This is a genomic window from Streptomyces lunalinharesii, from assembly GCF_039532155.1.
GTDB classification, from domain to species: domain Bacteria; phylum Actinomycetota; class Actinomycetes; order Streptomycetales; family Streptomycetaceae; genus Streptomyces; species Streptomyces lunalinharesii.
Genome location: NZ_BAAARK010000014.1, coordinates 56473 through 171439, shown reverse-complemented (window position 1 = coordinate 171439; position 114967 = coordinate 56473). Strand labels below are relative to the sequence as shown.

Annotated in this window: 98 protein-coding genes and 1 pseudogene (2 of these 99 running past the window's edge); 45 read left to right on the top strand and 54 right to left on the bottom strand. The window is 74.6% G+C overall.

What is annotated here, in order from left to right:
• The 4 genes from ABD385_RS22150 to ABD385_RS22135 all read right to left on the bottom strand — a co-directional run.
• On the bottom strand, window positions 1-462 hold the start of the coding sequence (locus tag ABD385_RS22150) for a thiolase family protein (protein WP_344578829.1). Its footprint begins 759 nt before the window's first position; the window shows 462 of its 1221 coding nt (coding positions 1-462); it begins with the start codon at window positions 460-462; its stop codon lies beyond the left edge, outside the window.
• A 269-nt stretch (window positions 463-731) separates the two neighbouring features.
• Window positions 732-2006, bottom strand: coding sequence for an HRDC domain-containing protein (locus tag ABD385_RS22145; RefSeq protein WP_344578826.1), 1275 nt, complete (start codon window positions 2004-2006; stop codon window positions 732-734).
• Window positions 2007-2086: 80 nt separating this feature from the next.
• Window positions 2087-2749 carry a response regulator transcription factor gene (locus ABD385_RS22140; RefSeq protein WP_016573641.1) on the bottom strand — a complete coding sequence of 221 codons (663 nt, stop codon included), beginning with the start codon at window positions 2747-2749 and terminating at the stop codon, window positions 2087-2089.
• A 274-nt stretch (window positions 2750-3023) separates the two neighbouring features.
• Window positions 3024-3680 carry a DUF3000 domain-containing protein gene (locus ABD385_RS22135; RefSeq protein ID WP_344578821.1) on the bottom strand — a complete coding sequence of 219 codons (657 nt, stop codon included), beginning with the start codon at window positions 3678-3680 and terminating at the stop codon, window positions 3024-3026.
• Between the two features lie 102 nt (window positions 3681-3782).
• On the opposite strand from ABD385_RS22135, the gene hemE reads away from it, so the two are divergent.
• Window positions 3783-4850, top strand: a complete 1068-nt coding sequence (hemE, locus tag ABD385_RS22130) for a uroporphyrinogen decarboxylase (protein ID WP_344578820.1) — start codon at window positions 3783-3785, stop codon at window positions 4848-4850.
• Between the two features lie 63 nt (window positions 4851-4913).
• On the opposite strand, the gene ABD385_RS22125 is transcribed toward hemE, so the two are convergent.
• The 4 genes from ABD385_RS22125 to ABD385_RS22110 form a co-directional block, all read right to left on the bottom strand.
• Window positions 4914-6314, bottom strand: coding sequence for an FAD-dependent oxidoreductase (locus ABD385_RS22125; protein ID WP_344578819.1), 1401 nt, complete (start codon window positions 6312-6314; stop codon window positions 4914-4916).
• A 131-nt stretch (window positions 6315-6445) separates the two neighbouring features.
• A complete protein-coding gene (locus tag ABD385_RS22120; RefSeq protein ID WP_344578816.1) occupies window positions 6446-7903 on the bottom strand; it encodes an aldehyde dehydrogenase family protein in 1458 nt (485 codons plus the stop codon).
• A 113-nt stretch (window positions 7904-8016) separates the two neighbouring features.
• Window positions 8017-9225, bottom strand: coding sequence for a thiolase family protein (locus ABD385_RS22115; protein WP_344578815.1), 1209 nt, complete (start codon window positions 9223-9225; stop codon window positions 8017-8019).
• Between the two features lie 118 nt (window positions 9226-9343).
• Window positions 9344-10411 carry a DUF4349 domain-containing protein gene (locus ABD385_RS22110; protein ID WP_344578812.1) on the bottom strand — a complete coding sequence of 356 codons (1068 nt, stop codon included), beginning with the start codon at window positions 10409-10411 and terminating at the stop codon, window positions 9344-9346.
• Between the two features lie 169 nt (window positions 10412-10580).
• On the opposite strand from ABD385_RS22110, the gene hemG reads away from it, so the two are divergent.
• Both hemG and hemQ read left to right on the top strand, forming a co-directional pair.
• A complete protein-coding gene (gene hemG, locus ABD385_RS22105) occupies window positions 10581-12125 on the top strand; it encodes a protoporphyrinogen oxidase (RefSeq protein WP_425585452.1) in 1545 nt (514 codons plus the stop codon).
• A gap of 2 nt (window positions 12126-12127) precedes the next feature.
• A complete protein-coding gene (hemQ, locus tag ABD385_RS22100; protein WP_344578808.1) occupies window positions 12128-12865 on the top strand; it encodes a hydrogen peroxide-dependent heme synthase in 738 nt (245 codons plus the stop codon).
• 82 nt (window positions 12866-12947) lie between these two features.
• Here the strand turns inward: hemQ and ABD385_RS22095 are convergent, their stop codons facing one another.
• The 5 genes and pseudogenes from ABD385_RS22095 to ABD385_RS22075 all read right to left on the bottom strand — a co-directional run bounded on the left by ABD385_RS22095 (window position 12948) and on the right by ABD385_RS22075 (window position 18700).
• Entirely contained in the window at window positions 12948-14657 is a 1710-nt protein-coding gene (locus ABD385_RS22095) for an alpha/beta hydrolase (protein WP_344578804.1), read from the bottom strand.
• A gap of 144 nt (window positions 14658-14801) precedes the next feature.
• Window positions 14802-15617: a TIGR04222 domain-containing membrane protein gene (locus ABD385_RS22090; protein ID WP_344578801.1), complete on the bottom strand. Its 816-nt coding sequence runs from the start codon at window positions 15615-15617 to the stop codon at window positions 14802-14804.
• A gap of 127 nt (window positions 15618-15744) precedes the next feature.
• Window positions 15745-17047 (bottom strand): annotated as a pseudogene (locus tag ABD385_RS22085) (MbnB/TglH/ChrH family RiPP precursor modification enzyme).
• A gap of 149 nt (window positions 17048-17196) precedes the next feature.
• Window positions 17197-17868 carry a LysE family translocator gene (locus ABD385_RS22080; RefSeq protein ID WP_344578798.1) on the bottom strand — a complete coding sequence of 224 codons (672 nt, stop codon included), beginning with the start codon at window positions 17866-17868 and terminating at the stop codon, window positions 17197-17199.
• 67 nt (window positions 17869-17935) lie between these two features.
• Window positions 17936-18700, bottom strand: coding sequence for a peptidyl-tRNA hydrolase (locus ABD385_RS22075; protein WP_344578796.1), 765 nt, complete (start codon window positions 18698-18700; stop codon window positions 17936-17938).
• A 155-nt stretch (window positions 18701-18855) separates the two neighbouring features.
• Here ABD385_RS22075 and ABD385_RS22070 point away from each other — a divergent pair, with 155 nt between their 5' ends.
• Genes ABD385_RS22070 through ABD385_RS22060 form a run of 3 tightly spaced genes read left to right on the top strand, consistent with a single transcriptional unit; the run spans window position 18856 to window position 20695 of the window.
• Complete coding sequence (locus ABD385_RS22070) at window positions 18856-19767, top strand: ATP-binding cassette domain-containing protein (RefSeq protein ID WP_344578793.1); 912 nt, start codon at window positions 18856-18858, stop codon at window positions 19765-19767.
• Window positions 19764-20444: an ABC transporter gene (locus tag ABD385_RS22065; protein ID WP_344578790.1), complete on the top strand. Its 681-nt coding sequence runs from the start codon at window positions 19764-19766 to the stop codon at window positions 20442-20444. The genes ABD385_RS22070 and ABD385_RS22065 overlap by 4 nt, the downstream gene beginning before the upstream one ends.
• A gap of 53 nt (window positions 20445-20497) precedes the next feature.
• Complete coding sequence (locus tag ABD385_RS22060) at window positions 20498-20695, top strand: hypothetical protein (RefSeq protein WP_344578787.1); 198 nt, start codon at window positions 20498-20500, stop codon at window positions 20693-20695.
• Between the two features lie 14 nt (window positions 20696-20709).
• On the opposite strand, the gene zapE is transcribed toward ABD385_RS22060, so the two are convergent.
• Window positions 20710-21831: a cell division protein ZapE gene (gene zapE / locus ABD385_RS22055; protein ID WP_425585451.1), complete on the bottom strand. Its 1122-nt coding sequence runs from the start codon at window positions 21829-21831 to the stop codon at window positions 20710-20712.
• A 67-nt stretch (window positions 21832-21898) separates the two neighbouring features.
• Between zapE and ABD385_RS22050 the strand changes: the two genes are divergently transcribed.
• The 3 genes from ABD385_RS22050 to ABD385_RS22040 all read left to right on the top strand — a co-directional run bounded on the left by ABD385_RS22050 (window position 21899) and on the right by ABD385_RS22040 (window position 23811).
• Window positions 21899-22747: a dihydrofolate reductase family protein gene (locus ABD385_RS22050; protein WP_344578786.1), complete on the top strand. Its 849-nt coding sequence runs from the start codon at window positions 21899-21901 to the stop codon at window positions 22745-22747.
• Between the two features lie 171 nt (window positions 22748-22918).
• On the top strand, window positions 22919-23398 hold the full coding sequence (locus ABD385_RS22045) for an indole-3-glycerol phosphate synthase (protein WP_344578783.1): 480 nt from the start codon (window positions 22919-22921) through the stop codon (window positions 23396-23398).
• A gap of 209 nt (window positions 23399-23607) precedes the next feature.
• The gene (locus tag ABD385_RS22040) at window positions 23608-23811 is read left to right on the top strand and encodes a hypothetical protein (protein WP_344578780.1); all 204 of its coding nucleotides are present in this window, start codon (window positions 23608-23610) and stop codon (window positions 23809-23811) included.
• A 44-nt stretch (window positions 23812-23855) separates the two neighbouring features.
• On the opposite strand, the gene ABD385_RS22035 is transcribed toward ABD385_RS22040, so the two are convergent.
• Both ABD385_RS22035 and ABD385_RS22030 read right to left on the bottom strand, forming a co-directional pair.
• On the bottom strand, window positions 23856-24542 hold the full coding sequence (locus ABD385_RS22035; protein ID WP_344578777.1) for an ABC transporter ATP-binding protein: 687 nt from the start codon (window positions 24540-24542) through the stop codon (window positions 23856-23858).
• On the bottom strand, window positions 24539-25627 hold the full coding sequence (locus ABD385_RS22030; RefSeq protein ID WP_344578869.1) for an ABC transporter permease: 1089 nt from the start codon (window positions 25625-25627) through the stop codon (window positions 24539-24541). The genes ABD385_RS22035 and ABD385_RS22030 overlap by 4 nt, the downstream gene beginning before the upstream one ends.
• Window positions 25628-25830: 203 nt before the next feature.
• On the opposite strand from ABD385_RS22030, the gene ABD385_RS22025 reads away from it, so the two are divergent.
• The 4 genes from ABD385_RS22025 to msrB all read left to right on the top strand — a co-directional run bounded on the left by ABD385_RS22025 (window position 25831) and on the right by msrB (window position 29696).
• Window positions 25831-27075 (top strand): sensor histidine kinase, encoded by a 1245-nt coding sequence (locus tag ABD385_RS22025; protein ID WP_344578775.1) that lies wholly within the window; start codon window positions 25831-25833, stop codon window positions 27073-27075.
• On the top strand, window positions 27072-27713 hold the full coding sequence (locus tag ABD385_RS22020; RefSeq protein ID WP_344578773.1) for a response regulator: 642 nt from the start codon (window positions 27072-27074) through the stop codon (window positions 27711-27713). Before ABD385_RS22025 ends, ABD385_RS22020 begins: the two co-directional genes overlap by 4 nt.
• A 154-nt stretch (window positions 27714-27867) precedes the next feature.
• Window positions 27868-29271, top strand: a complete 1404-nt coding sequence (gene murC / locus ABD385_RS22015) for a UDP-N-acetylmuramate--L-alanine ligase (RefSeq protein WP_344578771.1) — start codon at window positions 27868-27870, stop codon at window positions 29269-29271.
• A gap of 17 nt (window positions 29272-29288) precedes the next feature.
• On the top strand, window positions 29289-29696 hold the full coding sequence (msrB, locus tag ABD385_RS22010; RefSeq protein WP_344578770.1) for a peptide-methionine (R)-S-oxide reductase MsrB: 408 nt from the start codon (window positions 29289-29291) through the stop codon (window positions 29694-29696).
• A 412-nt stretch (window positions 29697-30108) separates the two neighbouring features.
• Here the strand turns inward: msrB and ABD385_RS22005 are convergent, their stop codons facing one another.
• From ABD385_RS22005 to ABD385_RS21995, 3 genes are all read right to left on the bottom strand, one after another.
• Window positions 30109-30768, bottom strand: coding sequence for a 4'-phosphopantetheinyl transferase family protein (locus tag ABD385_RS22005; protein ID WP_344578767.1), 660 nt, complete (start codon window positions 30766-30768; stop codon window positions 30109-30111).
• Window positions 30765-31682 (bottom strand): metallophosphoesterase family protein, encoded by a 918-nt coding sequence (locus tag ABD385_RS22000; protein ID WP_344578764.1) that lies wholly within the window; start codon window positions 31680-31682, stop codon window positions 30765-30767. The genes ABD385_RS22005 and ABD385_RS22000 overlap by 4 nt, the downstream gene beginning before the upstream one ends.
• A gap of 115 nt (window positions 31683-31797) precedes the next feature.
• Window positions 31798-33390 (bottom strand): PucR family transcriptional regulator, encoded by a 1593-nt coding sequence (locus ABD385_RS21995; RefSeq protein ID WP_344578761.1) that lies wholly within the window; start codon window positions 33388-33390, stop codon window positions 31798-31800.
• A gap of 160 nt (window positions 33391-33550) precedes the next feature.
• On the opposite strand from ABD385_RS21995, the gene ABD385_RS21990 reads away from it, so the two are divergent.
• Window positions 33551-35041 (top strand): purine-cytosine permease family protein, encoded by a 1491-nt coding sequence (locus ABD385_RS21990; protein WP_344578758.1) that lies wholly within the window; start codon window positions 33551-33553, stop codon window positions 35039-35041.
• A gap of 180 nt (window positions 35042-35221) precedes the next feature.
• Window positions 35222-35755 (top strand): type 1 glutamine amidotransferase domain-containing protein, encoded by a 534-nt coding sequence (locus ABD385_RS21985; protein WP_344578756.1) that lies wholly within the window; start codon window positions 35222-35224, stop codon window positions 35753-35755.
• A gap of 36 nt (window positions 35756-35791) precedes the next feature.
• Here the strand turns inward: ABD385_RS21985 and ABD385_RS21980 are convergent, their stop codons facing one another.
• Together ABD385_RS21980 and treZ are read right to left on the bottom strand one after the other, a co-directional pair.
• Window positions 35792-36424, bottom strand: a complete 633-nt coding sequence (locus ABD385_RS21980; RefSeq protein WP_344578754.1) for a M15 family metallopeptidase — start codon at window positions 36422-36424, stop codon at window positions 35792-35794.
• Window positions 36421-38292 (bottom strand): malto-oligosyltrehalose trehalohydrolase, encoded by a 1872-nt coding sequence (gene treZ, locus ABD385_RS21975; RefSeq protein WP_344578751.1) that lies wholly within the window; start codon window positions 38290-38292, stop codon window positions 36421-36423. The genes ABD385_RS21980 and treZ overlap by 4 nt, the downstream gene beginning before the upstream one ends.
• Window positions 38293-38450: 158 nt before the next feature.
• Between treZ and ABD385_RS21970 the strand changes: the two genes are divergently transcribed.
• Entirely contained in the window at window positions 38451-39005 is a 555-nt protein-coding gene (locus tag ABD385_RS21970; RefSeq protein WP_344578749.1) for an FHA domain-containing protein, read from the top strand.
• Window positions 39006-39173: 168 nt separating this feature from the next.
• On the opposite strand, the gene treY is transcribed toward ABD385_RS21970, so the two are convergent.
• Window positions 39174-41669, bottom strand: a complete 2496-nt coding sequence (treY, locus tag ABD385_RS21965) for a malto-oligosyltrehalose synthase (RefSeq protein WP_344578747.1) — start codon at window positions 41667-41669, stop codon at window positions 39174-39176.
• A gap of 164 nt (window positions 41670-41833) precedes the next feature.
• On the opposite strand from treY, the gene ABD385_RS21960 reads away from it, so the two are divergent.
• Window positions 41834-43105: an MFS transporter gene (locus ABD385_RS21960; protein ID WP_344578745.1), complete on the top strand. Its 1272-nt coding sequence runs from the start codon at window positions 41834-41836 to the stop codon at window positions 43103-43105.
• 44 nt (window positions 43106-43149) lie between these two features.
• Here ABD385_RS21960 and glgX read toward each other — a convergent pair whose 3' ends face one another.
• A complete protein-coding gene (gene glgX, locus ABD385_RS21955) occupies window positions 43150-45333 on the bottom strand; it encodes a glycogen debranching protein GlgX (RefSeq protein WP_344578741.1) in 2184 nt (727 codons plus the stop codon).
• A 562-nt stretch (window positions 45334-45895) separates the two neighbouring features.
• On the opposite strand from glgX, the gene ABD385_RS21950 reads away from it, so the two are divergent.
• Both ABD385_RS21950 and ABD385_RS21945 read left to right on the top strand, forming a co-directional pair.
• Complete coding sequence (locus ABD385_RS21950; protein ID WP_344578739.1) at window positions 45896-47137, top strand: SAV2148 family HEPN domain-containing protein; 1242 nt, start codon at window positions 45896-45898, stop codon at window positions 47135-47137.
• Window positions 47138-47342: 205 nt separating this feature from the next.
• Window positions 47343-48056: an exonuclease domain-containing protein gene (locus tag ABD385_RS21945; protein ID WP_344578736.1), complete on the top strand. Its 714-nt coding sequence runs from the start codon at window positions 47343-47345 to the stop codon at window positions 48054-48056.
• A 40-nt stretch (window positions 48057-48096) separates the two neighbouring features.
• On the opposite strand, the gene ABD385_RS21940 is transcribed toward ABD385_RS21945, so the two are convergent.
• A complete protein-coding gene (locus tag ABD385_RS21940; RefSeq protein WP_344578734.1) occupies window positions 48097-48984 on the bottom strand; it encodes an aminoglycoside phosphotransferase family protein in 888 nt (295 codons plus the stop codon).
• Between the two features lie 177 nt (window positions 48985-49161).
• On the opposite strand from ABD385_RS21940, the gene ABD385_RS21935 reads away from it, so the two are divergent.
• From ABD385_RS21935 to ABD385_RS21925, 3 genes are all read left to right on the top strand, one after another.
• On the top strand, window positions 49162-50373 hold the full coding sequence (locus ABD385_RS21935; RefSeq protein WP_344578732.1) for a macrolide family glycosyltransferase: 1212 nt from the start codon (window positions 49162-49164) through the stop codon (window positions 50371-50373).
• 319 nt (window positions 50374-50692) lie between these two features.
• Window positions 50693-51904, top strand: a complete 1212-nt coding sequence (locus ABD385_RS21930) for a S8 family peptidase (protein ID WP_344578731.1) — start codon at window positions 50693-50695, stop codon at window positions 51902-51904.
• A gap of 277 nt (window positions 51905-52181) precedes the next feature.
• A complete protein-coding gene (locus ABD385_RS21925; protein WP_344578730.1) occupies window positions 52182-53273 on the top strand; it encodes a glycosyltransferase family 2 protein in 1092 nt (363 codons plus the stop codon).
• A gap of 32 nt (window positions 53274-53305) precedes the next feature.
• Here ABD385_RS21925 and ABD385_RS21920 read toward each other — a convergent pair whose 3' ends face one another.
• From ABD385_RS21920 to ABD385_RS21860, 14 genes are all read right to left on the bottom strand, one after another.
• A complete protein-coding gene (locus ABD385_RS21920; RefSeq protein ID WP_344578728.1) occupies window positions 53306-54076 on the bottom strand; it encodes a sirohydrochlorin chelatase in 771 nt (256 codons plus the stop codon).
• Window positions 54077-54080: 4 nt separating this feature from the next.
• Window positions 54081-55133 carry an ABC transporter permease gene (locus ABD385_RS21915; RefSeq protein ID WP_344578725.1) on the bottom strand — a complete coding sequence of 351 codons (1053 nt, stop codon included), beginning with the start codon at window positions 55131-55133 and terminating at the stop codon, window positions 54081-54083.
• Complete coding sequence (locus ABD385_RS21910) at window positions 55120-55920, bottom strand: ABC transporter ATP-binding protein (RefSeq protein WP_344578722.1); 801 nt, start codon at window positions 55918-55920, stop codon at window positions 55120-55122. The genes ABD385_RS21915 and ABD385_RS21910 overlap by 14 nt, the downstream gene beginning before the upstream one ends.
• 34 nt (window positions 55921-55954) lie before the next feature.
• Window positions 55955-57064, bottom strand: coding sequence for an aliphatic sulfonate ABC transporter substrate-binding protein (locus tag ABD385_RS21905; protein WP_344578720.1), 1110 nt, complete (start codon window positions 57062-57064; stop codon window positions 55955-55957).
• A 214-nt stretch (window positions 57065-57278) separates the two neighbouring features.
• Window positions 57279-58640 (bottom strand): sulfate adenylyltransferase subunit 1, encoded by a 1362-nt coding sequence (locus tag ABD385_RS21900; RefSeq protein ID WP_344578718.1) that lies wholly within the window; start codon window positions 58638-58640, stop codon window positions 57279-57281.
• A 2-nt stretch (window positions 58641-58642) separates the two neighbouring features.
• On the bottom strand, window positions 58643-59578 hold the full coding sequence (gene cysD / locus ABD385_RS21895; RefSeq protein ID WP_344578717.1) for a sulfate adenylyltransferase subunit CysD: 936 nt from the start codon (window positions 59576-59578) through the stop codon (window positions 58643-58645).
• 118 nt (window positions 59579-59696) lie between these two features.
• Window positions 59697-60230, bottom strand: coding sequence for an adenylyl-sulfate kinase (gene cysC, locus ABD385_RS21890; RefSeq protein WP_344578714.1), 534 nt, complete (start codon window positions 60228-60230; stop codon window positions 59697-59699).
• Between the two features lie 23 nt (window positions 60231-60253).
• On the bottom strand, window positions 60254-60943 hold the full coding sequence (locus tag ABD385_RS21885) for a phosphoadenylyl-sulfate reductase (protein WP_344578712.1): 690 nt from the start codon (window positions 60941-60943) through the stop codon (window positions 60254-60256).
• Window positions 60940-61158 carry a hypothetical protein gene (locus ABD385_RS21880; protein WP_344578711.1) on the bottom strand — a complete coding sequence of 73 codons (219 nt, stop codon included), beginning with the start codon at window positions 61156-61158 and terminating at the stop codon, window positions 60940-60942. Before ABD385_RS21880 ends, ABD385_RS21885 begins: the two co-directional genes overlap by 4 nt.
• Window positions 61159-61192: 34 nt before the next feature.
• Window positions 61193-62887 carry a nitrite/sulfite reductase gene (locus tag ABD385_RS21875; protein ID WP_344578709.1) on the bottom strand — a complete coding sequence of 565 codons (1695 nt, stop codon included), beginning with the start codon at window positions 62885-62887 and terminating at the stop codon, window positions 61193-61195.
• Between the two features lie 218 nt (window positions 62888-63105).
• A complete protein-coding gene (locus tag ABD385_RS41350; protein WP_350257049.1) occupies window positions 63106-63189 on the bottom strand; it encodes a putative leader peptide in 84 nt (27 codons plus the stop codon).
• 171 nt (window positions 63190-63360) lie between these two features.
• Window positions 63361-63954 (bottom strand): GNAT family N-acetyltransferase, encoded by a 594-nt coding sequence (locus ABD385_RS21870; RefSeq protein WP_344578708.1) that lies wholly within the window; start codon window positions 63952-63954, stop codon window positions 63361-63363.
• A gap of 88 nt (window positions 63955-64042) precedes the next feature.
• Window positions 64043-64927, bottom strand: coding sequence for an LLM class flavin-dependent oxidoreductase (locus ABD385_RS21865; RefSeq protein ID WP_344578706.1), 885 nt, complete (start codon window positions 64925-64927; stop codon window positions 64043-64045).
• Between the two features lie 203 nt (window positions 64928-65130).
• Window positions 65131-66492: a helix-turn-helix domain-containing protein gene (locus ABD385_RS21860; protein ID WP_344578704.1), complete on the bottom strand. Its 1362-nt coding sequence runs from the start codon at window positions 66490-66492 to the stop codon at window positions 65131-65133.
• 286 nt (window positions 66493-66778) lie between these two features.
• Between ABD385_RS21860 and ABD385_RS21855 the strand changes: the two genes are divergently transcribed.
• The gene (locus ABD385_RS21855) at window positions 66779-67192 is read left to right on the top strand and encodes a hypothetical protein (RefSeq protein WP_344578702.1); all 414 of its coding nucleotides are present in this window, start codon (window positions 66779-66781) and stop codon (window positions 67190-67192) included.
• A 169-nt stretch (window positions 67193-67361) separates the two neighbouring features.
• Here ABD385_RS21855 and ABD385_RS21850 read toward each other — a convergent pair whose 3' ends face one another.
• Window positions 67362-69008, bottom strand: a complete 1647-nt coding sequence (locus ABD385_RS21850; protein ID WP_344578701.1) for an acyl-CoA dehydrogenase family protein — start codon at window positions 69006-69008, stop codon at window positions 67362-67364.
• Window positions 69009-69026: 18 nt separating this feature from the next.
• On the opposite strand from ABD385_RS21850, the gene ABD385_RS21845 reads away from it, so the two are divergent.
• Window positions 69027-70073, top strand: coding sequence for a YihY/virulence factor BrkB family protein (locus tag ABD385_RS21845; protein WP_344578699.1), 1047 nt, complete (start codon window positions 69027-69029; stop codon window positions 70071-70073).
• Window positions 70074-70137: 64 nt separating this feature from the next.
• Here ABD385_RS21845 and ABD385_RS21840 read toward each other — a convergent pair whose 3' ends face one another.
• Complete coding sequence (locus ABD385_RS21840) at window positions 70138-71796, bottom strand: IclR family transcriptional regulator domain-containing protein (RefSeq protein ID WP_344578698.1); 1659 nt, start codon at window positions 71794-71796, stop codon at window positions 70138-70140.
• A gap of 370 nt (window positions 71797-72166) precedes the next feature.
• Here ABD385_RS21840 and ABD385_RS21835 point away from each other — a divergent pair, with 370 nt between their 5' ends.
• The 4 genes from ABD385_RS21835 (at window position 72167) to ABD385_RS21820 (ending at window position 75623) form a co-directional block, all read left to right on the top strand.
• On the top strand, window positions 72167-72874 hold the full coding sequence (locus ABD385_RS21835) for a dioxygenase family protein (RefSeq protein ID WP_344578697.1): 708 nt from the start codon (window positions 72167-72169) through the stop codon (window positions 72872-72874).
• Complete coding sequence (gene pcaG, locus ABD385_RS21830) at window positions 72874-73494, top strand: protocatechuate 3,4-dioxygenase subunit alpha (protein ID WP_344578695.1); 621 nt, start codon at window positions 72874-72876, stop codon at window positions 73492-73494. The genes ABD385_RS21835 and pcaG overlap by 1 nt, the downstream gene beginning before the upstream one ends.
• 96 nt (window positions 73495-73590) lie before the next feature.
• Entirely contained in the window at window positions 73591-74418 is an 828-nt protein-coding gene (pcaD, locus tag ABD385_RS21825; protein WP_344578693.1) for a 3-oxoadipate enol-lactonase, read from the top strand.
• Window positions 74415-75623, top strand: coding sequence for a 4-hydroxybenzoate 3-monooxygenase (locus tag ABD385_RS21820; RefSeq protein ID WP_344578692.1), 1209 nt, complete (start codon window positions 74415-74417; stop codon window positions 75621-75623). The genes pcaD and ABD385_RS21820 overlap by 4 nt, the downstream gene beginning before the upstream one ends.
• On the opposite strand, the gene ABD385_RS21815 is transcribed toward ABD385_RS21820, so the two are convergent.
• From ABD385_RS21815 to ABD385_RS21805, 3 genes are all read right to left on the bottom strand, one after another.
• Window positions 75599-76657 carry a PP2C family protein-serine/threonine phosphatase gene (locus tag ABD385_RS21815; RefSeq protein ID WP_344578867.1) on the bottom strand — a complete coding sequence of 353 codons (1059 nt, stop codon included), beginning with the start codon at window positions 76655-76657 and terminating at the stop codon, window positions 75599-75601. The genes ABD385_RS21820 and ABD385_RS21815 overlap by 25 nt on opposite strands.
• Before the next feature lie 277 nt (window positions 76658-76934).
• Complete coding sequence (locus ABD385_RS21810; protein ID WP_044380154.1) at window positions 76935-77186, bottom strand: hypothetical protein; 252 nt, start codon at window positions 77184-77186, stop codon at window positions 76935-76937.
• Window positions 77187-77301: 115 nt separating this feature from the next.
• Window positions 77302-78507 (bottom strand): serine hydrolase domain-containing protein, encoded by a 1206-nt coding sequence (locus tag ABD385_RS21805; protein WP_344578689.1) that lies wholly within the window; start codon window positions 78505-78507, stop codon window positions 77302-77304.
• Window positions 78508-78701: 194 nt separating this feature from the next.
• Here ABD385_RS21805 and ABD385_RS21800 point away from each other — a divergent pair, with 194 nt between their 5' ends.
• Window positions 78702-79436 (top strand): isochorismatase family protein, encoded by a 735-nt coding sequence (locus tag ABD385_RS21800; protein WP_344578865.1) that lies wholly within the window; start codon window positions 78702-78704, stop codon window positions 79434-79436.
• Here ABD385_RS21800 and ABD385_RS21795 read toward each other — a convergent pair.
• Window positions 79399-80166: a lipase family protein gene (locus ABD385_RS21795; RefSeq protein WP_344578687.1), complete on the bottom strand. Its 768-nt coding sequence runs from the start codon at window positions 80164-80166 to the stop codon at window positions 79399-79401. The two genes, ABD385_RS21800 and ABD385_RS21795, sit on opposite strands and share 38 nt — an antisense overlap.
• A 269-nt stretch (window positions 80167-80435) precedes the next feature.
• Here ABD385_RS21795 and ABD385_RS21790 point away from each other — a divergent pair, with 269 nt between their 5' ends.
• From ABD385_RS21790 to ABD385_RS21755, 8 genes are all read left to right on the top strand, one after another.
• Complete coding sequence (locus tag ABD385_RS21790) at window positions 80436-80849, top strand: hypothetical protein (protein WP_344578685.1); 414 nt, start codon at window positions 80436-80438, stop codon at window positions 80847-80849.
• Entirely contained in the window at window positions 80849-81442 is a 594-nt protein-coding gene (locus tag ABD385_RS21785; RefSeq protein WP_344578683.1) for a 2Fe-2S iron-sulfur cluster-binding protein, read from the top strand. Before ABD385_RS21790 ends, ABD385_RS21785 begins: the two co-directional genes overlap by 1 nt.
• Window positions 81439-82434 carry an FAD binding domain-containing protein gene (locus tag ABD385_RS21780; protein ID WP_344578681.1) on the top strand — a complete coding sequence of 332 codons (996 nt, stop codon included), beginning with the start codon at window positions 81439-81441 and terminating at the stop codon, window positions 82432-82434. Before ABD385_RS21785 ends, ABD385_RS21780 begins: the two co-directional genes overlap by 4 nt.
• Window positions 82435-82463: 29 nt before the next feature.
• On the top strand, window positions 82464-84602 hold the full coding sequence (locus tag ABD385_RS21775; protein ID WP_344578680.1) for a xanthine dehydrogenase family protein molybdopterin-binding subunit: 2139 nt from the start codon (window positions 82464-82466) through the stop codon (window positions 84600-84602).
• 158 nt (window positions 84603-84760) lie between these two features.
• Window positions 84761-85309, top strand: a complete 549-nt coding sequence (locus ABD385_RS21770) for an ATP-binding protein (RefSeq protein WP_344578679.1) — start codon at window positions 84761-84763, stop codon at window positions 85307-85309.
• Between the two features lie 301 nt (window positions 85310-85610).
• Entirely contained in the window at window positions 85611-87668 is a 2058-nt protein-coding gene (locus tag ABD385_RS21765; protein ID WP_344578677.1) for a phosphocholine-specific phospholipase C, read from the top strand.
• Window positions 87669-87794: 126 nt separating this feature from the next.
• The gene (locus ABD385_RS21760; protein WP_344578675.1) at window positions 87795-88853 is read left to right on the top strand and encodes an aldo/keto reductase; all 1059 of its coding nucleotides are present in this window, start codon (window positions 87795-87797) and stop codon (window positions 88851-88853) included.
• Window positions 88854-88976: 123 nt separating this feature from the next.
• Entirely contained in the window at window positions 88977-89543 is a 567-nt protein-coding gene (locus ABD385_RS21755; RefSeq protein ID WP_344578674.1) for a COG4315 family predicted lipoprotein, read from the top strand.
• Between the two features lie 15 nt (window positions 89544-89558).
• Here the strand turns inward: ABD385_RS21755 and ABD385_RS21750 are convergent, their stop codons facing one another.
• Together ABD385_RS21750 and ABD385_RS21745 are read right to left on the bottom strand one after the other, a co-directional pair.
• On the bottom strand, window positions 89559-90734 hold the full coding sequence (locus tag ABD385_RS21750) for a L,D-transpeptidase family protein (protein ID WP_344578672.1): 1176 nt from the start codon (window positions 90732-90734) through the stop codon (window positions 89559-89561).
• A gap of 188 nt (window positions 90735-90922) precedes the next feature.
• A complete protein-coding gene (locus tag ABD385_RS21745; protein ID WP_344578670.1) occupies window positions 90923-92191 on the bottom strand; it encodes a DUF6777 domain-containing protein in 1269 nt (422 codons plus the stop codon).
• 184 nt (window positions 92192-92375) lie between these two features.
• Here ABD385_RS21745 and ABD385_RS21740 point away from each other — a divergent pair, with 184 nt between their 5' ends.
• A complete protein-coding gene (locus ABD385_RS21740) occupies window positions 92376-93698 on the top strand; it encodes a streptophobe family protein (RefSeq protein WP_344578669.1) in 1323 nt (440 codons plus the stop codon).
• Between the two features lie 14 nt (window positions 93699-93712).
• Here the strand turns inward: ABD385_RS21740 and ABD385_RS21735 are convergent, their stop codons facing one another.
• The 3 genes from ABD385_RS21735 to ABD385_RS21725 all read right to left on the bottom strand — a co-directional run bounded on the left by ABD385_RS21735 (window position 93713) and on the right by ABD385_RS21725 (window position 97767).
• Window positions 93713-94711 (bottom strand): serine/threonine-protein kinase, encoded by a 999-nt coding sequence (locus ABD385_RS21735; RefSeq protein WP_344578668.1) that lies wholly within the window; start codon window positions 94709-94711, stop codon window positions 93713-93715.
• Window positions 94708-95361: a hypothetical protein gene (locus ABD385_RS21730; RefSeq protein ID WP_344578667.1), complete on the bottom strand. Its 654-nt coding sequence runs from the start codon at window positions 95359-95361 to the stop codon at window positions 94708-94710. Before ABD385_RS21730 ends, ABD385_RS21735 begins: the two co-directional genes overlap by 4 nt.
• A gap of 63 nt (window positions 95362-95424) precedes the next feature.
• Entirely contained in the window at window positions 95425-97767 is a 2343-nt protein-coding gene (locus ABD385_RS21725; RefSeq protein ID WP_344578666.1) for an FHA domain-containing protein, read from the bottom strand.
• A 239-nt stretch (window positions 97768-98006) separates the two neighbouring features.
• Here ABD385_RS21725 and ABD385_RS21720 point away from each other — a divergent pair, with 239 nt between their 5' ends.
• The gene (locus ABD385_RS21720) at window positions 98007-99467 is read left to right on the top strand and encodes a nucleobase:cation symporter-2 family protein (RefSeq protein ID WP_344578665.1); all 1461 of its coding nucleotides are present in this window, start codon (window positions 98007-98009) and stop codon (window positions 99465-99467) included.
• A gap of 54 nt (window positions 99468-99521) precedes the next feature.
• Here ABD385_RS21720 and ABD385_RS21715 read toward each other — a convergent pair whose 3' ends face one another.
• Window positions 99522-100157 (bottom strand): transcriptional regulator, encoded by a 636-nt coding sequence (locus ABD385_RS21715; protein ID WP_344578863.1) that lies wholly within the window; start codon window positions 100155-100157, stop codon window positions 99522-99524.
• A gap of 864 nt (window positions 100158-101021) precedes the next feature.
• Between ABD385_RS21715 and ABD385_RS21710 the strand changes: the two genes are divergently transcribed.
• Both ABD385_RS21710 and ABD385_RS21705 read left to right on the top strand, forming a co-directional pair.
• Window positions 101022-103394 (top strand): glycosyltransferase, encoded by a 2373-nt coding sequence (locus tag ABD385_RS21710; RefSeq protein ID WP_344578664.1) that lies wholly within the window; start codon window positions 101022-101024, stop codon window positions 103392-103394.
• Entirely contained in the window at window positions 103391-104611 is a 1221-nt protein-coding gene (locus tag ABD385_RS21705; RefSeq protein WP_344578662.1) for an acyltransferase family protein, read from the top strand. The genes ABD385_RS21710 and ABD385_RS21705 overlap by 4 nt, the downstream gene beginning before the upstream one ends.
• A 93-nt stretch (window positions 104612-104704) precedes the next feature.
• Here the strand turns inward: ABD385_RS21705 and ABD385_RS21700 are convergent, their stop codons facing one another.
• A complete protein-coding gene (locus tag ABD385_RS21700) occupies window positions 104705-105502 on the bottom strand; it encodes a TetR/AcrR family transcriptional regulator (protein WP_344578661.1) in 798 nt (265 codons plus the stop codon).
• Between the two features lie 202 nt (window positions 105503-105704).
• Here ABD385_RS21700 and ABD385_RS21695 point away from each other — a divergent pair, with 202 nt between their 5' ends.
• Window positions 105705-105926, top strand: a complete 222-nt coding sequence (locus tag ABD385_RS21695; protein WP_344578659.1) for a hypothetical protein — start codon at window positions 105705-105707, stop codon at window positions 105924-105926.
• Between the two features lie 37 nt (window positions 105927-105963).
• Here the strand turns inward: ABD385_RS21695 and ABD385_RS21690 are convergent, their stop codons facing one another.
• Complete coding sequence (locus tag ABD385_RS21690; protein ID WP_344578657.1) at window positions 105964-107934, bottom strand: APC family permease; 1971 nt, start codon at window positions 107932-107934, stop codon at window positions 105964-105966.
• Between the two features lie 520 nt (window positions 107935-108454).
• Between ABD385_RS21690 and ABD385_RS21685 the strand changes: the two genes are divergently transcribed.
• Window positions 108455-108940 (top strand): hypothetical protein, encoded by a 486-nt coding sequence (locus tag ABD385_RS21685; protein ID WP_344578655.1) that lies wholly within the window; start codon window positions 108455-108457, stop codon window positions 108938-108940.
• 68 nt (window positions 108941-109008) lie between these two features.
• On the opposite strand, the gene ABD385_RS21680 is transcribed toward ABD385_RS21685, so the two are convergent.
• Both ABD385_RS21680 and ABD385_RS21675 read right to left on the bottom strand, forming a co-directional pair.
• Entirely contained in the window at window positions 109009-109488 is a 480-nt protein-coding gene (locus tag ABD385_RS21680; RefSeq protein ID WP_344578653.1) for a hypothetical protein, read from the bottom strand.
• A 269-nt stretch (window positions 109489-109757) separates the two neighbouring features.
• Window positions 109758-112601, bottom strand: a complete 2844-nt coding sequence (locus tag ABD385_RS21675) for a SpoIIE family protein phosphatase (RefSeq protein WP_344578651.1) — start codon at window positions 112599-112601, stop codon at window positions 109758-109760.
• 444 nt (window positions 112602-113045) lie between these two features.
• Between ABD385_RS21675 and ABD385_RS21670 the strand changes: the two genes are divergently transcribed.
• Window positions 113046-114428, top strand: a complete 1383-nt coding sequence (locus ABD385_RS21670; protein ID WP_344578648.1) for a family 2B encapsulin nanocompartment shell protein — start codon at window positions 113046-113048, stop codon at window positions 114426-114428.
• Window positions 114415-114967 carry the 5' end (the start) of a SufS family cysteine desulfurase gene (locus tag ABD385_RS21665; protein ID WP_344578645.1) on the top strand. Its footprint extends 812 nt past the window's final position, so the window shows 553 of its 1365 coding nt (coding positions 1-553); it begins with the start codon at window positions 114415-114417; the stop codon falls past the right edge of the window. Before ABD385_RS21670 ends, ABD385_RS21665 begins: the two co-directional genes overlap by 14 nt.

The window sequence follows — 114967 nt, the reverse complement described above, 5'->3', positions numbered from 1 at the left end:
CATGAAGAGCGCCGACTGGTCGACCAGCTTCTCCGACACGAAGCGCGGGTTGGGGTCGACGCCCTCGCCCATCGGGTGCCGACCCATGTGCTCGACGCCGCCGGCCACGGCGAGGTCGTACGCACCCAGGGCCACCCCGCCGGCGACGCTGGTCACCGCGGTCATCGCACCGGCGCACATGCGGTCGACGGAGAAGCCGGGCACCGACTGCGGCAGCCCCGCCAGGATGGCGGCGGTGCGGCCCAGGGTCAGGCCCTGGTCGCCGATCTGGGTGGTGGCGGCGAGGGCGACCTCGTCGATCCGGGCCGGGTCCAGGTCCGGGTTGCGGCGCAGCAGCTCCCGGATGCACTTGACGACCAGGTCGTCGGCGCGGGTCTCGTGGTAGATGCCCTTCGGGCCCGCCTTGCCGAACGGGGTGCGGACGCCGTCGACGAAGACGACGTCCCTAGCGGTACGAGGCACGTTGGCTCTCCTCCAGGTGCGGGATGGCACTGCTGCACGCGCGCCCCGGAGGACGCGTCACACGCCCATGCTACTTACGGGTAACCAAGCTGCACACCCCCCTCGCCCGGAGCGGCGAACGTCACACCGCCCGGTGGCCGGAACCCGTCGGGCAGCGGGCGCGCCCGACGCCCCGGAGCGCGGCGCCGTGCCGGGCGCCGACGCCGACGGCCCCGGCCGCGCGGTGGAGGCGCGGCCGGGGCCGTCGGGGGTGGCGGACCGGGGTCCGGTCAGGAGTCGTTGGTCTGCAGGGCCTCGGCCAGGAGCGGGGAGACCAGCTCGATCTGCCAGGGACGGGCGCCGTGTCCGGCGAGGACCTCGGCGACCGTCTCCGGGGTCGGACCGGTCGGCGGCTCCCAGCACACCCGGCGCACCGTGTCCGGGGTGATGAGGTTCTCCTGCGGGAGGTTCAGCTGCTCGGCGAGCGTGGTCACCGCCGCGCGGGCGGCCGACAGCCGGGCCGCCGCGGCCGGGTCCTTGTCGGCCCACGAACGGGGCGGCGGCGGGCCGTTCAGCGGCTGGCCGGGCTGCGGCAGCTCGCTGTCGGGCAGCGCCCGGGCGCGGTCGACGGCGGTCTGCCACTGCTCCAGCTGTCGCCGGCCCATCCGGTGCCCGAAGCCGGCCAGCGCGGCCAGCGCATGGGCGTTGGGCGGGAGTTGGAGCGCCGCCTCGATGATCGCGGCGTCGCCGAGCACCTTGCCGGGCGAGACGTCGCGCCGCTGGGCGACCTGGTCGCGCAGCGTCCACAGCTCCCGCACGACCGCCATCTGCCGGCGCCGGCGCACCTTGTGCATTCCGGAGGTCCGCCGCCAGGGGTCCTTGCGGGGCGGTGCCGGCGGTGCGGCGGCGATGGCCGCGAACTCCTGCCGGGCCCACTCCAGCTTGCCCTGCCGGTCCAGCTCCTCCTCCAGCGCGTCGCGTAGGTCCACCAGCAGCTCGACGTCGAGCGCGGCGTAGCGCAGCCACGGGTCGGGCAGCGGGCGGGTGGACCAGTCGACGGCCGAGTGCCCCTTCTCCAGGGCGTAGCCGAGGACGTTCTCGACCATGGCGCCGAGGCCGACCCGGGCGAAGCCGGCCAGCCGCCCGGCCAACTCGGTGTCGAACAGCTTGGTGGGGAGCATCCCTATGTCGCGCAGGCACGGGAGGTCCTGTGTCGCGGCGTGCAGCACCCACTCGGTGTCGCAGATCACGTCCCCCAGTGCGGCGAGGCTGGGGCAGCCGACCGGGTCGATCAACACGCTGCCGGCGCCTTCGCGGCGCAGCTGGACGAGGTAGGCGCGCTGGCCGTAGCGGTAGCCCGAGGCGCGCTCGGCGTCCACCGCGACCGGGCCGCGGCCCGCCGCGAACGCGGCGACGACCTCGGCGAGCGCCTCACCGGTGGCGGTCACCGGGGGGATGCCCTCGCGGGGTTCCAGTAGGGGTACCGGCGCCGGTCGGGAATCCGGAGGCGATTCTCCGGGTGCTCGCAGTGTCGTGTCTGCTGCGGTCTTTTGGGCGTCGGTCACCAGTCAAGGGTATCTGTGGATGCGCGTCGCCCGTCGGGGGAATGTTCCCTCGACGGGCGGGACGGGTCGGAAAGTGGAGGTCAGTGGATGATTCCGGTGCGCAGGGCGACCGCCACCATCCCGGCCCGGTCGCCGGTGCCGAGCTTGCGCGCGATCCGGGCGAGGTGGCTCTTCACGGTCAGCGCCGACAGTCCCATCGAGACGCCGATGGCCTTGTTGGACTGGCCCTCCGCCACCAGCCGCAAGACCTCCACCTCGCGTCCGGACAGTTCGCGGTAGCCGCCGGGGTGGCCCGGGGCGCCCGGCGGGCGGCGCTGCATGCGGGCCGCGTTGGCGCCGATCGGCGCGGCGCCCGGCCGGCCCGGCAGGCCCAGGTTGGTGCGGGTGCCGGTGACGACGTAGCCCTTGACGCCACCGGCGAGGGCGTTGCGGACGGCGCCGATGTCGTCGGCGGCGGAGAGGGCGAGGCCGTTGGGCCAGCCGGCGGCCCGGGTCTCGGACAGCAGGGTGAGGCCGGAACCGTCCGGCAGGTGGACGTCGGCCACGCAGATGTCGCGTGGGTTGCCGACGCGGGGACGGGCCTCCGCGATGGACGACGCCTCGATCACGTCCCGCACACCGAGGGCCCATAGATGACGGGTGACGGTGGAGCGGACGCGGGGGTCGGCCACGACGACCATGGCGGTCGGCTTGTTCGGGCGGTAGGCGACCAGGCTCGAAGGCTGCTCAAGGAGAACTGACACCGGGCCTCCTGGGGAAGGGCGGGGACGGAAGCCGGCTGGGGAAAGCCGGAATGATCCGTGTTTGAAGGGTCACTGACCTCTTCGGCAGCAATCCGGCAGGACTTTAGAGTTTGATCACGATTTAGTTAGGGGCAATTCGGGCAAATCGGACGCGTGAGCGATCAAGGTGAGCACGGAGTGCACATCGAGGTGATCACAGGCGTACGGAAACGGCGAGGTGCCGCGTACCCGGACGTTCCGGACCCGCGGCACCTCGCCGTCTGGTGTCTGCCCCTCAGCGGGCCTGTGGACCGCGGCGCTGCGGCAGCGCCACCACCCCGCCGCGCGGCGCCGGGTCGAGCGGGGCCGGCGGCAGCCCCGCCACCTGGCACAGCAGGTCGCACCACGCCGAGAGGTGCGCCGCCAGGTCCGGCACTCCGCCGGGCCCTTCGGCCGGCGTCCACGACGCCCGGATCTCGATCTGGGTCGCCGGCTCGCGCGCCGCGAGCCCGCCGAAGTAGTGGGACCCGGCCCGGGTGACCGTCCCGCTGGGCGCGCCGTAGTGCACCCCGCGCGCCTCCAGGGCACCCGTCAGCCACGACCACGACACCTCGGGCAGCAGCGGGTCGGCGCCCATCTCCGGCTCCAGTTCCGCGCGGGCCAGCGTCACCACCCGGAACGTGCCCTGCCAGGTCTCGTCGCCGGCCGGCTGGTGCAGCACCACCAACCGGCCGTCCGCCAGGTCCCGGTCCTCGCCGTCCGGCCCCGCCCCGCGCTCGACCACCGCCGCCTCCAGCGCGTAGGCGTACGGGGCGAGGCGTTTCGGGGCGGGTGTCGGGTCGGTCTCGATCTCCGGCCGCAGCCGTGCCGCGCGGAGCGCCTCGACCGCCTGACGGAAGGGGATCGGGGTCTCGTCCGCGCTGTCCGCGAGGTGTTCGTGAGCCGCAGCCATGCCCGGAAGAGTAGGCGGAAGACGGCGCTCGCATGTGGAGGACACCCAATGAGCGCGTCGCCCATTCGGAGGTGCCGCGGGCCGCGTGCGAAGATTTGCCGCGTGAGCGCCAACGATGCCCTTACGGGCCAGCAGCAGTCCGCGACGTACGACTCGGCCTTCCTCAAGGCGTGCCGGCGCGAGCCGGTGCCGCACACGCCGGTGTGGTTCATGCGCCAGGCGGGGCGTTCGCTCCCGGAGTACCGCAAGGTCCGCGAGGGCATCGCGATGCTCGACTCCTGCATGCGGCCCGAGCTGGTCACCGAGATCACGCTCCAGCCGGTGCGCCGGCACGGCGTGGACGCGGCGATCTACTTCAGCGACATCGTCGTCCCGCTGAAGGCCATCGGCGTCGACCTCGACATCAAGCCCGGCATCGGCCCGGTCGTCGAGAACCCCATCCGCAGCCGCGCCGACCTGGAGCGGCTGCGCCTGCTGGAGCCCACCGACGTCTCCTACGTCACCGAGGCCATCGGCCTGCTCACCCGCGAGCTGGGCGCCACCCCGCTCATCGGCTTCGCCGGCGCCCCCTTCACGCTCGCCAGCTACCTCGTCGAGGGCGGCCCGTCCCGCAACCACGAGCACACCAAGGCCCTGATGTACGGCGACCCGCAGCTGTGGGCCGACCTGCTCGACCGGCTCGCGGACATCACCGCCGCCTTCCTCAAGGTCCAGATCGAGGCCGGCGCCAGCGCCGTCCAGCTCTTCGACTCCTGGGTCGGCGCGCTCTCCCCGGCCGACTACCGACGCGCGGTCATGCCGGCCTCCGCCAAGGTCTTCGACGCGGTCGCCTCCTACGGCGTCCCGCGGATCCACTTCGGCGTCGGCACCGGCGAACTCCTCGGCCTGATGGGCGAGGTCGGCGCGGACGTGGTCGGCGTCGACTGGCGGATCCCGCTGGACGAGGCGGCCCGCCGGGTCGGCCCCGGCAAGGCGCTCCAGGGCAACATCGACCCGGCCGTGCTCTTCGCCCCCCGCGAGGCCGTCGAGACCAAGGCCCGCGAGGTGCTCGACGCCGCGGCCGGCCTGCCCGGCCACGTCTTCAACCTCGGCCACGGCGTGCTGCCCGACACCGACCCCGAGTCGCTCACCCGCCTCGTCGAGTACGTCCACGAGCAGACCGCGCGCTGACCGGACGCGAGGAGGAGGGGTCCGGCCCCCACGGGTCGGACCCCTCCTCCCGTTTCCCGCTCCTCAGCGCCGTGTCGGGCCCGCGGTCGCCCGCACCGCCGCGTCCGCCTTGCGGGCCGCCACCAGGACCGGGTCCCAGACCGGTGAGAACGGCGGGGCGTACCCCAGGTCCAGGGCGGTCATCTGCTCCACCGTCATCCCCGCGGTGAGCGCCACCGCGGCGACGTCCACCCGCTTGCCCGCGCCCTCCCGGCCGACGATCTGCACCCCCAGCAGCCGGCCCGTGCGGTGTTCGGCGAGCATCTTCACGTGCATCGGGCGGGCGCCGGGGTAGTAGCCGGCGCGGCTGGTCGACTCGATGGTGACGGTCACGAACCGCAGCCCCGCCGCCCGGGCCTGGCGCTCCAGCAGCCCGGTGCGGGCGATCTCCAGGTCGCAGACCTTGCTGACGGCCGTGCCGACGACGCCCGGGAACGTCGCGTAGCCGCCCGCCACGTTGGCGCCGATCACCTGACCGTGCTTGTTGGCGTGGGTGCCCAGGGCGACGTGCCGGTGCTCCCCGGTGATCAGGTCGCGCACCTCGACGCAGTCCCCGCCCGCCCAGACGTCCTCCCGGCCGGCCACCCGCAGCGCCAGGTCGGTGCGCAGGCCCCCGGACGCGCCGAGCGGCAGTCCGGCCGCCTCGGCCAGGGCGGTCTCCGGGCGGACGCCCAGCCCCAGCACGACCACGTCCGCCGGGTACGCGGCGTCCTCGGTGACCACCGCGCGGGCCCGGCCCTCCGCCCCGCCGGTCAGCACCTCGGTGACCCGCGCCCCGGTCACCACCTCGACGCCCATCGCGCACATCGCGGTGCGCACCAGCGCCCCCATGTCGGGGTCGAGGGTGGACATCGGTTGGGCGCTCTGCTCCAGGACCGTCACCTCGAAGCCGCGGTGGATCAGCGCCTCGGCCATCTCCACGCCGATGTAGCCGGCGCCGATGACCACCGCCCGCCGGCCCGGTGCGCCCTTCAGCCCGTGCAGCAGCACCTGGCCGTCGTCCAGGGTCTGCACCCCGAACACGCCCGGCGCGTCGATCCCCGGCAGCGGCGGGCGCAGCGGGCGCGCCCCGGTCGCCACCACCAGCTTGTCGAAGCCGGTCCACGCCTGGCGGCCGCCGTCCGCCAGGTCCCGGGTGCGCACCCGGGAGCGGTCCAGGTCGATCTCGGTGACCTCGGTGCGCAGCCGCAGGTCGATGTCCCGGGCCCGGTGCTCCTCGGGCGTCCGGGCGATCAGCGCGTCCGGACCGGCCACCTCGCCGCCCACCCAGTACGGGATGCCGCAGGCGGAGTACGAGGTGAAGTGGCCGCGTTCGAAGGCCGTGATGGCCAGTTCGTCCGGCCCCTTGTGCCGACGGGCCTGGGACGCGGCGGCCATGCCCGCCGCGTCCCCGCCGATGACCACCAGCCGTTCCGGCGCCGTCATCGCCGTGTCCTTTCGTCGAGTGCGCGGGGTCCCAGGGGTGCGCGTCCCCCGGTCGCCGCTCAGGTCTGCCCGGTTCTGACCGTTTCGATGCGTCGGCTGGGGCAGGTGGGAACGGTGGGGGGCGGGTGGGATCAGAAGGGGTAGGCGGCCGGGGTGGCGCGCACCGTCGTCCAGCGGGTCTCGGTGAACGCGTCGAGGTTGGCCTCGCCGCCGAAGCGGGAACCCGTCCCGGAGTCGGCCAGTCCGCCGAACGCGGCCACCGGCTCGTCGTTGACGGTCTGGTCGTTGACGTGCAGCAGGCCGGTGGGGATCCGCTCGGCCAGCTCCAGCGCCCGGGCCGCGTCGCGGGTGACGATGCCCAGCGCCAGCCCGTAGGAGGACTCGTTGGCCAGCGCCACCGCCTCGTCCGGGGTGCGGAAGGCGCGGACCGGGGCCACCGGGCCGAACACCTCTTGCCCGTACGCGGGGCAGGCGCCCACCGAGCCCGGTCCGGTGGCGTCCGGGTCCGCGTCGGCGAGGACGGTCGGCCGGTAGAACAGCTCCCGGTGGGTGCCGCCCGCGGCGATCCGCACGCCCGCCGCGGCGCTCTCCCGCACCAACGCGTCGATCTTGTCGAGCTGGCCGCGGTCGATGACCGGACCGAGGTGGACCTGCTCGCGGAACGGGTCCCCGACGGCCAGGGCGTCCGCCTTCGCCGCCAGCCGCGCCACGTACTCGTCGTAGAGCGAGGCGTGGACCAGGTGCCGGCCCGCCGTCATGCACACCTGGCCCTGGTGGAAGAAGGACGCCCAGGCGGCGGTGGACATCGCGGCGTCCAGATCGGCGTCTTCGAGGACCAGGAAGGCGCTGTTGCCGCCCAGTTCGAGATGGGCCCGCTTGAGGTGCTGCGCGGCCAGCGCGCCGACGCTGCGGCCGGCCGCGGTCGAGCCGGTGAAGGAGACCACCCGCACCCGGGGGTCCTCGACCAGCGCCCGGCCGGCGTCCGCGGCCCCGGGCAGGACGTGCAGCAGCCCCGCCGGCAGACCGGCCTCGGCGAAGACCGCGGCGAGGACGTGCCCGCCGCACACCGCGGTCCGCGGGTCCGGCTTGAGGACCACGGCGTTGCCGAGTGCCAGGGCCGGTGCGACGGACCGGATCGCCAACACCAGCGGGACGTTGAACGGCGCGATCACGCCGACCACACCGGCCGGCACCCGGGTGGTGTACGACAGCCGCGGCGCTCCCGAGGGCAGCACCTGGCCGAGCGGGCGGTGGGCGAGCGCGGCGGCCTCGTAGCACTCCTCGGCGGCGGTGCGGATCTCGAACTCGGCCTTGCCGCGGATGCTGCCGGCCTCCCGCACGAGCCACTCGCCGATCTCCGCGGCGTGCTGGTGGAGGAGGTCGCCGGCCCGGCGCAGCACCGCGGCGCGTTCCGGGTACGGGCGGCGCGCCCAGTCCCGTTGCGCCGCGGCGGCCTCGGCGGCGGCCGCCGCGACGTCGGTCGGCGCGGCCAGCGTCAGCGTCGCCAGCCCCTCGCCCGTCGCCGGCTCCACCGCCTCGACCGAACCGCCGTGCAGGGAGCGCCAGTCCTGGGGATCGAGCAGGGCCATCGCGCCAACCTCCGGAAGAGCGAAGACAGTTGATTGGTCGAGGAGTGTGCCCCATGGTGCCGGCGCGTGCGGCCCGGACGGTGATTCCGCCACGGAGGACCGTCAGGAGTGCCCTAGCGCTCCAGCACCATCGCCAATCCCTGCCCCACGCCGATGCAGAGCGCCGCCAGTCCGGTGCCCGAGCCGCGTGCGGCGAGCTGGTGGGCCACCGCGCCGGCCAGCCGGGCGCCGGACGCCCCCAGCGGGTGGCCGATGGCGATGGCGCCGCCGCGCGGATTGACGAGGGTGGGGTCGAGTTCCGGCCACTGGTCGACGCAGCCCAGCGCCTGGGCCGCGAACGCCTCGTTCAGCTCGCAGACCGCCAGGTCACCGAAGTCCCGCCCGGCCCGTGCCAGCGCCCGCCGGACCGCCTCGACCGGGCCGAGCCCGAACAGCTGCGGCTCGATGCCGGTCACCGCGCTCGCCCGGATGCGGGCCAGCGGCTCCCGCCCGGTGGCCCGCAGGCCCTCCTCGCCGACCAGCAGCAGCGCGGCCGCGCCGTCGCTCAGCGGCGAGGAGTTCCCGGCGGTGACGGTGCCCCCTTCGGAGCGGAAGACCGGCGTCAGCTTGGAGAGCGCCTCCAGGGAGGAGTTCTCCCGCACCGTCTCGTCACGGGCGAGGTCGACGCCCGGCAGCGGGACGACCTCCGCGTCGTAGCCGCCGGCCGCCCACGCCCGGGCCGCCTTCTGGTGGCTGGCCAGCGCGAACACGTCCTGCTGCTCGCGGGTGATGCCGTGCCGGTCGGCGATCAGCTCGGCGCCCTCGCCCAGCGACACCGTCCACTGCGGAGCCATCCGCGGATTGACCATCCGCCAGCCCAGCGTCGAGGAGAACATCTCCTGGTGCCCCGGGGGGAAGGCCCGGTCCGGCTTGCGCAGCACGTACGGCGCCCGGCTCATCGACTCGACGCCGCCGGCCACCGCGATCTCCGCGTCGCCGTGCGCGATGGCCCGGGCCGCCTGGATGACCGCCTCCAACCCGGATCCGCACAGGCGGTTGACGGTCACCCCGGGGACGCTGACCGGCAGCCCCGCCAACAGCACCGCCATCCGTGCCACGTTGCGGTTGTCCTCGCCCGCGCCGTTGGCGTCGCCGAAGTAGACGTCGTCGATCCGCGCCGGATCCAGCTCCGGGGTCCGGTCCACCAGGGCGCGCAGCACGTGGGCGGCCAGGTCGTCGGGGCGCACCGAGGCCAGCGCGCCGCCGTATTTGCCGACCGGTGTCCGCACCGCGTCGACGAGGTAGACGTCCCGCACGGCGTCCCGTACCTGTGGCTCGGTCATCAGGCTGTGTCCTCGCTGTCTTCGCTGTCTTCGCTGTCCTCGAAGTACCGGCGCGGCGACCGGGCGGTACGAAGATCGCCATCTGCCGTCCCGAGTCTTTGCCCGGTACCGCCCGGTGTCAACGGGGCGGCCGGCCAGCTTCACCGGACACGCCGGGCGCCTTGGGCGCATCGGGTGCGGTCGGGGCCGCGGGCGCCTCCTCCGCGGGCGCCCCCTCCGCGGCCGTCTCCGTGGTGGCCGGCCCGGCGTCGGCCACCACGGAGACGGCCGGCCCGGCGGGGCCGGTGTCCGCCGCGCCGTCCGCACCGGGTGCCGCGGTGCGCCGGCCGCCGGACCGCCGCGCCGGCAGCCGCCCGCGGACCGCCCGCCACAGCCCGTACAGGGCCGCCGCGGCGGCCGCGAACGGCACGGCCGCGGCGAGCGCCACCAGCACCCAGCGCGCCGCCGCCGTGAAGGCCCGCCAGGCGTCCGACAGCGCGTCCTTGAAGGTGCCGTCGCCCGGCGTCGGGTCGGCCACGGCGCCGGGCGATCGCAGCAGCAGCGTGACGGTGGCCGAGCCGGTGCGGTCCTTGAGGGACGTCTGCCGGGCCTCCAGGGACTCCAAGTCGGCCTCCCGGACGCTCAGTTGGGACTCCAGCGCGGTGATGTCGCCGATCGAGGAGGCCCGGTCCATCAGGGCCCGGAGCCGCGCGACGCTCGCCCGCTGGGACATCACCCGGCTGTCGACGTCCACCACCTGGTCGGTGACGTCCTGGGCGGAGACCTCGCGGGAGAGCACCTCGCCCAGCCCGGACAGCCGGGCCAGCAGCGCGTCGTAGTGCTCCGGCGGAACCCGCAGCACGACCTTCGAACGGTCCCGGCCGTCCGGGTCCCGGTCGGTGGTCTCGTCGGCCGGGTAGCCGCCCGCGTCCGCGACGGCGCCGCGCGCCCGAACGAGCGCCCCGGGCACGTCCGCGGTCCGCACGGTCAGCGTCGCCGTCCGGACGACCTGCGTCCGCGCCGTCCTCAGCGCGGTGCCGGGGGCGGTGGCCGCGCCCGGCGCCCGGGCCGACGAACCCCCCTGGACGCCGGACGGCTGCCGGGGCGCCGTCGCGCCCGCCCCGGACCGCTGCGCCGTGCCCACGGTGGAGCGGGTCCCGTCGGCCGCTCCGCATCCGGCGGTCGCCAGTGCCACCGTCAGCAGCACTGCCGCCCCGGCCCCCCGCCGCCCTCGCGCTCCCCACTCCACCGGCCGTTCCCCTTCCGCTTCGCGCGTGTTCGGCCGCCGGGCCGCGCGGCGTCCGGGCGGCCCGGTCCGTGGCCGGAACGTGACGCCGGTTCGACGTGACGCCCCGGGCGGGGGTTGCCGTGCGGAGGTGTCGAAGGGGTCACGGTCCGGGACCCGGACGGGACCGGGAACCCGGCGCCGGGCGGCCCGCACCGGCTCTGAGAGAGTGGGCGGCATGAGCACAGCGCACAGCGGTACGGGCCGGGCGCCCGGTCATGTCGTGGTCATCGGCGGCGGCATCGCGGGGCTGGCCGCCGCCCACCGACTGCTGGCGGGCGGGGCCCGGGTGACCCTGCTGGAGGCGTCGGAACGCCTGGGCGGCAAGCTGCTGGCCGGCGAGATCGCGGGCGTACCGGTCGATCTCGGCGCCGAATCGATGCTGGCCAGGCGGCCGGAGGCGGTGGAACTGGCGCGGGCCGTGGGCCTGGGCGACCGGCTCCAGCCGCCCGGCACCGCCACCGCCTCGCTGTGGACCCGCGGCGCACTGCGCCCGATGCCCAAGGGGCACGTGATGGGCGTCCCCGGCGACCTCGGCCCGCTCGCCGCCTCCGGCGTGCTCTCCCCCGAGGGCCTGGCACGGATCGAAGCGGACCGGACGCTGCCGACCACCGAGATCGGCACCGACGTCGGCGTCGGTGAGTACGTCGCGGCCCGGCTCGGCCGGGAGGTCGTCGACCGGCTCGTCGAGCCGCTGCTCGGCGGGGTCTACGCGGGCGACGCGTACCGCATCTCGATGCGCGCCGCGGTCCCGCAGCTGTTCGAAGCGGCGCGCCGCGGCGGTTCGCTGATCGAGGGCGTCCGCGGTCTCCAGGACCGTGCGCAGGCCGCCGTCCCCGAGGGGATGGCCGCGAGCGGCCCGGTCTTCATGGGCATCGCCGGCGGCATCGGGACGCTGCCGGGCGCGGTCGCCGCGGCGGTGCGCCGCGCCGGCGGCGAGATCCTGCTGCGCACGCCGGTGCGCGCACTGCACTGGACCGCCGTCGACGGCTGGCGCGTCGAGGCCGGGGAGCGCACGCTCACCGCCGACGCGGTGGTCCTGGCCGCTCCCGCGGCGGCCGCCGAACGGCTGCTGCGCGTCGGTTGCCCGGCCGCCGCCGACGAGCTGTCCGCCGTCGAGTACGCCTCGATGGCGCTGGTCACCATGGCCTTCCGGCGCGCCGACATGGCCACCGTGCCCGCCGGCAGCGGCTTCCTGGTGCCGCCGGTCGACGGCCACCGGATCAAGGCGTCGACGTTCGCCAGCCACAAGTGGAACTGGATCGCCGACGCCGACCCGGACCTCTTCGTGCTGCGCACCTCCCTCGGCCGCCACGGCGACGAGGCCGACCTGGGGCGCGACGACGACGCGCTGGTCGGCCTCTCCCTGGCGGACCTCGGCGAGGCGGTCGGGCTGGCCGCCCGGCCGGTGGCGTCCGCGGTCACCCGCTGGGACGGCGGGCTGCCGCAGTACGCCGTCGGCCACGTGGACCGCACGGCCCGCATCCGGGCCGCGGTCGCCGGCCTGCCGGGCCCGTTGCGGGTCTGCGGCGCGCTCTACGACGGCGTCGGCATTCCCGCGTGCATCGGCTCCGCCGGCCGGGCCGCCGACGAGATCCTTCGGACCCTGGCGGCGGGCGCCGCCGGCGGCGAGTGAGAATGGACGACATGACAGACGCTTCCACCCCCGACTCCGCCAAGATTCCCCACGCCGGCAAGAAGGCCAAGGACCTCAACGAGGTCATCCGCTACACCCTCTGGTCGGTCTTCAAGCTGCGCGACGTCCTGCCCGAGGACCGGTCCGGCTACGCCGACGAGGTCGAGGAGCTGTTCGCGCAACTCGCCGCCGAGGACGTGGTGGTCCGCGGCACCTACGACCTCTCCGGCCTGCGCGCCGACGCCGACGTGATGATCTGGTGGCACTCGGAGAACTCCGACGACCTCCAGGAGGCGTACAACCGCTTCCGCCGCACCCGCCTGGGCCGCGCGCTGGAGCCCGTCTGGTCGAACATGGCGCTGCACCGCCCCGCCGAGTTCAACAAGTCGCACATCCCGGCCTTCCTGGCCGACGAGCACGCCCGCGACTACGTGAGCGTCTACCCGTTCGTGCGCTCCTACGACTGGTACCTCCTCCCCGACGAGGACCGCCGTCGGATGCTCGCCGACCACGGCAAGATGGCCCGCGGCTTCCCCGACGTCCGGGCCAACACCGTCGCGTCGTTCTCGCTCGGCGACTACGAGTGGATCCTCGCCTTCGAGGCCGACGAACTGCACCGCATCGTGGACCTGATGCGGCACCTGCGCGCCTCCGAGGCGCGGCGCCACGTCCGCGAGGAGATCCCCTTCTACACCGGTCGCCGCAAGGCGGTCGCCGAACTGGTCGCCGGCCTGGCCTGACCGGCCGGCGCCCCGGCGCACGCACGGACGGGCCGCCCCGCAGGGACGGCCCGTCGGTCGTGGACGGTCGGGGACGGGGCGGCTAGCGCCCCTTCGCCGTCGGGATCAGCGACGGCCGGGCCCGCCGCAGCGGCTGCCCCGGCACCGGCTCGGGCCGCGGAGCGCAGTACACCCGGTGCCCGGGGACCTTCCCGCGCAGCAGGTACGCCTCGACGTGGGCGTTCACGCAGGCGTTGTCGCCGAGCGCGACGCCGTGGGTGCCCGCGCCCCGCTCGGTGACCAGGGACGAGCCGGGCAGCCGGCGCTGGAGTTCCAGCGCGCCCGGGTACGGCGTGGCCGCGTCCCGTTCGGCGGCCAGCAGCAGCACCGGCGGCAGCGCGCCGGGCTCGGTGCGGATGTTGAGCGGGCCGCGCTGACCGCGCAGGGCGTCGTCCAACTCGGTGGCGGCGGCGTTGCCGTAGGCGTCGGCCAGCTCGCCGCCGTTCGAGGTGCCCTTGGCCGCCCGGTCGGTGGCCGTGCGCAGTGCTTCCTCGGCGCCGTCCGCCGCCGACTCCCGGCGGTCCGGCCAGAAGGCGCACGGCAGGTTCATCCAGACGTTGTCCCAGGTCTCGAACGGCGCGGTGCGGGCGAGGGAGGTGTTGTCCCGGTCCCAGGTGCGCCAGTCGCGCGGCCAGGCCGCGTCGTTGCACTCGACGGCGGTGTAGACGGCGTTGGCGTTCTCGTCGTCCTTGCCGTCGCCGGTGGGCGTCGCCTGGGAGGCCAACGGCTTGGCGTCGCCGTGCAGGTACTTCGACAGCGCGTCCGCGCGCATCGACCAGAACGCGTCGTTGTAGCCGGTCTTGAGGAACGCCGCCTGCAACTGCGCCGGCCCGATCTTCCCGTTCAACGGGGTGCGCCGCAGCCGCGCCAGGGCGGTGTCGTAGGAGTGCTGCACGGCCTCCTTGTGGGTGCCCAGGTGGTAGGTGTCGTGGTGCTTGGCGACCCAGCGCAGCCAGTCGTTCCAGCGGCGTTCGAAGGCGAGGCTCTGGTCGAGGTTGTTGCGGTACCAGATCTGCCGGGGCTCCGGGTTGACCACGCTGTCGAAGATCATCCGACGGACGTGGCCGGGGAACAGCGTCGCGTAGACCGCTCCGAAGTACGTCCCGTAGGACGCGCCCATGAACGTCAGCTTCTTCTCGCCGAGCGCCGCCCGCAGCATGTCCAGGTCTCGGGCGTTGTTGATCGAGTTGTAGAACGGCAGGTCGGCGCCGGCCCGTTGGGCGCAGCCGCGGGCGTACGCCCTGGCCTCCGCGACCTTCTGCCGCTTGAAGGCGTCGCTGGGGTAGCGCGGACTGTCCGTGGGGGCTTTGGCGAACTCCTGCGGGTCCTGGCAGGACAGCGGGGCGCTGCGCCCCACCCCGCGCGGTGCGTAGCCGACGAAGTCGTAGGCGCGGGCGGTGCGCTGCCAGTGCGGCAGCGCACCGTAGAGCGGGAACTGCATGCTGGACGCGCCGGGTCCGCCGGGGTTGAAGACCAGGGCGCCCTGCCGCGCCCCCGGCTCGGTGGCGCGGGCCCGGCTGACGGTCAGTTTGATCTTCTTGCCGTTGGGGCGCGCGTAGTCGAGCGGGACGGTGAGGGTGCCGCACTCGACGGTGGGCGGGAGGTGCTCCGCGGCCGCGCACCGGCCGAAGGTGAGGGGGTGGACGGGGGCGGGCGGCGCGGCCGGGTCGCGGGCGGCGCCGCCGGCCGGTGGGGAGGCGAGGCCGGTCAGGACCAGCGACCCGAGGGCGCCGTACAACGCAAGTGCTCTCACGAGCCGTCCCTTCGTATGGTGCGCGGTGCGCGGTGCGGGGCCCCGGAGTGGGGCTCGCCCGCACGGGGCCGCACGGTGGGCATACAAAAGGGATAGTTCGGCCAATTGGTGGCAAAGTAAAGCACCCTACGGCGGTGTCGGACGCTATGCCCCGGAAGAGTGGAGCGCCGCGCGCAAACCGGGATCGGCGAGCGCGGCGGGCCCGAACAGCGCCAGCCCGGTCAGTCCGGTCGGCTCGGCCGGCGGCGGTCCCGGACGTCTCGCCGGCCCGCCGGGGTGCTCGTGCCGCAGCAGCGCCGAGCCGGCTTCGGTGGCCCACGCGGTGTACGGGTGGGCCTCGGCGCGGGCGACGGCCCAGGTGCCGAGGGTCAGGACCAACGGAAGCGCGAACCAGGCCAGCACCAGCCGGTCGACCTCGCCGGCCGGCGCCGCCCAATACGTCGCGCCGGCGGCCAGCAGCACCAGGAGGGCGGCGAGCTGCACGTGCCGGACCGCGGTGCCGATCCCGGTGCGGACCGCGGTGGGGGCCGCCAGCCCGGCGCGGACCAGTCGGTCGGCCAGCCCGCGGACCGCCTCGGCGCTCGTCAGCGCGCGCCGCACGGCCGGTATGCGGCGCTGCCCCTCGGGGCCTATGGCGCTCAGTGCGGCCCGCTCGACGGGGTCCTGGCCGACCGGGTCCACGACGGTGGCCCAGCCGGTGTGGGCGAGGTGCAGCCGCCGCTGTTGGGCCATCAGGACCAGTACCACGTCGGCGAGTCGGTGCGGGCCGCCGGCGAGGTAGGCCGTCTCGTACAGGGTCAGGCCGGCGTCGGCACCGGCGTCATCGGCCCGCGCGGCGGTGTCCGGGGGCGCGTCCGCGCCGTGGTGCAGGGCCAGCCCGGCGGCGAGCGCCGTGCGGCAGACCCGGACGCAGGAGACGACCGCGGCGACCCAGGCGAGCAGGAGGAAGAGGAGCCACATGGCGGAGGTTCTACGGGACGGCGGCCCCTGCCGCCAGGGAGTTTCTCGCAGCGCGGACGGATGGCCGAGATGTGTCGGTGCAGGCCGAACCGCCCGCGCGGGCCAGGAACTTCGGGCCGGCGCCGCCTCACCCGCGCCGCAGGGTCCGGATCCGGCGGGCGGCGGCCCGGGCGAGCCGGGGGACGGGGCGCGCGGACGGCGGCCGCGGCCCGGCCCGGTCGCGCCACCAGTTGGCCAGCCGCTGCCGTGCCACCGGGTCCTCGGGCGCGCCCCGGGCGAGCAGGAACGCGGCGAAGTCCAGGGCGTCCTGGCGGTAGCCGCCGTGCATCGGGCGGTCGTGGGCGTAGCGGAGGAAGGCCGTCCGGTAGCCGTCGCCGAGGAACTCCGGCAGCTCGGGCGCGACCTTGGCCACCACCGACGCCCGCTTGCCGGCCAACGCCCGGCTCTGCACCCGCAGCCGCGCCCGGTCGAACCCCTCCGGCGCGGGCGTCCCGGCCACCAGCGCCGACAGCAGCGCGGCCTGCGCCAGGGCCAGCCGCTCGCGGGCCGCACCGGTGTCCGCCGCCGACCGCTCGGCACCCGCTGCCGCCTCAGGCCGCCGGGACACGACGGGCCCCCTCCACCACGGCGCGGATCGCGTCGAGTTCGGCGGCCAGCGCCCCGCCCTCGGGGAAGTCGTCGTCCCGCTCCAGCAGCACCCCGGGCGGATCGATGCGCGCGCACAGCTCCGCGAGGACGTCCAGGACCGGCTGGGTCACCGGGTGGGCGTGACTGTCGTGCCACACCCCGTCGCGCTCGACGCCGCCCGCGACGTGGACGTAGGCGATGGCCTCGACCGGCAGCTCGTCGAGCGCCGCGGCCGGGTCCTCGCCGCGGTTGACGTGGTTGGTGTGGAGGTTGGCGACGTCGATGAGCAGGCGCACCCCGGTGCGCTCGACCAGCTCCGCCAGGAACCGGCCCTCGGTCAGCTCCTCGCCGGGCCAGGCGAACAGTGCGGCGATGTTCTCCAGGGCCAGCGGCACCGGGAGCGCGTCCTGGGCGATCCGGACGTTCTCGCACAGCACGTCGAGCGCGTCCCGGGTGCGCGGCACGGGCAGCAGGTGCCCGGCCTCCAGCACCGGCGACGCGGTCAGCGGGCCGCCGGCCCGGACGAAGGCGAGGTGCTCGGTGACCAGCGGGGCGTCCAAGGCGGTGGCCCGCTCGGCGAGGGCGGCCAGCCGACCGGCGTCCGGCCGGTCCGCGCCGCCGAGCCCGAGCGACACCCCGTGCGGGACGACCGTGGTGCCGCGCTCGCGCAACTCCCGCAGGGCGTCGGGGAGACGGCCGGGACAGACGTTCTCGGCGACCACCTCCACCCAGTCCACCCCGGGCAGCGCGGCGATCTCCGCGGCGATCTCCGGCCGCCAGCCGATTCCGGTCCCCAAGCGCACGGCTCCCCCTTTTCGCTCCCCTGGTCGGGGTACTCCTCACCGCGCGCGGGCCGCTTAACCGCACGGCCGAGCGGTTCAGAGGTTGATTTGAGCTTGGGCTACTGGGGGCCGGACGGGACCCGTCCCGTGCGGGCCTCCCCGGTGGCCGCTCAGCCGGCGACCTCGAACCCGACCGCGGCGCCGAGCGCCACCAACACCCCGCCGGTAGCCTGGTCCAGCCGCCGCCGCACCCGCGGGCGCTGTAGCACCGCCCGCGCCCGGTGCACCGCCAGGGTCACCCCGCCCAGCCACAGCACGCCCAGCACCGCGTGCACGGTCACCAGCAGCATCGTGGTGGCGACCACCGGTGCGCCGTGCGGGATGAACTGCGGCAGCAGGGACAGGTAGACCACGCCCACCTTGGGGTTGAGGACGTTCGTCAGCAGGCCGCCGCGAAAGGCCCGCCACGGGCCGCCCGGCACCGCGGGCGCCCCGCCGTCCCCCGGCGCGTCCGGCGTCGCGTCCGGCGCCGCCGTGGCCCCCTCCGTGCCGCGCCGGGCCCGGGCGCTGCGCAACGCCTGCACCCCGAGCCACACCAGATACAGCGCACCGGCAATCCGCAGCGCGTCGTACGCCGCCTTCGACGCGGCGAGCATCGCGGTCAGCCCCACCGCCCCGGCCAGCCCCCACACGAAGCAGCCGGCGGCGATGCCCAGGGCGGCGCACAGCGCGGCCCGGCGCCCCGAGCCGAGCGCGGTGCGCAGGACCACCGCGAAGTCGGGGCCGGGGGAGACGGTCAGCAGCGCGGCGACCACGGTGAAGCCGATGAGCGAGGTCAGCATGGGCACACGGTATGTCCCGACCGGCCCCCGACCGCCGGCGGGGGAGCGGAACGCCGCCCCGCCCCGCTCAGCGGCCCGCCGGCAGCGCCGTACCGCGCAGCGCCGGGTGGTCGGCGACCACCGTGCACGAGCCCGGCGCGATCTCCGTGAACCCGGCGTCCCGCACCACGGGCAGCCCGCCGCCGGCGAGCCCCGCCCACGCGGCGGGCTGCGCGGTCCGCACGGTCAGCGGGAACCCCGCCGCGCGCCATGCCTCCCGGTCCGCCGCGGACAGCGCCCACCACGCCAGTTGCGCACCGTGCCCGGCCTGCGCCATCGCCTTGCCCGCCGACATCTCCAGCGCCGGGTTGAGCCACAGCACCGGTGTGCCGGCGGCCGGCTCCCCGGGGGCCTGCGGATCGGCCAGCTCGGTCCCGGAGACCTGGAGCCGCGCCAGGTCCTTCGGCCAGCCGTCCAGCGGCACCGGCGGGAAGACCCGCACCTCGGCCTCCCGGCCGGTGACCGTGATGCCGGGCAGGGCCGCGGCCCGGCGCCACTCCGCACCGCGCGCCCGCCGCACCACCTTGCGTATCCGGGAGTCCTGCCAGCCGTGCACCGCCTGGGCCCACTCGCCCGTCCCGAGGGCCCGTTCGTCCGAGAGCAGCACCAGCACCGCCCGCGCGGCCGCCTCCAGGGCGTCCGTCCGCCCGGGCGGGGCGTCCCGCTCCAGGCGCACCACGAGCGGCAGCACGTACTCCGGTGCGGTCTCCTCGGTGCGGTCCGGCCGCGGGGCGTCGGTCGGGCGGGGGTCGTGGTGCGCGCCGGCCTGGCCGGCGGTCTCGGTCGTGGTCACGTGCTTCAGTCTGCCAGCCGCCACCGACACTCCCCGGCGACCGCCCGCGGTCGCGGAAATCCGCTCCCGGCGCCCCGCCGCACCCCGTCCCCGGCTACCGTCGGCCACGGCCGGGGAGCCGGCGAGCGACCGGGGGAGCGGGGGAGGTGCGGTCGATGCCGCGGCAGACGGGGCAGTGGATGCGGCTGGACGGGGTGGGACGGCGCTACGGGCTGCGCGGGCCCTGGGTGCTGCGCGAGGTGCGGCTCGACGTGCCGGCGGGCGCCCTGCTGCGCGTCGAGGGCGCCAACGGCAGCGGGAAGTCCACCTTGTTGCGGCTGCTCGCCGGCATCGACCGGCCCACGGTCGGTCGGATCACCGGGCGCCCGCGCACCGCCTACGTCCCCGAGCGGTTCCCGGCGGCCCTGCCGTTCACCGCCGCCGGCTACCTCACCCACCTCGGCCGGGTCCACGGGCTGCGCACCGCGGAGGCGAGCGGCCGGGCCGCCGAGTGGCTGGCCCGTTTCGGCGCCGCCGGACACGCCCGGACCCCGATGGCCGAACTGTCCAAGGGGACGAGCCAGAAGGTCGCCGTCGTCCAAGCCCTGCTCGCCGACCCCGAACTCCTCGTCCTGGACGAGGCGTGGACGGGCCTGGACCCGGCGGCCCGGGACGTCCTGGACCGCGCGGTCGCCGAACGGGTCGCCGCCGGCGGCACCGTCGTCTTCGTCGACCACGACCCGCGCCGGCTGGCCGGGGCCGCGGACGGCCGCTTCCGCGTCGCGGACGGGCACCTGCGGCCCGAGGCCCCCGACGCGACCGCCGACGCGCCCCTCCAGGCGGGCCCGCGGACCGTCATCGAGGCGGAGGGCCCGCCGGGCGCCGCGCCGCCGGCCGACCTCCCGGGCGCCCCGGACCTGGCGCCCGGCCCGGACGGCACCCTCCGGCTGACCGTCCCGGCCGCCCACTCCGACGCGCTGCTGCGCACCCTGCTCACCGCGCGCCCGCCCTGGCACGTCCGCGCGGTCACCGCCGCCCAGGGGCCCGGCCCCGACGCCGCCGTCCCCGGAGGGAACCCCCGCCCATGACCGCCCCGTTGACCGCCCTGGTCCGCTACCAGGCGGCGCTGCTCGCCAGGTCCTACCGCTGGTTGCCGCCGCTCCTGGTCCACGCGGCGTTCCTGGCCGTCGGCATCCAGACCGGCGGCCCGATCCTGGACGCCTACGGCTACGCCGCCGGCGGACTGCTGCCCGTCACCGTCTGGCTGACCCGGATCTGCGTCACCAACGAGCCGCCGGCAGCCCGTAGTTGCACCGTGGCCGCCACCGGGCCCGGCCGGGCGCACCTGGCCGCCCTGTTGGCCGCGGCCGGCGCCGCACTGCTCCTCGCGCTCGTGGGCACCGCCTTCGTGGCGCTGCTCTCCGACCCGCACTCCACCGGTCACCGCCTCGCCGTCCCGATGGTGCCCGCGACGGTCGCCGGGTCGTGCACGGCGTTGGTCTGCGTGTTGCTGGGCACCGCGATCGGCGCGTTGTGTTCCCGGCCCGTGCTGCTGCGCCCCGGCTGGGGCGTCCCCACCGGGTTGATCGCGGCGCTGCTCGTGCTCGTCCTGGGCGCCTCGCCCGCCAACGCCGCACTGACCGGCATGATCACCGGCTCCGAGCGCGGCGTCGTCACCGTGCCGTGGCTGCCGCTGGCCGCCGCGCTGCTGCTCGCGTCCGGTGCCGCGGCGGCGGCCTGCGCCCTGGCCGGACGCCGCGGCTGACCGGCCCGCTCCGGCCGCTCCGGGGCTCGGGGCTGCGGCGTAGGCTCGGGCGCATGCCGCACCCCGAGCCGCACCCCGCGCCCGAGCCGTCCGACCGGAGTCCGGCGGCGACCGACCCCGCCGCGGGGGCGCCGCCCGCCGACTGCGTCGAGTGCGGCGAGCCGACCGCGTACCCGGCGGCCACCCCCGGCATCGTCCGCTGCCCGGTCTGCGAGTGGCAGGAGGCCCAGCGCACGGCCTGCTCGGGCTGACCGCCCGGCGGCGCCTACGCGATCAGCGGCTTGGCGTCCCGGGCCAGCGCGGTCAGTCGGGAGATGGCGCGGAAGTACTTCTTCCGGTAGCCGCCGCGCAGCATCTCGTCGCTGAACAGCGCGTCGAAGGGCTTGCCGGAGGCCAGCACCGGCACCTCGCGGTCGTAGAGCCGGTCGGCGAGCACCACCAGGCGCAGCGCGGTCGACTGGTCCGGCACCGCCTGGACGTCGGTGAGGCAGACCGCCGTGATGCCGTCGCACATCGCGCCGTACCGGCTGGGGTGCACCTTCGACAGGTGGTCCAGCAGGGTCGGGAAGTCGTCGAGCGAGGCGCCGGGAGTGCGGTCCGCCGCGCGGCGGACCGCCTCGTCGTCGAACGGGGCGGGCGCCTCGGGCAGGCCGCGGTGGCGGTAGTCCTCGCCGTCGATGCGCAGGGCGCGGAAGTGGGCGCTCAGGCCCTGGATCTCGCGCAGGAAGTCGGCGGCCGCGAACCGGCCCTCGCCGAGCTTGCCGGGCAGCGTGTTGGAGGTGGCGGCCAGCGCGACGCCGGCCTCCACCAACTTGCCGAGCAGGCTGGAGACCAGCACCGTGTCGCCGGGGTCGTCCAGCTCGAACTCGTCGATGCACAGCAGGCGGTGTGCGCTGAGCGTGCGCACGGTCTGCTGGAAGCCGAGCGCGCCGACCAGGTTGGTCAGCTCGACGAAGGTGCCGAACGCCTTCAGCTCGGGGGCCGCGGGGGTCGCGTGCCACAGGGAGGCGAGCAGGTGGGTCTTGCCGACGCCGTAGCCACCGTCCAGGTAGACCCCGCGGGGGCTCTTGGGGGCGGCGGGCTTCTTCGGCGCGCGGGAGAACCACCGGCGCCTGCCGCCGGCCTCCGCGTCCGCCCAGCCGATGCCCGAGGCGAAGGTCCGCAGGACCTGCACGGCCCCGGCCTGGCTGGGCTGCCCCGGGTCCGGGAGGTAGGTGTCGAAGCGGGCGCCCTGGAAGCGCGGCGGCGGCACCATCTCGGCGACCAGGCGCTCGGCCGGGACGTGCGGCGCGCGGGAGGCGAGCGCGGTGGGGCCGACGGCGCCGTCCCCCGAGGCCGGGGGCGCGACTATCGGGGAGGGAGCGGAGGAGGACTGGGAAGGTGACACAGCCGTCCAGCCTAGTCGCTGTGACGCACCACCCGACCCGCTGAGCGAGGCATGTCACACTGCGCCCATGCGACGCCTGTTCCCCCTCTCCGCCCCGACCGCACCGGCCCAGGACGCCCCCGTGGACGCCCCGGAGGGCGCCGACCGGACCGCCGGTCCCGACGACGGGGTCACCGACCGCGAGTGGACGCTCGACGAGCTGGCCGCGGCCTACGCGTACCCGGCGGCCGACGACCCGGTGCGGTCCGCGCGCCCCGGATGGCTGCGCGCCAACATGGTGTCCTCCCTGGACGGCGCGGCGCACCACGAGGGCCGGTCGCAGCCCCTCTCCGGGGACGCCGACATGCGGATCTTCGGGGTGCTGCGGGCGCTCGCGGACGCGGTCGTGGTGGGCGCGGAGACGGTCCGACGGGAGGGCTACCGGCCGGCCCGCGCCCGGGCCGCGTTCGCCGAGCGGCGGGCCGCCGCGGGGCAGGGGCCGGCCCCCGCCATCGCCGTGGTGACCGCCGGCCTGGACCTGGACTTCTCCCTGCCGCTGTTCACCGAGCCGCTGGTGCCCACCCTGGTGCTGACCGGTGCGGGTGCCCCCGAGGACCGGGTGCGGGCGGCCCGCGCCGCGGGCGTCGAGGTGCTCTTCGCGGGTGAGGGGCGGGGCGTCGAGCCGGCGCGGGTGGCGGCGGCCCTGGCCGGACGGGGGCACACCCGGCTGCTCAGCGAGGGCGGGCCGCGGCTGTTGGGGCAGTTCGCGGCGGCCGGGGCGCTGGACGAGATGTGCCTCTCGCTGGCCCCGGTGGTGGCGGTCGGCGATGCCCAGCGGATCATGGACGGGCCGGCCGTCGCGGTCCCCGAGCGGTTCGGGCTGGTGTCCGTCCTGGAGGAGTCCGGGTTCCTGTTCACCCGTTACCGCCGCTTCTGACGGCGCCGTCGGTCCGCAAAAGAGCGGAATTATCTGTTCCGCTTAGCTTCCGTTGGGCACACTAAAAGCCGACAGGTCCCGTGTGGCGACGGGGCAGGATGGTTTCTGTGGGCACCGTGGCAGACGGTGCGGAAGAGAAGAAGGGCGTCCGCCGTGTTCACGAGCGTATTGATGATCGAGAAGCCTCTGACGCCCGCCGACGTGGAGTTCGTCACGACCCTGCACGGTGACGATCCGGTGTCCTTCGTGGTCCTCATGCAGCCGCGCGGCAAGCAGGACGTGCTGCTGCGGGCCATCGACGACGTCGCGCTCGGCGAGTTCGAGGACGCCGTGCGGGAGGGTGAGGAGCCCGGCGGGGCGAGCGCCGTTCTCCCCGCCGAGCAGGGGCTGAGCCACACCTTGGCGGCGCTGCGCGCGGCCGGCTCCGAGGCGGTCGGGCAGGTGGTCGACGACCATCCGCTGGACCTGCTGAAGTCGGTCGTCGACGAGACCGGTGCGGACGAGGTGATCGTGCTGACCGCCCCGCACTTCGTCGAGGAGTTCTTCCACCGCGACTGGGCTTCGCGGGCCCGCCACAAGGTCGGCGTCCCGGTCCTGAAGCTGTTCTCGCACGCCGCCGACGACCAGCCCCAGGAGTCCGGCGGCGCCTGAGGCGGGACCGCCACGGCCGGTTCCGGCCCGTTCGTCAATCTCGCGCCGGCGCGCCACTCGAACGGGGTATCTGTAGCCCACCACGGTTCCGGTTCGATGCGTTCCTGGTCAGGAGGGGTGGCCCGTGGCGGGCCACCCCGCCGGCCGAGCGACGGCGGCGCCGCACCCGACGCCGCCGAGGACATCGAGGACCGAGGAGAGGGGCCGTCATGGCGGAGCAGCGGGAACCGGACGCGGAGCGCGAGCGCGGCCGGCACGAGGACCGGGGCCGGGACGCGGAGCCCGGCCGGGACCGGACGCGGCGGGGCGCCCCGGAGGCCGAGGAGCCCAAGTCCGTAACGGACGACCCCGCCAAGGGGCGGCAGCCCGGGAAGCCCGACCTGTTCCCCACCTTCTCGCACCGCGAGGACTAGGGCGCTCGGGGCGGGACGGCGCCGCCGTCCCGCCCCACCGCGACTCACACCCCGGCGCCCGCCCCTGAGGTCAGCCGCCCGTCCTGGACCTCCGCCACCGCGTCCACCGCGGCCAGGTGGGACCGGTCGTGGGTGACCAGCACCGTCGCGGTGCCGCGCCGGTGGGTGAGGTCGGTCAGCAGGTCGAGGACCGCGGCGCCCCGCTCGTGGTCCAACGCACTGGTCGGCTCGTCGACCAGCAGCACCGCGGGCTCGTTCATCAGCGCCCGGGCGATGTTGACCCGTTGCCGCTGACCGCCCGACAACTGGTGCGGCCGCCGGTCCGCCTGCTCCGTCAGGCCCACCGCCGCCAGCAGCTCCGCGGCCCGGGACCGGGCCGTACGGGGCGAGCGGCCGTCCAGGTGGGCCATCACCTGGAGCTGTTCCAGCGCGGTCAGCGACGGCAGCAGGTTCGGCTGCTGGAACACCGTGCCGATGGTGGAGCGGCGCAGCGTCGCCAGCTCGCCGCGGCTGAGCCCGGCGGTGTCGGTGCCGTCGAGCACCACCCGGCCGCGGTCCGGCCGGATCAGCGTCGCGGCGACCGCCAGCAGGCTGGACTTCCCCGACCCGGAGGGCCCGACCACGGCCGTCACGCGGCCCGCCGGCACGGTCAGCGAGACGGCGTCCAGTGCGGTCAGGCGGGCGTCGCCGTCGGGGTAGGTGAGGGTGACGTCGGTCAGTTCGAGGCTCATCGGGCACTTCCCAGGGCGGTCAGCGGGTCGACGGAGGTGATGCGGCGGATCGACAGCGCGGCGCCGACGGCACCCAGCGCGATCATGATCAGGGCCGGGACCAGCACGGTGGACGGGTCGAGTACGAACGGCACGGTGCCGCCCACCGCGGCGCCCACCCCGGCCGCCACCGCGGTCCCCAGGCCGGTGCCGAGCACCAGGAGGACGACGGCCTGGCCGAGGGCGTCCCGCAGCAGGTAGCGGGTGGAGGCGCCGAGCGCCTTGAGCACCGCGACGTCGCCGCTGCGCTGGATCGTCCAGACCGTGAAGAACGCCCCGATGACCAGCGCCGAGATCGCGAACAGGAAGCCGCGCATCAGCTGGAGCGACCCGTTCTCGGCGCTGTACGAGCCGATCGCCGTCAGGGCGTCCGCCGCGGCCACCGTCCGGGTGCCGAGCCGCCGGTCGGCGGCGGCCAGACCGTCCGTCCCGGTGGTGGACAGGGCCAGCACCGTCGCGTCCTGCGCGCCCGCGCCGCCGGGACTCCCCGACAGCCGGTGCCAGTCGTCCAGCGAGGCCCACACCACCGGGGTGTGGCTGTACATCGCCGCCCCCGAGACCGCCGTCACGGCGAGCTTCCGGCCGCCCAGCGCGACCCGGTCACCGGCGCGCGCGCCCAGCTCCGCGGCCGCCTTCTGCGACAGCACCACCGTGCCGTCGCCGGCCGGCCCCGCGGACGGCGCGAGGCGCGACCCCGGCCGCACCCCGAACACCGACACCGCGGCCGACCTCCCGCCGGCCCCCTCGGCCTTCGTGGTGGCGATGCCCAGCGGTTCCGCGCTGCGCACGCCGGGCACACCCGCCCACTCCCGCACCGTCCGCTCCGGCAGCCGGGAGTCGGTGAACGACGGCTTGCCGTCCCCGGCCGGCGCCGCGAAGACCAGGTGGTCGGCGGGGAGCGCGGTGATCGCCGAGGTGTTCTCCCGGCCCAACCCCGCCGTCAGGCCGGACAGCAGCCCCACCAGCACCGTGATCAGGGTGACGACGGTCCCCATCAGGGCGAACCTGCCCTTGGCGAATCTCAGGTCTCTCCAGGCGACGAACACCGGCTCGGCCATCCTCGGATCGGTACCGGGCCCACCGCCCGGCGACTGGCTCCCACCGTCGCCCGCCGCGGGGGTGCCGGGCATCGCGCCCAGGAGTGGTTCGCCGCCACCGAAAGGTGCTCCCCGACCTCCACCTTTGGATGCCCGCCCTCCACCTTTCGATTGATGCCGGGCCCGGTCGGCGCCCGTAGCCTGAAGGAGCCGTGACCGAAGAAGCCAGGACCGACCACTCCCTCACCCCCGTCCTGCGCGTGCTGCGCCTGTGCCTCCACCTGATGGTGGCCGCGTTGCTCGCGCTCGCCGGCGTACGCGCGGTGGCCGACGAACGGCCCACCGCACCGGCCGTGCTCGCCACCGCCGTGGTCCTGCTGGCGCTCTACGTCCTCGGCCCCGTGCTGCCCCGGGTCCGCAGTTCCTCGCGCGCCGCCGCCCTGTGGCTCGCCGTCGTCGTCGTGGTCTGGATGGTGCTCCTGGGGCTCACTCCGGACGGCGTCTGGCTGGCCTTCCCGCTCTTCTTCGTCGAACTGCACCTGCTGCCGCTGCGCTGGGCGCTGCCCACCGTCGCCGCCAGTACGGCCCTCGCCATCGCCGGCTTCGCCTGGCACACCCACACCCTCAGCGTCGGCACGGTCATCGGCCCCGTGCTGGGCGCCGCGGTCGCGGTCGCCGTCGTCCTCGGCTACCAGGCCCTCTACCGGGAGAGCGAACAGCGCCAACGCCTCATCGAGGAGCTCACCGCCGCCCGCAGCGAACTGGCCGCGGCCGAACGCTCCGCCGGCGTCCTCGCCGAACGGGAGCGCCTGGCCCGCGAGATCCACGACACCCTCGCCCAGGGCCTCTCCAGCATCCAGCTGCTGCTCCGGGCCGCCGAGCGTGCCGTCCCGGAGCGCCCGGAGACCGCCCTCGGCCACATCCGGCAGGCCCGCACGGCCGCCGTCGACAACCTCGCCGAGGCGCGCCGCTTCGTCCGCGCCCTGAGCCCGCCCGACCTGGAGGCCGGGTCGCTGCCGGCCGCCCTGGAGCGGCTGTGCGCCGCCACCGCCCGCACCTCCGGACTGGCCGTGCACTGCCAGGTCTCCGGCGCGCCCGCCCCGCTGCCCACGCCGCACGAGGTCGCCCTGCTGCGCATCGCCCAGTCCGCGCTCGCCAACACCGTCCAGCACGCCGCCGCCGACCGCGTCGAGCTGACCCTCAGCTACATGGACACCGAGGTCGCCCTGGACGTCGTCGACGACGGCGCCGGCTTCCTGCCCACCGAGGTGCCGCCGCCCGGGTCCGGCGCCGGCGGCTCCGGCTTCGGGCTGGCCGCGATGCGCGCCCGGGCCCGCGCCCTCCAGGGCACCCTCGCCGTCGAGTCCGCCCCCGGGGAGGGCACCGCGCTCGCCGTGACGCTGCCCTGCCCCGACCCGTCCGCCGTCCCCGAGACCCCCCGGGAAGCCGCCCCGTGACCGCTCCCGCCGCCCCCGTCCGGCTGCTGCTCGCCGACGACCACCCCGTCGTCCGGGCGGGACTGCGCGCCGTCCTGGAGACCGAGCCGGACTTCGAGATCGCCGCCGACGTGCCCACCGCCGAGGAGGCCGTGCGGCTGGTCGGCCGGCTCGACGTGGACGTGGTCCTCATGGACCTCCAGTTCGGCGGCCGGATGCTGGGGTCCCGGGCCACCGCGGAGATCACCGCCCGCCCCGGCGCGCCGCGCGTGTTGATCCTCACCACCTACGACAGCGACGCCGACATCCTCGCCGCCATCGAGGCCGGCGCCACCGGCTACCTCCTCAAGGACTCCCCGCCCGACGAACTGGCCGCCGCGGTGCGGTCCGCCGCCGCCGGCAAGTCCGCACTCGCCCCCACCGTCGCGCTGCGCCTGATGGACCGGATGCGGACGCCCGCCGCGGCCCTCTCCCGCCGCGAGACCGAGGTCCTCCAGCTCGTCGCCGACGGCCTGTCCAACGCGGCGATCAGCAAGCGGCTCTTCCTCAGCCAGGCCACCGTCAAGTCCCACCTCGTCCACATCTACGCCAAGCTGGCCGTGGACTCCCGCACCGCCGCGGTCGCCGCCGCCACCGCCCAGGGCCTGATCCGCCGCTGAGCGCCGCGCCGGGGCGCCCGGGCCCGGCGGCGCACCCCGGCGCGGGGTCGCGGACCGGCGCTGTCGGCGCCGGGTGCGAGAATCGTCGGCAAGCACCCCGCACGACCGGACGCACGACCGCACGCCACGCTCGACGATCAGGGAGACGCAACCCATGGCACCCGCCATCCCAGCCTCGATGGAACGGCCGCACTTCATCGGCATCGGCGGCGCCGGCATGTCGGGCATCGCCAAGATCCTCGCGCAGCGCGGCGCCGAGGTGGCGGGCAGCGACGCCAAGGACTCCGCGACCGCCCAGGCCCTGCGCGCCCTCGGCGTCACGGTCCACCTCGGCCACGCCGCCGAGCACCTCGCCGCCGACGCCACCAGCGTCGTGGTCTCCTCCGCGATCCGCTCCGACAACCCCGAGCTGGCCGCCGCCCAGCAGCGCGGCATCCCGGTCGTCCACCGCTCCGACGCCCTCGCCGCCCTCATGGACGGCCTGCGCCCGATCGCCGTCGCCGGCACCCACGGCAAGACCACCACCACGTCGATGCTCGCCGTCTCCCTCGGCGCCCTCGGCCTCAAGCCGTCCTACGCCATCGGCGGCGACCTGGACGCCCCGGGCTCCAACGCCGAGCACGGCAGCGGCCGGATCTTCGTCGCCGAGGCCGACGAGAGCGACCGCAGCTTCCACAAGTACGCCCCCGAGGTCGCCATCGTCCTCAACGTCGAGCTGGACCACCACGCCAACTACGCCTCGATGGACGAGATCTACGCCTCGTTCGAGACGTTCGTCGACCGCGTCCGGCCCGGCGGCACCCTGGTCGTCTCCGCCGACCACCCCGGTGCCCGCGAGCTGACCGCTCGGCTCGCCGGCCGCGACGACATCGAGATCGTCACCTACGGCGAGGCCAAGGACGCCGACGTCCGCATCCTCCAGATCACCCCGCACGGCCTGGCCAGCGACGTCACGGTCACCCTGACCAGCGGCAAGATCCTCACCTTCACCGTCTCGGTCCCCGGCCGGCACTACGCGGGCAACGCCGTCGCCGCCCTGGCCGCCGGAGTCGCCCTCGACCTCCCGCCGCACCAGCTCGCCGACGCCCTCGGCAAGTACACCGGCGTCAAGCGCCGCCTCCAGCTCAAGGGCGAGGCCGCCGGCGTCCAGGTCATCGACTCCTACGCCCACCACCCCACCGAGATGACCGCCGACCTGGAGGCCATCCGCGGCGCCACCGAGGAGGTCGGCGGCCGCATCCTCGTCGTCTTCCAGCCGCACCTGTACTCCCGCACCCAGGAACTCGGCACGGAGATGGGCCAGGCCCTGGCCCTCGCCGACGCCTCCGTCGTCCTGGACATCTACCCGGCCCGCGAGGACCCGATCCCGGGCGTCACCAGCGCCCTGATCACCGACGCCGCCCTGGCCGCCGGCGCCCAGGTCACCCCCGAGGCCGACAAGAGCGCGATCTTGGAGCTGATCGCCGGAATGGCCAGGCCCGGTGACCTTGTTCTCACCATGGGCGCGGGCGACGTGACCGACCTCGGCCCCGCCATCCTGTCCCGCTTGGGCGCATGAGCTGAGGAGGCCCCCCGATGACCTATGAGATCGACAAGCCCGACGAGCAGTGGCGCAGTGAGCTGACCCCGGCCGAGTACCACGTGCTGCGCCAGGGCGGCACCGAGCCCGCCTTCGTCGGCGAGTACACCGACACCGAGACGGCCGGCGTCTACTCCTGCCGGGCCTGCGGCGCCGAACTGTTCCGCTCCACCACCAAGTTCGCGAGCCACTGCGGCTGGCCGTCCTTCTACGACCCCAAGGACACCGACGCCGTCGAACTCCTGGAGGACCGCACCCACGGCATGGTCCGCACCGAGGTCCGGTGCGCGCGGTGCGGCTCGCATCTCGGGCACGTCTTCGAGGGTGAGGGCTACCCGACCCCGACGGACCAGCGGTACTGCATCAACTCGATCTCGTTGCGGATGGCGCCCGACGAGGCGTGAGCACCGACCGGCGGCGGGCGGTGCGCGGGCGTGACCCGCGGCCGCCCGCGCACCGGTCGACGGCGGCGCCCGCGGCGCGTGGACGGAGAAGGCCCGCCCGGGCACGAACGACGGGGACCAGAACTGGCTGGCCCAGGAGATCGGCGCGGCGTTCCGGACGGGCGAGGAACAGCAGGCGTCCGACGTGTTCGCGGGCCTGGCCGAGGAGTTGCGGGCCTGTGCCTTCGCGCGCACCTCGGTGCGGTTCACCACCCGGGACGCCCGGCACGCGGTCGCGACGATCGTCCGAGACAAGGACGCGCCCCGCCCCACCACGCTCCACGAACACCTCGCGGTCGGGCGGCACGGCGCCCGTTCGGCGACGCGGGGACACCGCCCGGGGTGCCCCCACGAGGCGCGCGGGACGCTCCCGTCACACCGGTACGGTCACCGCCGTCATCACCAGCTGGGACCCGATCAGCCAGCGGCCGGTGAACTCGGTGAGCTCCCGGCCCTCCACCACCGGACCGGGCACCAGGAACCGGGCGGTGAAGGTGGCGTCGGTCGGGTCGAGGGTGAGGTGGGCGTCCTCGAAGCCCAACCAGCGGCCGGTGAGCGGGAACCACGCCTTGTAGACGCTCTCCTTGGCGCTGAAGACGAGCCGGTCCCAGCAGATCTCCGGCTGGTGCGCGGCGAGTTGGGAGAGCTGGGCCCGTTCTTCGGGGAGCGTGACGAGCTCCAGGACGCCCGGGTCCTCGATCCGCGCGTGCGGCTCCGCGTCGACGCCGACGGAGCGCACGTCGCTCGCCCGGGCCACGGCGGCGCCGCGGTACCCCGTGCAGTGGGTCATCGCGCCGACGATGCCGGTCGGCCAGATCGGGGCGCGGCGCTCGCCGGGCAGGACCGGCGCGGGGGCGATCCCGAAGGCGGCCAGGGCCCGGCGGGCGCAGTTGCGCACCGTGCCGAACTCCCGTTGCCGCTGCGGGACCGCCTGGGCCACCAGCGCGAACTCCTCGGGGAACATCTCCGACAGCGGGTCGTCCTCGAAGGACTCGGCGGTCGCGATCGGCGCGGGCAGCAGCTTCTCTATCACGCGGGAACTCCGGTGGTCGCGACGGGCAGGATCTGGACCGGGCGGCCGGGGGAACCGGAGCGGCGCCGCCATTCGCGAGGGTAGCCGAGCGACACCTCCTGGTGGGGCACTCCGTCCCACATGATCAGCCGCGGGATGTGCAGATGGCCGTAGACCACCGTGCTGGCGCGGAACCGCCGGGGCCAGTCGGCGGTGGCCTCCGTCCCGCACCACAGCGCGAACTCCGGGTACCACAGGGGTCTGGTGGGCTCGCGGACCAGCGGCCAGTGGTTGATCAGCACCGTCGGCAGGTCCTCCGGGAGGGCCGCGAGCCGCGCCTCGGTCTCCGCCACCCGGGCCCGGCACCACGCCTCGCGGGACGGGTAGGGGTCCGGGTGCAGGAAGTACTCGTCGGTGCAGACGACGCCCGCCTTCTCGGCGATCGCCAGGGCCTCCTCCTTGGACCCCATGCCGGGCGTCCGGAAGGAGTAGTCGTAGAGGAGGAAGAGCGGCGCGAGGGCCACGGGGCCGCCCGCCCCCTCCCAGACCGGATACGGGTCCTCGGGGGTGACCACCCCCAGCTCCCGGCAGATCTCCACCAGGTGCTCGTAGCGGGCCACCCCGCGCAGTTGCACCGGGTCCTTGGTGGGGGTCCACAGCTCGTGGTTGCCGGGCACCCACACGACCTTGGCGAACCGCTCGCTCAGCAGGCCGAGCGCCCAGCGGATGTCCTCGACGTACTCCCCGACGTCCCCGGCCACCAGCAGCCAGTCGTCGTCGGACTCCGGCCGTAACCGCTCGACGATGTCGCGGTTCTCGTCGTACCGGACGTGGAGGTCGCTGACGGCCACCAGGCGGCCCTCACGCGAGGTGGGCGCCGGCCCGGTGGTGGCGTGCTGGGCGCCGGGGGCGAAGGTGCGGATCTCGTAGGTCACCTCAGCAGTAAAGACGGTGCGGGGGGATCAAGGAAAGCGTCGCCCGGAAACGAGGGGCGTGCCGCGGCCGGGCCCCTCGATCGCCGGGCGCGGCCGCGGCGGCCGCGCCCGGGCCTCAGCGGGCGCCGGGGGAGGGGGCGCCGCCGCGCCGGATGCGGGTGGCCAGCCACAGGTCGAAGCGGTCGTCGGGGTCGTCGAGGCGGCGCCCGGTGAGGTCCATCGCCTTGTCCAGGCGGTTGCGCACCGTGTGCCGGTGGACGCCGAGCCGGCGGCTGGTGGCGTCCCAGGCACCGCCGGTCTCCAGCCAGGCGGCGAGGGTGGCGATCAGCTCCTCGCCGCCGTCGGCCAGGTCCAGCGGCCCGAGCACGGTGTCGGCGTAGCCGTGCAGCGTCCGCCGGTCGCCGAGGTCCAGCAGCAGTCGGGCGGCCTCGCTCTGCCGGGCCTCCGCGGGCGTCCCGCTGGTCCGGCTGACCGCCAGCAGCCCGGTGGCCTGCCGCAGCGACACCCGGACCGCCTCCGGCGCGCTGGCCGGGCCGATGCCCGCGGGGCAGTTGGGGGCGAACCGGCCGAGCACCGCGTGGATGTCCAGTTCCTCGCCGACCACCGCCTCGATCAGCGGTCCCGGAGCGGCCCCCGGCCCGCCGGACACCCGCACCAGCCCGCCGGGCATGGCCAGCGCCAGATCGGCCGCCATCTCCTGGGCCGCGCCCTCCGACAATCCCGTCCGCGCTGCGGAACCGCCCCCGCCGCGCGGCCCCGCGACCGGCGCCGCCTCCACGACGACCGCCCGCACCCGCTCGGCGGACAGCCCCACCGAGGCCAGCATGTCCCGGGCCCGGTCCGCCGCCAGGTCCTCGTCCGCCAGCAGCTCCGACAGCAGCGCCGAGCGCCGCCGGCGTTCCGGCTCGTCCCGCAGGTGCCGTCGTTCCAGCTCCAGGGAGAGCAGCGAGATCAGTCCGGGCACCACGGACCGGGCGGCGTCGTCCGGGCGGCCGGTGAGCAGCAGCAGTCCGCGCAGCCGGCGGGCGCCGAGCGGCTGCACCTCCAGCTGCCGGCCGCCGACGGTGCTCGACGCACTGCCCCGCAGCCCCCGTGCGGCGACCCGTTCGACCAGGTCACGGGCGTGTTCCAGGGCGGTGCCCGGCTCCTGTTCGGCGGCCGCCAGCTGCCGGCCCAGCGGGTCGAGGACGGTGGCGCCGACGCCGGTGGCGGCCGTCCACTCCGCCAGCATCGGCTGGAGCCCGTCGCTGGTCGCCGCGGCCGCTGTCAGTCGCCGCTGGGTGGCGAAGGCCCGGTGCAGCACCTCCCGCTGCTCGGTGGCCCGGGCGTCGAAGACCGCCTTGGTGACCGCGATGAACGGGACCTCGTCCGGCACCGTCAGCAGCGGCAGTCCCGCCTCCTCGGCGGCCGTGACCAGCGGTTGCGGTGCCTCTTGGTACGGCAGCCCCTGCCCCAGCCCGAGCGCCAGGCAGGCCGCGCCGCCCTCGGCCACGTCCCGGACGTACGCGCGGCAGGACGCCGGCTCCATCGGCAGCAGCAGCCCGATGGTCATCAGCAGCTCACCGCCCTGTAGCCACTTCCCCGGGACCAGCAGGTCGGAGACGGTCGCCGCCTCGATGGTGCGGGACAGCAGCTCCTGCGGTACGTCGTAGGTGAGGGCCAGATGGAGGCCGGGCCGTGCCAACAGGTCCGAGATACGCAGAGGCATAGACATAGTGTCCACCACATATCTATTGAATGGACGATCGGGCGATCGAGTCCCGGCGGCCGGACGCCTAGGTTCACACCACCGCGGAATCCGACGTTCCCCACCGGCTCCCCGCGGCACCACCCCCGCACACCCTGTCGCCACGCCCGAGGAGTAACCCATGGATCCCACGGCACCCATGGAAGGCACGAGCGAGGGACGAGGCTCGCGCATGATCGAGGTCCGCTCCATCGACTACGTCCCCGTCCGCGAACGGCACGGGAAGGTGTGGCACCAGGGTCCGTTCTGGTTCACCGGCAACTTCGTGCTGACCACGATGGTCACCGGCTTCCTCGGCCCGGCCCTCGGCCTGAGCCTGCTCGCCTCCGTCGCGGCGGTCGTCCTCGGCGCCTGCTTCGGCACCTTCTTCATGGCCTTCCACGCCAACCAGGGCCCCCGGATGGGCCTGCCGCAGATGATCCAGTCGCGGGCCCAGTTCGGCATCCGCGGTGCGATCGTGCCGTTCGCTGCCGTGGTCTTCGTCTACGTCGGGTTCAACGTCTTCAACGTGGTCCTCGCCGCCCAGGGCCTGCGCACCGTCTTCCCCGGCGGCACCACCCTCTGGTACGTGTTGATCATCGGCGTAGCCATCGTGCTCGCCGTGGTCGGCCACGACCTGCTGCACCTGGTCCAGCGCTGGCTCACCTACGTGCTGATCGTGGTCTTCGGCGTGCTCACCGTCGGCGCGCTGATCCAGCTCGACCCGCACTCCGCGGCCGCCGCCGGGCACGCCGGGCACGGCTCCTGGACGTCCTTCTTGGTCGTCTTCTCCGCCGCGGCCGGCTACCAGATCAGCTACGCCGTCTACGTCTCGGACTACTCCCGCTACCTGCCCCGCGACGTCTCCGCCCGCAAGGTCATCTGGTGGACCTACGCCGGCGCGGCCGGCTCCGCCGCCTGGCTGATGTCGCTCGGCGCGCTGCTCGCCTCGGCGCTGCCGCACCCGGACGCGATCAGCGGCATCCGCCAGGTCGGCAACGCGATCGTGCCCGGCTTCGGCACCTTCGCGGTGGTCGTCTCGTCCGTCGCCCTGGTCGGCATCATGGCCGTCAACGCGTACGGCGCGATGCTCACCACCACCAGCGCGATCGACGCCTTCCGCACGGTCAAGCCGACCGTCCGGATCCGGATCGCCGGCATCGCGGCCATCGGCCTGATCGTCTTCACCGTGGCGATGCTGCTCCCGGAGAACTACCTGGAGAGCTTCAACACCTTCGTGCTGATGATGCTCTACTTCCTCATCCCGTGGACGGCGGTCAACCTCGTCGACTTCTACTGGGTCCGGCGCGGCCACTACGCGGTCACCGCGATCTTCAACCCGGCCGGCATCTACGGCCGCTGGTCCTGGCGCGGCATCACCGCCTACGTCGCCGGCTTCGCCGCGATGGTCCCGTTCTTCTCCACGTCCTTCTACACCGGCCCGGTGACCAAGGCGCTGGGCGGCGCCGACCTCTCCTTCGTGCCCGGCCTGCTGGTCGGCGGTGGCCTGTACTACCTGCTCACCCGCAGCCTCGACCAGGTCGCGGAGGCGGCGGCGGTCGCCGAGAGCGAGCGCGAGCTGGAGGGGACCGACGCGGACGGGCCGGCGGCCGCCGCGGCCCCGCGCGACTGACGGAAAGGGACGGCGCGGGCCGCCCGGGGTCGCCGCGTACCAGCGGATGAGCCGCCCCGTTCCGCCCGCTATGGTCGGTCGGTAGGGATATGTCCCCACCGGCCGACCGTCGTCTTCCGGCCCTCCGCGCAGCCGCCGTCCGGCCCTCGGGCCGCCCGGACGAAGGGAAGTGAGCGCACCATGCAGGTGGCGTTTCTGGTGGCCCCCGCGGGCACCGAACAGGTCGAGCTGACCGAGCCCTGGCAGGCGGTCACCGCCGCGGGCGGCAAGCCCACCCTGATCTCCACCAGGTCGGGCCGCATCCAGGCGTTCCACCACCTGGACAAGGCCGACACCTTCCCCGTCGACCGCACCGTGGACGCGGCGTCCGTCGCGGAGTTCGACGCCCTGGCCCTGCCCGGCGGGGTGGCCAACCCCGACGCGCTCCGTCTGGACCGGGGGGCCATCGCCCTCATCGCGTCCTTCTTCGAGACCGGCAAACCGGTCGCGGCCATCTGCCACGCCCCCTGGACCCTGATCGAGGCCGACGTCGTGCGGGGCCGCACCCTCACCTCCTGGCCCAGCCTGCGCACCGACATCCGCAACGCCGGCGGCACCTGGGTCGACCGGCCGGTCGTGGTCTGCACGCAGGCCGCCAACACCCTCGTCACCAGCCGCAAACCGGCGGACCTGCCGGCCTTCTGCAAGGCCCTGGTCGAGGAGTTCTCGCGGTGACGCGCGCGGGGCAGCCCGCACCGCCCCCGCGCCCCCTCAGACCGGCCCGTAGACGGCGCACCGGGCCCCGGTGAGCAGCGCCCAGTAGCGGTCCCCGTAGGACCAGTGCCACCACTCGCTGGGATAGTTCACGAAACCGGCGCCGCCCAGGGCCCGGGCCAGCAGGGCGCGATGGCGTCGGGCCCGGGCCGGCAGCCCCGGGGCGTCGAACGGGCAGCGCTCCTCGTCGCCCGTGCGGTGGCCGTTGACCGCACCGCCCATGTCCACTGCGGCGCCCCGGTCGTCCACCAGCGTCAGGTCCAGGGCCGCCCCCGTGCAGTGCGGGGCCACCTCGACGGGGGCGACGAACGCAGCCGTCCGGCGGCGCAGCTCCGCGGGGTCGGTGTGGCCCGCGGCGCGCAGGCGCTCCTGGTAGCGGGCGAACCGCCGGGCCTGCTCGGCGCTGCTGCGGTGCCCCTCGACCACCAGGAACCCCCAGCCCGGCGGCAGCCCGGCGGCGGCCGTCCGCAACCGTGCGCACACGCCGGCCCGGGCCCGCCCGTACGCCCCGTCCGGGTCCCGCTCGCCGGGAGCCAGGCTCACGCGGGGCAGCGTCGCCACCTCGGCCAGCGGTTCGCCGCAGTCGCGCACCAGCACGTCCGCCACCTGAGGGTCACTGAGCACGATCACGTGCGACCCGCCCTGGCGCGCAGCGTTCCGGGCGGCTCCTCGACGACCACCGCCACCGACTCCGCCGGCAGGTGCAGCACCCCGCCGTCGTCCGGCAGCACCGGGTGCGGCCAACCGGCCGCCGCGCGGAAGTTGCGCGCGGGGGCCGGCGCGGTGCCCCGCCGCGCGTCCGCCGGGGGCGCCGTGGACGGGGGGAGCGGGACGGTGGCGGTGCCGCTCGGGGCGAGGTTGACGGCCAGGTGGACGGGGCCGCGGCGGAGCAGGAGCCAGCGGGCGTCCTCGTCGTGGCAGACGTGGGTGCGCGAGGGGTCGGGGTCGGTCAGCGCGGGGTGGGTGCGGCGCAGCGCGAGGAGGCTGCGATACCAGGAGAGCAGGGCGGCGTGCGGCGCGGCGGACGGTTCGGCCCAGTCCAGGACGCAGCGGTCGCGGGTGGCCGGATCCTGCGGGTCCGGCCAGTCGGCGCCGAGGCCGTCGCCGTGCGCCGCGCCGCCCTCCTGCGCCGCGAACTCGCGCCGCCGGCCGGCCCGTACAGCCTCGGCCAGTTCCGGGTCCGGGTGGTCGGTGAAGTACTGCCAGGGGGTGCGCGCGCCCCACTCCTCGCCCATGAAGAGCATCGGGGTGAAGGGAGAGCAGAGGACCAGCGCGGCGGCGCAGGCGAGCAGGCCGGGGGAGAGGGTGGCGGTGAGCCGGTCGCCGTACGCGCGGTTGCCGATCTGGTCGTGGGTCTGCGCGTAGCCGAGCAGCCGGTGCGGTGGGGTCGCCCGGAGGTCGAGCGGGGCGCCGTGGCGGCGCCCGCGGAAACTGGAGTGGCTGCCGTCGTGGAAGAAGCCGCCGGTGAGGGTCTTGGCGAGGGCGGCGAGCGGGGCGCGCGCGAAGTCGGCGTAGTAGCCGTGGGATTCGCCGGTCAGCGCGGTGTGCAGGGCGTGGTGGAAGTCGTCGTTCCACTGGGCGTGCAGGCCCAGGCCGCCGCTCGCCCGCGGCGCGGTGGTGCGCGGGTCGTTGCGGTCGGACTCGGCGATCAGGAACAGCGGGCGGCGCTGCTGGGCGGCGAGCGCGTCCACGGCGGCGGACAGTTCGGCCAGGAAGTGCTGGGCGCGATCGTCGTGCAGGGCGTGCACGGCGTCCAGCCGCAGTCCGTCGACGCGGTAGTCGCGCAGCCAGCCGAGCGCGCTCCCGACGAGGTAGCGGCGGACGTCGTCGGAACCGGGGGCGTCGAGGTTGACCGCCGCCCCCCAGGGCGTGTGGTGGGTGTCGGTGAAGTACGGGCCGAACTCCGGGAGGTGGTTCCCCGACGGGCCGAGGTGGTTGTGCACCACGTCGAGGACCACCCCGAGGCCGTGGCCGTGCGCGGCGTCCACGAACCGCTTCAGCCCGTCGGGGCCGCCGTACGGCTCGTGCACCGCCCAGGGCGCGATCCCGTCGTACCCCCACCCGTGGGTCCCGGGGAACGGGCAGACGGGCATCAAGGAGACGTGGGTGACGCCGAGGTCGGCGAGGTGGCCGAGGCGGGCCGCGGCGGCGTCGAAGGTGCCTTCGGGGGTGTACGTCCCGACGTGCAGTTCGTAGAGGACGGCGCCGGGCAGCGGCCGGCCGGGCCACGGGTGCCGCCAGGCGAACCGGGCGTGCTCGACGACCGCGCCGGGCCCGCCGGGCCCCGCCGGCAGCCGGGCGGCGCGCGGATCGGGCCGTGGCGGGCCCCCGTCCAGCCGGAAGGCGTAGCGGTCGCCGTCGCCGGCCGGTGCGTCGGCGCGCCACCAACCGGGGCGGGCGGGATCGCGCGCCAGCTCCACCGGGGGCGCGTCGGACCGGTCGCCGGCCCAGTGGAGGGCGACCCGCCCGGCCTCGGGCGCCCATACCTCGAACAGCACGGTGGTCCTCCTTCGTCGCTCCGGCCCGGCCGCCGCGGCAGGCGCCGGCCCGCTTCCCGACGACGAAAGCACGCCGCCGCGCCGGACGGAAGGACGCGGTGCGGCGGGGCACGGTCGTCGCCTGGACACCGGCTCACCGCAGGCCGGAGAATTACGCCATGACTTCGCTCCAGTTCCCCGCGCGGCCTTCGGACGCGGATCGGGAACGCGCCCTTGAGCTGCTGCGCGAAGGCGCGGCGGAGGGACGGCTGTCCCAGGACACCTTCCTGCGCCGGTTGGAACTCGTCCTGTCGGCCCAGCAGCATTCCGAACTCGCGCTGGCGACGGCCGACTTGGAGCGGCACGGCAAGGTCCAGGGGCTGGTGCTGCGGATGGTCGGCCGGGTGTCGGCGTTCCACATCCGGCTGCGCAGGGCGTGGCGCACGGAGCGGTTGCCGAAGCTGCTGCTGCCGGAGCCCGGCCCGTTCCCGCTGTCGATCGGGCGGGCCCCGGGCGTCGGCCTGCGGCTCAACCACGAGACGGTCTCCCGTCACCACGCCGAGCTGCGCAGCGAGGGCACCGGCTGGATGCTGCGCGACCTCGGCTCCACCAACGGCACCTGCGTCAACGGGCGCCGGCTGGTGGGCGAGATAGCGGTCGGGCCCGGGGACCACATCAGGTTCGGCCACGTGGACTACGTCCTGACCGAACGCCAGGCCCAGTCCGAGCGCTGACGCCCACCGACCCGCCGCGGTGCCCCGACGCCGAGGGCGTCCCCCGGGGCCGGTCGGACCGGTGCGGACGCCCGGTTCACCGAACCCCTCCGGGGACGGGTGACCGACCACGATGCCTGACGCACCATCAGTACGCCGGTTGCGGTGCGCCCTCCACCGCGCCCGGGGCTATTCCCGTACGAGCAGGGCCACCGGCCAGTCCGCCAGGAGGCCGTCCACCCCCACCGCACTGCCGCCCGTCAGCGAGCGGCCGGTGAGCAGCTCGCGCCACTCGCCGCCCGGGGGCAGTCGCAGCACGGTGTCCCACCAGCCGCCGGTCTCCCGCAGCCGCAGCGACAGTCTGGTCACCGCCGTCGCCACCCGCCCCGCCCGGACGAACGCCACGCAGTGCTCGGCCGCCGGGCCCTCCACGGCCAGCGGCTCGTACGAGGCGGCGGCGCCGAACCACTCCGGGTGCGCCCGCCGCAGCCGCAGCGCACGGGCCGTCAGCCACAGCTTCTCGGCGGACACCGAGGCCGGCGCGGCGCCGGCGTCCAGTTCCGCGAGCAGATCCGCGGCGAACCGCGGCGGCCGCCGGTTGTCCGGATCGACCAGCGCCGCGTACTCCTGCTCGGTGCCCTGGTAGAGGTCCGGGACGCCGGGCACGGTCAGGTGCAGCAGCGTCGCGCCGAGGACGTTCGCACGGACGAACGGGGCCAGCTCCGCCTCCAGCGCGGCCAGTTGCTCCGGCGCCGGACCGCCCGGCCCGCTCCGGACGAACTCCGCCACCCGCTCCTCGTACCCCGCGTCCTGCTCCGTCCAGGTGGTGCGCAGCCCCGCCTCGCGCACGGCCTTGAGCACCGCGGGCGTCAGCCGCTCCCCGCGGTCGCCGGCCGCCGCCCCGTCCGCGCCCGGGCCGTCGGCGTCGGACGTGCCCAGCCCGAACGCGGTCTGCCAGGCCGTCCAGGCCACCATCGGGTCCACCGGCAGCGCGCCGTCCGCGACGTCCCGTCCTTCGGTCACCGCGCCCAGCACGTCCCGCCACCGGTCCGGGCACTCCGACAGCACCGCGATCCGGGCCCGCACGTCGGCACTGCGCTTGGTGTCGTGCGTCGAGAGCACCGTGCCGCTCTCCGGCCAGTCCCGCTGCATCCGCGCGCCGTACTCGTGGAACGCCCCGGGCCCCAGCGCCGGTTCCCCGGGATCGCCGCCGACCTCGCACGCCGACAGCAGCACCGGGTAGCGGTAGAAGGCGGTGTCCTCCACGGACTTGGCGTGCAGCGCGGACGCGGTCTGCGCGAACCGCGCCGCGAAGCCCGCGACGTCCCCGTCCACGGCCCCGTCCGCGGCGCCGTCCCCACCGGGCGCGAACCGCCCCAGCGCGAGGTCGTGGACCAGGTCCACCGCCCCGGCCTCCTCCGGCACCCGGAAGGTGGCCCGGGCCCGCTCCGCCGCGCCGCCCAGCATCGTCGCGTCCGCCGCCGCCCGCGCGGCGTCGTCGGGGTCGCCGGCGTAGGGCCGGTAGACCGGCAGCCGCACCAGGAGTTCCCGGACCGCCTGGCGCAGCGCCCACGGGGCGTGGTCGCCCGGCCTGGGCACCCGTTGGGCGATCCGGGCCGCGGTCCGCACCAGGCGCTCGACCTCCGCCGCCAGGTCGTGCTCGACGACCTCGTAGGCGGCCCGCCGCACCGTCTCCTCCCAGTCGCCGCCCTCGTCGGCCAACGGGGTGACGAAGTCCCGGTAGTGCGAGAACAGTCGCCCGGCGCCCTGCGGGCACACGAACAGCCCGTCGACGTGGCGGAGCGCGTCGTAGCCCGTGGTGCCCGCGCACGCCCAGCCGTCCGGGAGCCGCTCCGCACCGGTGAGGACCTTCTCCACCACGGTCCAGCAGCCCTTCGTGCCGGCCCGCAGCCGCGCCAGGTAGCCGCCCGGATCCACCAGCCCGTCCGGGTGGTCGATCCGCAGCCCGTCGACGACCCCCTCCCGCACCAGCCGCAACACCGTGCGGTGCGTGGCGTCGAACACCTCCGGGTCCTCGACGCGGACCCCGATCAGCTCCGAAATGGTGAAGAACCGGCGGTAGTTGAGCTCGGTGCGGGCCAGCCGCCACCAGCCCAGGCGGTACCACTGCGCCCCCAGGAGGCGTTCCAGCGGCAGCCGCTCCGTGCCGGGCCGCAAGGGGAAGACCTGCTCCCCGTAGTGCAGCACCCGCCCCTCGACCCGGAACCGGGGCAGCTCGTCCCCGATCCGCCCCTCCAGTACGGGCAGCAGCAACCGCCCCTCGTGCCCGCCGTCCCAGTCGACGTCGAACCAGCGCGCGTACGGCGACGTCGGTCCGTCGCGCAGCACCTCCCACAGCGGCCCGTTGAGCGACAGCGGCACGGGCACCGCCATGTGGTTGGGCACGACGTCGACGACCAGCCCGAGGCCGTGCGCCCGGGCCGTCGCCGCCAGCGCCCGCAGCCCCTCCTCGCCGCCCAGCTCGGCCCGCACCGCCGCGTGGCAGGTCACGTCGTAGCCGTGCGGGGAGCCCGGCACCGCCTCCAGCACCGGTGACAGGTGCAGATGGGAGACGCCGAGCGCGGCGAGGTACGGCACCGCCCGCGCGGCGGCGGCGAACGGGAAGTCCGGCTGGAGCTGCAGCCGGTAGGTGGCGGTCGGCGACGGACTCGAAGGCTGCGTCATGGGAACACCCGTACCCCGCCGGCGGGCCGTTCTGTCATCGGGTTGCGTCATCCCGGGGCGTCCTGCCCGTGGTGCCTTCCTCCGAACCATCGGGCCGGTCGGCGGTAGGGCTTCGTACGTACCGCCCGTACGAATCGTGCAGGGGTGATGGGTAGCTTCTTGTGATGACCGCTGTCACCACCACCTACCGCCGGGTACTCGCCCTGAGCGGGCCGTTGCTGCCCGTCGTGTCCTTCCTCGGGCGGCTGCCGACCGCCATGTGCCAGCTCGGCAGCGTGTTGCTGGTGGCCGAGACGAGCGGTTCGCTGACCACCGCGGGCCTGGTGGGCGGTGCCCTGGCGGCGGGTCAGACGGTCGCCGGCCCACTGATCGGGCGGTTCGCGGACCGCCACGGCCAGCGCCCGGTGGTGCTGATCGCCTGCTGGGTCAACGCGCTCGCGGTGGCCGCCCTGGTGACGGCCGCACTGGCCCGCACGGCGACGCCCTCGCTGGCCCTGCTGGGCCTGCTGGCCGGGGCGAGCGTGCCGCAGATCGGCCCGCTGGCCCGCACCCGGCTGGTCGCGCTGGCGCACCGCGCGCGGGCCGACGAACGGCTGGTGAGCGCCGCGCTCTCCCTGGAGGGCACCTTGGACGAGGTGTCGTTCGTGCTCGGGCCGGCGCTGGTGGGGCTGGCCGCCACCCTGGTCCACCCGGCGGTGGCGCTGGGGCTGGCCGCCGTGCTGCTGGCGGTCTGCGGCTCGGCGTTCGCCCTGCATCCGACGGCGGTGGCCGTGCGGCCCGCCGCCGACCGGGCCCCGCGGGCCGCCCGCCCGGCGCGCACCCGGATGCCCCGCGCGGTGCACGCCATGCGCGTCTCGATGGCCCTCCAGGGCGCCATGTTCGGTGCCTGCCAGGCCGGCATCACCGCGCTCACTGAACGCCTCCACCAGCCCGCCCAGGCGGGCCTGGTGTACGCGGCGATGGGCGTGATGAGCGCGGTCGCGGGGCTCTCGCTCGCGCTGGTGCCGGCCCGGATCGGCCTGCCGGCCCGTTGGCGGGCGGCCGCCGTCGCGCTCATCGTGCTGTCCGTGCCGCTGCTCTTCGTGCGGTCGATGGGGGCGCTCTACCTGGTCGTGGTGGTGCTCGGGGTGGCCTTCGCGCCGCACCTGATCACCCTCTTCGGACTCACCGAACGCCTGGTGCCGGCCGCCCGGCTGGCCGAGTCGATGGCCTTCCTCACCAGTGCGGTGGTCGGCGGCCAGGCCGTGGCGCTGGCCCTCTCGGGGCGGCTCGCCGACACGCACGGCCCGTCTGCGGCCTTCGCGGTCGCCGTCGGCGCGGCGGTGCTCGTCCTCGTCGTCGCCCTCACCACCCGCGCCGGTCACCGGCCCACCGCGCCGCTGCCCCTCTCCCCGGCCGGACCGGAGGCCGCGGCGGACCGCGCGCAGACCTCCTGAGCCCCCGCGGCCCCTCGGACCGTCGCGGGGCCGCACCGGACGGCTCAGGCCGGCCGCTGGAGCACCAGCAGGCTCCGCCCGACCAGCATCAGCCGGTCGCCGCCCTTGACCTTGGCGCCCCGGCCGTCCGCCGCCGCCTCCGGCCGGTCGGTGTCCACCACGACCTGCCACTGCGGTCCCAGGTGCTCCGGGACGGTGAACTCCTTGTCCTGGTCGTGGGCGTTGAACATCAGCAGGAACGAGTCGTCGCCGATCGGCTCGCCGCGCGGACCGGGTTCGGAGATCGAGCTCCCGTTGAGGAAGACCGTCAGCGACTTGGCGTGGACGGACTGCCAGTCGCGGGTGCCCATCTCCGTGCCGGCCGCGGTGAACCAGGCGATGTCGGACAGCTCGTCGTGGGCGCCCTCCATCGGGTGCCCCTGGAAGAACCGCCGCCGCCGGAAGACCGGATGGTCCCGCCGCAGCCACACCATCTGCCGCACGAACGCCAGCAGCGCCGCCCGGTCCGCCCGTTCCTCGTCCGCCGTGCCCGCGGCGTCCTGCGCCGCCTCGGGGTCGTCCGCGGCGCCGGCCGCCTCCCGCTCCGGCCACCGCACCCAGGTCAGCTCCCCGTCCTGGCAGTACGCGTTGTTGTTGCCGCGCTGGCTGCGGCCGAACTCGTCACCGTGGCTGAGCATCGGCACGCCCTGCGACAGCATCAGCGTGGCGAGGAAGTTCCGCATCTGCCGCAGCCGCAGCCGCCGTACCGAGGGGTCCTCGCTCGGCCCCTCCGCGCCGCAGTTCCACGACCGGTTGAAGCGCTCGCCGTCCCGGTTGTCCTCGCCGTTGTCCTCGTTGTGCTTGTCGTTGTACGAGACCAGGTCGCGCAGGGTGAAACCGTCGTGGCAGGTGACGAAGTTGACCGAGGCGAGCGGCCGCCGCCCGTCCTCCTGGTAGAGGTCCGACGAACCGGCCAACCGGGACCCGAAGTCCGCCAGGGTGCGCGGCTCGCCCCGCCACAGGTCCCGCACGGTGTCCCGGTACTTCCCGTTCCACTCCGTCCACAGCGGCGGGAAGTTCCCCACCTGGTAGCCGCCCTCCCCGACGTCCCACGGCTCGGCGATCAGCTTCACCTGGCTGACCACCGGGTCCTGGTGCACCAGGTCGAAGAACGACGACAGCCGGTCCACCTCGTGGAACTGCCGCGCCAGCGTCGCCGCCAGGTCGAAGCGGAACCCGTCCACGCGCATCTCCTGCACCCAGTAGCGCAGCGAGTCCATCACCAACTGGAGCACGTGCGGACTGCGCATCAGCAGGGAGTTCCCGGTGCCCGTGGTGTCCATGTAGTAGCGCAGGTCGTCCGACAGCCGGTAGTACGAGGCGTTGTCCAGCCCCCGGAAGGACAGCGTCGGGCCCAGGTGGCTGCCCTCGGCGGTGTGGTTGTAGACGACGTCGAGGATCACCTCGATGCCCGCCTGGTGCAGGGCCCGCACCGCGGTCTTGAACTCCAGCACCTGCTGCCCGCGGTCCCCCCAGGACGCGTAGGCGTTGTGCGGGGCGAAGAACCCGATCGTGTTGTAGCCCCAGTAGTTGGTCAGGCCCGCGTCCACCAGCCGGTGGTCCTGGACGAACTGGTGCACCGGCATCAGTTCCAGGGCGGTGACCCCGAGCTTCGTCAGGTGGTCGATGATCGCCGGGTGCGCCAGCGCCGCGTAGGTGCCGCGCAGCTCCTCCGGCAGCTCCGGATGCCGCATCGTCAGGCCCTTCACGTGGGCCTCGTAGAGCACCGTCTCGTGGTACGCGGTGCGCGGCGGGCGGTCGTCGCCCCAGTCGAAGTACGGGTTGACCACCACCGACGCCATGGTGTGCGGCGCCGAGTCCAGGTCGTTGCGGACCTCGGGACGGCCGAAGTGGTAGCCGTAGACCGCCTCGTCCCAGTCGATCACGCCGCTCATCGCCCGGGCGTACGGGTCGAGGAGCAGCTTGGCGGAATTGCAGCGCTGCCCGCGTTCCGGCTCGTAGGGGCCGTGCGCCCGGAAGCCGTAGCGCTGTCCCGGCATGATCCCCGGCAGATACGCGTGCCGTACGAAGGCGTCGGACTCGCGCAGCTCGACGGCGGTCTCCGACCCGTCGTCGTGCAGCAGACACAGTTCGATGCGCGTGGCGGCTTCGGAGAACACCGCGAAGTTGGTGCCCGCACCGTCATAGGTGGCACCCAACGGATACATCTGTCCCGGCCAGACCTGCATGCGTAGACACTTCCACTTTCTCTACGGGGCGGCGGCGACTCCACGACACGCGTCCGCGGGCCGAATCGGAATCCTTCCCAACGTGTCCAAACTGCCGGATGTCGGGAGATTTTCGTGTGAACTCCGCTGAAAGCTGACGGATCTCCGGCGATGTCGGATTGTCGTACCGTGCGCTGATCGGGGGCCGGCGGCCATCGGGCGCGGCCGGCGCGGGCGGGGGAATGCCAGGGCTACCCCAAAAGCGGCGTCTTGGCGACGGACTACCTCACATGTGTGCAGTTCGCCAGCGGCACCCCGGCCAAATGCGGGCACCCCCGCGCGGCCCGGTGCGCACGGTGCTGTCAACGGCTCACCGCCGGGACACTCCATCGCGTGGGCGGCAACAGGAGGCCACCCCCCGTCGCGGCTATGAAACCGCTCACTCCCACCGCGCTTTCCGGTCACAACCGGCACCATGGGCAAGGGGAGTTGGCATCCGACTCACCGCATCCTGCTGCACCGCTCCCCGCGCCGCAGTAGTCTGCCTTGATCGTTGGCACGGGGGTTCGGGAGGCGGTGGCAGGTGAGCGGCGGGCTGGAGTTGCCCCCTGGTGACGAGAGTCATGAGGGTCACGAGGGCGGCTCCGTTGACGCACCGCCCGGCACGGTGTCCCTGGCCCGACCCCTGGAGATCGGTGCCGAACTCGACTGGGGGGCCGCGGACTGGAGCGAGGTCCGCACCCGGGCCCGCCGGGCCGGACGCGCCTACATCTGGCTGAATCTCGTCGAGCAGCGGCTGCGGGCCGTCGTCGCCGCCGTGCTGCGTCCCATCTACGAGCCGGTGCACGGCGACGAATGGGTCATCGCGGCGGCCGGACCCGCGGGCCAGGAGTGGGTCCAGCGCGCGGTCGCGGTCCGCGAGGTCAGCCGCCGCAAGGGCTACCTCCTCGACCCCGCCGACGACAACATCGTCAGCTTCCTGACCCTCCCGCAGCTGCGCGAGCTGATGGTCCAGCACTGGCCCTGCTTCGAGCCGTACGTCGACGACCGGCGCGAGGTCGAGCTGGTCCTCGACGAGCTGGAGGTCGCCCGCAACATCGTCTCCCGCAACCGCGCGCTGTCCGAGACCGTCCTGGCCCAGGCCGAGCGGGCCTCCGCCCGCCTGCTGGACGTCCTCGGGTCCGGGGCCGGCACCCGGATGTCCGGCCGGCTGCCCATCGACGCCGTCGAGGACCTCGTCGGCGACCGGTACGCCGACGTCGTCGGCGTGCACCCCGACCGGGTGCGCCTCCAGCGCCAGCTGCCCGCGGAGGACCTCTTCGGCGGCGCCCGCCGCCTCGACGCGGTGGGCATAGGGCTCAACCTCCTGGTCCAGAACTACTCCGGCCGCCGACTGGTCCGGCTCGCCGAGTCCGGGTGCCGGGTCCGGCTGCTCTTCCTCAACCCGGCCAGCAGTGCGGTCCGCCGCCGGGAGCGCGAAATCGGCCTCAAGAAGGGCGAGATGAGCCGCTCCATCGAGATGAACATCCTGCACATGCGGCGGGTCCGCGCCCGCCTGCACGACCCGGGAGCCTTCGAGATCCAGGTCTTCGACGAGACCCCGCGCTTCACCGCCTACCTCGTCGACGGCGACGGGCCCGACGGGATAGCCGTCGTCCAGCCCTACCTCCGCAAGAGCCGCGGGATGGAGTCGCCGGTCTTCGTGCTGCGCGGCGGCGGCCGCGACCTGCTCCGCCAGGACGCCCGCGACGTCGACCACGGGCTCTTCGAGATCTACCGCGAGGAGTTCGAGAGCGTCTGGGCGGACTCGCGGCCGGTCTCCTGAAGGGGCCTGCGGACGGTGCGGCGACGGGCGGCCCGGCCCGTTGTCAGTGGTGCGTGGGAGAGTGGTCGCACCACGGGGGAGGTACCACCGAAGGAGGCCGCATGAGTCAGCGCTGCGTGGGGGTCCGACCGGCCGGAGGCCGGCGGAGCGTCGAGGAGGGGTGCGCGCCGCGCCCGTGCGGGGCCGGGCGGAAGAGGGGGTCGGCATGAGCTGGCATCAGGAGCTGTTGGTCGGTTTCGACCTGGAGACCACGGGCACCGACGTCGAGCACGACCGCATCGTCACGGCCGCGCTGATCCGGCTGGAGGGCGACGGCCGGGTGGCCGGCCAGCAGTCCTGGCTCGTCGACCCGGGCGTCCCGATCCCCGACGAGGCCGCGGAGATCCACGGCATGTCGACCGCCTACGTCCGCCGGCACGGCCGCGCGCCCGCCGCCGCGATAGCCGAGATCACCGAGGCGCTGGCCGAAGTGCTGCGCGCGGACGTCCCGCTGGTGGTGATGAACGCGCGCTACGACCTCTCGCTGCTCGACCGCGAGTGCCGCCGCCACGGCGTGCCGACGCTGACCGAGCAACTCGGCCACCCGCCCGCCCCGGTCATCGACCCGCTCGTCCTCGACAAGCACGTGGACCGCTACCGCAAGGGCAAGCGCGCCCTCCAGGCGCTCTGCGGGCACTACGGGGTCCCGCTGGACGGCGCGCACGAGGCCGGCGCCGACGCGGTGGCCGCGGCCGGTGTCGCCCGCCGCATCGGCGAGAAGTACCCGGCCGTCGCGCTGCCCGCGCCGCGCGCCCTGCACGTCCTCCAGGAGCAGGCCGCCGCCCAGCAGGCCGCGTCGTTCCAGGCGTACCTGCGCCGCAGCGGTGACCCGGAGGCGCGAGTCGAGGCGGCCTGGCCGCTGATCCCCTACCAGCGCTGAGCGGACCGGCCCGCCGCGGGGCGGTGGCCGGGGCCGGGCTTCAGAAGGGGTACCACCGGACCGCCGCGTCCTTCTCGCGCAGCGAGGCGATCCGACGGCGGAACTCCCCCAGTGCGGCGGGGTTCCCGGGCGCGTGCTGGGAGACCCAGGCACAGCTCGCCGTCTCCCGCGATCCGCGCAGCACCGCGCAGCCCTCCCAGTCCCGTACGTCCCAGCCGTACACCGAGGCGAAGGCGTCGTAGGCCTCGGCGCCCAGCCCGTAGCGGTCCCGGCTGAGCGCCATCACGACCAGGTCGTGCTCGCGCAGGTCCGAGGAGAAGGTCTCCAGGTCGACCAGGACGGGGCCGTCCGGCCCGAGGTGGACGTTGCGGGGCAGCGCGTCGCCGTGGATGGGACCGCGCGGCAGGTGCGGTTCCAGCGCCGTCGCGGCGAGCGCGAAGGCGTCCCGCCGGCCGCGCAGGTACTCCGCGTCGGCCGGCGACACGGCATCGCCGGCCAACCGCAGCCAGCGCTCCACGCCGTCCAGCAGTTCGCGCCGGGGGAGCGCGAACGGCGGCTCGGGCAGCGCGTGGACGAGCCGCAGCAGCGCCGCGAGGTCCTGCGGCCGGGCCGGGCGGACGGCCTGTGGAAGCTGCCGCCAGTACGTCAGCGGATGTCCGTCGACGAGCCGGGCGGTCGGCTCCGCGGCCCGCACGGCCGGTACGTCCTGCGCCGCCAGCCACTGGGCGACGGCCAGTTCCCGCTCGGCGCGCGCCAGCAGCTCCGGGCTGCGGCCGACCCGGACCACCACGCCGCGCTCGTCCAGGGCGAAGACGGCGTTCTCGCCGAGCGCGAGCAGTCGGGCGTCCGCCGCCGCTTCGGGGTGCCCGGCCGCCGCCAGCACGTCCCGGGCGCGCGCCTCGGTGAAGGCGGGGCTGGTTTCGGTCATCGGATGCCTCCTGCGGTGCGATCTCGCGCCCAGTCTCGCAGGTGCCACGAGGCGCTCCGGAGCCCGTCCGCCCACGGCCCGCGGGGTACTTGTGGCTGCGGGAGTCGTCGTCCATGGGGCGGGGGTGACGCCTTTTCAGGATTGCACGATACGTATCGTCTCGCCTAAGGTGCGGGCATGCCTCAACACCGTTCGCACCTCGCCATGTTCAGCATCCCGGCCCACGGTCACGTCCAGCCGAACCTCGACGTGATCCGTGAGCTGGTCGACCGGGGGCACCGCGTCACCTATGCCGTGCCCGCCGAGTTCGCCGACCTGGTCGCCGCCGTCGGCGCCGAACCCCGACCGTGGACCTCCGTCCTGCCCGCCGCCGACGACCCGCAGGGCTGGGGCACCGAACTCCTCGACCAGCTCGAACCGTTCCTCGACGACGCGATCCAGGCGCTGCCGCAACTCGCCGCGGCCTACGAGGGCGACGCCCCCGACCTGGTGCTCCACGACAGCGCCGCGTTCCCGGCCCCGCTCCTCGCCCGCCGCTGGGGCGTCCCGGCCGTGCAGTTGGCCCCGCACATCGTCGCCTGGGACGGCTACGAGGCGGAGGCCGCCCAGGCGATGCGGGAGGAGCTGCGCGGCACCGAACGCGGTCGCGCCTACTACGCCCGCTTCCGGTCCTGGTTGGCCGAGCACGGCATGGCGCACCTCCCGGAGCCGGACCACCTGGCCGCCCGGCCCGCCCGCGGGCTGGTCCTGGTCCCCCGGGCCATGCAGCCGCACGCGGACCGGGTCGACGGGTCGGTCTTCACCTTCGTCGGCTCCTGCCAGGGCGACCGCGCCGCGCAGGGCGACTGGCGGCGGCCGACCGGTCTCGCGCCGGACGCCAAGGTGCTGCTGGTCTCGCTGGGGTCGGTGTTCACCGACGCCCCGGACGTCTACCGGTCCTGCATCGAGGCGTTCGGCGGCCGGCCGGACTGGCACGTGGTGCTCCAGATCGGGAAGTCCACCGATCCGGCCGCGCTCGGTGCGGTCCCGGACAACGTCGAGGTGCACACCTGGGTCCCGCAGGTGGCGGTCCTCCGGCAGGCGGACGCGTTCGTCACCCACGCCGGGATGGGCGGCAGCCAGGAGGGGTTGGCCAACGGGGTGCCCATGGTGTGCGTACCGCAGGCCGCCGACCAGTTCATGAACGCGGACACGTTGGAGGCGTTGGGCGTCGCCCGGCAACTGACGAAGGGGCAGGTCACCGGGGAGGCGCTGGGGGCGGCGGTGCGCGCGGTGGTCGACGACGCCGGTGTGGCCGCGGCGCTCGACCGGATCCGCGCGGCGATGGCGGGCGAGGGGGGCAGCCGGCGGGCCGCCGACCTCATCGAGGCCCAACTCCCGCGGGGGTAACCGCCGGTACACCTCTTGCGGGGCGCGAGCATGTCATAGCGGGACGGTTGAAAATGCAAACGCCTCGTCAGCCGTCCCCTTTCATTGCGTAAACGTAAACGCACTTGGGTCACTGTCCGTCAACTCGGCTGATGTTTATGGGTAGTTCTGTGGGTCTTTGCCTTTTCGCAGGGTTGTTGCGAATCTCACACGGCCGGGCGGACCTTGAATTGCACCCGTCAATCCGACAGGGTTTCGAACCAGCCCGGTGGAGCCTTTCGGTCCCTTCGGGCTCTTCGCAACGCTTCCCCCCACACCACGAACGAGGAGAACCCTCGCCATGGCTCATAAGCGTTCCAGCAAGAAGCGGCTCGTCACGGCGATATCCGCCGTGGTGGCCGCCACTGGTATCGCCGCCGTCACCGCGGTCACCGCGGGCGCGTCGCCCGCCGCCGAGGGCAAGATCTACGGCGCCGACGCCAAGGGCGCCGTCAAGGGCAGCTACATCGTGCTGCTGAAGAAGTCCGCCTCGGTGCGCGCCGCCGAGAGCGGCGACCTGGCCTCCAAGTACGGCGGCAAGGTCAAGCGGACCTTCACCTCCGCCATCGACGGCTTCTCGACCACCGGCCTGAACAGCGAGGACGCCAAGCGTCTGGCTGCCGACCCGGCCGTCGACAAGGTCGTCCAGAACCACACGTTCCACATCGACGGCACCCAGGAGAACCCGCCGTCGTGGGGCCTGGACCGGATCGACCAGGCCGACACCAAGGGTGACGGCAAGTACAACTACCCGGACAGCGCGGGCGACGGCGTCACGGCGTACGTCATCGACACCGGCATCCACATCAGCCACAAGGACTTCGGCGGTCGCGCGTCGTACGGCTTCAACGCCATCGACAACAGCAACAAGGCCGAGGACGACAACGGCCACGGCACCCACGTCTCCGGCACGATCGGCGGCACCGCCTACGGCGTCGCCAAGAAGGTCAAGCTGGTCGCCGTCAAGGTGCTCGACGGGCAGGGCTCCGGCTCCACCGAGCAGGTCGTCGCGGGCATCGACTGGGTCACCAAGAACCACAAGGGCCCCTCGGTCGCCAACATGTCGCTCGGTGGCGGCGCGGACGAGGCGCTCGACGCGGCCGTGAAGAAGGCCATCGACTCCGGTGTCACCTTCGGCGTCGCGGCCGGCAACGAGTCCACCGACGCGGGCCAGGGCTCCCCGGCGCGCGTCAAGGAGGCCATCACGGTGGCCTCCAGCACCAAGGACGACCAGCAGTCCGACTTCTCCAACTACGGCAGCGTCGTCGACCTCTACGCTCCGGGCTCCGACATCACCTCGGACTGGAACAACAGCGACGACGCCACCAAGACCATCTCCGGCACGTCGATGGCGACCCCGCACGTCGTGGGTGCCGCCGCGGTCTACCTGGCCGACCACAAGGACGCCAAGCCGGCCGACGTGGAGAAGGCGCTGACGGACGGGGCGACCCCGGACAAGATCAGCAACCCGGGTCAGGGCACGCCCAACAAGCTGCTGAAGATCGTCCAGTAGTCGATCGGACCGCCCAGCACCGCACGCCGGCCGTCGCGCTCGCCCCCACGGGGCGCGGCGGTCGGCGTCGTTGCGTGCCGAAGCGTCAACGCCCCCTCCCGCGCGGCGGGTTATCCACAGGAGGGTTCCTCCGGAACCGTGGACGGCCGGGCGTGGCTACCGTCAGTGACATGCACGGAGTCACGCCGTTCCTCGGCATCAGCACCATCGTCTACGGAGTGATCGGACTGCTCTGCGTCCTCGCCGGCGCGGTCCGCACGACAGGGGGGAGCCCACCATGCACAGCGTCACCGTCATCGTCCCGGCCCACAACGAAGAGGCCGGACTCCCGGCCACGTTGGAGTCCCTCGCGGGGCAAACGGTCCCGCCCGACCGCATCCTCGTCGTCGACGACGCCTCCACCGACCGCACCGGCGAGGTAGCCGCCGCGCACGGCGCCACGGTCCTGCGCCCGCCGCGCAATCTGGGCAGCAAGGCCCGGGCGCAGAACCACGCCCTCCCGCACTGCACCACCGACCTCGTCCTGGCCGTCGACGCGGACACCGTGCTCGCCCCGGACTACCTCCAGCGCGTCCTCCCGGTCTTCGACGACCCCGAGGTGGCCGTCGCCGCGGGCACGGTCCGCACCCGCCACACCCGCACCCTGTGGGAGCGGGGGCGCTCCACGGAATACCTCTTCGGCTTCCACTTCCACCGGCCCATCCAGGCACTCGCCAACAGCCCCATGGTCTGCTCGGGGTGCTGCTCGGTCTTCCGACGCGACGAACTGGTGGCCTTCGGCGGGTTCCCCGAGCGCACCATCGTCGAAGACATGGACTACACGTGGTCCCGGCAGATCGCCGGCAGACGCGCGGTCTACGTCTCCGACGCGGTCGCCCTCGCCGCCGACCCGGAGGACCTCACCTACTTCCGCAAACAGGTCAACCGCTGGATGGCCGGCTTCTGCCAGAACGTCCGGCTCCACCTCGGCCGGTTGCTCGTCCGCAAACCGCTGCTCGCACTCTGGGTGCTGCTGGCCCTCTTCGAGATCCTCACCGCGCCCCTGTGGTGGGCCTCGCCGTTCGTGCTCAGCGCGACGACCGGTGCGTCACCACCCGTCGCCTTCGCCTGGTGGGCCGGTGTCGACCTGTTGTTGACGCTGCCACCCCTGGTGTACGCCGCGCGCCGCCGCAGACTCCCCTTGTGCGGTGTGCTGGTGAACATCCCCTGCGCCTACGCCACCAAGGCGGTCAACGTCGTCTACGCCTGGAAGGCCCTGGTCGTGGAGCTGTTGCTGGTACCCCTGCGCCTGGCGCGCGGCCTGACGGTCTACGAGAAGGGGCGCGCCGACGCGCCCGCGGGGCGCGGGGCGGTGGTGGCGGCGAGCTGAGCGGGGCCGGGGCGCTGCCGGGGCGGTGCCGGTCAGGCCGTGAGGGCCGCCACGTCGCCGCGGGCGCCGGCCCGGACGGCCTGGTCGTAACGGCGCAGGAGCAACCGGGCCAGTTCGGGGGCGGCGCCCAGCACCGGCGCGAGGATGTCGGCGCGGGCCTCGCGGGCCCCGGCGGCGATCCGGTCCGGCAGGAAGCCCGGCGCGATGACGTACGGGGCGACGGCGACGCGCTGGGCGCCCTCGGCCCGCAGGGCCCGTACGGCGTCGGCCGTCCGGGGAAGGGATGCGGAGGCGAACGCAGGTCGCACGGCACACCATTGAGCGGTGCGCCGCCACTCCCGCGCGATTTCAGCGATCACTGCGATCGCCTCCGGGTCTGAGGAGCCCGCCGCGGCCAGCACGACCCCGGTCGAGCGGTGGTCACCGGGCCGCAGCCCGGCCTCCTCCAGCCGGCGTTCCAACGCGCTGGTCAGCAGGAGGGACGGGCCGAGCACCTCGGCCTGATGGACGGTCAGCAGGGGCAGTCGCGCGACGGCCTCCCGCAGCACCGCGGGGATGTCGGTCTTCGCGTGGAAGGCCCGAGTGAGGAGGAGGGGCAGCGCCACCACGTTCCGTACGCCGTCGTCCGACAGGCGCTCCAGGACCCGGGGGATCCGGGGCGCGTTGAAGTCGAGGTAGCCGACCTCCACGCGCAGCCCCGGCCGCAGCTTCCGGACCCGCGCGCAGAGCTCGGTGACGGTTGCGGCGTGCCGGGGGTCGCGACTGCCGTGGGCGATGACGAGGAGAGTGGGGCGTGCGTTCATGGTGTCAGCTCTTGACGAGGAGGCCGCGGCTGCGCAGCACCCGGCGCTCGATCGGGGCGAAGATCAACAACTCGATGCCGATGCCGACGATCAGGATCAGCAGGATCGCGGCCAGCACCCAGGACATGTCCTGCAGTTCACGGCCCTGTTCCAGGAGCTGGCCCAGTCCGGTGCCGAGATCGGGAGCGTTGACGATGAGTTCGGCGGCCATCAGGGACCGCCAGGAGAACGCCCAGCCCTGCTTGAGCCCGGCGAGGTAGCCGGGCAACGCGGCGGGGAGCAGCACGTGACGGACGCCGGCCAGCCCGGTCGCGCCGATGGTGCGGCCGGCACGCAGGTACAGCGGGGATATCTGGTCGACGCCGGACACCAGCCCGTTGGCGATCGAGGGGACGGCACCGAGCAGCACCACCGCGTAGATGGTGGCGTCGCTCAGGCCGAACCAGATGATCGCCGCCGGGACCCAGGCCACCGAGGGCAGGGACTGCAGGCCGCTCAGGATCGGACCGATCGCGGACCGGACCAGCTTGACGCGGGCCACGACCAGGCCGAGCAGGGTGCCGAGGGCGACCGACGCCAGGAAGCCGAGGGCGCCGCGGGAGACGCTGGTCCACACGAAGCCGAGCAGAGTGCCTTCGAGCCACTTCTGCTCCAGCGAGCGGAAGACGTCGAGCGGGCTCGGCAACAGGTAGTGGGGCTTGAGCTGGAAGTGGTAGGCGAGCTGCCACAGCCCCAGCACGATCACGATCGCGATGAGGGGAGGGAACGCCTTTGACAGCACGGTGCGCAGCCACGGCTGCCGGGACACCACGGTGGAGTCGAGCGCGTCGAGCCCTGCCTCCAGACCGGCGAGGTCACCGGCGGCGGGACGGGATTCCCCGGCGGCAGCGGTTCCGTCGCCTTCGGTGGTGGCTCCGGCAGCCGCTTCGGCCGCTTCGGCCGGGGAGCCGGCCGCCGGGTCGGCCGGTGCCTCGGCGTCGGCGGCGGTGGCCGGTCCGGTGGGGTCGTCGTCGGGCTTCCCCGTGGGGGACGACGTGGTGGTCTCAGTGCTGGCCATGGCGGCGGATCTCCCCACGGAGCTGTTCGGTGATCTCGACGGACAGGTCGGCGACCGCGGAGTCCTCGATGCGGCGCGGCTGGGGGATGTCCACCTGCCACTCCCGGGCGACCCGCCCGGGGCGGGAGGACAGCAGCACGACGCGCTCGCCGAGCCGCACCGCCTCCCGGACGTTGTGGGTGACGAAGAGGACCGAGAGGTTGGTCTCGTGCCAGATCCGGGTCAGCTCGTCGTGCAGGACGTCGCGCGTGATGGCGTCCAGCGCCGCGAACGGCTCGTCCATCAGCAGCAGTTGGCTGTCCTGGGCAAGGGCCCGGGCCATCGCCACCCGCTGGCGCATGCCGCCGGACAGTTCGTGCACCCGCTTGCCGTACGCGCCCTTGAGCCGGACGAGTTCGAGCAGCCGCTCGGCCTCGCCGCGGCGTTCCGAGCGCGGCACGCCGCGCATCCGCAGGGCCAGTTCGATGTTGCGGCCGGCGGTCAGCCACGGGAACAGCGCGTGTTCCTGGAACATCAGCGCCGGTCGGCCGCCGGGCGTCTCGATGGTGCCGACGGACGGCTTGTCCAGGCCGGCCACGAGGCTGAGGAGGGTGGACTTGCCGCACCCCGAGGCCCCCAGGAGGCAGACGAATTCGCCGGGCGTGACGTCGATGCTGATGTCGTCCAGCACCTGTTGTTGCGCGCCGGGGCGGCCGAACGACTTCGAGACGTGCTGGATGCGAGCGGCGTACGGGCCGGTGGTGCCGGCGGCCGCGGGGGCGGGCTTGGTGAGCGTGCTGGTCGTCATCGGTGTCACCTCCTGGGGGTTCGGGGAGCCGGGGTCAGTTGCCGCCGAGGCCGGCGTCGTCGACCGGCGGCTTGCCCTCGGACTTGAGCACCTTGTTCAGCAGGGTGAGGTCGTAGATGCCCTTGAGGTCGGGCTTCTTCAGCAGCCCCGCCTTGACGGCGTGGTCCGCCTCCTCCTGGAGGGTGGCGGCCAGCGGGTCGTCGGTGACGTCCACGTTCTTGAAGGCCGGGTCGATGACGTCGTCCGGCAGCGCCTTACCCGTGATCGTCGGGTCCGCGAGCTTCTCGTTGAGTGCCTTGACCGCCTCGGCGGGGTGCGAGCGGATCCAGGCGTTGGTCTTCACCGACGCGCGCAGCACCGCCTCGACCGCCTTCGGGTGCTCCTTGAGGAACCGCTGCGAGACGATCATGTTGGTGATGACGAACTTGCCGTCCTTCCACAGCTTCTTCTCGTCCAGCAGCGACTTGCCGCCCTGGGCGACCAGCTTGGACGCGGTGGGTTCGGGGACCCAGGCGCCGTCGATGCTGCCCTGCTGGAAGGCGGTGGGCGTCACCTTGTTGTCGATGCGCTGGACGGTGACGTCACCCTTGCCGCTGGTGGCGTCGACCGTGTAGCCCTTCTGCGCGAGGAAGTTCAGCAGGGCGACGTCCTGGGTGTTGCCCAGCTGCGGGGTGGCGATCGTCTTGCCCTTGAGGTCGTTCAGGCTCTTGACCTTCTTGGGGTTGACGATCAGCGAGACCCCGCCGGACGCCGAACCGGCAATGATCTTCAGGCTCTTGCCGTGCGACTTCACGTAGCCGTTGATCGCGGGGGAGGGGCCGATCCAGCCGATGTCGATGGCGTTCGAGTTGAGCGCCTCGATCTCGGCGGGGCCGGCGTTGAAGACCGAGGACTTCACCGCGGTGCCGCCCAGTTCCTTCTGGAACTGGCCCGTCTGCAGGCCGATCAGGGGCGTGGCGTGGGTGGTGTTGCCGAAGAACCCGATCTTGACCTGATCGAGCCCGTCGACCTTCGGCCCCTTCGGGGCGACGGAGGCCGCGGTGTCCTTCGGGGCCTCGGAGCCGTAACCGCAAGCCCCCAGTGCGACGGTCAGCAACGGGACGGTGGCGGCGGCCGCCAGGAGGCGATGACGAACGGCAGACACGGGAGGTGGTCCTCTCGGAGGGCCGGGGCAGTACGCGCCTCGCTACGGCGCGCCCGGCGAAATGGTGGTTCTTCGGAAGGAGGTGGTGGGGGGTACGGAGTCACGCATCGTCAGCGCACACATCGGCCGACTCCGCCCTGGCCGCTCCCGAGGGCGCCGCTGCCGACGCGCCCGCCTTCCTTCGCAAAGGTCGAGAACATGTCCTTGAGCATGATCAGAAGTCCCACCCCTCGTCGTCCGCCGCGCCCTGCGGCGCGGGGTCCGCGGTCGCCTCCGCGAACGCGGTGCCCGCCATGCCCGCGGTCAGCGTGGTGCCGTCCGCCGGGTCGATCAGCAGGAAGGAGCCGGTCCGCCGGGACTGGGCGTAGGCGTCCAGCGCCAGCGGTGCGGCGGTGCGCACCACGATCCGGCCGATGTCGTTGGCGGCCAGTTCGCCCGGGGCCGGGTGCTGGGAGAGATCGTCCAGCGTCAGCCGGGACGGGATGTCCTTGACGATCGCCTTGACGGTGCGGGTGGTGTGCTTGAGCAGCACCCGCTGCCCGACTCTCAGCGGCCGGTCGGCGACGTGGCAGACGGTGGCCTCGACGTCCTGGGTGACCGACGGCACCGTCGCGGTCGGGGCGATCAGGTCGCCCCGGGAGACGTCCAGGTCGTCGGCGAGGCGCAGGGTCACCGACTGCGGCGCCCAGGCGACGTCCACGCTCCGGCCGAGTGCGTCGATGCCCTCGACGGTGCTGGTCCGTCCGGACGGCAGCACGGTGACGGGGTCGCCGACGCGCAGCACGCCGGAGGCGATCTGGCCCGCGTAGCCGCGGTAGTCGGGGTGCTCGGCGGTCTGCGGGCGGATGACGTACTGGACCGGGAAGCGGGCCGGGTCGTCCGACGGGTCGGCGACCACCGGGACGGTCTCCAGGTGCTCCAGCACCGTCGGGCCGCCGTACCAGTCCATGGCGGACGACGGTGTCACGACGTTGTCGCCGGCCAGCGCCGAGATCGGGATGGCGGTGATCTCCGGCACGCCCAGCGAGCCCGCGTAGGCGGTGAACTCCTCGGCGATGGCCGCGAAGACGGGCTCCTGGTAGTCGACCAGGTCCATCTTGTTGACGGCCAGCACGACGTGCGGGACCCGCAGCAGGGCGGCGACCGCGGCGTGCCGCCGGGTCTGCTCGACCACGCCGTTGCGCGCGTCGACGAGGACGACGGCGAGTTCGGCGGTGGACGCCCCGGTCACCATGTTCCGGGTGTACTGCACGTGCCCGGGGGTGTCGGCCAGGATGAAGCGGCGGCGCGGGGTGGCGAAGTAGCGGTAGGCGACGTCGATGGTGATGCCCTGCTCGCGCTCGGCCCGCAGCCCGTCCGTCAGCAGCGCCAGGTCCGGCGCCTCCTGCCCGCGGTTGCGGGACGCGTGCTCCACGGCCTCCAACTGGTCGGCGAGGACCGACTTGGAGTCGTGCAGCAGCCGGCCGACCAGGGTCGACTTGCCGTCGTCCACGGAACCGGCGGTGGCGAAGCGCAGCAGCGAGGTGGCGCCCGCGTCCACCGTCAGGTCCGAGCGGGCGGTGTTGGTCGTGCTCATGGCTAGAAGTACCCCTCGCGCTTGCGGTCCTCCATGGCGGCCTCGGACATCTTGTCGTCGGCCCGGGTCGCGCCCCGCTCGGTGAGCCGGGACGCGGCGATCTCCGCGATGACGGCCTCGATGGTGTCCGCGTCCGATTCGACGGCGCCGGTGCAGGACATGTCGCCGACGGTGCGGTAGCGCACCTGCCGGACCTGGAGCTCCTCGTCGTCCTTCGGGCCGCCCCAGTCACCGGGCGCCAGCCACATGCCGCTGCGGGCGAAGACCTCCCGCTCGTGGGCGTAGTAGATGGCGGGCAGTTCGATCTGCTCGCGGGCGATGTACTGCCAGACGTCCAGCTCGGTCCAGTTGGAGAGCGGGAAGACCCGGACGTGCTCGCCCGGCGAGTGCCGGCCGTTGTAGAGCTGCCACAGCTCGGGCCGCTGCCGGCGCGGGTCCCAGCCGCCGAACTCGTCGCGCAGCGAGAACACCCGCTCCTTGGCGCGCGCCTTCTCCTCGTCCCGGCGGCCGCCGCCGAAGACCGCGTCGAAGCGGTTGGTGTCGATGGCGTCCAGCAACGGCACGGTCTGCAGCGGGTTGCGGGTGCCGTCGGGGCGCTCGCGCAGCTCGCCGCGGTCGATGAAGTCCTGCACCGAGGCGACGTGCAGCCGCAGGCCGTGCCGCGCCACGGCGCGGTCGCGGTAGTCGAGGACCTCGGGGAAGTTGTGCCCGGTGTCGACGTGCAGCAGGGCGAACGGCACCGGCGCCGGCGCGAACGCCTTCAGCGCCAGGTGCAGCATGACGATGGAGTCCTTGCCGCCGGAGAAGAGGATCACCGGCCGCTCGAACTCGCCCGCCACCTCGCGGAAGATGTGCACCGCCTCGGACTCCAGGGCGTCCAGGTGCGACAGCGCGTAGGGGTTGTCCAGTTCCTCGGAAAGCGAAGCAACGGTGGTCACGCGGTATCCCCTTCGTTCTCCCGCGGACTCCGTCCGGGGGCACCCCCGTCTCCGCCCGCGAGGCGCGGAGGCGCGGGTATCACGGCTGGCTGCGGGCCGGTGGCCGCGGGCGCGTCGTTCACGCCAGGCCCCTCTCGACGAGCAGCGCGTGCAGCGCCGCCGCGGACTCCTGCACGGTCTGGGTGTGCGACTCGATCCGCAGGTCCGGTGCCGCGGGCTCCTCGTAGGGGTCGTCCACGCCGGTCAGCCCGGAGATCTCGCCGGCCGCCTGCTTGGCGTACAGGCCCTTGACGTCGCGCTCGGAGCAGACCTCGACCGGAGTGGCGACGTGCACCTCCAGGTACGGCGTGCCCTCGCCCTGGTGGCGCTTGCGCACCGCCTCGCGGCTGTCCGCGTAGGGGGCGATCACCGGGACCAGGGCCTTCACGCCGTTGCTCGCCAGCAGTTCGGCGACGAAGCCGATCCGCTGGACGTTGGTGTGCCGGTCCTCGCGGCTGAAGCCGAGGCCCGCGGAGAGGAACTCGCGGATCTCGTCGCCGTCGAGCACCTCGACGCGGTGTCCCTCGCCGCGCAGCCGCGCGGCCAACTGGTGCGCGATGGTCGTCTTGCCCGCGCTCGGCAGACCGGTCAGCCAGATCGTGGCGCCCGTCATCTGTGTCTCCAAAAACTCCGCCATCAGTGCAGTCCGCACTCGGTCTTGTTGCTGCCGGCCCAGCGGCCGGCCCGCGCGTCCTCGCCCGCCGCCACCCGACGGGTGCAGGGCGCGCAGCCGACGGAGGCGTAGCCGTCCATCAGCAGCGGGTTGGTGAGCACCCCGTGCTCGGCGACGTAGGCGTCCACGTCGGCCTGCGTCCAGCGGGCGATCGGCGAGACCTTCACCTTCTGCCGCTTGGCGTCCCAGCCGACCACCGGGGTGTTCGCCCGGGTCGGCGACTCGTCCCGGCGCAGCCCGGTCGCCCACGCGTCGTAGCCGGCCAGGCCCGCTTCGAGCGGCTTGACCTTGCGCAGCGCGCAGCACAGGTCGGGATCGCGGTCGTGCAGCCGCGGCCCGTACTCGGCGTCCTGCTCGGCCACGGTCTGACGGGGCGTCAGGGTGAGGACGTTGACGTCCATCACCGCGGCCACCGCGTCCCTCGTCCCGAGGGTCTCCGGGAAGTGGTAGCCGGTGTCGAGGAAGACCACGTCCACGCCGGGGAAGGCCCGCGAGGCCAGGTGCGCGACGACCGCGTCCTCCATGGAGGAGGTGACGCAGAAGCGCGGACCGAAGGCGTCGGCGGCCCACCGGAGGATCTCCAGGGCGGGCGCGTCCTCCAGGTCGCGGCCCGCCTGCTCGGCGAGCTGCTGAAGGTCGGTGCTGGTGGTCACGGCGTACCTCCGTCGGATGCGGAAGGAACTGCGGAAGGAACGGGGGAAGCGGACGGGGCGGACCCGGCGGTTCCGGGGGCGAGCAGTCCGAGGAACTTCAGCCGGAAGGCCCGGCTGCACGCCCGGCACTCCCAGGAGCCGTGCCCTTCCTCGGAAGGGTGCAGGTCCTCGTCGCCGCAGTACGGGCAGTAGAACGGCGCGGCGCGTTCGCTCACGGTTCCTCCCGTTCGGTCTCGGTGCGTTGCCAGGTCACTTCAGGGCACCCTCTTCGGCGCGCGCCGCCCAGGTGGCGAACCGCTCGCCGTCCTCGCGCTGCGCCTCGAAGTTGCGCAGCACCCGCTCGACGTAGTCGGGCAGTTCCTCGGAGGTCACCTTCAGCCCGCGGACCTTGCGGCCGAAGCCCGGCTCCAGGCCCAGCGCGCCGCCCAGGTGCACCTGGTAGCCCTCGACCTGGTTGCCGTCGTCGTCCAGCACCAGCTGGCCCTTGAGACCGATGTCCGCGACCTGGATGCGGGCGCAGGCGTTGGGGCAGCCGTTGAGGTTGATGGTGATCGGCTCCTGGAAGTCCGGCATCCGGCGCTCCAGTTCGTCGATCAGCGCGGAGCCGCGCCCCTTGGTCTCGACGATGGCGAGCTTGCAGAACTCGATGCCGGTGCAGGCCATCGTGCCGCGCCGGAACGGCGACGGGTTGACCTGGAAGTCCAGCGCCTCCAGCCCGGCGACCAGCGAGTCGATCCGGTCCTCGGTCACGTCGAGGATGATCATCTTCTGCTCGACGGTGGTGCGCAGCCGGTCCGAGCCGTGGGCGGCGGCGAGTTCGGCGACCTTGGTGAGGGTGGCGCCGTCGACCCGGCCGACGCGCGGGGCGAAGCCCACGTAGAACCGGCCGTCCTGCTGCCGGTGCACGCCGACGTGGTCGCGCCACTTGTGCGCGGGCTGCTCGGGCGCCGGACCGTCGACCAGCTTGCGCTGGAGGTACTCGTCCTGAAGCACCTGGCGGAACTTCTCCGGGCCCCAGTCGGCCATCAGGAACTTCAACCGGGCGCGGGTGCGCAGCCGGCGGTAGCCGTAGTCCCGGAAGATGCCGACCACGCCGGCCCAGACGTCGGCGACCTCGTCCAGCGGCACCCAGGTGCCCAGGCGCTGCGCGAGCTTGGGGTTGGTGGACAGGCCACCGCCGACCCACAGGTCGAAGCCCGGGCCGTGCTCGGGGTGGACGACGCCGACGAAGGCCACGTCGTTGATCTCGTGCACCACGTCCTGGACCGGCGAGCCGGAGATCGCGGTCTTGAACTTGCGCGGCAGGTTGGAGAACTCCTTGCTGCCGATGTACCGCTCGTGGATCTCGTCCACGGCCGGGGTGCCGTCGATGATCTCGTCCGCCGCGATGCCGGCCACCGGCGAGCCGATGATCACGCGCGGGCAGTCGCCGCACGCCTCGGTCGTGGACAGCCCCACGGCCTCCAGCTTCTCCCAGATGGCGGGCACGTCCTCGATGCGCACCCAGTGCAGCTGGACGTTCTGCCGGTCGGTGATGTCCGCGGTCCCGCGGGCGTACTGCTCCGAGACCTCGCCGATGGCGCGCAGTTGGGCGACGGTGAGCCGACCGCCGTCGATGCGGACCCGCAGCATGAAGTACTTGTCGTCGAGCTCCTCGGGCTCCAGCACCGCGGTCTTGCCGCCGTCGATCCCGGGCTTGCGCTGGGTGTACAGGCCCCACCAACGCATCCGGCCGCGCAGGTCGTTGGGGTCGATGGAGTCGAAACCGGCCTTGGAGTAGATCGTCTCAATGCGTGTCCGCACATTGAGACCGTCGTCGTCCTTCTTGAACTGCTCGTTGCCGTTGAGCGGCGTGAAGTGACCAACGGCCCACTGGCCCTCGCCGCGGTGGCGGCCGGCCTTGCGGCGGGTCGTGGCGGTGGGCGGTTCCGGGTTGGCGGCCATGGGTTACGTCCTTCTGGGCGGCTCAAAGGGAGTGCGGACGGGTGCGCTGAACCCGCGCTGACCTGCGTGGACACACCGAAGCGCGGCGCGCGTGCGCGCGTCGGCGGTGGCATGCGGGGTCGGGGGGTGAACGCGTCCGCGACGAGGGGGACGACGGGTGCGACGTGGTGGTGCTGAGTGCTGTCCGGATCCGCAGGTGCGGCCCGGCCCGTGCAGCGTCAGCCCGCCCGACAAATGGCGCTGGACATGCGGCCGAGGTCGACGTGCCGCCGACTCACCAAGGCAATTCCAGCTCGAGACATGACGGAAGCGTGGCACGGGGCTCTCCGGACAGTCCACCGTCATCCAAAATATGGACATGCTTGTCCCGCATCGCGAGATGGTGTGGCGCCCGTCACGTGGGGGAGGGGTTTCGGGGGCGCGGCCGGCCGCGCCCCCTGTCCCTGCGGGACCGAAGGGACAGGGGGCGCGGTTCAGGGGGCCGCGGTGGCCGGCACCGGTCCGGCGCCGGGCCACGGGCCGGGGGTCTCGACCTCCGGCTCCTCGGTCACCTCGGTGCGGAACAGCCGGAAGCCGCGCCGCTCGTAGTTGGCCCGCGCGTGCGGACCGTCGTCGCTACAGGTGTGCAGCCACACCCGCGCGGTCGCCGGCCGGTCCGGCCACCGCTCGGCCAGGTCCCAGGCCCGCGCCGCCCCGTACCCGAGCAGGTGCCCGCCGATCCGCCGCCCCCGGAAGGCCGGCAGCAGCCCGAAGTAGACGATCTCCACCGCGCCGTCCGGCTGGGCCTGGAGCTCGATGAACCCGGCGGGCGTCCCGCGCTCGTACGCCACCCACGTCTCCGTCCCCGGCTGTGCCAGGTGCTCGGCCCAGCGCGCGTACGACCACGCCAGCCGGTCGGTCCACCGGACGTCCCCGCCGACCGCCGTATAGAGGAACCGACTGAATTCCGGCGAAGGCACCTCGGACCGGACGATGCGGACGTCCTGTTCGGCGGCGGGCTCCGCGGTGGGCGAGAGCGCGGCGCGCGAGGTCTGTTCGAGGTGCCAGATGGTGACGGGGTGGCTCATGGCGCCAGCACATCACACGGTGGGCGACGGGCCGTACGGCGGTCCGAGGGCCGGGACGCGCCCGGACCGGCGCGGGCGACGGAGCCGGCTAGCCGGTCAGGCCCGGCCAGCCGCCGTCGGGGACGAAGACCGCGTCCGCGAGCCGCTCGACCTGGTCCGGGTCCGGCGACCAGCAGTACAGCATCACCTCGTCCGCCCCGATCGCGAAGTACCCGGCGACCGCCTCGCGCAGCGCGGCCGGCGTGGTGAGCAGGCCGCCGACGACGTGGTCGGTGTACGGGGCGGCGCCGTAGTACGCGTGCAGCTCGTGGCGGGCGCGGTCCACGACGGCGGCGGGCCCGAGGGCGACGTTCACCTGGGCCAGCAGCCGGGGGCGGCCGGCCCGGCCGGCGCGCTGCCAGGCCGCCTCCACATCACGGAACATCCCGTCCATCTGGTGGGACGGCAGGGCCGCCCCGAGAAAGCCGTCGCCCCAGCGGGCGACCCGTTCCACCACCGCCGGCACGAACCCGCCGAACAGCACCTGGGGCCCGCCCGGCCGCGCCGGTGCGGGGCCGACCGGGCCGACGTCGGCGGACAGCGGCCCGCCGGCCCACAGGCGCCGCAACGTGGCCAGCTGCCCGTCGAGCCGGCGTCCCCGGGTGCGCAGGTCCACCCCCGCGGCCAGGTAGTCGTCGGCGCGCCCGCCGATGCCGATGCCGAGCGTGAACCGCCCGCCGGACAGCACGTCGAGCGTGGCGGCCTGCTTGGCCAGCAGCGCGGTGCGGTGCAGCGGGGCCAGCAGCACCTCGGTCTGCAGGCGCACCCGGGTGGTCGCGCCGGCCAGCGCGGCCAGGGTGACCAGGGGCTCGGGGTTGGCGTACACCAGCCGGTCGAGCAGGGCGACGGTGGAGAACGGGGCGGCGTCGGCGCGCCGTGCCCAGGTCAGGAGTCGGGTGGGGTCGGAAATGGGGAGGCCAAGGCCCACGGACACGGAAATCCTCCAGGAACGGCACGCCGCAGGGCATGCGGGAGCGCGGGTGGTCGTGTCGCCCACTCGTCTGTCCGGCCCGCCCTCGGCGTGCCGGCTGCTCCCGTTCTGCGACGTCCTTCTGGAGAGCTGCGTCGGAGTGCGCCCACCGTAGTGGCGGGCGGCCCGCCCGCGCACCGCAATTTCCGGCGGGCGGGCCGGGCCGCTCACCCCGGGTCGGGTCCGGTGCCCGCCCGCCGGGCCGCCAGCACCGTCGGCGCGGTGGAGTGCGGCAGCAGTTCCACGGCCCGGGTCGGCAGCCGGAGTTCCACCTCCACCCCGTCCGCGAAGCGGTACGGCCGGTGGGCCAGCACCCCGGCGAGGTTGCGTCGCAGCCGGGACAGCTCGGCCCGGACCGTGACCGTGCGCCCGCCGTCGCCGAACAGGTCCCGGGCCAGTTCGGCGGCGCTGCGCCCGCGCGGATGGGCGGCCAGCACGAACAGCAGCTCCGCGTGGCGCGGGGTCAGCGCGTGCGACCAGCTGCCCGCCGGACCGGCCACCGTCACCGCCGGCCCGCCGGGCCCGCCGAGGTCCAGCACCACCCGGGGCGGTTCCGGTGCCGGCTCCGGCCGGCCGAGCCGGATCAGCCAGCCGCCGGGCAGCGGCTCCAACGTGCACATCCCGTACCGCGGCAGCCACACCGGCCCGGCCGCCGGCTCCTTGGGCAGCGCCACCCGGTCCGGCGGGGTCATCCCCGTCACCGCCGCCGTCCAGCCGTGCGCGTCGACGGCCAGCGCCCGCCCGCCGATCCGGGCCAGCACGGGCGCCGCGCTGGACCGCAGCCGCCCCAGGGACGCGTGGTGCCGGGTGCGCAGCTCGCCCTCGGCGAGCCGGGCCACCGCGGAGACCAGCGCCAGCGTCGTCGGATGGAAGGAGTACGCCGGCCCGCTGACGTCCACCGTGCCCAGCAGCCGCCCGTCGCGCGGGTCGTGCAGCGGTGCCGCGGCGCACGTCCACTGGTGGTGGCTGCGCAGGAAGTGTTCCGCGGAGTGCACCAGAACGGGGCTGCGGGCCACCAGCGCGGTGCCGATCGCGTTGGTGCCGACCACCCCCTCCGTCCAGTCGGCGCCCTTGTCGAAGCCGAGCCGGTCGGCCATCCGCCGGATCGGGGCGCTGCCGTCCCGCCACAGCACCCGTCCCTCGGCGTCGGTGACCACCATGATCTGCTGGGCGGCGTCGGCGGTCGGCAGCAGTCCGCCGCTGAGCACCGGCAGCACCGACGCCAGCTGGGACTTCTGTCGCCGGAACTCCAACTCGGCCATGGTCAAGGGGTGTTGGTCGTTGGCGCGCTCAGGGTCCACGCCGCGGTCCAGCGCCCGCCGCCAGGACTCGCCGATCACCGTGCGGGGCACGTCCCGGGGCGCCTCCGCCGCCAAATGATCACCGGCCAACGTCGCCTCGTGGACCCCGGCCAGCCGCCGTGCGGTCTCCCGGATGTCCTGGGCCGCGTGGACGGCACCAAAGACCGGTCTCTCGGTCGGCCGGGCACCGGTCCGCGCGCCGGCCCTGTCGATCGGTCTGTCGCTCACGCTGCTCTCCGTTGCCCCTGCGTCCGGTCCGTGCCCATCGTGCCGTCAGGAGCCGTGCCACGAGGCCCCATTGGCCAGATCTGTTGCAACGGAATGCAACTGTTGTGGCCTATGACGCTTCCGGGGAAATCTGGTCACCAGCGGCCGATGGCGTCCCTCCCCGCGCCGGGAGCGTGCGGGGCCCACCCGGAGGTTTCGCCGGACACCCGACGGAGAACCCGCCGGTGCCCGCCGGGGACGCGATCGGCCGCCCGCGTCGTCGGCACGGTGTGGGAGGGGGCTCACCATGGTGGCCGCCGCCCCGCGTGTCGTGGTGATCGGTACCGGCGAGGGCGGCCGGATCGCCCGGGCCGCCCGCTTGGCCGGACACTACGGCGTGCCCCGGCTCTCCGCGGTCGACGTCCTGATCAGGCGTCAGCCGCTGCCCGCCACCGGCTACGTGATCGACGGTGCGCCGCAACTCCTCGACCGGGTCGCGCGCTTCGGCGGTCCGCTGCCCGCACCGGCCTTCGCCGACCTCGTCGTCCACCTGCGCGAGGCGGAGCAGGACGGCACGGGCGACGCCTTCCGCGTGATCCGGTACTACGAGGCGCGCGGCGTCCTGGTCGGTTTCCGGCCGGACGTGCCGGACGCCGAGATCATCGTGGCCGTCGACGCGGCGCTGCGCGGGCGCACCGCGCCGCCGCCGCGATGGCCCTGAAGACCGGGATCGGTGCCGAGTCGGCGCGGCGCCGCTCCCCGCCCGGCGCGGCGGCGGTTCATCCCCTGTCCGTCCCCACCCGGAGCCCGGTTGCTGACGGCTTCGGACGGGGACGCGGAACCGCCGCCGCGCCACCAACAGACCGGGCGGGCGCGCCGGACGGCACGGCCTACCCCGCCACCGGCACCGGCCGCGCCCGCTCCACCACCGCCGCCAGGTCCAGCGTGTGCGGCAGCGTGCCGAACGCCGCCCCCGCATCGCCGCCGAGCCGCGCGGCGCAGAACGCGTCCGCCACCTCCGGCGGCGCGTACCGCACCAGCAGCGCCCCCTGGAGCACCAGCGCCAACCGCTCGGCCAGCCGCCGGGCCCGGGCCTCGACGCCCTCCAGGTCGGCGAGTTCGGTCAGCAGCGCCGTGATCGCCCGGTCCAGCCGGTGGTCCGCGCCCCGTGCGGCGCCGATCTCGGTCAGGTAGGCGTCGAGCGCCGCGGGCTCGCGCCGCAGGGCCCGCAGCACGTCGAGCGCCTGGACGTTGCCGGCGCCCTCCCAGAGCGAGTTCAGCGGGGCCTCGCGCAGCAGCCGCGGCAACCCCGACTCCTCCACGTAGCCGTTGCCGCCCAGGCATTCCAGCGCCTCCGCCACCACCGGCGCACACCGCTTGGTCACCCAGTACTTGGCCGCCGGCACCGCGAGGCGCAGGAAGGCCCGGTCCCGCGCGGTGCCGCCGTCGCAGGCCGCCGCCAACCGCAGCGCCAGCGTGGTCGCCGCCTCCGACTCCAGTGCCAGGTCGGCCAGGACGTTGCGCATCAGCGGCTGGTCGGTCAGCCGGCGCCCGAACGCCTCCCGGTGCGCGGTGTGGTGCAGCGCCTGCGCCACCGCCTGCCGCATCAGCGCCGCCGACGCGGTGACGCAGTCCAGCCGGGTCGCCGCGACCATGTCGAGGAGGACGGCGACCCCGCGCCCCTCCTCGCCGACCCGCTGCGCCCAGGTGCCGCCGTCGAACTCGACCTCCGCCGAGGCGTTGGAGCGGTTGCCCAGCTTGTCCTTGAGCCGCTGGATCCGGAACGCGTTGCGGGTGCCGTCCGGCAGCACCCGCGGCAGCAGGAAGCAGGTCAGCCCGCCCGGCGCCCGCGCCAGCACCAAGAACGCGTCCGACATGGGCGCCGAACAGAACCACTTGTGGCCCGTCAGGACGTACTCCCCGGCCGCCGCCAGCGGATCGGCGCGGGTGGCGTTCGTCCGCACGTCGCTGCCGCCCTGCTTCTCGGTCATCGCCATCCCGGCCAGCGCGCCGGCCTTCAGCGCCGCCGGCCGCAGCTCCGCCTCGTAGACCCGCGAGGTCAACCGCGGCTCCCACGCCGCGGCCAGCGCGGGTTCGGCCCGCAGCGCCGGGACCGCCGCGTGGGTCATCGACAGCGGACAGCCCTGTCCGGCCTCCACCTGGGTCCACACCAAGAAGCCCGCGGCGCGCCGCAGGTGCCCGTGCGGGCGGGACCAGGCGTCGGTCAGCCCGGCCGTCACGGCGTGCCCGAGCAGCCGGTGCCAGGCGGGGTGGAACTCCACCTCGTCGATGCGGTGGCCGTAGCGGTCGTGGGTGCGCAGCACCGGCGGGTAGGCGTTGGCCTGTTCGCCCCAGCGTTGCGCCTGGGCCGAACCGGCCGCCTGCCCCAGCCGCCCCAGTTCCTCGCGCACCGCGTCGAGGTGCTCCCCGGCGACGTACCGGGCCACCCCCTCGGTGAGCGCCGGGTCGGCGGCGAAAACGTCGTAGCCGTGCAGCGGCGGTGGTTGGTTCGTCACGGTATGAGTGGTTGCTGCCATGCCCGATACGGTAAGGAGGTGCAGCCGCCGAACGAACCGACCGAACCGCACGGACCGCGCCGGGGGCGTCTGACCCGCGCCCGGGTGTTGTACCGCAACGTCTCCAAACGCCGCCTGACCTGGCTGCTGCTCAAGGACATCGTCGACACCTGCATGCGCTACCGCGTCACCGGGCTGGCCGCCGAGGCCGCGTTCTGGTGCCTGCTCTCGCTGCCCCCGCTGATCCTGGGCCTGCTCGGCGTCCTCGGCTACACCGAGCCGTGGATCGGCCACACCACGCTGGAGAACTTCCGCTCCCACCTCCTGCACGCCGCCGGCACCGTGCTGTCCAACCGGGGCGTCGACGAGGTCGCCCGCCCGCTGCTGACCGACGTCTTCACCGGCCACCGCCCCGACGTCATCTCGCTGGGCTTCGCCATCGCCCTGTGGTCCGGCTCCCGCGCGCTCAACGTCTTCGTGGACACCATCACGATCATGTACGGGCTGGACGGCCACCGCGGCATCGTCAAGACCCGTCTGCTGTCCTTCGTGCTCTACGTCGCCGGGCTCGCGGTCGGTGCGATCGCGCTGCCGCTGATGGTGGCCGGTCCGGACGTGGTGGTCGGCTGGCTGCCGGCCAGCGGGGACGTGGTCCGGGTGCTGTACTGGCCGGTCGTGCTGGTGCTGTCCATCGCCTTCCTCACCACCCTGTACCACGTCTCGGTGCCGGTCCGTTCGCCGTGGCGGGAGGACATCCCCGGCGCCGTGATCGCCCTGGCGATGTGGATCCTCGGCAGCTTCCTGCTCCGCCTGTACCTGACCGCGGCCGTCGAGGGCCCCACCATCTACGGTTCGCTGGCCGCCCCGGTCGCGGTCCTGCTGTGGATCGGCGTCTCCGCCTTCGCGGTGCTGGTCGGCGCCGCCATGAACGCCGCACTGGACCGGGTGTGGCCGTCGGTCGCCACCGCCGCCGCCCGGGCGGAGATCGAACGGCGCCGCGCCGAGGCGGAACGTGCCGCGGCGAAGCGCGCCGAGGCGGAGCGCGGCGGTGACGGACCCGCGGCGCCCACCGACCCGCCGCGCTGACGCACCCGCACCGCCCGGACCGTCGGCCGGGGCGCGCGGCCGGGACGCGCCGGCGCCGCCCGACTCACGGCAGCGGCACCGGCAGGTAGCGCCCGGCCACGCGGAGGTCGGCCTCGACGGCGGCGGCGGTCGCGCGCAGCGCCGGCAGCACCGCGGCCCGGGTGGCCGCCGGCGCCCGGTCGGCCACGTGGACGGACACCCCGAGCGCGGCCACCGCGCGGCCGGCGCCGTCGCGCACCGGGACCGCCACGGACCGCAGGCCCGCCTCCCGTTCGTCGTCCACCAGGGCGTGCCCGTCGGCCCGGACGCCGTCGAGGAGGGCCCGGGGCCCGGCCGGGCCGGACGCGGTGCGCCCGTCGCCCGGCCCGGCCGCCAGGAGGACCCGACCCGCGGCGGTGGCGGGCGCCGGGGCGCGGCTGCCCGGGCTGATCGTGACCCGCATGATGCCGGCCGCGGGGACCCCGAGGACGTACTGCACGGCCGGCCCCGCGTCCGCACCGTCGGCGCTCAGCACCGCCAACGACGCCGACGCCCCGACGCGTTCGGCCAGCGCGGTCAGGTGGGGCCGGGCCAGGGCCGGCAGGGTGAGGCCGGACAGCCGGGCGAAACCGAGTTCCAGCACCTTGGGGGTGGGGCGGAACCGGCCGCCGTCGGCCGTGGCGTAGCCGAGGTGCGCAAGGGTGATCAGGGCGCGCCGGGCGGTGGCGCGGGGGAGCCCGGCGGCCTCGGCGACCGCGCTGAGCGTCAGCGCGGCCCGGCCGGTGCCGAACGCGGTGAGCACGGCCAGTCCGCGGGCGACGGACTCCACGAATCCCGGGCCCAGTTGCCGCTTCGCAGCCTCCCGCCAGGCGGCCGGGCGGCCGTCGTCCGCGACCGCGGCGGGGGCCGGCGCGGTCAGCGCCCGCTCCATGGCGCCGACCGTCGCGCGCAGCCGGGGCAGGACCGCGTCCGGCAGTGCCGCGGCCGGGTGGCGACTGGTGTGGCTGACCACGCTCACCGCGCAGACCGTGCGGCCGGCCGGGTCCCGGACCGGCACCGCCACGGCGATCAGGCCCGGTTCGATGAGCTGGTCGTCGAGCGACCACCCGGCGGTCCGGGCCGCGGTCACCCGCGCGGTGAAGTCCGCCGCGAGCTGCCGGGCACCGGCCGGCGCGGCGTCCGCCGGCCCCCGGCGTGGCACCGCAGGGAAACCCGCGTCGGCCGGGTCGGCGGCCCGCCGGGCCCGCCAGCGCTGCCAGTCCGCCGGCGCCCAGTCGGCCGCGAACAGCGCGCCGGGCGCCCCGCGTTCGGCCGGCAGCAGGTCGCCGATGCCAAACGCCAGCGACACCGCGCGCCGGCGCGTCGCCTGGTGGACGAAGCGCATCCCGTCGCCGTCCGGGACGGCCAGCGACACCGATTCGTCGAGGGCGTCGGCGAGGCGGTCGGCCAGGGGGCCGAGCCGGTCGGGCAGGCCGGTGGCGGCGAGGTAGGCGTTGCCGAGTTCCAGCAGGGCGGGGGCGAGCACCGCCTCGCGGCCCTCGGCGCGGACGTAGTCGAGCCGGCCCAGGGTGCTCAGCAGGCGGTCCACGGTGGCCCGCGCCAGACCGGTGGTCCGGACCAGGTCGCTCACCGCCGCCCGGCCCCCGGCCGCCGTCAGCGCGCGCAGTACGGCCAGCGCGCGGATCAGCGGCGCCACCGCCTCCGGCGGCGGGGCGGGCGGAGCGGGGCGGGCGGGTGACGGCAACGGGTTCTCCCTGGTGCGGCGCGGTGGTCCCAAGTAGTCCGGAACCGTACCCGGCGCCCCGTTGACACCGTCGGGGGCCGGGACCAGACTCGGGGCGCGGACGTGAACTTCGGTTCACTGCGCGAACACCCTTGGTGAGCAGGTGAGTTGGACCGCCAGGAGGGTCAAAAGGGCGTCGGTGACCGGCCGGGTCCGGACGCGTCCTGACGGGCGCTCACCAGGACGCCGCGACCGCCGGGAGTGGCGCTCCGGCACGCACCGGCGCGCCCCGGTGACCGCCGGGGAATTCGTCGGCACGCTGGACCGCGTTTCGGCGAAAGCGGTGTCCACCGCCCGGTCCGTACCCGTCCACCGCAGGGAAAGGGCACCCATGACCGCACCGGCATCCCCCGCCCCGCCGCTCCCGACCCCGGAGCCGACGCCCTACCAGGGCGCGCCGGACCGCTTCCCCCGGCGACCGCGCCACCTCCTCGACATCGGCACCGATCCCGAGGCCGTGGAGCTGACCGCCCCGGTCTTCGGCCCCGCCGACGTGCACGAACTCGACGCGGACCTCACCCGGCAACACTCCGGCGAGCCGCTCGGCGAACGCCTCACCGTCACCGGTCGGGTCCTGGACCGCGCCGGCCGCCCGGTCCGCCGCCAACTCGTCGAGATCTGGCAGGCCAACGCCTCCGGCCGGTACGCGCACCGCCAGGACCGCCACCCCGCGCCGCTGGACCCCCACTTCACCGGCGTCGGCCGCTGCCTCACCGACGACCACGGCCGCTACGCCTTCACCACCATCAGGCCCGGCGCCTACCCGTTGCCCGACGACAGCGCCTGGCGCCCGGCCCACCTCCACTTCTCCTTCTTCGGCACCGCCTTCACCCAACGGCTGGTCACCCAGATGTACTTCCCCGGCGACCCGCTCCTGCCCCACGACCAGATGCTGGCCGGGGTCGCCGACCCCGCCGCCCGCCAGCGCCTGATCGCGGTCTACGACCACGCGCTGTCCCGCCCGGGCGGCCCGCTCGGCTACCGCTGGGACGTGGTCCTGGACGGCCCGTCCGCCACCTGGACCGAGGGAGCGCGCTGATGCCGGACGCCACCGACCGCGGCGGGCCGCTCGCCCCGACGCCCGCCCAGACCATCGGCCCCTTCTTCGGCCACGCCCTGCCCTTCCCCGGCGGCGGCCGGATCGCGCCCGAGGGGCACCCCGACGCCGTCACCCTGCACGGAACGGTCCGCGACGGGGACGGCGCGCCGGTGCCGGACGCCCTGCTGGAGTTCTGGCAGGCCGGCCCGGACGGCGCTCCGGCGACCGGCGCACCCGGCTCGCTGCGCCGGGACCCGGCCACCGGCGTGCTCCTGGGCCGGGACGGCGCGGTGTTCACCGGCTTCGGCCGGGTCCCCACCGACGCCGGCGGCCGCTACGCGGTGCGCACCCTGCCGCCCGCCGCCCGCCCGGACGCCGCACCGCACCTGGCGGTCTGCGTGCACGCCCGCGGCCTGCTGGAGCACCTGTTCACCCGCGTCTACTTCGCCGAGCACACCGCGACCCACGCCCCCGACCCACTGCTGGCGCAGCTGCCGGCGGAGCGCGCCCGCACCCTCCTGGCCCGCCCCGACGGCCCGGGCCGCTACCGGTTCGACGTCCGGCTCCGGCAGCCGGCGGACGGCGGGGACGAGGAGACGGTCTTCCTTGCTTTCCGCTGACCGGCCGGCCGGGCCGCCACCACGGCCACCACCGGCCCCGGCCGTCCGGCCCGCCCCACGCCCCCACGCGCCCGCACGACCCGCAGGAGCCCCGCAATGACGCCGCCCGCCGCGCCCGCACCGCACCACACCGTCAACGGCCCGCTCGGCGCCCCGCCGCTCGTCCTCGGCCCCTCCCTGGGCACCGCGCTCTCCCTCTGGGACCCCCAACTCCCCTACCTCGCACACCGGTTCCGCGTCGTGCGCTGGGACCTCCCGGGCCACGGCGGCACCCCGCTGGACGTGCTGGCCGCCCCCGGGACGACCACCGTCCCCGAACTGGCCGGCCTGGTCCTGGACCTCGCCGACGCCCTCGGCCTCGACCGGTTCGCCTACGCGGGGGCGTCGCTGGGCGGCGCGGTGGGCGCCTGGCTCGCCGCCCACCACCCGTACCGGATCGCCTCGCTCGCCCTGGTCTGCTCGTCCGCGCGGTTCGGCGAGCCGGCCGGCTGGCGCGACCGGGCCGCGCAGGTCCGTGCCGAGGGGACCGGCGCCGTCGCCGACGCGGCCGCCGGCCGCTGGTTCACCCCCGCCTTCGCCGCCGCACCGACCGCCACCGCGCTGGTCGAGGCGCTCCGCCGGGACGTCGCGCCCGACGGGTACGCGGCCTGCTGCGACGCCCTGGCCGCCTTCGACCTGCGCAGCGCACTGCCCCGGATCACCGCCCCCACCCTCGTCGTGGCCGGCCGCGCCGACCCGGCCACCCCGCCCGCACACGCCCGCGAACTCACCGACGGCATCCGGGGCGCCAGCCTCGTCGAGCTGTCCGGCGCGGCCCACCTGGCCGGCGTCGAGCGCCCGGCCGAGGTCCTCGCCGCGCTCCTCGCCCACCTGGCCCCGCTCCACCTCGCCCCGCTCCACACGGCCCCGGGAGCGGCACGGTGACGCCCCGCCCGCGGGACGCCGCGCCCCGCGACACCACCGTCGGCATCATCGGCGCCGGCCCCGCCGGGCTGCTGCTCGCCCGACTGCTGCACCGCGCCGGTATCGACTGCGTGGTCCTGGAGGGCCGCGACCGCGGCTACGTCGAACGGCGGCAGCGCGCCGGCATCCTCGAACAGGGCACCACCGACGTGCTGCGCGCCTGCGGGGCGGGCGAGCGGCTGGAGCGCGAGGGACTGGTCCACGACGGCATCCAGCTGCGGTACCACCGGCGCGCCCACCGCCTGGACTTCCCGGCGCTGACCGGCGGCCGCCGGGTGACCGTCTACGCCCAGACGGAGGTCGTCAAGGACCTGATAGCGCTGCAACGGGCCGACGGCCCGCCGCTGCTGTTCGGCGCCCGGGCGCGCGCGGTGACCGGCGCGGACACCGACCGGCCCCGCATCCACTACGCGCACGGCGGCCGCGAACACACCCTCACCTGCGCCTACGTCGCCGGCTGCGACGGGTTCCACGGGGTGGCCCGGCAGGCGATCCCGGAGACCGCGCGCCGCACCTACACCCGCGGCTACCCCTACTCCTGGCTCGGCGTCCTCGCCGACGTCCCGCCCTCCCACGACGAGCTGGTCTACGCCCACTCCGACCGCGGTTTCGCCCTGCTCAGCATGCGCACGCCCACCGTCAGCCGGCTCTACCTCCAGGTCCCCAACGGCACCGACCCGGCCGCGTGGCCCGACGACCGGATCTGGGACGAGCTCCAGGCCCGCGCCGCCGTCGACGCCGCCCCCTGGAAGCCGACCCGCGGCCCGCTCACCGCCAAGGCCGTCCTGCCGCTGCGCAGTGCGGTCACCGAGCCGATGCGCTGGGGCCGGATCCTGCTGGCCGGCGACGCGGCGCACATCGTGCCGCCCACCGGCGCCAAGGGCCTCAACCTCGCCGTCGCCGACGTCACCGTCCTGGCCCGCGCCCTGACGCACCGCCACCGGACCGGGTCGGCCGAACTGCTCGACGCCTACTCCGCCACCTGCCTGCGCCGGGTCTGGCGCGCCGAGCACTTCTCGCACTTCATGACCACGACCCTGCACACCGCCCCGGACCAGAGCCCCTTCGACACCCGGCTCCAGCTCTCCCAACTCGACCGCATCGCCGGCTCCTGGCACGCCGCCGCCGAGATCGCCGAGAACTACACCGGGCTGCCGCTGTCCTGAGTGCCACCGGGGCCCGGCCGGCCCGGGTCCCGGTGCCGCGTCCGGTAGCGCACCAGCAGCATCGCGGCGTCGTCGTGCAGCGGCCCCTCGGCGTGGTCGACCACGTCTTCTCGGACGGCCTGCAGCGCCGCTTCCGGGTCGGGTTCCTTGAGCAGGTGGGCGCGCTCGTCGAGGGGGTAGAACCAGCCGGCCGAGTCCCGGGCCTCGGTGACCCCGTCGGTGTAGAAGAGCAGCTGGTCGCCGGGGGCGAACGGCACCTGGTGGGGGACCGGCGCCTCCGGCCCGTGCTCCACCAGCCCCAGCGGCAGCGCGCGTTCCGGCGGCGCCGCGTAGCGGACCTCGCCGGAGGAACGCACGACCAGCGGCGCCGGGTGGCCGAAGTTCAGCAGCGTGGCGTGCGGGCCGTCGCCGATCTCGGCGAGCACCGCGGTCACGAACCGCTCACCGGACAGGTGGCGGTTCAGCGCCCGCTCGACCCGCGCGCCGACCGCCGGCAGGTCGGGCTCGTCGTGCGCCGCCTCCCGGAACGCGCCGAGCACCACCGCGGCGCTCTCCACCGCCTCCAGACCCTTGCCCTGCACGTCCCCGACGATGATCCGCACCCCCGCGGGCGAGGTGACCACCTCGTAGAGGTCGCCGCCGATGCGGGCCTCGGCCACCGCGGAGGTGTACGAGACCGCGATCCGCAGCGGCCCGGCGCCGCGCGGCACCGGTCGCAGCAGGACCCGCTGGGCGACCTCGGCGATCGACCGGACGCTGGCCAGCTCCGCCTCCCGGCGCTGGCGCATCACCGCGGCCACCACGCCGGCCGCGGTCACGCCGGCCACCGACAGCAACGCGGTCAGCCCGCGCCGGCTCTCGAACAGCCCGCTGTGCACCCCCAGCCCGACGCAGAGCACCGCCGCGGTCAGCCCGACCAGTGCGGTGCGCCGCCAGCCGCCGACCAGACCGGCGAACGCCGGCCCCAGCGACACCAGGGGCAGGAAGCCGACCCCCGGGCCCGCGGTGAGGTCGACGGCGCTGACCGCGGCCATGACCAGGTACGGAAGCGCGGCCAGCGCACGGGAGCGGGTGCGCTGCTCCCCCTTCTCCACGGTCAAGGTCCACCCCGGCGTAGTGACGGCCCGGGGACCGGTCTGCCGGTCCCCGGAGAGACGATCGCTTGCGGGGGGCCGGCCGAGGCCCGTCCGACTGTCCGAAACCCGCCTCCGGGCCCCCGACCTGAGCATATGCAACATTTGCCGGGGTGAAGGACGGGGCGTTGGTGCCCGTTATCGAATCGCAGCGGGCCCCGGCAGGCGGCGGGCCGCGTCAGCCGAGGAACGTCCGGGCGCTGTTGACCCGGCCGGGCCGCAGGATCCGGATCGGGCCGCGGTTGCAGTCCGGGCAGTCCGCGCGGGTCAGCGGAGAGGGCACCCGCCGGCCGTGCGTGAAGTAGTCGGCGCGCCGACGGCCCGCGAGATCGGTGGTGTGCCGGATCTCGTACTCCTCTTCCCACCCGTGTCCGCAGTGCAGGCAGACGAACGCGTACGCCTCGTGAACCGTCTCGGTGTCCCGTTCCATGGTCACCACGCCCTCTCTCCGGGGCCGTCGCACGCGCGCCGGCGCCGGACGGATCCATGCCGCGCCTTCCATTATGGCGCCGCGCCCGGGCGTTCGCGGTGGCCTGTGGATGCCCTCAGCGCCGGCCGCGGACCTCCGCCAGCGCCGCGTACACCGCGGTCACCAGCGCCCGGCTGCGCGGGTCCGCACCGCTGGTCCCGGCCCCGTAGCGGTTCATGACGTACGCGTACGCCAGCCCGTTCTCCGGGTCGGCGAAGGCGAACGAGCCGCCCGCCCCGCCGTGCCCGAAGGCCCGGGGGTTGGGGCCCGCCCGGCCCCGGTCGTTGAGCATGTAGCCCAGCCCCCAGCGATGGGCCGCGCGGGGGCCCTCGGGCGTGAGCGCGCCGAGGGCCAGGTCCGGTTCGCCCGGCCGGCTCTGTGAGGTGCGCATCGCCTCCAGGGTGGCGGGCCGGACAAGTCGGCCGCCGGCCAGCGCCGCGTAGACGGCGGCCAGGCCGCGCGCCGAGGCGTGCGCGTTGCCCGCCGGGATCTCGGCGGTGCGGTAGGCGGCGCTGTTGACGTCGCCGGTGGGCACGTACGCCAGCGCCAGCGCGACGGCGGCCAGCGGATGGTCGGCGAGCCCGCGCACCGGCGGCGTCGGCAGGTCCGGGAAGCGCTCGCGGAGCTGGGCGGCGCTCAGCTGGCCGACCATGTCGGCGCACCGCGGGTGCTCCTCGGCGGGGGTGCCGATGAAGACGTCGGCGTCGAGCGGCCCGGTGACCTCGCGGCGCAGGAACGCCCCCAGCGACTGCCCGGTGATCCGGCGGACCACCTCGCCGACCAGGTAGCCGAAGGTCACCGCGTGGTAGCCCTGTGCGGTCCCCGGCTCCCACCACGGTGCGGTGGCGGCCAGGGCGTCGCAGACGTACTCCCAGTCGTAGGCCCGGCCCTCGGCCAGCGGCTCCCGGGGCGCCAGCATCCCGGCGCGGTGGCTGAGCAACCAGCGCACCGGTATGGCCTCCTTGCCGGCCCGGGCGAATTCCGGCCAGTAACGGGCGACCGGCGCGTCGAGGTCCAACGCGCCCCGCTCCACCAGGAGATGGGCGCACAACGCGGTCATGCCCTTGGCCGACGAGTAGACGTTGACCAGGGTGTCGGGCTCCCACGCCCGGCTCCCGGCGGCGTCCGCCCGGCCGCCCCACAGGTCGACCACCCGCTCCCCGTCCAGGGTGACCGCGAGCGCCGCCCCGATCTCGCGGTGCTCGCGGAAGTTCCGCTCGAAGGCGCTGCGCACGCCCTCGAAGCCCGGTGCGCAGCGGCCGTTGACGGTGGCAGCTTCCACGGTGGCCCTCCTCGCGTCGTCGCGGTGCGGTCGGATGCCGCGCCCCACCGCACGGAAAACGCCCACGCACGGATCCGACGCGCGCACGGCCAGAGCACCTACGGATGATCCGCCCGGATCGATGCCCGTGGCAACCATGCCCGTCCGGCCAGAACCATTCCCGCCCGTCCGGCCGAGCGCCGCGTTCGACGATGATGACCGCCATGACCGCCGTGACCCCCGCGACAGCCGCGCCCCCTGAGACAGCCGCGCCCCCCGAGACCGCCGTGCACGCTCAGCCGCTCCGCCCCGTCCAGGCCCTCCTGGTCGTCGACGTCCAGTCCGCGTTCGTCTCCGGGGCCGAGGCGGTCCCCGAGGCGGCCCGGGTCCTGGACCGCACCCGTGGCCTGCTCGCCCGCGCCCGCACCGCCGGCGCCCTCGTCGTCCACCTCCAGAACGACGGCGCGCCCGGCACCGTCGACGCACCGCACACCCCCGGCTGGGAACTCCACCTCCCCGTCGAGCCCGGCCCCCGCGAGCACGTGGTCCGCAAGACCGAGGACGACGGCTTCGCGGACACCGGGCTCGGCGCCCTGCTCGACGCGGCGGGCGTGCGCGAACTGGCGGTGTGCGGGGTGCTCTCCGAGATGTGCGTCGCCGCCACCGCGCGCACCGCCCTGGCGCTGGGCCACCGCGTCGTCCTCCCGCACGACGCGCACGCCACCTACGACATCCCCGCCGCGCCCGACATCAGCGACGCCGTCCCCGCCGCGATGTCCTCCCGGGCCGCGGAGTGGGCCCTCGGCGACGAGGTCGAGATCGTCCCGCGCGCCGCCGCGGTCCCCTTCGGCGCCCCGCCGCTCGCGCCCGCCCCCGCGCCCGCCCCCGACGCCGCCGCGGCCGGCGCCGGGCTCAGCCCCGCCGCTCGGCCGCCTGCTCCAGCGCGCTGACGTACGCGCTGACGAGGTGGTCCCGGATGCCGTCGGAGGCGGGGGAGAGCAGGTCGGCGACGCAGCCCCGGCCGCGGTCCGGCAGGCCGCCGCCCAGCGGCACGGTGTGGTGCACCGCGCCCCGGGAATCGATGTGGCGCAGCGCGGAGACGTGCCGGAAGACCGGCTCCGGCGGGAGCTGGGGGACGACGTCGTCGTGGTTGACGAAGCGGTACGTCCGCTCCGCGAAGGCGGTGTTGAACTCCCGGGCCAGGCCCGGGTCGCAGGTGCGGGGCTGGCCGAAGGTGTAGACGCCGTCGGCGGTCAGCCGGGGGTCCTCGAAGTGGAGCCGGGCGCCGGCCAGCATCGCCAGCGCGCCGCCCAGGCCGTGGCCGGTGAAGTAGACCTGCTGGTCGTCGTCGCGCAGCTCCTTCAGCGCCGTGCGGACCTGCGGCCAGAGGGACCGAAGCGTCTCGGCGAAGCCGTGGTGGACGGTGCCCACCCCGCCGGGGCCCGGCCACGGCGGGGTGGTGGCGTCGGACAGCCAGTCCCGCAGCTCGGCCGGTTCGGCGCCGCGGAACGCGGTGACGAGCACGTGCCGCCCGCCGAGGGTGTACGCCCGGGCGTCCCGGAGCGGGAACGGCGGGCGGAACGCGGTGTGGTGGTGGCGCACCCGGTCGAACCCCCACTCCCGGGCGGTGGCCTCGACGGTCGGCTCGTCCTGGTGGGCGAGCTCGGCGGCGCGCGCCATGCACAGCGCCTGACCGAGGCTCTAGCCGGTGGCGTGCTGGTCGACGAGGGAACGGGTCAAGGGTGCTCCTGGGGGTGTGCGGCCGGCGGGGACGACCGGAGCGACTACGGAGAGCGCCACTCCGACGACAAAAAGTAACGCTGCGTGGTCGCGGCGAGCAGGTGCGCCCGTTTAAACCACTCGTTCGAGCCCCGGGTCGCCGAGAGCGGGGCGCCGAGTGAGCCTGGAAGCGTCCGGCACCCACAGGACACCCACAGGAAGGGCCCACCGTGAACAGCGACCAACAGGCGTCACCCGCGCAGCACCCATCGGCCGACGTGGTGGTGGAGGTCGAGGGTTGCAAGGCGGCGGACGCCCACGCCGTCTTCCGGGTCCTGCACACCGCCTTCCGCTCCGACCGCGCCCCGGACGACGTCCCCCAGGAGACGGCCGGGCCGGGCACGACGGTGTGGACCTCCACCGTCGACGTCAGCGAGCGCGGCACCACCCCGGAGCCGCGCCGGCTCAGCTCCCCAGTCACCGTCAGCCTCCAGGGCGGCTACTGGGCGGTGGACCAGCTGTGCGCGGGCCTGAAGTCCGCGTTCGTCGTCCACCTCCTCGGCACGGCCGCCGGCGACCAGGAGAAGGAGGTCGAACTGCGGCTGGAGACGCTGCGGCAGCCCGTCACCAAGGGCGCCCCCTGATGCCGACCGCGGACGGCCGCCGGGACGGCGCCGACGGCCCCCGCCCGGTCAACGGCCGCCACTCCGCGCTGACCCTCACCGTCAACGGCACCCCGCACGCCCTGACCCTCGACCACCGCACCACCGTCCTGGACCTGCTCCGCGAGCACCTCGGCCTCACCGGCACCAAGAAGGGCTGCGACCACGGGCAGTGCGGCGCCTGCACCGTGCTGGTCGACGGGCGGCGCGCCAACAGCTGCCTGCTGCTGGCCGTGGCGCACGACGGGCGCCGGATCACCACCGTCGAGGGCCTCGCCGACGCCGACCGGCTGCACCCCCTGCAAGAGGCGTTCCTGGCGCGCGACGCCCTCCAGTGCGGCTACTGCACCCCCGGCCAGATCTGCTCGGCGGTCGGCGTCCTGGCCGAGGCGGCCGCCGGCTTCCCCTCGCACGTCACCCCGGACACCGCGCCCTCCGGGGCGCCGGTCTCCCTCACCGCCGACGAGATCCGGGAGCGGATGAGCGGCAACCTGTGCCGGTGCGGCGCCTACCCGCGGATCGTCGAGGCGGTCGCCGACGCGGCCGCCGCCGGGGCGGAGGTGAGGGGCCGGTGAGACCCTTCGGCTACCTGCGGGTCGACAGCGTCGACGAGGCGGTGCGGGCCGCCGCCGGACAGCCCGGCGCCCAGTTCCTCGCCGGCGGCACCAACCTCGTCGACCTGATGAAGCTCGGCGTGGAGGCCCCGCGCGTCCTGATCGACGTCAGCCGGCTGCCGCTGGACCGCGTCGAGGAACTGCCGGACGGCGGCCTGCGCATCGGCGCCACCGTCCGCAACGCCGACCTCGCCGCGGCGCCCGCCGTCCGCGACCGCTACCCGGTGCTGTCGCAGGCCCTGCTGGCCGGCGCCTCCGGGCAGCTCCGCAACACCGCCACCACCGGCGGCAACCTCCTCCAGCGCACCCGCTGCACCTACTTCCAGGACACCGCCAAGCCCTGCAACAAACGGGAGCCCGGAAGCGGTTGCCCGGCCCTCCACGGCACCCACCGCGACCTCGCCGTCCTCGGGCACTCCCCGCACTGCGTCGCCACCCAGCCCTCCGACATGGCGGTCGCCCTCGCCGCCCTGGACGCCACCGTGCACCTGCACGGCCCCGAGGGCGAACGCGCCGTGCCCGCCACCGACTTCCACCGGCTGCCCGGCGACAGCCCCGAACGCGACACCGAGATCCGGCTCGGCGAACTGCTCACCGCCGTCGAACTGCCGCCGCCCCGCGCCGACGCCCGTTCCCGCTACCGCAAGGTCCGCGACCGCGCCTCGTTCGCCTTCGCCCTGGCCTCGGTCGCCGCCGTCCTCGCGGTCCGCGACGGTGTCGTGGTGCACGCCGCGCTCGCCTTCGGGGGCCTGGCCCCCCGGCCGTGGCGGGCCCGCACCGCCGAGGCCGCGCTGCACGGCGCGCCCGCCACCGAGGAGAACTTCGCCCGCGCCGCCGCCGCCGAACTCGCCGCCGCCGCACCGCTGCGCGACAACGGCTTCAAGGTCCCGCTGGCCCAGTCCCTCGCCGTCGCCGTGCTCACCGACCTCGCCGACCGCGCCGCCGCCGGATGACCCCGCCCCCGACCGCAAGGACCCGCGCCATGAGCCACCCGCCGGACGAAGCACCGTTCCCGCCGGGCCCGCCGCCGCACCCGCTGGGCGAGCCGCTGGTCCGCCGCGAGGGCCGGGAGAAGGTCACCGGCACCGCCCGCTACGCCGCCGAGCACACCCCGGACGGCTGCGCCTATGCCTGGCCGGTGCCGGCCACCGTCGCCCGCGGCCGGATCACCGAACTGGACACCGGCGCGGCGCTGGCCCTGCCCGGCGTGATCGCGGTGCTCACGCACGAGAACGCGCCCCGCCTGGCGCCCACCGGCGACCCCACCCTCGCCCTGCTCCAGGAGGACCGGGTCCCGCACCGCGGCTGGTACGTCGCGCTGGCCGTGGCCGACACCCTGGAGGCCGCCCGGGACGCCGCTGAGGCCGTCCACGTCAGCTACGCCACCGAACCCCACGACGTGACGCTCACCGCCGACCACCCGCGGCTGTACGTGCCGGCGGAGGTATACGGCGGCCCCGGGGCCCGCGAACGCGGCGACTTCGACGCGGCGTTCGCCGCCGCACCGGCGACCGTCGACGTCACGTACACGGTGCCGCCGGAGCACAACCACCCCATGGAACCGCACGCCGCCACCGCCCAGTGGACCCACGGCCACCTCACCGTCCACGACTCCAGCCAGGGCGCCACCCGGGTCCGCGAGGACCTGGCCGGCCTGTTCAAGCTCGGCCAGGACCAGATCACCGTCCGCTCCGAGCACGTCGGCGGCGGCTTCGGCTCCAAGGGCACGCCCCGCCCCCAGGTCGTGCTCGCCGCGATGGCCGCCCGGCACACCGGCCGCCCGGTCAAGCTCGCCCTGCCGCGCCGCCACCTGCCCGCCGTCGTCGGCCACCGCGCCCCCACCCTGCACCGGGTGCGCCTCGGCGCCGGGCCCGACGGCGTGCTCACCGCCCTGGCCCACGAGGTCGTCACCCACACCTCCACGGTCGCCGAGTTCGTCGAACAGGCCGCGATGCCGGCCCGCATGATGTACACCTCGCCGCACAGTCGCACCGTGCACCGCCTCGCCGCGCTCGACGTCCCCACCCCCTCCTGGATGCGGGCCCCCGGCGAGGCCCCCGGGATGTACGCGCTGGAGTCCGCCCTCGACGAACTCGCCGTCGTCCTCGACCTCGACCCGATCGACCTGCGGATCCGCAACGAACCCGGGACCGAACCGGACACCGGCCGTCCCTTCAGCAGCCGTCACCTCGTCGACTGCCTGCGCGCGGGCGCCGCCCGCTTCGGCTGGTCGGCCCGGGACCCGCGCCCCGCCGTGCGCCGCCGGGGCGACCTGCTGCTGGGCACCGGCGTCGCCGCGGCCACCTACCCGGTGCAGATCTCCGCGACCGACGCCGAGGCGCACGCCGCCGCGGACGGCACCTTCCGCGTCCGGGTCAACGCCACCGACATCGGCACCGGCGCCCGCACCGTCCTCACCCAGATCGCCGCCGCCGCGCTCGGCGCCCCCGTGGACCGGGTCCGGGTCGAGATCGGCAGCAGCGACCTGCCGAGCGCCGTGCTCGCCGGCGGCTCCACCGGCACCGCCTCCTGGGGTTGGGCCGTCCACAAGGCGTGCACCGCACTGCGGGCCCGACTGGGCGAGTACCGGGGGCCCTTGCCCGACGAGGGCGTCACGGTCGCCGAGGACACCCGCCGGGAGACCGAGCAGCCCTCCCCGTACTCCCGGCACGCCTTCGGCGCCGTCTTCGCCGAGGTGCAGGTCGACGCCCGCACCGGCGAGGTCCGGGTCCGCCGCCTGCTCGGCCAGTACGCGGCCGGGCACATCCTCAACCCCCGCACCGCGCGCTCCCAGTTCGTCGGCGGCATGGTCATGGGCCTGGGCATGGCCCTCACCGAGGACAGCGCCCTGGACCCCGTCTTCGGCGACTTCACCGCCTGCGACCTGGCCACATACCACGTCCCGGCCTGCGCCGACGTCCCGGCGATCGAGGCGCACTGGCTCGACGAGGAGGACCCGCACCTCAACCCCATGGGCAGCAAGGGCATCGGCGAGATCGGCATCGTCGGCACCGCGGCGGCGATCGGCAACGCGGTCCGGCACGCCACCGGCGTCCGGCTGCGCGACCTGCCGCTGACGCCGGACCGGATCCTGACCGCCCGGGCCGTGCCGCTCACTTGAGAGGGGGTGGACTCATACGGACCACCCCTGTTGCAGGCCCCGAACCCGGGGGTCAGCATGACAGTCCACCCATACGTGACGGATGCTCACTCTTCGTGTTCGGGGTTCGTTGGTCCAACGAGGTGAAGGACGTGAGCCTCGCGGTGAGGAGCCACGACATGACACCACCCGGAGACCGGCACTACACGGTCGAACTGCACGTCTCGGCGGAGCGCGTCCCCCAGATCCGGCGCATCGTCGCCGCGCACCTGCGCCATTGGGACCTCGCGCCGCAGGTCCCGCCGGTGTGCGAGGGGGTGGCGGAACTCCTGACCAACGTCCACCGGCACATCGGTCCCGACGCCCGCTGCGTGGTCGAACTCCGCCTCGGCGAGCGCCACCTGACGGCTTCGGTCGCCGACGACGGCCCCCGGCTGCCGCGGCTGGAGAGCGCCAGCGGCGGCGGACTCGCCCGGATCGCCGCGCTGAGCGACAGCTGGGGCAGCTGCGGCACCGCCGGCGGCAAGGTCGTCTGGTTCACCCGCCGGATCGAGTCGGCCCGCACCGCGCCGGTCGGCCCGCCGGCGCCGCCGACCGGTGCGTGCGACGGGGCTCCGCCGGCCCCCGCAGCGGCGGAGCCGATCCCCGCGGTCGAGCCCGCGGCGGCCCCGGCCGCCGAACCGTCCGTCACCTCCGGACCGCCGCCCTCGGCCGCGACGTTGGTCTGACTCCCAGGTCCGAGGCGTCGCCGACCCGACGCCCCCGACCGGCCCCCGAACGGCCGGCGGGACACGGCAGCACCGCCGTGTCCCGCCGGCCGTTCGTCGTGTCCGGCCCGCTCCGGCCTGCTCCGGCCTGCGAGTTCGCCGTCCGTACGGTGAGGTGTCATCTCCGGGACACCCCCTCTTCCCGGACCCTCGTTCCTCTTGGAACACTCTGCTGACCGCTGCATCCGCACGACCCTTCCGCACCGCGCTCCCGAACAGACCCCCGTCATTTCCCCCCCCCACCCACGAGGTCCCCAGACACATGGCTGACATCAACCGCCGGCGTTTCCTCCAGATAGCCGGCGCCACCGCGGGCGCCACCGCCCTCTCCGGCAGCATCGCCCGCGCCGCCGCCATCCCGGCCCGGCGCAGCGCCGGTTCCATCAAGGACGTCGAGCACATCGTCGTCCTCATGCAGGAGAACCGCTCCTTCGACCACTACTTCGGTTCGCTGAAGGGCGTCCGCGGCTTCGGCGACCCGCACCCGGTCACCCAGCCGAGCGGCAAGTCCGTCTGGTACCAGGCCAACGGCGCCAAGGACGTGCTGCCCTACCACCCGGACGCCGAGAACCTCGGCATGCAGTTCATCGAGGGCCTCAACCACGACTGGCACGGCGGCCACCAGGCGTGGAACAACGGCAAGTACGACCAGTGGATCCCCGCCAAGGGCACCGGCACCATGGCGTACCTGACCCGCAAGGACATCCCGTTCCACTACGCGCTCGCCGACGCCTTCACCGTCTGCGACGCCTACCACTGCTCGCTGATGAGCTCCACCGACCCCAACCGCTACTACATGTGGACCGGGTACGTCGGCAACGACGGCACCGGCGGCGGCCCGGTGGTCGGCAACGAGGAGGCCGGCTACGGCTGGACCACCTACCCCGAGCGCCTGGAGAAGGCCGGCATCTCCTGGAAGATCTACCAGGACATCGGCGACGGCCTGGACGCCGCCGGCAAGTGGGGCTGGATCGACGACGCCTACCGCGGCACCTACGGCGACAACTCGCTGCTCTTCTTCAACCAGTACCGCAACGCCAAGCCCGGCGACCCGCTCTACGACAAGGCCCGCACCGGCACCAACGTCAAGCAGGGCGACGGCTACTTCGACCAGCTCAAGGCCGACGTCAAGGCCGGCAAGCTGCCGCAGATCTCCTGGATCGCGGCCCCCGAAGCCTTCTCCGAGCACCCCAACTGGCCCGCCAACTACGGCGCCTGGTACGTCTCGCAGGTCCTGGACGCGCTCACCTCCAACCCGGACGTGTGGAGCAAGACCGCCCTGTTCATCACCTACGACGAGAACGACGGCTACTTCGACCACGTCGTCCCGCCGTTCCCGCCGGCCTCCGCCGCCCAGGGCCGGTCCACCGTGGACACCGCCCTGGACCAGTTCCCCGGCAAGGCGGGCTACGCGGCCGGCCCCTACGGCCTCGGCCAGCGCGTGCCGATGCTGGTGGTCTCGCCCTGGAGCACCGGCGGCTACGTCTGCTCCGAGGTCTTCGACCACACCTCCGTCATCCGGTTCATGGAGAGCCGCTTCGGTGTCCACGAGCCCAACATCTCGCCCTGGCGCCGCGCCATCTGCGGCGACCTCACCTCGGCCTTCGACTTCTCGCTGGAGAACACCAAGCCCGCCGCGCTCCCCGACACCAAGGGCTACCAGCCGCCGGACCACAACCGGCACGACAGCTACCACCCCACGCCGCCGGCCAACCCCGTCCTGCCCACGCAGGAAGCCGGCTCCCGGCCCAGCCGCCCGCTGGCCTACGTACCGCTGACCGACGGCGCCGCGGACGTCGCCGGCGGCCGCTTCACCCTCACCTTCAGCGGCGGCAACGCCGCCGGCGCCTGCTTCCTGGTCACCGCGCCCAACCGCACCGACGGCCCCTGGACGTACACCACGGAGGCCGGCAAGACCGTCTCCGACACCTGGAACACCACCTATTCCAAGGGCGCCTACGACCTGACGGTGCACGGCCCCAACGGCTTCCTGCGCACCTTCAAGGGCCCCGGCAAGAAGCAGACCCCCGAGGTCACCGCCCGCCACGACGCCGCCTCCGGCCAGGTCGCGCTGACCCTGACCAACCCGGGCACCGCCCCCTGCAACCTGACCATCGCCAACGCCTACGGCGGCGCCAAGCAGACCGTCCGGGTGGACCCGGGCGGCACCGTCACCCGGCCCGTCGACCTCACCGCGAGCAAGCGCTGGTACGACCTGACGGTCACCGCCGACACCGACGCCGGCTTCCTGCGCCGGTTCGCCGGCCACGTCGAGACCGGCAAGCCGGGCGTCAGCGACCCGGCGCTCCGCACCGGCTGACCCGCCCCGGCCGGGAGGCGCCGCACCACGGGCGCCTCCCGGCCACCCTTCGGCGCGAATGTCGCCTTGCCTTGGAGCGCGCTCCAGCTCCTAGCGTGTGACGCACCACCGACCGAAGGGGAACCGTTGCGGTACACACTGTTCGGCAAGACCGGCCTGCGGGTCAGCGAGCTGTCCCTGGGCACCATGACGTTCGGCGAGGACTGGGGCTGGGGCAGCGCCAAGGACACCAGCGCCCGCATCCTCGACGCCTACGCCGACGCCGGCGGCAACTTCCTCGACACCGCCAACAACTACACCGCCGGCACCTCCGAGACCATGCTCGGCGAACTGCTCGCCGGCCGCCGGGACCGCTTCGTGCTGGCCAGCAAGTACACCTGCGCCACCGCCGAGGGCGACGTCAATGCCGGCGGCAACCACCGCAAGAACCTCGTGCAGTCCGTCGAGGCCAGCCTGGGCCGGCTGGACACCGACCGGCTCGACGTGCTGTGGGTGCACGCCCGGGACAACTTCACCCCCGTCGAGGAGGTGATGCGCGCCCTGGACGACGTGGTGCGGGCCGGCAAGGTGCTCTACGTCGGCGTGTCCGACTGGCCCGCCTGGGAGATCGCCCAGGCCAACACCCTCGCCGAGCTGCGCGGGTGGACCGCCTTCGCCGGCTCGCAGCTGCGCTACAACCTGCTGGAGCGGACCGTGGAGCGCGAACTGCTCCCGCAGGCCCGCGCCTTCGACCTCGCCGTGCTGGCCTGGGCCCCGCTCGCGGCCGGCAAGCTCACCGGCAAGTACCGGCGGGGCGAGTCCGGCCGGCTGGACACCTCCGACCGGACCAGCCACTGGGACCACAACGAGGACGCGACCGTCACCGCCGTCCTGGAGGTCGCCGAGCAGGGCGGCTGGAGCCCGGCGCAGGTGGCCCTGGCCTGGCTGCGGCAGCGCCCCGGCAACGTCATCCCGATCATCGGCGCCACCAAGGAGAGCCAGCTCGCCGACAACCTCGCCAGCGTGGACGTGGTGCTGGACGCCGACGCGCTGGCCCGGCTGGACGCCGTCAGCGAGGTCCCGCTCGGCTTCCCGCACGCCTTCCTGCGCGAACCGGGCATCACCCAGACCGTCTACGGCGACCGCGTCTCCGCCATCGAGGACCGGCGTTCCACCTACCGGCGCACCGCCCACGACATCCGCTGACCGGGCGGCACGCGCCGTCCCGGTACGCCGAACGCCGCCGTCCGGATGGCCGGGCCCGGGCGGCTGCGGTCTAGTGAGGGGCGGGCGGTCCGCCGGGCCCCTCGGGCGCCAAGGAGACGTGCGATGCGCAAGACCGCCGCGACGGCCGTCACCGCGGTCGCCGTCGCCCTGGCCGCGGCGGTGACCGGCGGGTGCGGGACCGGGTCCGGCGGGACCGGTCCCGCACCCGCCCGGACGCCGTCCGCCACCGGACCGTCCGCCAGCGCCCCGCCGACGGCGATCCCGTCGGCGGGGCCGGTCGCGGTGCACGCCCGCTCCGGTCCGCTCGGCCCGCTCCTGGTCGACGGCCAGGGCCGCGCGCTCTACCTCTTCACGGCGGACCGGGGGCGCGAGTCGACCTGCTACGGCGACTGCGCCAAGCGCTGGCCGCCGCTGCTGGTGCGCGGCGCGCCCACGGCCGGCAGCGGCGTGCGGGAGGAGCTGCTGGGCACCACCGCCCGCCGTGACGGCAGCCGGCAGGTCACCTACCACGAGCAGCCGCTGTACTACTTCTACCGGGACAAGCGGCCCGGCGACGTGCGGGGCCAGGGCGCGGACGACCACAGCGGGACGTGGTACGTGCTCGGCCCGGCGGGCAACCGGGTCACCCGGCCGGTGCCCGGCGGCAGCGCCGGACCCGGTGGGCACTGACCGCCGTCCGGTCGGCTACTTGAGCGCGCTGCGCTGCTGCCACTGCTGCCAGTTCTCCTGCCAGACCTCCAGGCCGTTGCCGACGCCGGTCTGCTTGGTGCTGCTGGTGCCCTTGACCTCGACGGTGGAGCCGACCGTCAGGAAGTCGTAGACCCGCTTGGCGTCCGAGGTGGTCATGCCGAAGCAGCCGTGGCTGTTGTTGACCACGCCGACGGAGTTGTTCCAGGGGGCGGAGTGCAGGAAGGTCCCGGACGCGGTGAGGTGGGTGACCCACTTGGAGTCCAGCATCCACTCGTTGCCGTGGCCGATGGTGGCGGAGTCCATGGTCTCGGCGGCGTTCTTGCTGCGGACGGTGTGCACCCCGCCGCGGGTCGGGTCCTGCGGGGAGCCCGCGGAGCCCTTGACGGTGCCCACGGCCTTGCCGTCGGCGTACATGGTCAGGGTGTGCGAGGGCACGTCGATGACGGCCTTGTGGTCGGCGCCTATCGTGAAGTCGAAGTCGTAGTCGCGGGCGAACCAGCCGCTGTCGCCGGAGTTGAGGCCGCCCAGTCCGCCGCGCACGGACACCTTGGTGCCGGCCGGCCAGTAGTCCTTGGGCCGCCAGTCGATCCGGTCCTTGCCGGACCAGTCCGTCACCCAGCCCCAGGCGCCTTCGACGTGCGGCTGGGTGGTGACCTTCAGCGCCTTCTCGACCTCGGCGCGGTGGCTCTTGGCTATCGGGTGGTCGAAGAGGATCGAGACCGGCATCCCGGTGCCGACCGTCTGCCCGTTGCCCGGCGTGTTGGTGAGCTTGTTGACCTTGTCGGCCTGCTCGGTGGTGAAGGTCGAGGTGGCCGAGGACTCCTTGCCGCCGGTCGACTTCGCCTTGGTGGTCACGGTGTAGGTGGTCTTCGGCAGGACCTTGCCCTCGGACGTCCATGACGCACCGTCAGCGGTCAGCTTCCCGGGAACCTTGGCGCCCTCGCCGTCCTTGACGTCGACCGCGGTCAGCTTGCCGCCGTCGGCCTTGACGGATATCGGCGAGCCGAGCTTCGCGGCGGAGCCGCCGCCGGCCGGGGTGACGGTCACCTTGGCGGTCGGCTCCGCCGAAGCGGACGAGCCGGCGCCGGTCCCGCACGCGGTCAGCAGTAGCCCCGCCGCGAGCGCGGCAGGTATCAACCGGGCGGTGTGGCGACGTGTTCCGGCGTGCACGAGGGTCCCTCCAAAGCTGAACAACGGACGGCGGCGGCGCGCAAGGCGTCCGCCGCACACAGAGACGTTTTGTCCGCTTCAGAGGTTGTGCGGTGCATCGGCTTATTAGGACACAGTTCGATATCGAAGCTGGCGGAGCGTGCCGAGTGCCCCGGTGGCGCGGTCGCCCGGCGCCGGCGGGCGTGCCGTCAACTGGAGGCGCCGCCCGGCGCGCCGGGGGTCTCGCCGGGGCCGGCGGGCGACCCGGGCTGCCCCGGTGTCGTGGGGCCCGGCGTGCCGGGCTGCTCGGGCGTCGAGGGGCCGCCCGGCGGCGTCGAGCCGGGGCCGGACGGCGACTGCGGCGTCGTGCCGCCCCCCGGTGACTGCGGTGACGCCGGGGACTGCGGGGGCGTCGACGGCGAGCCGTTCCCGGGCGAGCCGGGGGAGCCCGGTGCCGACGGGGACGCCGGTGGCGGGGAGAACGGCGACGCGGACGGCGGTGCCGACGGCCGGTCCGTGCTGCCGTCGGCGCCCTCCGGGCGGGTGAAGTACTGCCCGGTGCCCGGGTCCTTGAGGACGAAGTCCCGCACCGGCTTCGCGGCCGGCTGCACCGTCACCACGTCCGCGTCCCGGAAGCCGGGCCAGGGTTTGCCCTGTGTCGTCAGCCCCTGTCCGCCGGTGGCCGTCGGCGGCGTCAGCGGGTTCCCGCACGCACAGCGCACCCGGGGCACCCCGTACGCGTCCACCAGCACCGCCGTGCCCGCCTGGAGCACCGCCTGGTAACCGGTCGCCCTGCCGTCCTGGTAGCCGTGGTTGGTGACCCAGGTGTCGACCAGCAACTGCACCGGCGTCATGGACCGCAGGTACGCCGGCAGCTCCCCGGCGCCCTTGCCCAGCACGCCGGCGAACGCCCGCGCCTTGGCCGGGTCGGCCCGGAGGTAGCGGAGCTGCTTCTCGACGTCGCAGCTGGCCCGGTCGCGACTGCCGCCGTACAGGCCGGGCGCCGCCCCGGACACGCGGGTGCGCCGGTGGTCGCCGCTGGGCGGTACGGACGGCGTGGCCTTCGGGGACGCGGTGCCGGCCCCGTTGACCGTCGAGTCGGTGAACGGGGCCGGGCCGGTCGCCGCGACCGATTCCAGGTGCAGCACGCCGGCGCTCCCGCTCCCGGGGCGGGTCAGCACCACCGCCACCACCACGGCCGCCACCACCGCGGCGGCGGCGAGCGCGATCCGCGGGGTCGAGCGCCACCAGGGCCGGTGCGCGCCCTCGCCGTCCCCGCCGCCGTCCCCGCCACCGCCGCCCCCGGGGCCGTCCGGTGGGGGCGGGGCGCCGGTGCCCGGGGCGGTGGCGCGTCCCGGTTGCGGCCAGGGGCGGGTCGGTTCGTGCGGGGGCGCGGCGGGGGAGCCGGCGAGCGGCCCCGACGGCGGACCGGTCGGCCGGCTCCCCGGTCGGTCGTCCGGCGGCGGTGCAGATGTCACGGGTCCCTCTTCCCGGCGCTGTGGGGCCATCCGGCGATGGGCGTTACGCCCGTAATTGCGGAAAATCAGCCGCTTACGGGTCATTGTGTGCCCAGGTTCGGCGTCCTCCGCAAGCGGGGTTGGCACGCCCGTGCGTACCGTGGCCCGGACGGCAGTGCGGCCCCGCGCCCAGCAGGAGGCAAGCGTGAGCCAGACGCCCGGCCCGACGACGGCCGGCCCCGCAGACCCGGCGCCCCACGGCCTTCCACCCGCCCTCCGCGGCTGGTTGGCGGCGCTCGGCACCGCCCTGGCGGGCCTGGTCACCATGGTGGTGACGGCCGCGCTCGGCCTGTGGGCGGCGGGCGCCGCGGACCTGCCCCAGGGCGGGTACCCCGCGGTGGTCGCGGCCGCCGTCGTCGCCGCGGCCGGCGGCTCGCTCAGCGCGACCGGCGACGCCGGGATCATCGCCGAGGCGCGGGCCGCCGTCGACGCCGTCCCGCTGTCCGTCACCCTCGCCGGCATGCTGGTGACCGCCGTGCTCTTCCTACGGCCGCTGCGGCACCGTGCGGTCGCCCCGGCCGGCGAACTCCTCGGCCGGATCGCCCGGACGGCGGTGTGCTGGGTGGTCCTGCTCTGGCTGATCGCGCTCGCCGCCCGGCACAGCTTCACCCTCACGGTCGGCAACTCGCTCGCCGACCAACTCGGCGCGCTCCTGGGCAGCACCCCCACCGTCGGCTTCCGCGCCGACGTCCCGGCCACCGTCGGCTACGGACTGCTGTGGGTGCTGGCCGTGCTGGTGCTGGCCTTCCTGGTCTCCCGCAGGGCGCCGCTCGCCGCCCGACTGCTCCGCTTCCAGGACGCACTCCGCCCGCCGGCCCACGCGATGCTGTGGGTGCTGCTGGTCTACGTGGCGCTCGGACTGGTCGTCGGCGTCGTCGAGTTGTTCACCCGCGGCGATCCGGCCCGTACCCTCGCGGTGCTGCTGCTCGGGCTGCCGAACCTGGCCTGGCTGGCACTGGGCCTCGGCACCGGCGGTGCCTGGAGCGGGCACGTCGACAAGGTCCTCGGACTGCCGCTGCCGCACGCCCTGGAACAGGTGCTGCGGCACCGCGGCACGCACACCGTCGACCTGGGCTCGCTGGGCGCCCAGGACGGGCGGGTCTGGCTGCTGGTGGCGGTGGCCGCGGTGGTGCTCCTCGGTGCCGCGTTCGGTGCGGCGGTCCGCGCCCCGGCCCGGATCCCCGTCTGGCGGCACGCCCTGGAGATGGCCGCGGCGCTGGCCCTCACCCTGCTCGTCGTCGGCCTCCTCACCAGGATCGACGCCCACTACGGGCTCTCCCTGATCGGCGTCGGCGACCTCGGCGGCGACCTGGGCGGCGCGGTCGTCCTGGAGCCGCAGCTGTGGCGGCTGGTGGGGGTGGGCGCCGCCTGGGGCCTGGTCACCGGAGGCGCCGGGGGCCTCGCCGCCCGCCGGGTCCGCCATCCCGGCCAGGTCGGCGACGCGCCCCACGCGCCGCCGGACCGCTGACGCGCCGACCGGCCCTACGTCCCGGGGAACACCGGGCGCGCCCAGCGCGGGGGCGGCGGGGGAGCCGGACCGTGCGCGGTGCCGCGCTGCGGCCCGGCGGCGGGCACGTCCACCCGGGTCGGCGCGGGCCGCGCGCCCGGGCCGGCCGCCGTGCTCCGCCCGGCCGTCCGCAGCGCCGCCACGAACCCCCGGCAGCTCTCGTACCGTTCCTCCGGGGCCTTGGCCAGCGCGCGGGCGAAGACCGCGTCCACCGCCGGCGCCAACTCGGGCCGCAGCCCGCTCGGGGGCGGCGGCGGGTCGTACTGGTGGGCCCAGAGCAGCGCCATGTCGTCGTCGCGGCGGAACGGCGGCGCGCCGGTCAGCATCTCGTAGGCGACGCAGGCCAGCCCGTAGACGTCGCACCGGCCGTCGACCGGGCGTCCGGAGATCTGTTCGGGCGCCACGTAGTCCAGCGTCCCGACGAACTGGCCGACGCTGGTGAAGCCGGTCAGCGACAGCGACTTCTTCGTCAGCCCGAAGTCGGTCAGGTAGACGTGTTCCGGCCGGTCGCTGTCGGTGCCCTCGGCGATCAGCACGTTGCCCGGCTTGACGTCGCGGTGCACCAGGTCGTGGGCGTGCGCGGCGTCCAGCGCGGACGCCACCTGGACCGCGATCCGACAGGTGGTGGCGAGCGGCAGCCGGCCCTCGTGGTCCAGCAGCGCCCGCAGGTCGTGGCCCCGGACGTAGCGCATCGCGATGTAGAGCAGCCCGTCGGTCTCCCCGGCCTCGAAGACCGGCACGATGTGCGGGTGGTCGATCGCCGCGGCCACCCGCGACTCGTGGGCGAAGCGCTGCCGGAAGGTGTCGTTGCGGGCCAGCTCGGGCGCCAGCAGCTTCAGCGCCACGGTCCGGCCCAGCCGCAGGTCCTCGGCCTGGTAGACCACCGCCATGCCGCCCCGGCCGATCTCCTCCCCGAGCAGGTAGCCGGCGATCCGGCGGCCGCGCAGTCCGGCGGAGGCCGACGACCCGTTCACGGCCCCTCACCCCGCCCGTCCCCCGGCGGCGGGTACCGCTCCGTGGTGGGCGACCGGTCCCCGTTCCCGGCGTCCTCGCGGCGGTCCGCCCTGGCAGGGTCCGCCCTGGCCGGGTCCGCCCTGGCCGGGTCCGTCGCGGCCGGCTCCGTCGGGCCCCCGTCCGCGGTCGGCCCCTCGGCGACGGCGAACGGCACCAGCGCGGCGCCGTCGCAGAAGCACCACCGCTCGTGCCGGGCGTCGTACAGCCACACCGCGTCGCCGTCCACCACCGCCCCGATCCGGGTGCCCCGCGCCCGCTCGGCGAACGCCTCCCGGTCCAGCTGGCCGGCCAGCAACTCCTCGACCCACTGCCGGTAGCGGCCCAGCGCGCCCTCGGCGGCGGCCAGCAGCGGCCGGGGGTCCGCGGTCCGGGCGGTGGGCTGCCCGGCGGCCGGCGGGCCCTGCGGCACGGACAGCAGCAGCCGCCCGTCCACCCACGCCGACCAGCCGTTGGAGCACTGCGCCAACGCCCAGTCACCGCGCCGTTCGACCACCTGCACGGGCAGCAGCGGATCGAGCGGCACCAGCGGACGGGCGGCGTCCGGGGCCGCCCAGGTCGCCATCCCGTCCGGCGGGACGACGTGGCTGGGACGGAACTCCGGCACGGTCACGAGCGGCTCCTCGGTGCTCCTCGCGCGCGGCCGCGGGCGCCGCCGCGCGCACGACGGTCCCGGCTACAGGCGCATGATCTCGGGCTCCTGTCGCCGCAGCAGTCGGTAGACGCAGAGGCCGAACACCGCCGAAAGCACCACCAACATGCCCATGTCCAGCAGCCACGGCCCCACCGCGTGCCGGAACAGCGGATCGGCGGTGAGCGGCCCCGGCTGCAGGCGCCCCAGGTCGATGGTGCCCGCCATCGCCGCCAGCGCCCACCGGGACGGCACCAGCCACGCCACCTGCTCCAGCACCGCGGTGCCGCGCAACTGGTGCAGGGCGCCGCAGAACACCACCTGGACGATGGCGAGGAGGACCAGCAGCGGCATGGTGACCTCCTCCTTGCGCACCAACGCCGACACCAGCAGCCCCAGCAGCATCGCGGTGAACGCCAACAGCGCCACCGCCAGCGTGATTTCCACCAGCGGCGGCATCAGGACCCCCGTGCCGCCCGGGGCGTTGAGCTGCACCCCGAACAGCGCCACCAGCGTCAGCACCACCGCCTGGACGACCGTGACGGTCCCCAGCACCAGCACCTTCGACAGCAGGTACGCCGTGCGGGACAGGCCCACCGCCCGTTCCCGCAGGTAGATCACCCGTTCCTTGACCAGCTCGCGGACCGCGTTGGCGGCACCGGTCAGCACCGCCCCGACGCAGAGGATCAGCAGCACCGTCGCCGCCCCGTCGGTCAGCTTCCCGCCGCTGATGGCGTGCGCCATCGCCCCCATCACGAACGGCAGCGCCACCATGATGATCAGGAACGTCCGGTCCGAGGAGAGCGCCGCCGCGTACCGGCGCACCAGCGTCCACAGCTGGGCGCCGCCGTGCCGGGTGCGCGGTGCGGCCACCGGTGGCCGGGGCGCCGCCGGGGCGGGCGGCTGCCGGGTGTCGCCGGTGATGTAACGGCGGTACAGGGCCGAGGCGCGGAACTGCCCGGCCCAGTCCCGTCCGCGGTCGTTCTCGAACGCCTCGAAGGCCTCCGGCCACTGGGCGAACCCGAAGTACGGCAGTGCCTGGGCCGGCGGCCCGTAGTACGCGAGGGTGCCGCCCGGGGCGAGCACCAGCAGTCGGTCGCAGACGTCCAGGCTCAGCACGCTGTGGGTGACCACGATGACCGTGCGGCCGTCGTCGGCGAGGCCGCGCAGCATGTGCATCACCGAGCGGTCCATGCCCGGATCGAGACCCGAGGTCGGTTCGTCGAGGAAGAGCAGCGAGGGCTTGGTCAGCAGCTCCAGGGCGACGCTGACGCGTTTGCGCTGGCCGCCGGAGAGCTTGTGGATCGGCAGCCCGGCCCGCTCGACCAGGCCCAGTTCGCGGATCACCTCCTCGACCCGGGCCGCCCGCTCGGCCGGCGCGGTGTCCTGGGGGAACCGCAGCTCCGCCGCGTAGCCGAGCGCCCGGCGGACGGTCAGCTGGGTGTGCAGGATGTCGTCCTGCGGCACCAGTCCGATGCGCTGGCGCAGCTCGGCGTAGTCCCGGTAGAGGTCCCGGCCGTCGTAGAGGACGGTGCCCCCGTCCGCGGGCCGCAGCCCGGTCAGTGCGTTGAGCAGCGTGGACTTGCCGGCCCCGCTGGGGCCGATCACCGCCAGCAGCGACTTCTCGCCGACCGGGAACGACACCCCGCCCAGCAGCGTCCGGCCCTCGGTGCCCTTGCCGACCCGGACCGTCAGCTCCTGCACGTCCAGTGACACCTCGCCGGTGTCGACGTACTCCTGGAGCCGGTCGCCGACGAGGACGAAGGCGGAGTGGCCGATGCCGATGATGTCGTCGGGGCGCACCGGTGCCTGCTGCACCGGACTGCCGTTCAGATAGGTGCCGTTGTGGCTGCCCAGGTCGACCAGGGCGTAGCCGTCGGGGCCGGCCCGGAGCTCGGCGTGCCGGCGGGAGACCGCGAGGTCGTCCACGACCAGGTCGTTGTCGGCGGACCGGCCGATCCGCACGGTGCGTGCCGGGGGCAGGTGCCGGACCGTACTGGGCCGGCGGAAGGTGTGGGTGGCCGCGGGGTGTGACACCGACGACGGGCGGTCGACGGCCGGGCGGCCGGGGACGTCGTCCAGCACCGCGCACGGCCCGTCGGCGGGGTTGCCGAAGCGGAGCACGCTGCCCGGTCCGACGTCCGACCGCGACACCCGATGCCCGTCCGCGTACGTACCGTTGGTGCTCCCCTCGTCCTCCACCAGCCAGTGGTCCCCGGTGGTCCGGAGCACCGCGTGGTGCCAGGACACCCGGTCGTCGGGGATGACGAGTTCGCACGCGGGGTCGCGTCCCACGTGGTACGCGTGGCCGGGGCTCATCACCTGCGCGACGCCGCCGGAGCGGACGAGGAGTTCGGGCGCAGCAGACGGATCAGGCCGCTCAGCCATATTTCGCATTTTACGGCGCATTCCCCGTCCGCGCCCCTGGTTACTCGCGCGGAACGGGACAGGTCAACTATGGTGAGCGCCCCGATGAGCCCGCACCTGCGCATTCCATGGAAATGCCGGACTTCGGTCCGCCCATCGAAGGATGACCCGGCGAACGGGAAGCGCCGCACCCTACCGGGAAATGCACCATAGGGCCCGGGTTTCCTCTTATTCACCTACCTCGTGAAGGCAAGGCAGAGATGGCACGACTCGCGCGACGATCCCCTCGGCAGTTTCCTCGGCAACGGGCCCACCCGGTCGACGAGGTGCTGCCGTTCGGCAAGCTCGCCCTCTACGGTTTCCAGCACGTCCTCGCCTTCTACGCGGCCGCGGTCATCGTCCCGATCATGCTCGGCAACGCGCTCGGGCTGTCCCGCGCAGAACTCGTCTACCTCATCAACGCAGACCTTCTGACCTGCGGAATCGCCTCCATCATCCAGGCGTTCGGCATCTGGAAGATAGGCGCCCGACTGCCCCTGGTGCAGGGCGCCACCTTCACCGCGGTCTCTCCGATGATCGCCATCGGGCTGGGGGCCGGCGGCGGCACGGCCGGACTGCTGGTGGTCTACGGCGCGGTGATCACCGCCGGCATTGCGACTTTCCTTTTCGCCCCGTTCTTCAGCAAGTTGGTGAAGTATTTCCCGCCGGTCGTGATCGGCACGATTCTCACCATTATCGGCCTCACGCTCATCCCGCAGGCACTCCAGGACGCGGCCGGCGGTGTCCAGTTGGCCGGTAAGCCGGAATTCGGCGACCTGAAGAACCTCGGATACGCGCTGGGCACCCTGCTCTTCATTCTGGTGATCGTGCGGGTCGGAAAGCCGCTGCTGAGCAGCGTGGCGGTGCTTCTCGGGCTGGTCGGCGGAACGGCCGTCGCCTGGGCGCTCGGTGACGCCGACTTCAGCGGCGTGGGGCAGACCCACTGGTTCGGCGTCAGCACGCCGTTCCACTACGGCATGCCCAAGTTCGAGGCGTTCCCGATCATCGCGATGGTCGTCGTCATGCTGATCACGATGGTGGAGACCACCGGGGACGTCTACGCGATCGGCGAGATCACCGGAAAGCCGGTCAGCAACGACACGGTCGCCCGGGCGCTGCGCGCCGACGGCGTCGCCACCGTGCTCGGTGGGGTCTTCAACTCCTTCCCGTACGTGGCGTTCGCCGAGAACATCGGCCTGGTGCGGATGTCGCGGGTGATGAGCCGGTTCGTGGTGGTCGCGGCCGGTGGCTTCATGGTCGTGCTGGGGCTGGTGCCCAAGGCCGGTTCGGTGGTCGCGGCGATCCCGCACCCGGTGCTCGGCGGTGCGGCCCTCTCGATGTTCGGCATGGTCGCCGCGGTCGGCATCCAGATCCTCGGCAAGGTCGACCTGCGCGAGGAGCGCAACGCCCTGATCCTGGCGGTCAGTCTGGGCGCCGCGTTCCTGCCGACCGCGGTCGCGCCGTTCTTCGAGCGGATGCCGCAGGGCGTCCGGGCGGTGCTCGACAGCGGCATCACGCTGGGCGGCCTGACCGCCATCGTGCTCAACCTGGTCTTCAACGTCTTCACCCGGCGACGGTCGCTGGAGATCGACTGGGACGAGTTCACCGAGGACGAGGAGGCGGGCGTGGACGAGGCGGCGGGGCCGGCCGGTCCGCCGCCGCACGCCCAGGGCGCGTACTGACGCCCGGCCCGCCGGGGCGGGACCGCGCGAACCCGCCCCGGCGAACCGGGCGTCTCAGTGCACCGAGTTGAACGGCGGCGCCTCTCCCGCCTCCCCGATCAACTCCCAGAAGCGGTCGACCAACTGCCGCAGGTACGCCGACCGTTCGGCCGCGATCTCCTTCAGCCGGGCGTCGGCGTTCCGTGCCACCACGTGCCCCATGTACCGCTCGGAGAACTCCGCGAACTCCCCGTGCATGGTGCGCAGCGCGTCACCCACCCGCGTCCGGTTCAACGTGGTGATCTCGGTGATCGGCCCGACGTGCGACTTCCAGCGGCCGTCGAGGGCCGCCCGCAGGTGCCCGGCCAACTCCTCGACCCGCCCCATCACGCCGATGAGTTTGCGCAGCGACAGCCCCAGCGCCTCCACCAGTGCCTTGGTCTGCCGGTAGTCGCCGTGCCACTGGTTGGCGGCCTCCGCCGTCCGGTACGCGTCCGGGGTCATCCCGACCAACTGCGCCAGCCGTTCCGGGCCGAGCTGCCGGGCCATCCGGTGCTCGGCCAACGACCGCGGCTCCACGCCCATCAGCACGGTCGGCGGGCACCACAACACGTCGGCCAGGGCGAACAGCTGCGGTTCGGTGGGCACCAAGGAGCCGTACTCCCAGGCCTCGATCGCTTCGGGGCGCACCGGTGCGCCGCACGCCGTCATGGATTGGGCGACCTGACTCGTCGTCAGGCCCACCCGGGCCCGCGCGGATCGGGCCTGAGCGGGAGAGAACGGAACGCTGTTCACGTACGCGACACCTCGCTGCACCCGGCCTTCAGGGGGTGCTGGGGGGAGGGGAGGAAAGGAGCAGACATGGAGGAACGTCCAGGGGCGGGAAGATTAACAGATCGGCCAGAGGTACGAACCTCCAGTTCAGAACTGACGTACCGGGTATAGCCGGTGGACCGGTATCTACCGGGCGGTAGCGGGTGTGGGGACCGCCACGACGACCGGACGTAATGCAGGTGTTACGTGGATGAAGGTGTGGTGTCACAGTGATCGCCGAGGCTGGCGAGTGCCGATGGGCCTTGCCCGGCAGAGCCGCTCGGTGTACACCTGACATCCGGTCCTCCCCCCACGATCCGATCAGGATGGGACCCTTCCTATGCGATACACGCTCGACCGCCCCCGTGCGGTTCGGTGCTTGCAGCAGTTCGTCGTGCCGGCCGTGACCGTCGAGGTCGCGCGCCACCGCGCCGCCGTCCGTTCCGTCGAGAGAAGACGCACCCCGGCGCGCCCGCACTTCTCGCTGTCATGCCTCTGACAATCAGCGCGCGCGTCCGCGGCGCCCACCAGGTGACCGCCGTCTGACGCCTCCCTGAACGTCACCGTCCACGCATCGCGCGCACCACGGAGCCGCCGGCACCCCACGAGCCGGCGCGCCGGCATCCCCACACGCCGCCGCAGCAGGGCGGTTGCTCCGCCCTGCCCGCGCGCGGCCACCGGCCCTGAGGACCGTCGACCACCGGTCCCCGCGGCGCCGCCGCCGGCCTCCGCGTGCCCCGTAGCCAGAAAGGACAACCGCAGGTGCTCACTTCGCACCACGCACCCTCCCAGGGCTCACCCACGGCCCTGCTCGGCGGAACGGACCCGTCCACCCCCGGCACCCACCCCGCCGGCCACGTCCTCGTCGTCGGTACCCCCGGCCCACGCCTGGAACGCCTCACCCACACCCTGCGCACCACCGGCCACGACGTCAGCCACGCCCCGCCCGGCGAGGCCGGCCCCCGAGTCCGCCAAGCACCCCCGGACGCCGTCGTCGCTCTCGACGAACCCGGCACCCGCGACGCCGGAGCCGCCCTCATCCGCGAGGTCCGCACCGTCCCCGCCGGCCGGGCCCTGCCGCTCCTGGTGGTCACCGACACCTCCGGCCCCGCCGGCGTCGCCCGGTTACTGCGCCAGGGCGCCGACGACTGCATACCCGAGGCCTCCGATCCGGACGAACTCTCCGCCCGCATCGAGGCCAAGCTCCGCCGCGTGCCGGTCCCCGTCGAGCACCTGCTGCGCGACCCGCGCACCGGCCTCTACTCCCGCCCGCACTTCCTCGACGAGGCGGAACGCGAACTCAAGCGCCCCGACGCCGCCCGGCACGGCGGCGTCCTCGCCGTCATCGGCGTCGCCGAACTCGGCGCCCTGGAGGAGCGGCTCGGACCCCGGGTCCGCCGCGAGGTCGCCGAGCGGCTGGCCGGCGTCGCCGAACAGCTCGGCGGCGTCTGCGACCGGCTCGGCCGCGACGACGACGGCCACCTGCTGATGCTGCTCCCCGGCATCGACGAGGAGACCGCGCTGCGCGGCCTGGCGGACTTCGCGACGGCCGCCGCCGGCACCCGCTTCGTCGTCGCCGACGAGAACGTCCGCCTCACCCCGGCCGTCGGCTGGCTCCCGCTCACCGGGTGCACCGACGCCGCCGAAGCCGTCGACCAGGCCCGCGATGCGGCCCGTGAGGCGCTGCGCCACCGCGACCTGCGCCCCGTCCGCTACGCCTCCTGGATGCGCGAGGCCCCGCACCGCCACCGGCGTCCCCCCGTGCGGGCCCTGATCCGCCCGGCGCTCCTGGCCCTCTCCCCGGTGCTGGCCCTGCTCCTGGGCGTCGGTGTGCCGTTCGCCCTCTACCGGCAGGCGTACCTGGCCGGTTGGGACCTCGGCTCCGGCATGTACTGGGCGGTGGTCGCCGGACTGGTGCTCTCCGCGCTGCTGATCGTCCTGGAGTGCCTCTACGCGCTGGACGCACCGGCCCGGCCGGCCGGCCCCGGCGCCCCCTATCCGCCGGCCAGCGCCGTGATCGCCGCGTACCTCCCCAACGAGGCCGCCACCATCGTCGACACCGTCGAGTCGTTCCTGCGCCAGGACTACCCCGGCGAGTTGGAGATCGTCCTCGCCTACAACACCCCGCACCCGCTGCCCGTCGAGGACACCCTCCGCGAGATCGCCGCCCGCGACTCCCGGCTGGTCCTGCTGCCGGTCGCCGGCTCCACCTCCAAGGCGCAGAACGTCAACGCGGCCGTCACCCGGGTCCGCGGCGAGTTCGTCGGCATCTTCGACGCCGACCACCACCCCGCGCAGCACGCCTTCCGCGACGCCTGGCACTGGCTCTCCCACGGCTACGACGTCGTCCAGGGCCACTGCGTGGTCCGCAACGGCGACAGCTCCCGGGTCGCCCGGCTCGTCGCCGTCGAGTTCGAGGCGATCTACGCGGTCAGCCATCCCGGTCGCACCCGGCTGCACGGCTTCGGCGTCTTCGGCGGCTCCAACGGCTTCTGGCGCACCGACCTGCTCGCCCGCACCCGGATGCACGGCTCCATGCTCACCGAGGACATCGACTCCACGATGCGCTCCCTGACCAGGGGCGCCCGGATCGCCGTCGACCGCACCCTGATCTCCCGGGAGCTGGCGCCCACCACCCTGGCCGCCCTGTGGAACCAGCGCTCCCGCTGGTCCCAGGGCTGGCTCCAGGTCTCCCTCAAGCACCTCTGGCGCGGCCTGCGTTCCCCAGCTCTGACGGTACGTCAGAAATTCGGTCTGCTGGTCCTGTTGGGCTGGCGCGAGATCCAGCCGTGGCTCACCCTCCAGATCCTCCCGATCCTGCTCTACGCCATGTGGAAGGCCGGCGGCCCCGCGCACCTGGACTGGGCGGTGCCGGTCTGCGTGCTCGCCCTGCTGCTCACCCTCGCCGCCGGCCCCGTGCAGGCCCTCTTCGCCTGGCGGCTGGCCGTTCCCGAACTCCGCGCCCGCCGCGGCTGGTTCTGGTCCTACCTCCTGGTGTCGACCGTCTTCTACAGCCACTTCAAGAACATGGTCGCCCGCCAGGCCCACCTCAAGGAGGCGCTCGGCGACCGGCAGTGGCGGGTCACCCCGCGCGCCCAGGCGACCACCGCGGCCCGGGCGGTGGCCCGCCGATGACCACCGCCACCGCGCCGCCCGCCCCGCCGCGCACCCCCGGGAGCACCCCGCGCCGCCGCCCCGCCGGCGACATCGACGGCTTCCGCGGACTGGCCGCGCTCAGCACCGTCGCCTTCCACGTCTGGCAGCAGTACACCGCCTACGACGCCCGCGGCAGCCACTCCCCGGTCGCCAACCCCGCGCTCGACGCCGTCCTGTCGCTGGAGGTCATCGACCTCTTCTTCGTCCTGTCGGCGTTCCTGCTCACCCACTCCTACGCCCGCGCGGCGCTCGACGGCGGCTCCACCCGCCCCGCCCGCGCCTTCCTCTTCCGGCGCGCCATCCGCATCCTGCCGCTGTACGTGCTGGCCGTCCTGGTGGTCTGGGCCACCCGCAACCCCACCCTCCCCGGCGACTGGCAGGACCTGCTGGAGCACCTCACCTTCACGCACGTCTTCGACCAGGACCGGATCTTCTACACCCTCGGCCCCACCTGGTCGCTCTCCCTGGAGGTGCTCTTCTACTTCGTCCTGGTCGGCCTCGGCCCGCTCGCCGTCCGGGCCTGCCGGCGACTGCGCCACCGGGCCGCCCGGATCGCGCTCTGCGCGGGCGGCTGCCTGGCCCTCTACGCCGCGCCGCTGGTCTGGATCACCGTCGCGCACTACGTCCTCGGCATCCCGCACACCGACTGGGTCGCCTACTTCGGCCCGCAGGCCCGCTTCGGCGGATTCGCGGCCGGCATGGGCCTGGCGGTGGTGCTGGCCGCGCTCGGCGACCGGGCCCGCCTGGCCCCACCCGCCGCACTGCTCCTCACCGGCCTGGCGCTGGCCGGACTCTTCTGCCTCTCGCTCCAGTCGGACGCGGAGGGCTTCACCTTCACCTACTACCACCCGATCGCCGCCGCCCTGTGGGCGCTGCTGCTCTTCGGCACCCTGCACATCCGCCGACGCACCTTCTGGAACCGGTTCCTGACGGCCCGTTGGCTCACGCCGGTGGGGCTGATCAGCTACAGCCTGTTCATCTGGCACGAACCGGTGATGCTCCTGCTCCACAACGCCGGGCTGCTGCCCACCGGCCCGTCCGGCTTCCCCTGGGCCCTGCTGATCGTCTTCCTCGCCGCCCTGCCGGCGGCCGCCGCCAGCTACTGGCTGATCGAGTACCCGGCGAGTTTGCTCGGCCGCCTCAAGGACGGGCACGGCCGCCCCCGGGACTTCTACCCGGAACCCGCCCTCCGCTGACCGCGCCAGGCAGCAGAACCGGGCCCGTAGGTGGGGCCGTCGCCTCGCGCGGCGGCCCCACCGCCGTTCCCGGGCCCGCCCCGCCGTCGCCCGTCAGCCCCGCCCGTCGGCATGTTCGGGCCGGTCCGCGAAGAGCGTGCCCAGGCGGTACTCCAGCGCCCGCCGCGCCTGCGCCAACGTCCGCTGGCCGTGCAGCACGTCGCCGCCCAGTCCCACCGCGGCCGCCACCAGCAGGTCGGCCTCCAGGCGGACGTCGAGCCCGGGCGCGGTGCGTCCGGCGTCCCGGGCCGTGGTGAGGATGCCCGCGACCAGCTCCTCCAACGGGTGGTCCCCGGGCAGGAACACCCGAGCCAGCGCCGGATCGGTCAGGCTGCGCGCGTAGTACGCCGCGAACACCCGCAGGGCCGCGGCCCGTTGGGCGTCCAACGGCAGGAACTCGTCCAGCACGGACCGCAGCAGCCCCCGCGGATCGGCCGGGTCGAACCGGATCCGGGTGCGCGCGATCCGCTCGTTCTCCTCGTGCAGCCGCCGCAGCGCGTCCACCAACAGCCGGTGCTTGTCCGCGAAGTGGTACTGCACCGCCCGCACCGAGACCCCGGCCCGGGCCGCGACCTCGCGCATGCTCGCCGCGTGCAACCCGTGCTCCGCCGCGATCCACCACACCGCCTCGATGATCCGCCGCCGCTTGTCCGCCGCCGCGCCGCCGGCCGCGGCCGCCGTCCGCTCCGGGCCGCCGGCGGGCGTCGGCACCGGCGGGTGCCGGCGCCGCCGGTACGCCCGGGCCTGGCAGCTGCGCGAGCAGTAGACCGCGGGCCGGCCCCGCCCGGACGGTGCCAGCGCCGCCCCGCACACCCGGCACGACGGCCCCGTTTCCGCACGCCCCGACCCCATCCGGCACCTCGCAAATACTGTGACGAAAAGCGAATTCAAGCACGCTCAGGCCTCTTTCGAGGTCCTGGGCGCTGATACGTTCGTAACGTCGCAGGGTGACGTTATCCGACGGGCCGGCCGGCGCCGCTGACGCCCCCGCCCGGCCCTTGCCGCCCTCCGACCTCCTGCCCTTCTCTCCTTCCGACCCGTTTCGAGGTGTGCGATGAAGTACGACGTCCTCCAGGTCACCGGCATGGTGCTGGTGGGGATCGCCGGCCAGGGCGCCATCCGGCTGCTCGTCGACCACGGCAACACCGGCCTGCTGGGGTGGCTCGGCGGCGGCTTCCCGGTCCTGCTCACCGGCTACCTCGCCGCCGTCGCCGCCGGAGTGCTGCTCGCCGGCTGGTCGCACACCCGGGCCAAAGCGCTCGGCCGCCGGAAGTGATCCGGCGGCCGAGGGCGGGGCGGGGTGGCGGGCGGCGTCAGCCCACGTGGACCCGCGGTCGGCGCCGCAGGTCCGGCTCCGCACGGCGCAGCACCTCGCGGGTGACCGGCGCCACCTCGCCGTCACCGAACACCAGGAACCGCAGCAGGTGGCTCAGCGGATGGCCCTCGGTCCAGTTGAAGTAGATGTGCGGCACCTGCCCGGTCCGCTCCCGCAGCCGCATCAACACCGCCGCGATGGTGTTCGGCACGCCCGCCCCGTGCACCCGCAGGATCCGCGTGCCGTACGCCTCCACGCCGTGCACGTGCAGCTCCGCGGTGAAGTCCGACGAGTCCTCGACCAGCACCTCCAGGAACAACACCGGTCCCCGGTCGGGGATGTGGGTCTCCTCGCGCTGGCTGTACTCCTTCTCCCGGTAGTCGGCCGCGTTCCGCTCGTCGGGCTCGTTGGCGATCACCCGCAGCGGCCCGGCGGCCAGCGCCTCCTCGATCAACCGCTCCGCGGTGTCGTCGAACACCACGTCCGCGGCGCGCAGTTCGAAGGCGCGGTGCACCCGCGAGGCGAACGACGTCAGCAGGATGCCGAGGATGAACAGCAGCGCGATCTTCAGGCCGTCCGGCCGCTCGATGACGTTGGTGACGAGCGTGTAGCCGAAGACCAGGGTGATCGCGCCGAACCCGATCGCGGCGCCCCGGTGCCCGCGGTGTCGGGCGGCGACGGTCGAGGCGAACGAGGCGGAGAGCATCAGCACCAGCACGCCGGTCGCGTAGGCGCCGCTCTGCTCGTCGACGCTGGCGTCGAAGACGCACGTGATCCCGAACGCGATGGCCAGGAAGATCAGCACCAGCGGGCGCACCGCCCGGGTCCACTCCGGGGCCATGCCGTAGCGCGGCAGGTAGCGCGGCACGAGGTTGAGCAGCCCCGCCATCGCCGACGCGCCGGCGAACCACAGGATCGCGATGGTCGAGACGTCGTAGACGGTGCCGAACGCCTCACCGAGGTGCTGGTGCGCCAGGTACGCCAGCGCCCGCCCGTTGGCCGCACCGCCGGGCGCGAACTCCTTCTGCGGGATCAGGATGGTGGTGGCCAGGCTCGACAGCAGCAGGAAGCCGCTCATGATGAGCGCCGCGGTGGTCAGCAGCCGGCGGGTGTCCCGGATCCGGCCGGCCGGCTTGGCCGGGTCGTCGGTGGCGTCGCCGCGCACCTGCGGCATCACGGCCACGCCGGTCTCGAAACCCGACATGCCGAGCGCCAGCTTCGGGAAGACCAGCAGGGCGACCCCGACGATCGCCAGCGGTGAGGAGTGCTGCGCGGTCATCGCGTCCCACCAGTTGCCGATCGCCACCGGGTGGGACAGCACCTGCCAGGCCGAGGTGGCCAGCACGACGACGTTGAGGACCAGGTAGACGCCGACCAGCACCACGGCTATCCCGATCGCCTCCCGGAAGCCCTTGAGGAAGACCGCCCCCAGGGCGGCGAGCAGCAGCAGCGTGATCCAGAGGTTCGCGCCGTGCAGCGCGGCCGGGGCGAAGGGATTCTCCACGACGTGCGCCGAGGCGTCCGCCGCCGACAGCGTCATCGTGATGACGAAGTCCGTGGCCGCGAACCCCAACAGCACCAGCACCAGCACCTTCCCGGCCCACCAGGGCAGCAGCCGTTCCAGCATGGCGATCGAACCCTCGCCCTGCGGGCTCTCCTTGGCCACCCGCCGGTAGACCGGCAGCGCGCCCAGCAGGGTCAGCGCGATCAGCACCAGGGTGGCGAACGGCGACAGCAGCCCGGCCGCCAGCGCGGCGATGCCCGGCTGGTAGCCCAGCGTCGAGAAGTAGTCGACACCCGTCAGGCACATCACCCGCCACCAGGAGTGGCCCTTGTGCTCGGCGGGTGGCGTGCCGTGCGGCCCGGGGTGGCGGGCGCTCTGCTCGCTGAGTCCGTCCAGCAGCCAGGACCGCCACCGGGGTGGGCTGGCGGCGGGCGGCGGAGTGGGGTCCACCTGGGTACTGGTCATGCGGCCACGTCCTGCCGATCGTCATTCGTCCGCCGGCCGCCGTAACGGGGCGGTCGACGGGGTGATGGGGTGGATGGGATTGCGGGGGGAGAGGGGAGAGAAGGGGCGGGTCGAGGCGGAGTGCCGGGCGAGGGTGGTGACCCGTGGAGGGGCAGGCCGGCGCACCGGACCATCTGCCGCGTTAAGGGGTGATTCCGCCCAACTTGCCGTCTTTCACCGTTCGTCGCCTGCGCCCCACGGGGCGGTGCCCGGAACCGCCGGGCAACGAGGAGCGAGTATGCAACACGCTCCCGCGCCCGAGCGCCCCAGGGGCGCGTCCGGGACCATCCGGCGTCCCTCCCCCCGGCGTCAGGGACGCGTCAGAAAATCCGCACCCGCCGTACGCACGGCGTTAAGTTCCCCGCCGATCCGTGCTCCCGCGCCGGGGTCCGCGCACGCTGACACGAGGCCCCGGCCACGTGCCCCGCTGCCCGTCCCGCCCCTGCCCCCTTCCCCGGGGCAGGCCCCAGGAGGTGTTCCCATGGCCGCCCTCCACCACCCGCTCCCCGCGCACCCGCCGCCCGCCCCGCGCACCCGGCGCCCGGCGGCCGAGGTGCGGTCGGCACCCGTCACGCGGGCCGGCGGGTCGGTGCCGACGGCCGACGCGCTCGGCCGCGATCTGGCGTTGCCGGTGGGCACGGCGCTCACCGCGCTCGTGGTGACCGCCCTGCTGGTGACCGGCCAGGCCGGTCACCGCTGGCTCTCGCTCGCCGCGTTCGCGCTGCTGACCGTCGGCATCGCCGCCGCGGCCCGGCCCCGCCTGGTGCCCGCCGTGGTCCTGGTCTCGTGGCTGTTCTTCGACGGGTTCGTGGTGCACCAGCACGCCGAACTGGGCTGGCAGCAGGCCGACCGGACCAGCCTGTGGGTCCTCGCGGCGGCCGGGCTGGCCGGCGGGGTGTGCGCGGCGGTCGGGCGCGGCCGCCGGGCGGCGCGGGCGGCCCGCGGTGGTGGCGCCGGCATCGAGTGACGTCCCGTCGCCCGGCGGCGGACCGCGGGGCGACACGGCCGGGCGACGTGCGGCGGGTGCGGAACGGCTCAGTGCCCCCGGTGGCAGCGGTGCCCGCGGTGACAGGGGTGGCCGCCGTGGCCGCGGTGGGCCCGTGTGCCGCAGGGGGCGCACAGGAACCCGAGGCCGATGCCCAGCAGCCAGGTGTCCTTGGCCAGCGGCAGGCCGCCCTGGGTGGGGCGGAGGCTGCCGGGCCGGCGCAGGCCGGGCAGCCGCAGGTAGAGACCGACCAGCCCGCCGGCGAAACCGGTCAGCGCGACGCCCGCCAGCCGGGTCGGGACGAACGGGGCGAGCAGTGCCCCGCCGACCGCGATCTCCGAGGCCGCCAGCAGCCGGGTGAACCGCTCCGGCGGCAGCTTCGCCAGGAACGGGTACGCGGCGGACGCCATGCCGTGCACCGCTTCGGCGCCCTCCCGGTCGGACTTCCACATCGTGAGCCCGGCGTTCAGGATGAAGGCGCCGCTGGCCAGGCGGGGGGCGACGTCGCGGGGTTCGGGCAGCTGCATCATGGGGGCCTCCAGAGGGCAGACGCGGCCGGAGTGGCAGAGCCGTTCCGAGCCGTCGGATCCGGGCCGGAGCAAGCGGGGGAGCGGGAGCCGCCGGTCGGCGGCGGTCCGGTCGGTGGGGCCTCGGCGGGCCGCGGGCGCGTGCGCGCGTACGGGGTGGGCCCTCGGGCGGTCGTGCCGACGACCCGTGCGACGGCCCTCCGAACGAGGTTAGCGAGGGGCGGCGGGGGCTGCATCCGGTGCGCGGGCGGCCCGTGGGGGCACCGCGCGGCTCACAGGGCCGACTCGTCCCACTGGTCGAGGAGGCTGTCGATGCCGCCGTCCTCGGGGCCGTTCGACGGCCGCATCCCGTCGAGGACCTGCTCGGTCCAGATGACCTTGCCGCTGGGCGTGTAGCGCGTCCCCCAGCGCTGCGCGAACTGGGCGACGAGGAACAGTCCGCGCCCGCCCTCGTCGGTGGTGGTGGCCCGCCGCAGGTGCGGGGAGGCGCTGGTGCCGTCGGAGACCTCGCAGATCAGGGCGCGGTCGTACAGCAGGCGGACCCGGATGGGCTGGGCGCCGTAGCGGATCGCGTTGGTGATCAGTTCGCTGAGGATCAGCTCCGTGGTGAAGCCGATCTCGTCCAGTCCCCAGGACTCCAGGGTGCGCATGCAGGCGGCGCGGACCGGGCCGACGGCGGCCGGGTCGGAGGGGACCTCCCATTCGGCGATCCGGTCCGCGGAGAGCAGTCGGGTGCGGGCCACGAGCAGCGCGATGTCGTCGCTGGGGTGCGCCGGCAGCATGGCGTCCAGGACGGCCGTGCAGGTCTGCTCGGGCGAGCCGTCCGGGGTGCCGGCGAGGGTGGTGCGCAGCAGTTCCAGGCCGGTGTCGATGTCGCGTTCGCGGTCCTCGATGAGCCCGTCGGTGTAGAGGACGAGCCGGGACCCCTCGGGCAGGGTCACCTCGACGGTCTCCACCGGCATCCCGCCGCCCAGGCCCAGCGGCGGGGCGACCGGCACGTCGGGGAAGGAGACCGTTCCGTCGGGGCGGACCAGGGCCGGTCCTGGATGGCCCGCGCGGGCCAGCGTGACGCGGCCGGCGACCGGGTCGTAGATGGCGTAGAGGCAGGTGGCGCCGGTGATGCCGGCGGTGCCGTCGCCGACCAGGGACTCGTCCGCCAGCGGCGGGGCGTCCGGATCCCGCGGTCCGCCGGCGCCCGGGGCGGACGTTCCGGCAGCCGCGGCGTCCGACGGGCGCGGACGGTCCCCCGGCACCGCAGGCTCCCCGTCGGGGCCCATGCCGTCGGTGCGGGCCTCGTCGGTGTCGATGTGGCTGACGAGTTCGTCCAGGTGCCCCAGGAGTTCGTCGGGCGGCAGGTCCAGGGCGGAGAAGTTGAGGACCGCGGTGCGCAGCCGGCCCATGGTGGCGGCGGCGTGCAGGCCGTGGCCGACGACGTCGCCGACGACCAGGGCGACCCGGGCGCCGGGCAGCGGGATGAGGTCGAACCAGTCGCCGCCGACCCCGGCCTGCGCGGGCAGGTAGCGGTGGGCGACCTCCAGCGCCGACTGCCGGGGCAGCGCCCGCGGCAGGAGGCTGCGTTGGAGGGTGATGGTGGTGGCGTGCTCGCGGGTGTAGCGGCGGGCGTTGTCGATGGAGATCGCGGCGCGGGCGGCCAGCTCCTCGGCGAACGACAGGTCCTCCGCGCCGAACACCTCGGAGTTCCCGGCCCGCCAGAAGTTGGCCAGGCCCAGCACCACGCCCCGGGCCCGCAACGGCACCGCGATCAGCGAACGGATGCCGTTGTCCAGGATCCGCTGGGTGTCGACCGGGTCCTGGTCCCGCCACGCCCGCTCGGCGCGCAGGTCGGGGACGAGGACCGGGCGGGCGTCGGCGAGGCCCGCGGTGATCGGGCTGCCGGGGACGAACCGGATGTGTTCGCCGACGCGGTAGGCGGCCGAGTCCTCCGGGACGCCGCGGACCGCCAGCCGGCGCATCGGGGCGTGTTCGCCGGTCGGTTCGTCGCCGCGCAGCACCGGCTCCAGCAGTTCGACGGAGACCACGTCGGCGAACCGGGGGACGGCGACCGCGGCGAGTTCCTCCGCCGTGCGGGTCACGTCCAGCGTGCTGCCGATCCGCATCCCGGCGTCGTAGAGCAGCTTCAGCCGTCGCTGGGCGACCTCGGCCTTGCCGGTCAGCGCTTGGAGTTCGGTGGTGTCCCGCAGGGTGACCGCGGTGCCCGCGGGGCCGCCGTAGGGGGCGGTGGGGCGGATGTTCACCGCCAGCAGCCGGTCGCCGGCGGGGTGCACCTCGTCGGTCGCCGCCCGGCCGGAGGCCAGCAGGTCGGCGGTGCCCGGCTCCAGGCCCAGTTCGGTGACCCGGCGGTGCTCGGCGTCGGCGGGCAGGTCGAGGAGCCGGCGGGCCTCGTCGTTGGCGAGCAGCAGCCGTCCGTCGCTGCCGATGATGAGCACCCCCTCGCGCACGGCGTGCAGCACGGCGTCGTGGTGGTCGTACATCCGGGTCATCTCGGCCGGGTCCAGGCCGTGGGTCTGCCGGCGCAGTCGGCGGCTCACCAGGGCCACCCCGCCGATCCCGATGACCAGTGCGCCGGCCGCGCTGCCGATCAGCAACGGGAGCCGCTGCAGCGCCCACTCGTTGGTCCGCTGCACCTTGATGCCGGCCGCGACGAGTCCGACGACCCGGCCGTCGGCGGCCTTGACCGGCACCGTGGTGTCCACGGCGCGGCCGAAGGCCGAGTGGGAGGTGGAGGTGACCTTCCGGCCGGCGAGCGCGGGTCCGTAGCCGCCGGGGACCTGCTTGCCGATCAGGTGCGGGTTGGGGTGGGTCCAGCGGATCCCGGACGGGCTGAACGCGACGAGGTAGTCGAGCCCGGCCTCCCTGCGGGCGTCCTCGGCGCGGGGCTGGAGCCGGGCGGTGGGGTCGGCGGACTGCATGGCGGCGGCCGTCCCGGGCGCGTGCGCGAAGGCCGTCGCGGCGACCGAGGAGCGCTGTTTGGCCTCCTCCAGGCTCGCCTGCTGGGCCTGGAGGGCGAGCGCCACCCCGGCTGCCACGACCAGCAGCACCACCAGGGCGAGCTGTAGCACGAGCACCTGGCCCGCGACGCTGTGCACGCTCAGCACCGAGCGAAGACGGCGTCCCCCCTCACGCCTGGAAGATCTCTTTCGCCCGAAATTTTCCATCACGCGCCATATTTAGCATTGTGTGCCCCCCGGTAGCGATCAGCTGCGCCGGCGTCATAAGTGTTCCTTTCGGAATAACAAAGCGGCTTTATGAGGGCAAATTTGGTCGGATGTGGAAGGCGACGGGGCGTTGCGCCGGGGTGTGCGGGCGCCCGCCGACGCCCCTTCGGGCAGCGATTCCACGGGGCGTAGCGACGGAGCGACACAAGGTAGTCGCACGGGTGTCCGGGAGTTGGCACAGCGGGCACCGACCGATTCCGGCCGGCGGCCCGCCAACGGGCCGTTGCGGCCCGCCGATTCCCGGCCCGACGATCCCGGGGTCCCGCACGCCGCCCGCCCCGTGCCGGCCGACCGGCGTGCCCTCGGTCCCGCAAGGAGGTCCCCGTGAACGACCGGATGACGCTCGCCCCGGACGCCGCACGCCAGCTCGCGACCACCACCAAGACCGCTCCCCAGATGCGCGGCATCACCCCGCGCTACCTGCTGCGCGCGCTGCCGTGGGTGGACGTCGAGTCCGGCGTCTTCCGCGTCAACCGCCGCCGCACCTACGTCCTCGGCGACGACCGCCTCGCCACCTACCAGGACGGCGACGCCCACCGCGTCATACCCGGCGACCTGCGCGAACTGCCGTACCTGCGGGACGCGGACGACGCGCTGCTGACCGAACTCGCCGGCGCCTTCGCGCAGGTGTCCTTCGACACCGGCCAGGTCCTCGCCGAGGGCGGCGCGGTCTCGGACCGGCTGCTCGTCATCGTCCAGGGCCGCGCCGAGAAGCGGGCCCGCGGCCGGTACGGGGAGGACGCGCTCCTCGAAGTCGTCGGCGACGGCCAGTTCTTCGACCTCGACTCCTGGACCCGCGCCGAACCGACGCCCTACCAGGTCACCGCCGTCACCCCCGGCACCGCGCTCTGTCTGGACCGCGCCGCCCTGGCCCGGGTCGTCGACCGCGACCCGTCGCTGCGCGCCGGCCTCGACGCCTACCTGGCGGCCGACGGGGTGCTGCCGGGCAGCGAGGTGCCCGTCGACCTCAGCTCCGGACACGTCGGCGAACCCGACCTGCCGGCGACCTTCGTCGACTACGAGGACGCGCCCCGCGAGTACCACATGAACCTCGCCCAGACCGTGCTGCGCGTCCATACCCGGGTCTCCGACCTCTACAACGGCCCCATCGACCAGACCCGCGCCCAGGCCAACCTCACCGCGCACGCGCTCCGCGAACGCCAGGAGGACGTGCTCCTCAACCACCCCGAGCACGGCCTCTTCCGCAACGTCGCCCCCGGCCAGCGCGTGCAGGCCAGGACCGGCGCCCCCACCCCCGACGACCTCGACGAACTGCTCACCCGGGTCTGGAAGCAGCCCTCCTACTTCCTCGCGCACCCCCGCACCATCGCCGCGTTCGGCCGGGAGTGCACCCGGCGGGGCGTGCCCCCGGTCATCGACACCGGCTTCGGCAGCCCGCTGCTGACCTGGCGCGGCGTGCCGCTGCTCCCCTCCGACAAGGTGCGGTTCACCGGCGGGGCGGACACCGGCACCACCGAGATCCTGCTGATGCGGATGGGCGAGGCCGAGCAGGGCGTGGTCGGACTGCGCCCGGCGAGTGTCGCCGACGAGATCGAACCGGGCCTGGCCATGCGGAACATGGGCGTCGACACGAAGGGCATCACCTCGTACCTGATGACCGCGTACTTCAACGCCGCGGTCCTCGTCGAGGACGCCCTCGCCGTCCTCCAGAACGTCGAGGTGTCCCGTTACCATGACTACTCCTGACGCCCCGGGATCCCTGCCGGCCGCGCCGGCCGCGCCGGGAATCCCCAGTGCCGCGGCCACGCCGCCGACGGCCGCACCCACCGCCACGGCCCCGTCCACACCCGACCCGACGGGCCGTCGGCTCACCCAACCGGCCGCCTTCACACCGGAGTTGGCGCGCCGCGACGTCCCGATCCTGCACCGGACCGTCAACGGCAAACCGCTGGTCTGGCTCGACAACGGGGCCACCACCCAGAAGCCCCGCCAGGTCATCGAGGCGGTCTCCGGCTTCTACGGCGCCGGCAACTCCAACATCCACCGCGGCGCGCACACCATGGCCCGCGAGGCCACCGAGGCGTACGAGGGGGGCCGGGCCGCGGTCGCCCGGTTCCTGGGCGCCGCGTCCCCGGACGAGATCGTCTTCACCCGCGGCACCACCGAGGCGATCAACCTCGTGGCCCAGAGCTGGGGTCGGGCCCACCTCGGCCCCGGCGACGACGTCCTCGTCCCGGAGTTGGAGCACCACTCCAACATCGTCCCCTGGCAGATGGTCGCCAAGG

Excerpts from the sequence above, each read along its gene's own strand:
- treY (WP_344578747.1), bottom strand. The coding sequence starts at position 41,669 with ATGACGCAGCCTTCGAGTCCGTCGCCGACCGCCACCTACCGGCTGCAG.
- ABD385_RS21720 (WP_344578665.1), top strand. The coding sequence starts at position 98,007 with ATGGCACGACTCGCGCGACGATCCCCTCGGCAGTTTCCTCGGCAACGG.
- ABD385_RS21990 (WP_344578758.1), top strand. The coding sequence starts at position 33,551 with ATGGATCCCACGGCACCCATGGAAGGCACGAGCGAGGGACGAGGCTCG.
- ABD385_RS22090 (WP_344578801.1), bottom strand. The coding sequence starts at position 15,617 with ATGTGGCTCCTCTTCCTCCTGCTCGCCTGGGTCGCCGCGGTCGTCTCC.
- ABD385_RS21775 (WP_344578680.1), top strand. The coding sequence starts at position 82,464 with ATGAGCCACCCGCCGGACGAAGCACCGTTCCCGCCGGGCCCGCCGCCG.
- ABD385_RS21900 (WP_344578718.1), bottom strand. The coding sequence starts at position 58,640 with ATGAGCACGACCAACACCGCCCGCTCGGACCTGACGGTGGACGCGGGC.
- ABD385_RS21870 (WP_344578708.1), bottom strand. The coding sequence starts at position 63,954 with ATGAGCCACCCCGTCACCATCTGGCACCTCGAACAGACCTCGCGCGCC.
- ABD385_RS21705 (WP_344578662.1), top strand. The coding sequence starts at position 103,391 with ATGACCACCGCCACCGCGCCGCCCGCCCCGCCGCGCACCCCCGGGAGC.
- ABD385_RS21765 (WP_344578677.1), top strand. The coding sequence starts at position 85,611 with ATGGCTGACATCAACCGCCGGCGTTTCCTCCAGATAGCCGGCGCCACC.
- ABD385_RS41350 (WP_350257049.1), bottom strand. The coding sequence starts at position 63,189 with ATGTCTCGAGCTGGAATTGCCTTGGTGAGTCGGCGGCACGTCGACCTC.
- ABD385_RS21685 (WP_344578655.1), top strand. The coding sequence starts at position 108,455 with ATGGCCGCCCTCCACCACCCGCTCCCCGCGCACCCGCCGCCCGCCCCG.
- ABD385_RS21695 (WP_344578659.1), top strand. The coding sequence starts at position 105,705 with ATGAAGTACGACGTCCTCCAGGTCACCGGCATGGTGCTGGTGGGGATC.
- glgX (WP_344578741.1), bottom strand. The coding sequence starts at position 45,333 with ATGCAGGTCTGGCCGGGACAGATGTATCCGTTGGGTGCCACCTATGAC.
- ABD385_RS22125 (WP_344578819.1), bottom strand. The coding sequence starts at position 6,314 with ATGACGGCGCCGGAACGGCTGGTGGTCATCGGCGGGGACGCGGCGGGC.
- ABD385_RS21960 (WP_344578745.1), top strand. The coding sequence starts at position 41,834 with ATGACCGCTGTCACCACCACCTACCGCCGGGTACTCGCCCTGAGCGGG.
- ABD385_RS21785 (WP_344578683.1), top strand. The coding sequence starts at position 80,849 with ATGCCGACCGCGGACGGCCGCCGGGACGGCGCCGACGGCCCCCGCCCG.
- ABD385_RS22080 (WP_344578798.1), bottom strand. The coding sequence starts at position 17,868 with ATGCTGACCTCGCTCATCGGCTTCACCGTGGTCGCCGCGCTGCTGACC.
- ABD385_RS22060 (WP_344578787.1), top strand. The coding sequence starts at position 20,498 with ATGCCGCACCCCGAGCCGCACCCCGCGCCCGAGCCGTCCGACCGGAGT.
- ABD385_RS21815 (WP_344578867.1), bottom strand. The coding sequence starts at position 76,657 with ATGGCCGCGGTCAGCGCCGTCGACCTCACCGCGGGCCCGGGGGTCGGC.
- ABD385_RS21690 (WP_344578657.1), bottom strand. The coding sequence starts at position 107,934 with ATGACCAGTACCCAGGTGGACCCCACTCCGCCGCCCGCCGCCAGCCCA.
- hemQ (WP_344578808.1), top strand. The coding sequence starts at position 12,128 with ATGGACGACATGACAGACGCTTCCACCCCCGACTCCGCCAAGATTCCC.
- murC (WP_344578771.1), top strand. The coding sequence starts at position 27,868 with ATGGCACCCGCCATCCCAGCCTCGATGGAACGGCCGCACTTCATCGGC.
- ABD385_RS21970 (WP_344578749.1), top strand. The coding sequence starts at position 38,451 with ATGACTTCGCTCCAGTTCCCCGCGCGGCCTTCGGACGCGGATCGGGAA.
- ABD385_RS22045 (WP_344578783.1), top strand. The coding sequence starts at position 22,919 with ATGATCGAGAAGCCTCTGACGCCCGCCGACGTGGAGTTCGTCACGACC.
- cysC (WP_344578714.1), bottom strand. The coding sequence starts at position 60,230 with ATGACGGGCGCCACGATCTGGCTGACCGGTCTGCCGAGCGCGGGCAAG.
- ABD385_RS21700 (WP_344578661.1), bottom strand. The coding sequence starts at position 105,502 with ATGGGGTCGGGGCGTGCGGAAACGGGGCCGTCGTGCCGGGTGTGCGGG.
- ABD385_RS21925 (WP_344578730.1), top strand. The coding sequence starts at position 52,182 with ATGCACAGCGTCACCGTCATCGTCCCGGCCCACAACGAAGAGGCCGGA.
- ABD385_RS21940 (WP_344578734.1), bottom strand. The coding sequence starts at position 48,984 with ATGACCGAAACCAGCCCCGCCTTCACCGAGGCGCGCGCCCGGGACGTG.
- ABD385_RS21915 (WP_344578725.1), bottom strand. The coding sequence starts at position 55,133 with ATGGCCAGCACTGAGACCACCACGTCGTCCCCCACGGGGAAGCCCGAC.
- ABD385_RS21875 (WP_344578709.1), bottom strand. The coding sequence starts at position 62,887 with ATGGCCGCCAACCCGGAACCGCCCACCGCCACGACCCGCCGCAAGGCC.
- ABD385_RS22135 (WP_344578821.1), bottom strand. The coding sequence starts at position 3,680 with ATGGCTGCGGCTCACGAACACCTCGCGGACAGCGCGGACGAGACCCCG.
- ABD385_RS21850 (WP_344578701.1), bottom strand. The coding sequence starts at position 69,008 with ATGGCAGCAACCACTCATACCGTGACGAACCAACCACCGCCGCTGCAC.
- ABD385_RS21935 (WP_344578732.1), top strand. The coding sequence starts at position 49,162 with ATGCCTCAACACCGTTCGCACCTCGCCATGTTCAGCATCCCGGCCCAC.
- ABD385_RS22115 (WP_344578815.1), bottom strand. The coding sequence starts at position 9,225 with ATGACCGAGCCACAGGTACGGGACGCCGTGCGGGACGTCTACCTCGTC.
- ABD385_RS22065 (WP_344578790.1), top strand. The coding sequence starts at position 19,764 with ATGACCGCCCCGTTGACCGCCCTGGTCCGCTACCAGGCGGCGCTGCTC.
- ABD385_RS21945 (WP_344578736.1), top strand. The coding sequence starts at position 47,343 with ATGAGCTGGCATCAGGAGCTGTTGGTCGGTTTCGACCTGGAGACCACG.
- ABD385_RS22035 (WP_344578777.1), bottom strand. The coding sequence starts at position 24,542 with ATGAGCCTCGAACTGACCGACGTCACCCTCACCTACCCCGACGGCGAC.
- ABD385_RS21800 (WP_344578865.1), top strand. The coding sequence starts at position 78,702 with ATGACCGCCATGACCGCCGTGACCCCCGCGACAGCCGCGCCCCCTGAG.
- ABD385_RS21770 (WP_344578679.1), top strand. The coding sequence starts at position 84,761 with ATGACACCACCCGGAGACCGGCACTACACGGTCGAACTGCACGTCTCG.
- msrB (WP_344578770.1), top strand. The coding sequence starts at position 29,289 with ATGACCTATGAGATCGACAAGCCCGACGAGCAGTGGCGCAGTGAGCTG.
- ABD385_RS21920 (WP_344578728.1), bottom strand. The coding sequence starts at position 54,076 with ATGAACGCACGCCCCACTCTCCTCGTCATCGCCCACGGCAGTCGCGAC.
- ABD385_RS21855 (WP_344578702.1), top strand. The coding sequence starts at position 66,779 with ATGGTGGCCGCCGCCCCGCGTGTCGTGGTGATCGGTACCGGCGAGGGC.
- pcaG (WP_344578695.1), top strand. The coding sequence starts at position 72,874 with ATGCCGGACGCCACCGACCGCGGCGGGCCGCTCGCCCCGACGCCCGCC.
- ABD385_RS21910 (WP_344578722.1), bottom strand. The coding sequence starts at position 55,920 with ATGACGACCAGCACGCTCACCAAGCCCGCCCCCGCGGCCGCCGGCACC.
- ABD385_RS22120 (WP_344578816.1), bottom strand. The coding sequence starts at position 7,903 with ATGGCCCTGCTCGATCCCCAGGACTGGCGCTCCCTGCACGGCGGTTCG.
- pcaD (WP_344578693.1), top strand. The coding sequence starts at position 73,591 with ATGACGCCGCCCGCCGCGCCCGCACCGCACCACACCGTCAACGGCCCG.
- ABD385_RS21985 (WP_344578756.1), top strand. The coding sequence starts at position 35,222 with ATGCAGGTGGCGTTTCTGGTGGCCCCCGCGGGCACCGAACAGGTCGAG.
- ABD385_RS21755 (WP_344578674.1), top strand. The coding sequence starts at position 88,977 with ATGCGCAAGACCGCCGCGACGGCCGTCACCGCGGTCGCCGTCGCCCTG.
- ABD385_RS21715 (WP_344578863.1), bottom strand. The coding sequence starts at position 100,157 with ATGACGGCGTGCGGCGCACCGGTGCGCCCCGAAGCGATCGAGGCCTGG.
- ABD385_RS21725 (WP_344578666.1), bottom strand. The coding sequence starts at position 97,767 with ATGGCTGAGCGGCCTGATCCGTCTGCTGCGCCCGAACTCCTCGTCCGC.
- ABD385_RS22040 (WP_344578780.1), top strand. The coding sequence starts at position 23,608 with ATGGCGGAGCAGCGGGAACCGGACGCGGAGCGCGAGCGCGGCCGGCAC.
- ABD385_RS22050 (WP_344578786.1), top strand. The coding sequence starts at position 21,899 with ATGCGACGCCTGTTCCCCCTCTCCGCCCCGACCGCACCGGCCCAGGAC.
- ABD385_RS21680 (WP_344578653.1), bottom strand. The coding sequence starts at position 109,488 with ATGATGCAGCTGCCCGAACCCCGCGACGTCGCCCCCCGCCTGGCCAGC.
- ABD385_RS21810 (WP_044380154.1), bottom strand. The coding sequence starts at position 77,186 with ATGGAACGGGACACCGAGACGGTTCACGAGGCGTACGCGTTCGTCTGC.
- ABD385_RS21995 (WP_344578761.1), bottom strand. The coding sequence starts at position 33,390 with ATGCCTCTGCGTATCTCGGACCTGTTGGCACGGCCCGGCCTCCATCTG.
- ABD385_RS21795 (WP_344578687.1), bottom strand. The coding sequence starts at position 80,166 with ATGGCGCGCGCCGCCGAGCTCGCCCACCAGGACGAGCCGACCGTCGAG.
- ABD385_RS21930 (WP_344578731.1), top strand. The coding sequence starts at position 50,693 with ATGGCTCATAAGCGTTCCAGCAAGAAGCGGCTCGTCACGGCGATATCC.
- ABD385_RS21835 (WP_344578697.1), top strand. The coding sequence starts at position 72,167 with ATGACCGCACCGGCATCCCCCGCCCCGCCGCTCCCGACCCCGGAGCCG.
- ABD385_RS22070 (WP_344578793.1), top strand. The coding sequence starts at position 18,856 with ATGCCGCGGCAGACGGGGCAGTGGATGCGGCTGGACGGGGTGGGACGG.